The sequence below is a fragment of the Pseudomonas sp. lyk4-R2A-8 genome, assembly GCF_030209095.1.
Classification (GTDB): domain Bacteria; phylum Pseudomonadota; class Gammaproteobacteria; order Pseudomonadales; family Pseudomonadaceae; genus Aquipseudomonas; species Aquipseudomonas quebecensis.
This window is the reverse complement of record NZ_JARVSS010000017.1, coordinates 57,672-172,323: the sequence shown is the minus strand read 5'-3', so window position 1 is coordinate 172,323 and position 114,652 is coordinate 57,672. Positions and strand designations below refer to the sequence as shown.

The 114,652-nt window shown below is 60.1% G+C and carries 102 protein-coding genes and 1 other RNA gene (2 of these 103 only partly in view); 61 read left to right on the top strand and 42 right to left on the bottom strand.

From position 1 onward, the window contains the following. The 4 genes from QRN10_RS18315 to QRN10_RS18300 form a co-directional block, all read left to right on the top strand. Positions 1-2,387: the 3' portion of a hybrid sensor histidine kinase/response regulator gene (locus tag QRN10_RS18315; protein WP_285428841.1), read on the top strand. 4 nt of this gene lie to the left of the window's left edge; 2,387 of the gene's 2,391 nt are visible here — the last part of the coding sequence; the start codon falls outside the window, past its left edge; it ends in the stop codon at positions 2,385-2,387. Positions 2,388-2,456: 69 nt separating this feature from the next. Continuing rightward, positions 2,457-4,112 carry an acyl-CoA dehydrogenase family protein gene (locus QRN10_RS18310; RefSeq protein ID WP_266246901.1) on the top strand — a complete coding sequence of 552 codons (1,656 nt, stop codon included), beginning with the start codon at positions 2,457-2,459 and terminating at the stop codon, positions 4,110-4,112. A gap of 119 nt (positions 4,113-4,231) precedes the next feature. Then, positions 4,232-5,704 (top strand): AMP nucleosidase, encoded by a 1,473-nt coding sequence (gene amn / locus QRN10_RS18305; protein WP_181079821.1) that lies wholly within the window; start codon positions 4,232-4,234, stop codon positions 5,702-5,704. A gap of 71 nt (positions 5,705-5,775) precedes the next feature. Then, positions 5,776-6,411: a pseudouridine synthase gene (locus QRN10_RS18300; protein WP_253509538.1), complete on the top strand. Its 636-nt coding sequence runs from the start codon at positions 5,776-5,778 to the stop codon at positions 6,409-6,411. On the opposite strand, the gene QRN10_RS18295 is transcribed toward QRN10_RS18300, so the two are convergent. After that, complete coding sequence (locus tag QRN10_RS18295) at positions 6,406-6,615, bottom strand: DUF2788 domain-containing protein (protein ID WP_025999909.1); 210 nt, start codon at positions 6,613-6,615, stop codon at positions 6,406-6,408. The genes QRN10_RS18300 and QRN10_RS18295 overlap by 6 nt on opposite strands. A gap of 135 nt (positions 6,616-6,750) precedes the next feature. Further along, positions 6,751-7,230 carry an Lrp/AsnC family transcriptional regulator gene (locus tag QRN10_RS18290; protein ID WP_003194418.1) on the bottom strand — a complete coding sequence of 160 codons (480 nt, stop codon included), beginning with the start codon at positions 7,228-7,230 and terminating at the stop codon, positions 6,751-6,753. A 416-nt stretch (positions 7,231-7,646) separates the two neighbouring features. On the opposite strand from QRN10_RS18290, the gene QRN10_RS18285 reads away from it, so the two are divergent. After that, a complete protein-coding gene (locus tag QRN10_RS18285) occupies positions 7,647-8,681 on the top strand; it encodes a DUF6515 family protein (protein WP_285428840.1) in 1,035 nt (344 codons plus the stop codon). Here QRN10_RS18285 and QRN10_RS18280 read toward each other — a convergent pair. Both QRN10_RS18280 and pmcY read right to left on the bottom strand, forming a co-directional pair. Further along, a complete protein-coding gene (locus QRN10_RS18280) occupies positions 8,678-9,571 on the bottom strand; it encodes a cation diffusion facilitator family transporter (RefSeq protein WP_181079819.1) in 894 nt (297 codons plus the stop codon). The two genes, QRN10_RS18285 and QRN10_RS18280, sit on opposite strands and share 4 nt — an antisense overlap. Positions 9,572-9,580: 9 nt before the next feature. Then, complete coding sequence (gene pmcY, locus QRN10_RS18275) at positions 9,581-10,000, bottom strand: periplasmic Zn2+ metallochaperone PmcY (protein WP_266246896.1); 420 nt, start codon at positions 9,998-10,000, stop codon at positions 9,581-9,583. A gap of 110 nt (positions 10,001-10,110) precedes the next feature. Between pmcY and hrpB the strand changes: the two genes are divergently transcribed. Continuing rightward, a complete protein-coding gene (hrpB, locus tag QRN10_RS18270; RefSeq protein WP_285428839.1) occupies positions 10,111-12,621 on the top strand; it encodes an ATP-dependent helicase HrpB in 2,511 nt (836 codons plus the stop codon). A gap of 17 nt (positions 12,622-12,638) precedes the next feature. Here hrpB and QRN10_RS18265 read toward each other — a convergent pair whose 3' ends face one another. Further along, entirely contained in the window at positions 12,639-13,727 is a 1,089-nt protein-coding gene (locus QRN10_RS18265) for an endonuclease/exonuclease/phosphatase family protein (RefSeq protein WP_181079817.1), read from the bottom strand. Between the two features lie 39 nt (positions 13,728-13,766). Then, a complete protein-coding gene (locus tag QRN10_RS18260) occupies positions 13,767-14,426 on the bottom strand; it encodes a DUF7847 domain-containing protein (RefSeq protein WP_181079816.1) in 660 nt (219 codons plus the stop codon). A 180-nt stretch (positions 14,427-14,606) separates the two neighbouring features. Between QRN10_RS18260 and QRN10_RS18255 the strand changes: the two genes are divergently transcribed. From QRN10_RS18255 to QRN10_RS18245, 3 genes are all read left to right on the top strand, one after another. Continuing rightward, the gene (locus QRN10_RS18255) at positions 14,607-15,341 is read left to right on the top strand and encodes a DUF2076 domain-containing protein (protein WP_181079815.1); all 735 of its coding nucleotides are present in this window, start codon (positions 14,607-14,609) and stop codon (positions 15,339-15,341) included. Positions 15,342-15,469: 128 nt separating this feature from the next. Further along, positions 15,470-15,946: a LabA-like NYN domain-containing protein gene (locus QRN10_RS18250; RefSeq protein ID WP_285428838.1), complete on the top strand. Its 477-nt coding sequence runs from the start codon at positions 15,470-15,472 to the stop codon at positions 15,944-15,946. Positions 15,947-15,971: 25 nt separating this feature from the next. Then, positions 15,972-16,583 carry a 3'-5' exonuclease gene (locus QRN10_RS18245; RefSeq protein WP_285428837.1) on the top strand — a complete coding sequence of 204 codons (612 nt, stop codon included), beginning with the start codon at positions 15,972-15,974 and terminating at the stop codon, positions 16,581-16,583. Positions 16,584-16,707: 124 nt separating this feature from the next. Here QRN10_RS18245 and QRN10_RS18240 read toward each other — a convergent pair whose 3' ends face one another. After that, positions 16,708-17,016, bottom strand: a complete 309-nt coding sequence (locus QRN10_RS18240; protein ID WP_285428836.1) for a DUF3077 domain-containing protein — start codon at positions 17,014-17,016, stop codon at positions 16,708-16,710. 233 nt (positions 17,017-17,249) lie between these two features. On the opposite strand from QRN10_RS18240, the gene QRN10_RS18235 reads away from it, so the two are divergent. Then, positions 17,250-17,507 carry an acyl carrier protein gene (locus QRN10_RS18235; RefSeq protein WP_094066005.1) on the top strand — a complete coding sequence of 86 codons (258 nt, stop codon included), beginning with the start codon at positions 17,250-17,252 and terminating at the stop codon, positions 17,505-17,507. A gap of 108 nt (positions 17,508-17,615) precedes the next feature. On the opposite strand, the gene QRN10_RS18230 is transcribed toward QRN10_RS18235, so the two are convergent. Further along, positions 17,616-18,077, bottom strand: a complete 462-nt coding sequence (locus QRN10_RS18230; RefSeq protein WP_034100874.1) for an Lrp/AsnC family transcriptional regulator — start codon at positions 18,075-18,077, stop codon at positions 17,616-17,618. A 159-nt stretch (positions 18,078-18,236) separates the two neighbouring features. Between QRN10_RS18230 and yedA the strand changes: the two genes are divergently transcribed. Both yedA and rhlE1 read left to right on the top strand, forming a co-directional pair. After that, the gene (gene yedA, locus QRN10_RS18225) at positions 18,237-19,133 is read left to right on the top strand and encodes a drug/metabolite exporter YedA (RefSeq protein ID WP_285428835.1); all 897 of its coding nucleotides are present in this window, start codon (positions 18,237-18,239) and stop codon (positions 19,131-19,133) included. 47 nt (positions 19,134-19,180) lie between these two features. After that, a complete protein-coding gene (gene rhlE1, locus QRN10_RS18220; RefSeq protein ID WP_181079808.1) occupies positions 19,181-20,515 on the top strand; it encodes an RNA helicase RhlE1 in 1,335 nt (444 codons plus the stop codon). Between the two features lie 113 nt (positions 20,516-20,628). Here rhlE1 and QRN10_RS18215 read toward each other — a convergent pair whose 3' ends face one another. Then, the gene (locus tag QRN10_RS18215) at positions 20,629-21,855 is read right to left on the bottom strand and encodes a TIGR03862 family flavoprotein (RefSeq protein WP_253509522.1); all 1,227 of its coding nucleotides are present in this window, start codon (positions 21,853-21,855) and stop codon (positions 20,629-20,631) included. A gap of 171 nt (positions 21,856-22,026) precedes the next feature. Further along, entirely contained in the window at positions 22,027-22,947 is a 921-nt protein-coding gene (locus tag QRN10_RS18210) for a histone deacetylase family protein (RefSeq protein ID WP_181079806.1), read from the bottom strand. A gap of 75 nt (positions 22,948-23,022) precedes the next feature. Between QRN10_RS18210 and QRN10_RS18205 the strand changes: the two genes are divergently transcribed. Genes QRN10_RS18205 through QRN10_RS18195 form a run of 3 tightly spaced genes read left to right on the top strand, consistent with a single transcriptional unit; the run spans position 23,023 to position 25,096 of the window. Beyond that, complete coding sequence (locus QRN10_RS18205; protein ID WP_181079805.1) at positions 23,023-23,592, top strand: GNAT family N-acetyltransferase; 570 nt, start codon at positions 23,023-23,025, stop codon at positions 23,590-23,592. A 38-nt stretch (positions 23,593-23,630) separates the two neighbouring features. Beyond that, on the top strand, positions 23,631-24,500 hold the full coding sequence (tesB, locus tag QRN10_RS18200) for an acyl-CoA thioesterase II (RefSeq protein WP_181079804.1): 870 nt from the start codon (positions 23,631-23,633) through the stop codon (positions 24,498-24,500). Beyond that, positions 24,497-25,096 (top strand): HAD family hydrolase, encoded by a 600-nt coding sequence (locus tag QRN10_RS18195; RefSeq protein WP_181079803.1) that lies wholly within the window; start codon positions 24,497-24,499, stop codon positions 25,094-25,096. Before tesB ends, QRN10_RS18195 begins: the two co-directional genes overlap by 4 nt. A gap of 482 nt (positions 25,097-25,578) precedes the next feature. Here the strand turns inward: QRN10_RS18195 and QRN10_RS18190 are convergent, their stop codons facing one another. Genes QRN10_RS18190 through QRN10_RS18180 form a run of 3 tightly spaced genes read right to left on the bottom strand, consistent with a single transcriptional unit; the run spans position 25,579 to position 27,911 of the window. Next, the gene (locus QRN10_RS18190; protein WP_285428833.1) at positions 25,579-26,559 is read right to left on the bottom strand and encodes an alpha/beta hydrolase; all 981 of its coding nucleotides are present in this window, start codon (positions 26,557-26,559) and stop codon (positions 25,579-25,581) included. After that, a complete protein-coding gene (gene ypfJ, locus QRN10_RS18185) occupies positions 26,560-27,441 on the bottom strand; it encodes a KPN_02809 family neutral zinc metallopeptidase (RefSeq protein WP_285428831.1) in 882 nt (293 codons plus the stop codon). A gap of 53 nt (positions 27,442-27,494) precedes the next feature. Then, positions 27,495-27,911: a membrane lipoprotein lipid attachment site-containing protein gene (locus QRN10_RS18180; protein ID WP_266246875.1), complete on the bottom strand. Its 417-nt coding sequence runs from the start codon at positions 27,909-27,911 to the stop codon at positions 27,495-27,497. Between the two features lie 198 nt (positions 27,912-28,109). Here QRN10_RS18180 and QRN10_RS18175 point away from each other — a divergent pair, with 198 nt between their 5' ends. After that, complete coding sequence (locus tag QRN10_RS18175; protein ID WP_034139389.1) at positions 28,110-28,988, top strand: DMT family transporter; 879 nt, start codon at positions 28,110-28,112, stop codon at positions 28,986-28,988. 1 nt (position 28,989) lies between these two features. Here QRN10_RS18175 and QRN10_RS18170 read toward each other — a convergent pair whose 3' ends face one another. Beyond that, the gene (locus QRN10_RS18170) at positions 28,990-30,324 is read right to left on the bottom strand and encodes an MFS transporter (RefSeq protein WP_502941434.1); all 1,335 of its coding nucleotides are present in this window, start codon (positions 30,322-30,324) and stop codon (positions 28,990-28,992) included. A gap of 221 nt (positions 30,325-30,545) precedes the next feature. Between QRN10_RS18170 and quiC the strand changes: the two genes are divergently transcribed. Both quiC and QRN10_RS18160 read left to right on the top strand, forming a co-directional pair. Beyond that, positions 30,546-32,447, top strand: a complete 1,902-nt coding sequence (gene quiC / locus QRN10_RS18165; protein WP_253509512.1) for a 3-dehydroshikimate dehydratase QuiC — start codon at positions 30,546-30,548, stop codon at positions 32,445-32,447. A 78-nt stretch (positions 32,448-32,525) separates the two neighbouring features. Continuing rightward, positions 32,526-33,191, top strand: a complete 666-nt coding sequence (locus QRN10_RS18160; RefSeq protein WP_181079797.1) for a TetR/AcrR family transcriptional regulator — start codon at positions 32,526-32,528, stop codon at positions 33,189-33,191. 70 nt (positions 33,192-33,261) lie between these two features. Here the strand turns inward: QRN10_RS18160 and QRN10_RS18155 are convergent, their stop codons facing one another. The 4 genes from QRN10_RS18155 to QRN10_RS18140 form a co-directional block, all read right to left on the bottom strand. Beyond that, on the bottom strand, positions 33,262-34,110 hold the full coding sequence (locus QRN10_RS18155; protein WP_502941433.1) for a shikimate dehydrogenase: 849 nt from the start codon (positions 34,108-34,110) through the stop codon (positions 33,262-33,264). Beyond that, positions 34,110-34,556 carry a type II 3-dehydroquinate dehydratase gene (gene aroQ, locus QRN10_RS18150; RefSeq protein WP_285428830.1) on the bottom strand — a complete coding sequence of 149 codons (447 nt, stop codon included), beginning with the start codon at positions 34,554-34,556 and terminating at the stop codon, positions 34,110-34,112. Before aroQ ends, QRN10_RS18155 begins: the two co-directional genes overlap by 1 nt. A gap of 184 nt (positions 34,557-34,740) precedes the next feature. Further along, positions 34,741-35,820: a tRNA (uridine(54)-C5)-methyltransferase TrmA gene (gene trmA, locus QRN10_RS18145; RefSeq protein ID WP_266246867.1), complete on the bottom strand. Its 1,080-nt coding sequence runs from the start codon at positions 35,818-35,820 to the stop codon at positions 34,741-34,743. After that, positions 35,817-37,112, bottom strand: a complete 1,296-nt coding sequence (locus tag QRN10_RS18140; RefSeq protein ID WP_017528884.1) for an NCS2 family permease — start codon at positions 37,110-37,112, stop codon at positions 35,817-35,819. The genes trmA and QRN10_RS18140 overlap by 4 nt, the downstream gene beginning before the upstream one ends. Before the next feature lie 188 nt (positions 37,113-37,300). On the opposite strand from QRN10_RS18140, the gene QRN10_RS18135 reads away from it, so the two are divergent. The 4 genes from QRN10_RS18135 to QRN10_RS18120 all read left to right on the top strand — a co-directional run bounded on the left by QRN10_RS18135 (position 37,301) and on the right by QRN10_RS18120 (position 41,534). Further along, a complete protein-coding gene (locus QRN10_RS18135) occupies positions 37,301-37,747 on the top strand; it encodes a DUF4879 domain-containing protein (RefSeq protein ID WP_181079794.1) in 447 nt (148 codons plus the stop codon). 96 nt (positions 37,748-37,843) lie between these two features. Continuing rightward, the gene (locus tag QRN10_RS18130) at positions 37,844-38,368 is read left to right on the top strand and encodes a (2Fe-2S)-binding protein (protein WP_253509506.1); all 525 of its coding nucleotides are present in this window, start codon (positions 37,844-37,846) and stop codon (positions 38,366-38,368) included. Beyond that, positions 38,365-39,354, top strand: a complete 990-nt coding sequence (locus QRN10_RS18125; RefSeq protein WP_266246860.1) for an FAD binding domain-containing protein — start codon at positions 38,365-38,367, stop codon at positions 39,352-39,354. Before QRN10_RS18130 ends, QRN10_RS18125 begins: the two co-directional genes overlap by 4 nt. After that, complete coding sequence (locus tag QRN10_RS18120) at positions 39,351-41,534, top strand: xanthine dehydrogenase family protein molybdopterin-binding subunit (RefSeq protein ID WP_285428829.1); 2,184 nt, start codon at positions 39,351-39,353, stop codon at positions 41,532-41,534. The genes QRN10_RS18125 and QRN10_RS18120 overlap by 4 nt, the downstream gene beginning before the upstream one ends. 129 nt (positions 41,535-41,663) lie before the next feature. Here the strand turns inward: QRN10_RS18120 and QRN10_RS18115 are convergent, their stop codons facing one another. Then, entirely contained in the window at positions 41,664-42,914 is a 1,251-nt protein-coding gene (locus QRN10_RS18115; protein ID WP_181079791.1) for an MFS transporter, read from the bottom strand. 319 nt (positions 42,915-43,233) lie between these two features. On the opposite strand from QRN10_RS18115, the gene QRN10_RS18110 reads away from it, so the two are divergent. The 3 genes from QRN10_RS18110 to QRN10_RS18100 are packed head-to-tail and all read left to right on the top strand — an operon-like array spanning position 43,234 to position 45,862. Continuing rightward, positions 43,234-44,673, top strand: coding sequence for a cytochrome ubiquinol oxidase subunit I (locus tag QRN10_RS18110; RefSeq protein ID WP_253509498.1), 1,440 nt, complete (start codon positions 43,234-43,236; stop codon positions 44,671-44,673). Between the two features lies 1 nt (position 44,674). Then, positions 44,675-45,682, top strand: coding sequence for a cytochrome d ubiquinol oxidase subunit II (gene cydB, locus QRN10_RS18105; protein ID WP_181079789.1), 1,008 nt, complete (start codon positions 44,675-44,677; stop codon positions 45,680-45,682). A 12-nt stretch (positions 45,683-45,694) separates the two neighbouring features. Continuing rightward, positions 45,695-45,862 (top strand): DUF2474 domain-containing protein, encoded by a 168-nt coding sequence (locus tag QRN10_RS18100; RefSeq protein WP_010206690.1) that lies wholly within the window; start codon positions 45,695-45,697, stop codon positions 45,860-45,862. A gap of 70 nt (positions 45,863-45,932) precedes the next feature. Here the strand turns inward: QRN10_RS18100 and QRN10_RS18095 are convergent, their stop codons facing one another. Together QRN10_RS18095 and QRN10_RS18090 are read right to left on the bottom strand one after the other, a co-directional pair. Continuing rightward, a complete protein-coding gene (locus QRN10_RS18095) occupies positions 45,933-47,057 on the bottom strand; it encodes a methyltransferase (RefSeq protein ID WP_285428828.1) in 1,125 nt (374 codons plus the stop codon). Positions 47,058-47,181: 124 nt separating this feature from the next. Further along, on the bottom strand, positions 47,182-47,892 hold the full coding sequence (locus QRN10_RS18090) for a helix-turn-helix transcriptional regulator (RefSeq protein ID WP_285428827.1): 711 nt from the start codon (positions 47,890-47,892) through the stop codon (positions 47,182-47,184). A gap of 443 nt (positions 47,893-48,335) precedes the next feature. Between QRN10_RS18090 and QRN10_RS18085 the strand changes: the two genes are divergently transcribed. Next, the gene (locus QRN10_RS18085; protein WP_253509493.1) at positions 48,336-49,112 is read left to right on the top strand and encodes a ferredoxin--NADP reductase; all 777 of its coding nucleotides are present in this window, start codon (positions 48,336-48,338) and stop codon (positions 49,110-49,112) included. Between the two features lie 264 nt (positions 49,113-49,376). On the opposite strand, the gene mscL is transcribed toward QRN10_RS18085, so the two are convergent. Further along, on the bottom strand, positions 49,377-49,793 hold the full coding sequence (mscL, locus tag QRN10_RS18080; RefSeq protein ID WP_181080059.1) for a large-conductance mechanosensitive channel protein MscL: 417 nt from the start codon (positions 49,791-49,793) through the stop codon (positions 49,377-49,379). A 287-nt stretch (positions 49,794-50,080) separates the two neighbouring features. On the opposite strand from mscL, the gene katB reads away from it, so the two are divergent. The 4 genes from katB to QRN10_RS18060 are packed head-to-tail and all read left to right on the top strand — an operon-like array spanning position 50,081 to position 54,366. Next, complete coding sequence (gene katB, locus QRN10_RS18075) at positions 50,081-51,622, top strand: catalase KatB (protein WP_181080058.1); 1,542 nt, start codon at positions 50,081-50,083, stop codon at positions 51,620-51,622. A 57-nt stretch (positions 51,623-51,679) separates the two neighbouring features. After that, entirely contained in the window at positions 51,680-52,219 is a 540-nt protein-coding gene (locus QRN10_RS18070) for an ankyrin repeat domain-containing protein (protein ID WP_181080057.1), read from the top strand. A 35-nt stretch (positions 52,220-52,254) separates the two neighbouring features. Next, positions 52,255-53,622: a DNA repair protein RadA gene (gene radA, locus QRN10_RS18065; protein WP_181080056.1), complete on the top strand. Its 1,368-nt coding sequence runs from the start codon at positions 52,255-52,257 to the stop codon at positions 53,620-53,622. A 15-nt stretch (positions 53,623-53,637) separates the two neighbouring features. Further along, positions 53,638-54,366, top strand: coding sequence for a hypothetical protein (locus QRN10_RS18060; protein ID WP_266246854.1), 729 nt, complete (start codon positions 53,638-53,640; stop codon positions 54,364-54,366). Positions 54,367-54,368: 2 nt separating this feature from the next. Here the strand turns inward: QRN10_RS18060 and QRN10_RS18055 are convergent, their stop codons facing one another. Further along, the gene (locus QRN10_RS18055) at positions 54,369-54,737 is read right to left on the bottom strand and encodes a PilZ domain-containing protein (RefSeq protein ID WP_285428826.1); all 369 of its coding nucleotides are present in this window, start codon (positions 54,735-54,737) and stop codon (positions 54,369-54,371) included. 174 nt (positions 54,738-54,911) lie between these two features. Here QRN10_RS18055 and QRN10_RS18050 point away from each other — a divergent pair, with 174 nt between their 5' ends. The 3 genes from QRN10_RS18050 (at position 54,912) to yjiA (ending at position 58,305) form a co-directional block, all read left to right on the top strand. Beyond that, complete coding sequence (locus QRN10_RS18050) at positions 54,912-56,978, top strand: carbon starvation CstA family protein (RefSeq protein ID WP_034100834.1); 2,067 nt, start codon at positions 54,912-54,914, stop codon at positions 56,976-56,978. 15 nt (positions 56,979-56,993) lie between these two features. Then, on the top strand, positions 56,994-57,191 hold the full coding sequence (locus QRN10_RS18045) for a YbdD/YjiX family protein (RefSeq protein WP_003194308.1): 198 nt from the start codon (positions 56,994-56,996) through the stop codon (positions 57,189-57,191). A gap of 154 nt (positions 57,192-57,345) precedes the next feature. Then, positions 57,346-58,305 (top strand): GTPase, encoded by a 960-nt coding sequence (gene yjiA, locus QRN10_RS18040; protein WP_285428825.1) that lies wholly within the window; start codon positions 57,346-57,348, stop codon positions 58,303-58,305. 96 nt (positions 58,306-58,401) lie between these two features. On the opposite strand, the gene glyA is transcribed toward yjiA, so the two are convergent. Next, a complete protein-coding gene (gene glyA, locus QRN10_RS18035) occupies positions 58,402-59,655 on the bottom strand; it encodes a serine hydroxymethyltransferase (RefSeq protein ID WP_017528864.1) in 1,254 nt (417 codons plus the stop codon). Between the two features lie 228 nt (positions 59,656-59,883). Continuing rightward, the gene (locus QRN10_RS18030; RefSeq protein WP_285428824.1) at positions 59,884-63,735 is read right to left on the bottom strand and encodes a sensor domain-containing protein; all 3,852 of its coding nucleotides are present in this window, start codon (positions 63,733-63,735) and stop codon (positions 59,884-59,886) included. A gap of 239 nt (positions 63,736-63,974) precedes the next feature. Between QRN10_RS18030 and QRN10_RS18025 the strand changes: the two genes are divergently transcribed. From QRN10_RS18025 to gdhA, 4 genes are all read left to right on the top strand, one after another. Next, positions 63,975-64,319, top strand: a complete 345-nt coding sequence (locus QRN10_RS18025) for a hypothetical protein (protein WP_266246848.1) — start codon at positions 63,975-63,977, stop codon at positions 64,317-64,319. Positions 64,320-64,397: 78 nt separating this feature from the next. After that, complete coding sequence (locus QRN10_RS18020) at positions 64,398-64,535, top strand: cupin domain-containing protein (RefSeq protein WP_181080051.1); 138 nt, start codon at positions 64,398-64,400, stop codon at positions 64,533-64,535. A 318-nt stretch (positions 64,536-64,853) separates the two neighbouring features. Beyond that, on the top strand, positions 64,854-66,518 hold the full coding sequence (ettA, locus tag QRN10_RS18015; protein ID WP_181080050.1) for an energy-dependent translational throttle protein EttA: 1,665 nt from the start codon (positions 64,854-64,856) through the stop codon (positions 66,516-66,518). A gap of 301 nt (positions 66,519-66,819) precedes the next feature. Continuing rightward, on the top strand, positions 66,820-68,157 hold the full coding sequence (gdhA, locus tag QRN10_RS18010) for an NADP-specific glutamate dehydrogenase (RefSeq protein ID WP_285428823.1): 1,338 nt from the start codon (positions 66,820-66,822) through the stop codon (positions 68,155-68,157). Here the strand turns inward: gdhA and QRN10_RS18005 are convergent. The 5 genes from QRN10_RS18005 to QRN10_RS17985 all read right to left on the bottom strand — a co-directional run bounded on the left by QRN10_RS18005 (position 68,154) and on the right by QRN10_RS17985 (position 72,345). Further along, positions 68,154-68,651 (bottom strand): GreA/GreB family elongation factor, encoded by a 498-nt coding sequence (locus QRN10_RS18005; protein ID WP_253509476.1) that lies wholly within the window; start codon positions 68,649-68,651, stop codon positions 68,154-68,156. The genes gdhA and QRN10_RS18005 overlap by 4 nt on opposite strands. A 69-nt stretch (positions 68,652-68,720) precedes the next feature. Beyond that, on the bottom strand, positions 68,721-69,077 hold the full coding sequence (locus tag QRN10_RS18000; protein WP_181080047.1) for a hypothetical protein: 357 nt from the start codon (positions 69,075-69,077) through the stop codon (positions 68,721-68,723). Between the two features lie 117 nt (positions 69,078-69,194). After that, positions 69,195-69,518: a chorismate mutase gene (locus QRN10_RS17995; protein WP_253509473.1), complete on the bottom strand. Its 324-nt coding sequence runs from the start codon at positions 69,516-69,518 to the stop codon at positions 69,195-69,197. Positions 69,519-69,911: 393 nt separating this feature from the next. Beyond that, positions 69,912-71,765 carry an Lnb N-terminal periplasmic domain-containing protein gene (locus QRN10_RS17990; RefSeq protein ID WP_285428822.1) on the bottom strand — a complete coding sequence of 618 codons (1,854 nt, stop codon included), beginning with the start codon at positions 71,763-71,765 and terminating at the stop codon, positions 69,912-69,914. 91 nt (positions 71,766-71,856) lie between these two features. Then, positions 71,857-72,345 carry a DUF3015 domain-containing protein gene (locus QRN10_RS17985; RefSeq protein WP_016973832.1) on the bottom strand — a complete coding sequence of 163 codons (489 nt, stop codon included), beginning with the start codon at positions 72,343-72,345 and terminating at the stop codon, positions 71,857-71,859. Between the two features lie 266 nt (positions 72,346-72,611). On the opposite strand from QRN10_RS17985, the gene QRN10_RS17980 reads away from it, so the two are divergent. Both QRN10_RS17980 and QRN10_RS17975 read left to right on the top strand, forming a co-directional pair. After that, a complete protein-coding gene (locus QRN10_RS17980; RefSeq protein WP_181080044.1) occupies positions 72,612-75,053 on the top strand; it encodes a Lon protease family protein in 2,442 nt (813 codons plus the stop codon). A gap of 374 nt (positions 75,054-75,427) precedes the next feature. After that, a complete protein-coding gene (locus QRN10_RS17975; RefSeq protein WP_285428821.1) occupies positions 75,428-75,745 on the top strand; it encodes a PA4575 family protein in 318 nt (105 codons plus the stop codon). A gap of 6 nt (positions 75,746-75,751) precedes the next feature. Here the strand turns inward: QRN10_RS17975 and QRN10_RS17970 are convergent, their stop codons facing one another. Next, a complete protein-coding gene (locus QRN10_RS17970; protein ID WP_285428820.1) occupies positions 75,752-77,575 on the bottom strand; it encodes a hypothetical protein in 1,824 nt (607 codons plus the stop codon). A gap of 164 nt (positions 77,576-77,739) precedes the next feature. Here QRN10_RS17970 and QRN10_RS17965 point away from each other — a divergent pair, with 164 nt between their 5' ends. Next, a complete protein-coding gene (locus QRN10_RS17965) occupies positions 77,740-78,228 on the top strand; it encodes a TIGR00645 family protein (protein WP_181080042.1) in 489 nt (162 codons plus the stop codon). Positions 78,229-78,243: 15 nt separating this feature from the next. Here QRN10_RS17965 and QRN10_RS17960 read toward each other — a convergent pair whose 3' ends face one another. The 3 genes from QRN10_RS17960 to QRN10_RS17950 all read right to left on the bottom strand — a co-directional run bounded on the left by QRN10_RS17960 (position 78,244) and on the right by QRN10_RS17950 (position 81,181). Continuing rightward, positions 78,244-79,677 carry an ArnT family glycosyltransferase gene (locus QRN10_RS17960; RefSeq protein ID WP_285428819.1) on the bottom strand — a complete coding sequence of 478 codons (1,434 nt, stop codon included), beginning with the start codon at positions 79,675-79,677 and terminating at the stop codon, positions 78,244-78,246. Positions 79,678-79,791: 114 nt separating this feature from the next. Then, entirely contained in the window at positions 79,792-80,823 is a 1,032-nt protein-coding gene (locus QRN10_RS17955; RefSeq protein ID WP_285428818.1) for a hypothetical protein, read from the bottom strand. Between the two features lie 100 nt (positions 80,824-80,923). Then, complete coding sequence (locus QRN10_RS17950; RefSeq protein ID WP_285428817.1) at positions 80,924-81,181, bottom strand: DUF6124 family protein; 258 nt, start codon at positions 81,179-81,181, stop codon at positions 80,924-80,926. 854 nt (positions 81,182-82,035) lie between these two features. Between QRN10_RS17950 and QRN10_RS17945 the strand changes: the two genes are divergently transcribed. From QRN10_RS17945 to QRN10_RS17895, 11 genes are all read left to right on the top strand, one after another. After that, on the top strand, positions 82,036-82,317 hold the full coding sequence (locus tag QRN10_RS17945) for a hypothetical protein (protein WP_285428816.1): 282 nt from the start codon (positions 82,036-82,038) through the stop codon (positions 82,315-82,317). A 45-nt stretch (positions 82,318-82,362) separates the two neighbouring features. Then, positions 82,363-82,935, top strand: coding sequence for a restriction endonuclease subunit S (locus QRN10_RS17940; RefSeq protein WP_285428815.1), 573 nt, complete (start codon positions 82,363-82,365; stop codon positions 82,933-82,935). A 3-nt stretch (positions 82,936-82,938) separates the two neighbouring features. Next, positions 82,939-84,462 (top strand): type I restriction-modification system subunit M, encoded by a 1,524-nt coding sequence (locus QRN10_RS17935; RefSeq protein WP_285428814.1) that lies wholly within the window; start codon positions 82,939-82,941, stop codon positions 84,460-84,462. Further along, positions 84,452-85,627, top strand: coding sequence for a restriction endonuclease subunit S (locus QRN10_RS17930; protein ID WP_285428813.1), 1,176 nt, complete (start codon positions 84,452-84,454; stop codon positions 85,625-85,627). The genes QRN10_RS17935 and QRN10_RS17930 overlap by 11 nt, the downstream gene beginning before the upstream one ends. Beyond that, positions 85,627-86,463 (top strand): HAD family hydrolase, encoded by an 837-nt coding sequence (locus QRN10_RS17925; protein ID WP_285428812.1) that lies wholly within the window; start codon positions 85,627-85,629, stop codon positions 86,461-86,463. Before QRN10_RS17930 ends, QRN10_RS17925 begins: the two co-directional genes overlap by 1 nt. Positions 86,464-86,635: 172 nt before the next feature. Further along, a complete protein-coding gene (locus tag QRN10_RS17920; RefSeq protein WP_285428811.1) occupies positions 86,636-89,911 on the top strand; it encodes a type I restriction endonuclease subunit R in 3,276 nt (1,091 codons plus the stop codon). Then, entirely contained in the window at positions 89,908-90,684 is a 777-nt protein-coding gene (locus QRN10_RS17915; protein ID WP_285428810.1) for a M48 family metallopeptidase, read from the top strand. Before QRN10_RS17920 ends, QRN10_RS17915 begins: the two co-directional genes overlap by 4 nt. Before the next feature lie 1,202 nt (positions 90,685-91,886). After that, positions 91,887-93,287 carry a YfjI family protein gene (locus QRN10_RS17910; protein WP_285428809.1) on the top strand — a complete coding sequence of 467 codons (1,401 nt, stop codon included), beginning with the start codon at positions 91,887-91,889 and terminating at the stop codon, positions 93,285-93,287. Then, positions 93,280-93,633, top strand: a complete 354-nt coding sequence (locus QRN10_RS17905) for a hypothetical protein (RefSeq protein ID WP_285428808.1) — start codon at positions 93,280-93,282, stop codon at positions 93,631-93,633. Before QRN10_RS17910 ends, QRN10_RS17905 begins: the two co-directional genes overlap by 8 nt. Continuing rightward, entirely contained in the window at positions 93,617-94,597 is a 981-nt protein-coding gene (locus tag QRN10_RS17900) for an integrase domain-containing protein (protein WP_285428807.1), read from the top strand. Before QRN10_RS17905 ends, QRN10_RS17900 begins: the two co-directional genes overlap by 17 nt. Continuing rightward, positions 94,594-94,863 carry a hypothetical protein gene (locus QRN10_RS17895; RefSeq protein WP_285428806.1) on the top strand — a complete coding sequence of 90 codons (270 nt, stop codon included), beginning with the start codon at positions 94,594-94,596 and terminating at the stop codon, positions 94,861-94,863. Before QRN10_RS17900 ends, QRN10_RS17895 begins: the two co-directional genes overlap by 4 nt. Positions 94,864-95,009: 146 nt before the next feature. On the opposite strand, the gene QRN10_RS17890 is transcribed toward QRN10_RS17895, so the two are convergent. The 5 genes from QRN10_RS17890 to QRN10_RS17870 all read right to left on the bottom strand — a co-directional run bounded on the left by QRN10_RS17890 (position 95,010) and on the right by QRN10_RS17870 (position 101,928). Further along, positions 95,010-96,266 carry an integrase domain-containing protein gene (locus QRN10_RS17890; RefSeq protein WP_285428805.1) on the bottom strand — a complete coding sequence of 419 codons (1,257 nt, stop codon included), beginning with the start codon at positions 96,264-96,266 and terminating at the stop codon, positions 95,010-95,012. 187 nt (positions 96,267-96,453) lie between these two features. Next, positions 96,454-96,843, bottom strand: a transfer-messenger RNA (tmRNA) gene (ssrA, locus tag QRN10_RS17885). A gap of 94 nt (positions 96,844-96,937) precedes the next feature. After that, a complete protein-coding gene (locus QRN10_RS17880; RefSeq protein WP_253509425.1) occupies positions 96,938-97,216 on the bottom strand; it encodes a PA2433 domain-containing protein in 279 nt (92 codons plus the stop codon). Between the two features lie 136 nt (positions 97,217-97,352). Continuing rightward, positions 97,353-100,163: an FAD-binding and (Fe-S)-binding domain-containing protein gene (locus QRN10_RS17875; protein WP_266246838.1), complete on the bottom strand. Its 2,811-nt coding sequence runs from the start codon at positions 100,161-100,163 to the stop codon at positions 97,353-97,355. 70 nt (positions 100,164-100,233) lie between these two features. Beyond that, positions 100,234-101,928: a lactate permease LctP family transporter gene (locus tag QRN10_RS17870; protein ID WP_285428803.1), complete on the bottom strand. Its 1,695-nt coding sequence runs from the start codon at positions 101,926-101,928 to the stop codon at positions 100,234-100,236. Between the two features lie 261 nt (positions 101,929-102,189). Here QRN10_RS17870 and QRN10_RS17865 point away from each other — a divergent pair, with 261 nt between their 5' ends. Then, a complete protein-coding gene (locus QRN10_RS17865) occupies positions 102,190-102,957 on the top strand; it encodes a GntR family transcriptional regulator (RefSeq protein ID WP_181080033.1) in 768 nt (255 codons plus the stop codon). Between the two features lie 34 nt (positions 102,958-102,991). Here the strand turns inward: QRN10_RS17865 and smpB are convergent, their stop codons facing one another. Further along, positions 102,992-103,474 (bottom strand): SsrA-binding protein SmpB, encoded by a 483-nt coding sequence (smpB, locus tag QRN10_RS17860; protein WP_024077453.1) that lies wholly within the window; start codon positions 103,472-103,474, stop codon positions 102,992-102,994. Positions 103,475-103,642: 168 nt separating this feature from the next. On the opposite strand from smpB, the gene QRN10_RS17855 reads away from it, so the two are divergent. Next, entirely contained in the window at positions 103,643-104,077 is a 435-nt protein-coding gene (locus QRN10_RS17855; RefSeq protein ID WP_181080032.1) for a type II toxin-antitoxin system RatA family toxin, read from the top strand. After that, on the top strand, positions 104,070-104,372 hold the full coding sequence (locus QRN10_RS17850) for an RnfH family protein (RefSeq protein WP_266246835.1): 303 nt from the start codon (positions 104,070-104,072) through the stop codon (positions 104,370-104,372). The genes QRN10_RS17855 and QRN10_RS17850 overlap by 8 nt, the downstream gene beginning before the upstream one ends. Before the next feature lie 60 nt (positions 104,373-104,432). On the opposite strand, the gene QRN10_RS17845 is transcribed toward QRN10_RS17850, so the two are convergent. Then, entirely contained in the window at positions 104,433-104,960 is a 528-nt protein-coding gene (locus tag QRN10_RS17845) for an outer membrane protein assembly factor BamE (protein WP_181080030.1), read from the bottom strand. A 98-nt stretch (positions 104,961-105,058) separates the two neighbouring features. Between QRN10_RS17845 and fur the strand changes: the two genes are divergently transcribed. Then, positions 105,059-105,463, top strand: a complete 405-nt coding sequence (gene fur / locus QRN10_RS17840; RefSeq protein WP_181080062.1) for a ferric iron uptake transcriptional regulator — start codon at positions 105,059-105,061, stop codon at positions 105,461-105,463. Positions 105,464-105,542: 79 nt separating this feature from the next. Here the strand turns inward: fur and recN are convergent, their stop codons facing one another. Next, complete coding sequence (recN, locus tag QRN10_RS17835) at positions 105,543-107,216, bottom strand: DNA repair protein RecN (RefSeq protein ID WP_253509421.1); 1,674 nt, start codon at positions 107,214-107,216, stop codon at positions 105,543-105,545. 222 nt (positions 107,217-107,438) lie between these two features. Here recN and grpE point away from each other — a divergent pair, with 222 nt between their 5' ends. The 6 genes from grpE to carB form a co-directional block, all read left to right on the top strand. Further along, positions 107,439-108,032, top strand: a complete 594-nt coding sequence (grpE, locus tag QRN10_RS17830; RefSeq protein ID WP_266247519.1) for a nucleotide exchange factor GrpE — start codon at positions 107,439-107,441, stop codon at positions 108,030-108,032. A 102-nt stretch (positions 108,033-108,134) separates the two neighbouring features. Then, positions 108,135-110,057 carry a molecular chaperone DnaK gene (gene dnaK / locus QRN10_RS17825; protein ID WP_181080027.1) on the top strand — a complete coding sequence of 641 codons (1,923 nt, stop codon included), beginning with the start codon at positions 108,135-108,137 and terminating at the stop codon, positions 110,055-110,057. A gap of 317 nt (positions 110,058-110,374) precedes the next feature. Next, complete coding sequence (dnaJ, locus tag QRN10_RS17820; protein ID WP_181080026.1) at positions 110,375-111,499, top strand: molecular chaperone DnaJ; 1,125 nt, start codon at positions 110,375-110,377, stop codon at positions 111,497-111,499. Positions 111,500-111,509: 10 nt separating this feature from the next. Beyond that, positions 111,510-112,316: a 4-hydroxy-tetrahydrodipicolinate reductase gene (dapB, locus tag QRN10_RS17815; protein ID WP_181080025.1), complete on the top strand. Its 807-nt coding sequence runs from the start codon at positions 111,510-111,512 to the stop codon at positions 112,314-112,316. 259 nt (positions 112,317-112,575) lie between these two features. Further along, positions 112,576-113,712, top strand: a complete 1,137-nt coding sequence (carA, locus tag QRN10_RS17810; protein ID WP_253509420.1) for a glutamine-hydrolyzing carbamoyl-phosphate synthase small subunit — start codon at positions 112,576-112,578, stop codon at positions 113,710-113,712. Positions 113,713-113,817: 105 nt separating this feature from the next. Next, positions 113,818-114,652, top strand: partial view of a carbamoyl-phosphate synthase large subunit gene (carB, locus tag QRN10_RS17805; RefSeq protein WP_010206612.1) — the 5' end (the start) only. The gene runs 2,387 nt beyond the window's last position; only the first 835 of its 3,222 coding nucleotides appear in the window; it begins with the start codon at positions 113,818-113,820; its stop codon lies off the right edge, out of view.

Here is a 114,652-nt window from a genome sequence, read left to right as displayed (position 1 = left end):
GCTATTTGCTGATTCTATTGTTGTGCGGGCTGCCCATGCTCGCCGGCGCCATCGAGTTCAACCAGGACACCCGAAGCCTGCCCCTGGGCCGAGCCTTGCAAGTGCTCGAAGACCCGTCCAACAGCCTTTCCATTGCCGAGGTCAGCGCGCCGTCCGCGGCCGTGCAATTCAAACCTCACGATAAAGACACCCTCAACGCCGGCTACTCGCGTTCGGTGTTCTGGCTCAAGCTCAATCTGCATTATTTACCCCACGACACCGAGGCTCAGCGCACCTGGCTGCTGGAGCTGGCGTACCCGCCGTTGGACCACCTCGACCTGTACCTGCCCGACGGCCAGGGCGGTTATCGTCTGGCCAGGCGCACCGGGGATGCACTGCCGTTTGCCAGCCGCGAGATTCGTCAGAATAATTACCTGTTCAAACTGGATTTCACCCCAGGCGAGGCCAAGACCGTTTACCTGCGCCTGCAGAGCGAAGGTTCGATCCAGGCGCCGCTGACCCTCTGGTCCAGTACCGCGTACCTGGAGCAGCAGCCGCTGCGTCTGTATGTGCTGGGCCTGATCTATGGCGTGCTGCTGGGGATGCTGGTCTATAACCTGTTCATCTACCTGAGCGTGCGCGACACCAGCTACCTGTACTACATCTTCTATATCGCTTCGTTCGGCATGTACCAACTGTCGGTCAACGGCGCGGCGGTGGAATATTTCTGGCCGAACAACCCTTGGTGGACAAATGCCGCGACGCCATTTCTGATCGGTGCGTCGGCATTGTTCGGCAGTCTGTTTGCGCGCAGTTTCCTGCACACTGCCCAGCACAGTCGCTGGATCAACCGCGTGCTGCTGGCGCTGGTGGCGTGCGGCGCCGTGGTGATGCTGCTGTCGTTGATGGCCAGCTACGCGCTGGCACTGCGTCTGGCCACGGGCCTGGCGTTGGTGTTTACCGTGAGCATCTTTGTCGCCGCCATCAAGGCCTGGTATTGCGGCCAGCGCGTTGCGCGCTATTTCATCATCGCCTGGTCGGCGTTCCTGCTGGGTGGGGTGGTCAACACCCTGATGGTGCTGGGCTATCTGCCTAATGTGTTCCTGACCATGTATGCCAGCCAGATCGGCTCGGCAATCGAGGTGGCGCTGCTGTCGCTGGCCCTGGCCGACCGCATCAACGCGATGCGCGAGCAGCAGGCGCAGATTCTGTTCGATGCCAGCCAGAAACTCGAAGTGCTCAACTCGCAACTGGCCCGCAGCAACCGGCTCAAGGATGAATTTCTCGCCACCCTGACCCACGAACTGCGCACGCCGATGAACGGTGTGATCGGCTCTCTGGAGCTGATGCAGACAGTGCCTCTGACCCACGACCTGGCGCAATACCATCAAACCGCCGCCGGTTCCGCGCGGGACATGATGCGCATGGTCAACGGCATTCTCACCCTCACCGAATTGCAGGCCGGACGCCTGAGCGCCCAGCAACGCGTGTTCAGCCTGCGTGGGGTACTCGACAGCCTGCGCCAGCAATTCAATGCCAGCGCCCAGGCCAAGGGCCTGGCGTTTTCCATCGACGTCGCTGATGAACTGCCGGACCGCCTGGAGGGCGACGTCGACAAACTCATCCAGTGCCTGGATTGCCTGCTGGACAACGCGTTCAAATTCACCCACGAAGGCTCCGTGCGCGTGCGGGTGGTGGGCGTGCCCCACAGCGACGGCAGCGTGCGCCTGAGCTTTATCGTGACCGACACCGGCATCGGCTTTGCCTCCCTTGACGGGGCCACGTTGTACCAGCGTTTCTTCCAGCTGGACGGTTCGAGCACCCGAGAGTACGGCGGCATGGGCATCGGGCTGGCGATCTGTCGGCAGTTGATCGAACTGGTCGGCGGGCGCCTTACCCATCATTCCGAACCCCACAAGGGCAGTCGTTTCCAATTGGAAATGGAGGTGCGCCAGTTGCCGTCCGAGTCCAGGCCTGCCCTGGCCGGGCAGCGCGCACCGCAGGACTGCACGGTGTTGCTGGTGGATGACAACAGTGTCGGCCAGTTGGCGGTGCGCGGCATGCTGCTCAAGCTCGGCTACCGGGTTAAAACGGTAGGCAGCGGCCCGGCGGCGTTGGAGGCGTTGCAGGCGCGATGTGTCGAGGCGGTGGTGTTGGATATGCCTGACGGTGAATTCTCGTTGTGTTGTCAGATCCGTGCCTTGCCCGGTTGCGCGGAACTGCCCGTGATCGCCTTGAGCACGTCGCTGACCGCGCCCGAGCGCGAGCGTTGCCTGGGGATCGGGGTGACCGAACGCATAGTCAAGCCGGTGCGCTTTGACGCGCTGCAGGCGGTGATGCAGCGCTGGGTGCTGGGCGCGGCCGAGGGCGAAAGCGCCGGGTATTCGGCGCGTATGCCACTTTTTTAAGCGCAGCAGCGGTGCTTAACTGAAAAAACCGGCCCTAACCGAACGTGGCCTTTTTCCAGGACGCCCGTGATGAACCTGCATCAATTTGCCGAAACCCACGACGTGACCAACCAGCCGCCCTCCCTGGACGGTGTCAACCTGTACCGCATCGACTTGCCCCTGCAAGAGTGGTCGCGTCGTTTCGGTGCCGGTTGGGCGCAACCGCGCATCGATGCCTATGGCGCGCTGGCCGGCGGGCCGTTGATGGCGGCCGGGTTCCTGGCCAATCAGCATAAGCCGGTGTTCAACACTCATGACCGTTACGGACATCGCATTGATCTGGTGGAGTTTCATCCGGCCTATCACGAGCTCATGCGCACCGCCGTGGAGCACGGCCTGCCGTCGTTGCCGTGGGCGCACCCGCAGGCCGGCGCCCATGTGGCCCGCGCCGCCATGACCTACCTGCACAGCCAGGCCGAGGCCGGCAGCGGTTGCCCGTTGACCATGACCTTTGCCTGCGTGCCGGCACTGCGGTTGCAGCCGGACCTGGCCAAGGCCTGGCTGCCGAAAATCCTCAGCACTCACTACGACCCGCGTAATGTGGGCATCGCCCACAAGGCCGGCGCCACCATCGGTATGGCGATGACCGAGAAGCAAGGCGGCACCGACGTGCGCGCCAACACCACCCGCGCCTATCCGGTGGGCGCGGGCGGCCCCGGGCAGGCGTATGAGTTGGTGGGCCACAAGTGGTTCTGCTCCGCGCCGATGTGCGATGCGTTCCTCACGCTGGCGCAGACCGACAAAGGCCTGACCTGTTTCCTGCTGCCCCGGCACCGCCCTGGTGATACACGCAATGAGTTCTACATCCAGCGCCTGAAAAACAAGCTCGGCAACTGCTCCAACGCTTCCAGCGAAGTAGAGTTTCGCGGCGCCCTGGCGTGGATGGTCGGCGAAGAAGGGCGTGGCGTGCCGACCATTATCGAAATGGTCGCCATGACTCGCTTCGATTGCATGGTCGGTTCCAGCGCCTTGATGCGTCAGGCGCTGACCCAGGCCAGTCATCATTGCGCCCATCGCTCGGTAAGCGGGCGCGTGCTCAGCGAGCAACCGTTGATGCAAAACGTGCTGGGCGATCTGGCGCTGGAAAGCGAGGCCGCGCTGGCCTTGAGCATGCGCATGGGACGAGCGTTGGATCACTTGGATGACGAGCGCGAAAGCAAATTCGCACGGCTGGTCACGGCTGTGGGCAAGTACTGGATCTGCAAGCGCGCGCCGGCCATGATCAACGAGGCTGCCGAATGCATGGGCGGTGCCGGCTATGTGGAGGACAGCATCCTGCCGCGCCTTTACCGTGAGGCGCCGGTGAATTCAACGTGGGAAGGTTCCGGCAATGTGCAATGCCTGGATGTGTTGCGAGCGTTGTCCAAAGAGCCGGGGGTGCTGGAGGCGCTGTTTGTCGAACTGGGCGACGGGCACGGCGACAAGCGGCTGGCTCGGCATATCGAAGCGTTGAAATCCGCCTTCATGGACACCCAGGACATCCAGTACCGTGCGCGGCAGTTGACCGAGGACATTGCCGTGGCATTGCAGGCCAAGCTCTTGTTGGAGGCGGGTCATGCCGCGGTCAGCGATGGCTTTATCGCCAGCCGCTTGAGCGATTCCTCCGGCCGCGCTTATGGCGCCTTGCCGCGTGGCGTGGATGTGGCGGCTATCGTCGCCCGCTCAACGCCTTCTGTTTCTGAATAAGCGCGGTTCAAAGGTGGGAGGGGCAAGCGCTCTCCCACATTATTGAGCGCTTTCCAACGCCACTGTTTCGGTGCGGCTGGGATGCAGGCAAGATACAGGCCTGCATGTCAGAACACAGGATGCTTACCGTGACCGAAGCTTTTGTTGTCGTTAAAACCGCCGAAGAAGCCGTGGACCGGCTGGCGGCTCTGCATGAGCGGGCTACCGGCGCGCTCAATCAGGCCCTCAAGCAATACCTCAAGGACCGCGTCGAACCCGATGCCGAACAGCGTGCTCTGTTTCGCTACCCGGAACTGCGCCTGACCTACCACTGCCACGGCGAAGTCCCACAGACCACCCGCGCTTATGCCAAGGTGCAACTGCCGGGCACCTACAGCGTGACCGTTACCCATCCTGCGGCGTTCCGTAAGTACCTGCTGGAGCAACTGGTGCCGCTGATGCACGACTTCACCGTGACGGTGGAAGTGGGCGTGAGCCAGCAGAATATTCCTTACCCATACGTGGTCGAACAGGGCGATGAACTCGCCGGCTCCGGCGTGACCGCCGCCACCCTCGCGCGGGTATTCCCCAGCACCGACCTGTCGGCCGCCACCGACGGCATCGCCGACGGCCTGTATGACTGGGAAAACACCGACCCGCTGCCCCTGGCGCTGTTCGATGCGGCGCGCGTGGACTTTTCCCTGCGCCGGCTGGTGCATTACACCGGCAGCGACTGGCGCCATGTTCAACCCTGGATCCTGCTGACCAACTACCACCGCTACGTCGACCAGTTCATCCTGCATGGCCTGGAGCAGTTGCGCAGCGACCCGCGTTTTGTCCGCATGGTGTTGCCGGGCAACGTGGTCATCGACAAGAGCATGGACCACGGCGAAGCCTCGGCCATCGCGGCGGGTGTGGTCTGGCACCGCTACCAGATGCCGGCTTATCACCTGCAGGCCAGCGATGGTCACGGCGTGACCCTGGTCAACATCGGCGTCGGCCCGTCCAACGCCAAGAACATCACCGATCACCTGGCCGTGCTGCGTCCGCATTGCTGGTTGATGATCGGCCACTGCGGCGGCCTGCGCCAATCCCAGACCATCGGCGACTATGTGCTGGCCCACGCGTACATGCGTCGCGACGGCATTCTTGACCGTGTGGTGCCGCCGAATATTCCGATCCCGGCGCTGGCCGAAGTGCAACTGGCGCTCCAGCAAGCTGCGGCCCACGTGACGGGCGAAAAAGGCGAACAGCTGAAAAAACGCCTGCGCACCGGCACCGTGCTGACCTACGACGACCGCAACTGGGAGTTGCGTTGGGCCCAGGAGCGCCCATTGATCAACCTGTCCCGCGCCGTGGCGGTGGACATGGAAAGCGGCACCATCGCCGCCCAGGGCTATCGCTTGCGGGTGCCTTACGGCACGTTGCTGTGCGTGTCTGACAAGCCGCTGCACAGTGAAATCAAATTGCCCGGCTCGGCCAACGCGTTCTATGAACGCGCGGTGAGCCAGCACTTGAAGATCGGCATCGAAGCGGTGGACCTGCTGCGCAACGAACTCAACTCGCTGCACTCGCGCAAACTGCGCAGCTTCGACGAGCCGCCGTTCCGCTAAGCGGTTGGGATGGTCATTTAACGGTCAGGCCACTAGCATTGTCGGCCCTGACCGTTAGATGTTGTTCCGCCATGTCTCGTCCCACTCGCCCCGATTCGCGCCGCCCTGGCGTGAAACCTCCGTATTCCGCTGCGCGTCGCGTCGCCAAGGCGCCGCCGGCCGAGCCGAAGCTGATCCTGTTCAATAAACCATTCGATGTGCTGACCCAGTTCAGCGACGAAGGCGGGCGCGCGACGCTCAAGGACTTCATCGACATTCCCGGCATCTACCCGGCGGGCCGTCTGGACCGTGACAGCGAAGGCTTGCTGCTGCTGACCAACGATGGCCAGTTGCAGGCGCGCATTGCCGACCCTAAGCACAAGCTGGCGAAAACCTACTGGGTGCAGGTGGAGGGCGAACCCACGGAACAATTGCTGCAACGCCTGCGCGAGGGGGTAGAACTCAACGACGGCAAAACCTTGCCCGCCGAGGCCCGGCGTTTGGACGAGCCCGCGTTATGGCCGCGCAACCCACCGGTACGCTTTCGCAAAAACATTCCGACGTATTGGCTTGAATTGGTGATTCGAGAGGGGCGCAACCGTCAGGTCCGGCGCATGACCGCCGCCGTGGGCCTGCCGACCTTGCGCTTAGTGCGCGTGCGTATCGGCGATTGGACAGTCGACGGCCTCGATCAAGGCCAGTGGAAAGAAGTGCCGGCGCGTTTATAAAGCGCCGGATTCGATCAGGCCAATCACCACGCTCTTGATGATGAAAGCGGCCACGCCCAGGCCCAGCACGAAAAACAGGATGAACGAACCAAAGCGTCCGGCCTTGGACTTCTTCGCCAGGTCCCAGACGATAAAGCCCATGAAAATGATCAGAATCGTGACCAGGCCGGTCATCATCCATTCTTCAAACAGGGCGGGGTCGATGTTGTTCATGGGCTCTTCCAACGGGGCAGGCGGCGAGTATAGGGCAGTGTCACAAGCGCAACATTGACCTGGGTCGAAGTGCAATCAAAATGTGGGAGCAGGCTTGCCCCCTCCCACATTTGATCTTCATTGACCTTAGGTGCGTAGGTGGGTCAGTGGCAGCTCCGTGCTGTTGAGCACCTGGTTGAGTACAAAGCTTGAACGCACGCTGGTCACGCCTTCAATGCGGGTCAAATGCCCCAGCAACAGTTTCTGATAATGGTCCATGTCCGGCACCACCACTTTCAGCTGATAGTCCGCATCCATGCCGGTGACCAGGCTGCATTCCAGTACCTGGGGCAGGGTGCGGATGGCCGCTTCGAAGTTTTCGAAACGCTCGGGGGTGTGGCGGTCCATGCCGATCAGCACGTAGGCGGTCAGGCTCAGGCCGAGCATCTTGCGGTCGAGCAGGGCGACCTGGCGGGCGATGTAGCCGTCGTCTTCCAATTGCTTGACCCGGCGCGAGCACGGCGATGGCGACAGCCCAATCCGTTCAGCCAACTCCTGGTTGGAGATCCGCGCGTCACGCTGCAATTCCGCCAGAATACTCAGGTCATATCGGTCAAGCTTGCTCATTGGGTTGGCCTTTGTCGTAACTATTGCGGCGAATTATCTATGAAGGGTTAAAAATTGCGCAAGCACTGTTTATTGACGCAATCTTCGCAATCATCTGTCGGGTGCTGGCGCGTATCGTTAGCAACAGAATCACCGCCTGGACAACAGTCCACTGCAGCTCGCCCAATCAGGCCCGCTGCGGCCGCCGCCCCAGCAGGGTTGAGCCGGCCTCCAGGCTGCACACTGTCCACAAGACGGCGTGAGGTGAGCCAACGTCAAAAGCGTTGAGCCAGGACGAAATTCTCAAGGGGTGGCCGACGGGTCGCCCCTTTTCTTTTGCCTTAAGAAAATTGTTCTCGTGACTGATAACCTGTCTCAGAACCGGGCGAGGCTTTCCCAGTCTCATGTTCAAGCCCCGAATCGCAGTGAGGAAAAGCATGAAGCGCATCTGGCGTTTGGCAGGTGTTGGTTTGCTGGTGGTCGGTGTCGGCGCGCAGGTATTGGCCGACGAGCGCGATAACGCACCTCGCGAAGGCCAAGGGCCGCAGGGCGGTGGGCAGCATGAGCGCGGCCCGGAGGGCGGGCGGCGGCCGGAGAATAGTCCGCCGCGTCCCGAGAACCCTCAACCGCGTCCGCAGAACGAGCATTTTGACCGCGGCGGCCCGAATAGCGGTGGTCAATGGCAGGCGCGGCCGCAGGGCAACGAACCGGAGCGGCCGGCGCCACCACCGCCACCGCCGAATAATCTGCCGATCCAGGGCCGGCCCGATACCGTGCGCCAGACCCAGGAACCGCGCCAGGGTTACTACCGTGATATCCCCCGGCGCAACGATGGCAACCCACATTGGGAAGCCGGCGGCCCCGGTTCGCGTCCCGGCTACAACGGGCGTCCGGATGACCATCGTTGGCCAGGGCGCCCCGACGGCCATGGCAATGGCTGGGGCCCAGGCCCGCAGTACCGTCCGGGTTATGTGGTGGACCGCTTCCCCGACCGCAATTACCGCGTGCCGTATCGTGGCCAGGACTACTTCTTCTCCGGCGGTTACTGGTATCGCCCCCAAGGCCCGCGCTATGTCGTGGTTGCGCCGCCTTACGGCATCCACGTGCATTACCTGCCGGACTACGCGCGCGAAGTGTGGGTCGGCGGCTCGCTGCTGTTCCTCGCCGCCGGCGCCTATTACGCCTACGAAGAAAGCACACAGCAATACGTGGTGGTGCAGCCGCCGGCGGCGGTTCCCGCGCCGCAGCCTGCGCCCCAGGGCAATGGTTATGACGTGGTGGCCTATCCCGCCAATGGCCAATCACCGGCCCAGGTGCAACAGGATGGTTATGACTGTTATCGCTGGGCGGTGCAGCAAAGCGGCTTCGACCCTCAGGCCGTCACCTATGCACCCGACCCGGCGGTGGTGCAGGCCTACCGCCAGGCCCAGGGCAACTGCCTGAGCAGTCGCGGGTATCAGGTGCAGTACTAGACCTTGGCGCCTGTAACCACTTCCTGCGGGTCGGCGTGTACCAGCACTTCGGCGCGCGGGTAGGCGGCGTGAATGGCATCGGCGGCCTGGTCGCTGATGTCATGGGCCACTGACAAGGTCAGGTCCCCCGGCAGTTCCAGGTGCAATTGCACGAACCAATGGTTGCCCGATACCCGCGTGCGAAGGTCATGGGCGCCCAGCACACCGGGCACGCCACGGGCCAGCTCCAGCATGTGCTGGCTGACGTCGGGCGGCAGTTCTTCGTCCATCAGCACCGCAAAGCTTTCCCGGGCGATATGGATGGCACTCCACAAAATGTAGGCGGCGATCCCCAGGCCGAACCAGGCATCCACCTGATGCAACCCCATGGCGGCCAGCACCAGCGCCAGCAGGATGCTGCCGTTGAGCAGCAGGTCCGAGCGATAGTGCAGCGAGTCGGCGCGCACGGCGTTGGAGCCGGTTTCACGGACCACCCGGTGTTGCAGCATCAGCAGGGCCACGGTCAGCAACAGGGAGAACACAATCACGCCGATGCTCAGCCATGGCGCGCCCACCGGTTCCGGATGCTGCAGGCGCTCATAGGCCTGCAGTGCGATCAATACCGCACTGCCGCCGATAAATAACGCCTGGGCCATGCCGGCCAACGACTCCGCCTTGCCATGCCCGTAACGGTGATCGTCATCGGCCGGTCGCAGCGCGTAATGCACGGCGAGCAGATTGAGCAGCGACGTCACCCCGTCCAGCAGCGAGTCGGTCAAGCCGGCAAGCATGCTCACCGAGCCGCTGAACCACCAGGCGATGGCCTTGGTGATGATCAGTACACAGGCCACCGCAACCGAGGCGCGAGTGGCCAGGCGCAACAGCCGGGCGTGTTCGGGACTGCTGGTCATGGGCTGTCCTTAGGCGGCGGGTTGCAGGCCAAGGGCGGCGAGTTGTTGCACGCTGCCCTTGAACTGGATCAGGCGCGGGTCGTCCAGCGGCAGGCTGCGGCCGGTTTCTTTCTGAATGATGCTTTGCAGCTTGGCGTTGTCGACCTGGCCGTCGGCGCCGACGGCTTCGTGGAGTTTTTCCGGGGCGACCTGGGCAGTCTTGCCCGGCTCGAAATAGATCGCGCCCGTGGCGAAGTCGACGCCAAACGCGATCAGGCCAGGGATCACATAAAACAGCAGGCCCACGGCATCAAGCACAGCGATGGTCGGGTCGATCTTGCCGTCGATCTGGCCGCGGCGGTCGGGGTAGAAAATCGAGCCGCAGGCGGTCAATTGGCTGAGCAGGGTGACGGCTAAAACACCGCCGATGACTCGGGAAGCGATACGCATGGACAATCTCCTCAACAGGGTTGATACGCGACTATATAACACCGGCCTTGAGACCAGCGTCGGCATCCGGCAGTTCGCCGTTATACTCGCCGCTCTGCTTTGGAGCCAGTATGAATTCGTTGCCCATCGATGATGTTTTACCCGCCCTGCGTGACGCTTTGGCCAATCGCCATGAAACCGTGCTGGAAGCGCCGCCCGGCGCCGGTAAAACCACCCGCGTGCCCTTGGCCTTATTGAATGAAACGTGGCTGGCCGGGCAGACCATCCTGATGCTCGAACCGCGCCGCCTGGCTGCGCGCGCCGCCGCCGAACGCTTGGCCAGCGAGCTGGGCGAAAAAGTCGGCGACACCGTCGGCTATCGCATCCGCCTCGACAGCAAAGTCGGCCCCGACACGCGCATCGAAGTGGTCACCGAAGGCATTCTCACGCGGCGCCTGCAGGACGACCCGGCCCTGGAGGGCGTGGGCCTGCTGATCTTCGATGAATTTCACGAGCGCAGCCTCGACGCCGACCTGGCGCTGGCCCTGAGCCTGAATGGCCGCGAGCTGTTTCGCGATGAGCAGCCGCTGAAAATCCTGTTGATGTCCGCCACCCTCGAAGGCGAGCGCCTGGCCGGTTTGCTGGACGACGCACCGATCCTGCGCAGCGAAGGGCGCATGTTTCCGGTGCAGATGCGCTGGGGGCGGCCGTATCAGCCCGGTGAGTTTATCGAACCGCGCGTGGTGCAAACCGTCCTTGAAGCCCTGCATGACGAAACCGGCAGTGTGCTGGTGTTCCTGCCGGGCCAGGCGGAGATTCGCCGGGTCCACCAGCAGCTTGCCGACGCCCTGGGCGACAGCCCCGATGTGCTGCTGTGCCCGCTGCACGGCGAGCTGGACCTCAACGCCCAGCGCGCCGCCATCGACCCTGCGCCGCCCGGCACACGCAAAGTGGTCCTGGCCACCAACATCGCCGAGACCAGCCTGACCATCAATGGCGTGCGCGTGGTGATCGACGCCGGGCTCGCACGAGTGCCGCGTTTCGACCCCGGCAGCGGCATGACTCGCCTTGACACCCAACGCATCTCCCGCGCCAGTGCGACCCAGCGCGCCGGCCGGGCCGGGCGCCTGGAACCGGGGGTGTGTTATCGGTTGTGGTCCGAAGACCAGCATGAAGGCCTGGCCGCGTATGGCAGCGCGGAAATCCTCGCCGCCGACCTCGCCGGTCTGGCCTTGCAGCTGGCGCGCTGGGGCGTGACGCCCGCGCAGCTCGTTTGGCTCGATGTGCCACCGACCGCCGCGTATGCCCAGGCCCAGGACTTGTTGGTGCGTCTGGGGGCATTGAGTGAAGAAAAACTGACGGCGCATGGGCAGAAGATGGCCGAGTTGCCGGCCCATCCGCGCATCGCTCATTTGCTGCTGCGCGGGCAAGACCTGGGGCTGGCGGCCACCGCGTGTGACGTCGCCGCGCTATTGGGCGAGCGCGATATTTTGCGCGGTGCCGGTGCGGACCTGCATAGCCGTCTGGCGTTGATGTCCGGCGAAGAACGCGCACGCGGCGGCCAAGGTGGCGTGCAGCGGGCCAGGCAACTGGCGCGGCAATATCGCGGGTACCTGCGCGGCAAGCCGACGCAAGCGGTGGCCGATCCAGACCACCCGCGCTGGCTCGGCGCCTTACTGGCGCTGGCCTACCCGGACCGCGTGGCCCAGCAGCGTCGCCCCGGCGGCGCCGAATACCGCCTGGCCAATGGCCGCGCGGCGCTGTTCGCCGAGGCCGACAGCCTGATGAAACAACCGTGGCTGGTGATCGCCGACCTGGGCAGCCGCCAGGGCCAGCGCGAAGAACGCATTTACCTGGCGGCGGATTTCGATCCGGCGCTGTTCGACACGGTGCTCGCCGAGCAAGTGCGCAACGTCGATCAACTGGATTGGGACGAACGCGAAGGCGTACTGCGTGCCGAGCGCCAGCGCAAAGTCGGTGAACTGGTGCTCAGCCGCGAACCGCTGACCGGCCTCGACGAAGCCGCGCGCAGTCAGGCGCTGGTGAATCTGGTGCGGCGCAAAGGCCTGGAACTGTTGCCCTGGACCCCGGAACTGCGGCAATGGCAATCCCGGGTGATGCTGCTGCGTCAGTTGGACGCCGGCAAAACCAGCGAGTGGCCCGACCTCAGTGACAACGCGTTGCTGGCCGGCCTGGAGCACTGGCTGATGCCGTACTTGGGAAAAGTCTCGCGCCTGAGCCACTTCGCCAACCTGGATATCTCCAGCTATCTGCACAACCTGCTGCCCTGGCCGCTGCCCCAGCGCCTCGACGAACTCGCGCCGCAGCACATCAAAGTCCCTTCGGGTTCATCGGTGCGTTTGGACTACAGCGAACAGCCGCCGATTCTGGCGGTGCGCTTGCAGGAACTGTTCGGCCTGGCCGACACGCCGCGCATCGCCGGCGGGCGCCAGGTGGTGAAGCTGCACCTGTTGTCCCCGGCACGGCGGCCGGTGCAGGTGACGCAGGACTTGGCGAACTTCTGGCGCAGTACCTATGCCGAAGTGAAGAAAGACCTGAAGGGCAGGTATCCCAAGCATTACTGGCCGGATGATCCGCTGATAGCCGAGCCGACCGCGCGGATCAAACCCCGAAAGTCGTAACCCTAAGCCTTCTACATTTATTGCGCGGCGGGCAGCAGGAAGCGGGCAATCACCGGCAAATGGTTGGAAATGCGCAACGTATCCTCCTGCCGCACCTTGGCCTCCACCCGCTTGATGCGCGGGCTGTGGAACAGGTAATCGACCGTGCGATCCGGGCCGTCGATGCTCGGGTCGTTGGGGAAGTACGTCAGCCATTTCTCCCGGTCGATGCCGCTGGATTGGCTGTTGCTCGGGATCATCGGGTATTTGTCCCACAGCAGGTGCAGCTCGCTGTCCGGCGAATACTGCCCGCGTTTGCTGGCGTCCAGGCGCAGGAATTGCCCCAGCGGCAGCAGATTGAAATCGCCGCCGATCAACCACGGTGTGCCACGCCCCTCGAATTTATCCAACAGCTTGACCGTGGCCTGCACCTGTTCCTGCACGGCACTGTGCCCCGGCATATCGGGATTCAGACGCGTGTTGAGCACCGCCAGCTGTCCGCCATCGCTCAACGGCAGGTACGTCAGCAGCAGGGCGGGCTTGGGCTGGAACTGGCGGCTGATCAATCCAGCATCCGGCACCGGCAGTTGCAGGCGTTCGGCGTGTTCGATCTGGTAGCGGCTGAGGGTGGCGAGCTTGCGCCCGACGCTGCCGAAAATATGCAGGTCGGGCACGAAATCGGCTTTCCAGTCGAACGCCTGGGCGCTGCACGGGTAGAGGTCGACCAGGCGCTCTTGCAGCAACGCGAGTTGATCCTGGTAATGGGAGGGCTTGGCGTTTTCGTCGAGTTCCTGCAACAGCAGGAGGTCGGGTTGTTCATCGCGGATTATCCGCGCCACTTCATCGAGGCTGACGGCCATGTCTTCCACGGTGGGGCGCTCGTCCGGGCCGCTGCCGTCGGCGGTGTCGTACCAGAACACGTAGTTCTTGCCGGCCAGGTATTGCACGTTCCAGGTCATCACTTTGAGCGCCTGCCCGGGCAGCAGGGTAGGCGCCCGTGGCGCCACGCAACTGACGGGCAGGGTCTGCCTGGGTTCGGGGCGCCAGGTGAGGCTGTAGATCAAGGCGCTCGCCAGGCCCGCGACGATCAGCAGGCCCAGCAAGGTGATGCGCAATAAACGGGTCATCGGCTCGGCTTAGGGCGTGTCAGGGATGGCGGGAGCATATCACCGCGCGTCGGCGTCGCCACCGATCAGCATGAATAAACGGAACAGCACCACACTGGTAAACAGCTGCAGGAAACTGTGAGCACTGTCGATCAGCACACCCAGCAACGGCGCCGGCTCGGGATACGCCGCGACACTGGCGCCCTTGAGCAGCCACAGGGGTGTCATCACACACAGCAGGCACACGAGGATGCGCCAGAAATGCCCACGGGTCAGGCGCAGGCTTTCCTTCATCGCTTCCAGCGCCGGCATGCCGCGCAGCACCAGCAGGTACTCGGCAAACCCCAGCACCACCATCAGCCATAGGCCCGGCAGGAAATACAGCGACAGCCCCAGCAGAATCAACAGCGTGCTCATGGCCGTCAGCAGCGCGAAACGCGGCCACAGGGTCAGCGCCATCGCCCACACATCGCGGGTGCGCGGCGTCTGGCCACGAGTTCGGGCGTCAAGGAACAGAATCAGGGCACCGGTATACACCGGGTAGACGAGCAAACCCACTATCACGCTGTAACCGGGGAAGGCGTCCGCGCCGAGCGTATGGTCGAGCACTTGTTGCAGCACCGCTTCGAGGATCACCCAGGGCAGGCACAGCTGAACGATGGCGCCCAGGTTGCGCAGGGTAAAACGGAAGGAGTCGCGCAGTACGTCTAACGGATTCATCAGGTTCATCGCAGGCCTGTAAACGAGGGCGACACTTTAACCGATCAGCATCGAAGGGGCACAAACGTAAACCTTGAGTAAAGACCATTGAAACAATTGGTAACAGCCCCATAACTAGCACGCACCTGGCCTGATCAAGGGCAGGACCACGATTTCTACCGGCAATCTAACGAGGTCGCCATGAACAGCGAAGAGCAAACCCTGATCGATGGACTGTTTTCACGGTTGCAGCAAGCCGAAACGGACTCAGCCCCCCGCGACGCCCAGGCCGAAGCGCGGATCAAGGAGCACATGACTCGCCAACCGGCCGCCGGGTACTACATGACCCAGTCGATTCTGGTGCAGGAACACGCCCTGCAGAGCCTCGACGCGCAGAACAAGCAACAGGCGCAGCAGATTCAGCAGTTGCAGGAACAATTGCAACGCGCCAAATCCGCGCAACCCGCCGCCTCCAGCGGTGGCGGTTTCCTGTCGAGCATTTTTGGCGGCGGCTCCCGCGACGCGCAACCCACCCAGAGCGCCCCGGCCTCCACGGGCGGCGGTTGGCGCGAACCGGCGCGGCCCTCCTTCAGCCAGCCTGCGCCGCAACAGAGCTATCAGCAGCCCCCCCAAGCACCTGCCGCGCCCGTGGGCAGCGGTTTCCTTGGCGGCGCCATGAAAACCGCAGCGGGCGTGGCCGGTGGTGTGTTGCTGGCCGAGGGCATCAGCAGCCTGTTCCACCACAACCAGCAACCACAGGTGGTGGAAGAAATCATCGAGCAACCGGCGCCGGCCAGCGATCAAGGCAACTGGGGCAACGATGACCAGAAGTTCGCCGGCAACGACAGCTGGGGCGGCAACAACGCCGACAGCTTTGCCGATAGCGATTATTCCGACGACTCTTCCGTCTTCGATGATGACGATTCCTTCGTCTGACACCGCCAGGCCGGGGCGGCATAGCGCCCCGGTCTGATTTTTTCCCGGAAACTTCCCTGTGGCTGGCATACTGGCGCCTTTGCGGACCCCCGTATGCCGGGTCCAAATGGCTGTCATGGGGAAGTGCGGTGAAGAAAATTGCAGTGTTCGCCGATGTACAAAACCTCTATTACACCGTGCGCCAGGCCTATGGCTGCCACTTCAACTACGCCGCCCTGTGGGCTGATATCAGCTCCCGCGGGCATATCGTCGAGGCGTATGCCTATGCCATCGACCGGGGCGACAGCAAGCAGCAGCAGTTCCAGCAGATCCTGCGCAACCTGGGCTTTACGGTAAAGCTCAAGCCGTATATCCAGCGCAGCGACGGCTCGGCCAAGGGCGACTGGGACGTGGGTATCACCCTCGACATCATGGACGCCGCCGACCACGTCGACGAAGTGGTGCTGGCCTCCGGTGACGGTGATTTCGACATGCTGCTCGAACGCATCATCCACAAACATGGCGTTGAAGCCGTGGCTTATGGCGTGCCGGGGCTCACGGCCAATTCATTGATACGCGCCGCCAGCCGCTACGTGCCGATCGAAGGCGCGTTGCTGCTTAAATAGTTGTTTTGACGGAGTAGGAACAGGTTTGGAACGTATAGCGGTCATCGACTTTGAAACCACCGGCATCACCCCGAGCAGCCAGTGCCGGGCCACGGAAATTGCCGTGGTCATCCTTGAGCGCGGGCAAATCGTCGACCGCTACCAGAGCCTGATGAATGCCGGCGTGCGCGTGCCGGGCTTTATCGAACAACTGACCGGCATCAGCACCGCCATGTTGCGCAGCGCACCACCGGCCGAGCGGGTGATGAACGAAGTCAACGAGTTCGTCGGCACCACGCCGCTGCTGGCGCACAACGCCGCATTCGACCAGAAATTCTGGGACTACGAACTGGGCCTGATCCGCCGCACCCGCCTGCAGAAATTCGCCTGCTCCCTGCTGCTGGCCCGCCGCCTGATGCCTTCGGCACCCAACCACAAGCTCGGCACGTTGAATGCTTTCGCTCAACTGCCTCATACCGGCAAGGCTCACCGTGCATTGGCGGACGCGGAAATGGCCGCCAACCTGACGGCGCATTTGGCCCAGGAACTGCGACGTACCCATGGCCTGCGCGAACTGTCCCACGACCTGCTGTGCACCTTGCAGAAGGTGCCGGCGGCGAAGATCAATGAGCACCTGAAGAAACATCGCGGGTTCTGACAGAACAACTCCGCTGGAAATGCGGGAGGGGGCTTGCCCCCGATTGTGGTGTGTCAGTCACAGATTAGCTGACCGGTCCACCGCTATCGGGGGCAAGCCCCCTCCCACGTTAGTTATGTGTCGTTCATCGAGGCTGCACACACTCCAGAGCCTGATCCACCACTCCCTTTGCCATCTCCACAAAATGCATCACCGCCCGCTGCTGCACGTTCATCGCGTCAGTGGATGAGTGCGCAGTCTCGACCGCGCAGTGCAGTAAATCCGCCGCATGGGCGAGGGCGTCTTCAAAGCTCAGATTGTCGTTCAGGATGAAGTGTGGAGCATCCGGGGCGCAGGCTTTGAGGTAGTACTCGATGGCGCGGCGGTGGAGCAGGGCGTCTTCGCTGGGGAACTTGGATTGAGTGTCTGTTGATGCGGAAGTTGTCTTGACCATGTTGAGAACTCCAGGATGTTTGATTCGCTCCTTCCGCCAATTTCGGCTTGCACTTCCGGTCATCGAAGGGCCGATGACGCAGGCCAGATTAGTCGTGCCGCCTGGACAGAGCAAGGAACCAAAATGCGCTCGGAAATTTCCCTCATATGAATGAGATCAGTCTTGCTGGCCATTAAAAAACGCTCTCTGGTATCTGTTCAGTTATCAGAGGCAAAGAAAAGGACGCTGACTAAATGAGAACCGAGATCAGCGAAAAGGTAATTCAGCTATTCGTCGATATCATCGGCTTTATCGACCGAAGCCAGGTCACGGAGCAAACGGACTTCATCCATGACTTCAAGATTATTGATGATGATTTGACCTGCTTTGTCATGCAGATCAAGTGGCAATTCAACTTGCAGGCGACGCAGGAGGATTGGGATCACATCACTACCATCAAGCAGATAGTCGACTTGATCGTTGAGCGCGCGAATTTGCAGTGCGGGCACTGACGCCATCGGGGGCAAGCCCCCTCCCACATTGGATCTGTGTTTACCTTCGGATTGCGCAGTCAACGCGGTCAAAACTGTGGGAGGGGGCTTGCCCCCGATGGCGATCTATCAGCCAAGCGTTTTCCCATTACCTTCCAATTGCCCCAACGGCACTCGCCGTTCTATCGCGCTCGATAGGATGATCGAGGTCTTGCTGAACCCAAACTTTGCAATCCGGTTGATCAGGTTTTCCAGCTCCTGCATCGACCCCACCGCCGCCTGCATGATCACGCAGGGGTCGCCGGTGACGCGGTGGCACTCGGTCAGTTCGGGGATTTCGGCGAGGGCGTCGTAGACCTTTTGATTACCGTGGTGGGTCAGGCGCAGTTCAATCACGCATTGAATCGGTAAGCCCACTTTGGACAGGTCCACCTTGGCCTGATAGCCGGTGATTACCCCGCTGGCCTCCAGCTTGGCCACGCGTTCGGCCACGGCCGGGGCGGAGAGGTTAACGATGCGCGCCAGTTGTGCGTAGGACGCGCGGCCGTCTTCAAGCAGGGCGTTGAGGAGCATGCGGTCGTATTTGTCCATAGAAAGGCTCCAATCACCGGTTGCTTTCGAAAACAAAGCTTATAGCCCCCATAACCCTGTTTTGAAAAGTGTATGGGCCGTTTAAACAGGTTTTGTAACTTATTTTTATCCGCCTGCCTTTCTAGAATAAGCCTCCCGTTTCCGTCATAGAGCCGCCCCATGCCTGGCCCACGTCGCTTTCCCTTACCGTTGATCGCTGCCTTCTTTGCTTTATATGTGATCTGGGGTTCCACCTACCTGGTGATCCGCATCGGCGTCGAATATTGGCCGCCGCTGTTGCTAGCGGGGATTCGGTTTTGCACGGCGGGGGCGTTGATGTATGGCTACCTCAGATGGCGTGGGGTGCCGGCGCCGACCTGGAAGCAGTGGAAAGCCGCCGGGATGATCGGCATTTTGCTGCTCACCTTCGGCAATGGCGGCGTCAGCGTGGCCGAGCACACCGGCGTGTCGTCCGGTGTGGCGGCGCTGGCGGTAGCGACGGTGCCGCTGTTCACCCTGCTGTGCGGGTACTTCTGGGGCGCGCGTAATACGCGACTGGAATGGGCCGGGGTGATCCTGGGGATCGTCGGCATCGCCATGCTCAACATGGGCAGCACCCTGCAGTCGAGTCCGATAGGGGCCGCGTTGTTGCTGTTTGCGGCGGCGTCATGGGCGTTCGGCTCGGTGTGGAGCCGGCAGTTGCCGTTGCCCCAGGGCGCCATGGCCAGTGCCGCGGAAATGCTGGTGGCCGGTGTGGCGTTGTTGATCGTCAGTGCGCTGTCCGGCGAGCACCTGCAGGCGATGCCTCCGTTGGAAGGCTGGCTGGCCCTGGCTTACTTGACCGTATTCGGCTCGATCATCGCCTTCAACGCCTATATGTACCTGCTCAAGCACGTGCGCCCGGCAGCGGCGACCAGTTACGCCTACGTCAACCCGGCGGTGGCGGTGTTGCTGGGGATTGTGTTCGTCGGTGAAACCATCGGCCTGGAAGAAGCCCTGGCCATGCTGGTGATTATCAGCGCGGTGCTGTTAATCAGCCTGCCCCAGTGGCGCAAGCCCAAGCCGGAAATAAGGTAAACTGCCGCGCATTGCGACCTTGCGTTGATTTTTCCTACGGTAACTACATGACTTTCGCCACCCTTGGCCTGATCGAACCCTTGCTGCGCGCCCTTGAGACGCTAGGCTACCAGACCCCGACGCCGGTGCAGGCGCAAGCCATTCCGGCGGTGCTGGCCGGTCGCGACCTGATGGCCGCCGCCCAGACCGGCACCGGCAAGACCGCCGGCTTCGCCGTGCCGTTGCTGCAATTGCTGACCCTGGAAGGGCCGAAAGTCGCCGCCAACTCGGCACGCGCGCTGATCCTGTGCCCAACCCGTGAGCTGGCCGAGCAGGTCCACGCCAGCGTCGCCGAATATGCGCAACACCTGCCGCTGACCACCTACGCGGTGTACGGCGGCGTGAGCATCAACCCGCAAATGATGAAGCTGCGCAAGGGCGTCGACATCCTGGTCGCCACCCCTGGCCGCTTGATCGATCTGTTCCGCCAGAACGCGCTGAAGCTCAACCAGCTGCAGACCCTGGTGCTGGACGAAGCGGATCGCATGCTCGATCTGGGCTTCTCCGAAGAACTGGCGAACATCTACCGCATGCTGCCGAAAAAGCGCCAGACCCTGTTGTTTTCGGCGACCTTCTCCGATGACATCCGCCTGCTGGCCGGGCAGATGCTCAACGACCCGCTGAGCATCGAAGTCAGCCCGCGTAACGTCGCCGCCAACACCGTCAAGCAATGGGTAGTGCCGGTGGACAAGAAGCGCAAGCCGGAGCTGTTTGTGCACCTGATGCGCAAAGGCCGCTGGAAGCAGGTGCTGGTGTTCGCCAAGACCCGCAACGGCGTGGATGCGCTGGTGGACAAGCTGCAGGGCCTGGGCATCAATGCCGACGGCATCCATGGCGACAAACCCCAGGCTACGCGCCAACGCGCGCTGGACCGCTTCAAGTCCAGCGATGTGCAGATCCTGGTGGCCACCGATGTGGCGGCCCGTGGCCTGGACATTGAAGACCTGCCGCTGGTGGTCAACTTCGACCTGCCGATCGTGGCCGAGGACTACATCCACCGTATCGGCCGCACTGGCCGCGCGGGCAACACCGGTGAGGCGATTTCCCTGGTGTGTGCCGATGAAGTGAACATGCTGTCGGCCATCGAGATGCTGACCCGTCAGACCCTCACGCGCAAAACCGAGCCGGACTTTGAGCCCGAGCACCGGGTTCCGGATACCGATGCCAGCGGGCAAGTGGTGAAGAAGCCGAAAAAACCGAAGAAGCCCAAGGCGTCCGGTGGTGGCGGCAAGCGCAATCTGGGCAAGTGGGTGGACAGTGGGGACGCGGCGCCGGTGGAGCCGTCGATCAAGCCGGTGCGTAAGGTGCCGGTGTTTAATACCGGGCCGCGTAAGAAGAAGTAAATGATCGCTCCCACGCTCTGCGTGGGAATGCATCCTGTGACGCTCTGCGTCACGACTCTACAGCGGGACGCGGAGCGTCCCTGGCGGCATTACCACGCGGAGCGTGGGAACGATCAGCGGTTCAACCATTCCAGCATGCCCCGCCCAGCTGCTCGACCACTGGCAAAGCACCCCGTCAGCAAATACCCGCCGGTCGGCGCTTCCCAATCCAGCATCTCGCCCGCACAAAATACCCCCGGCAATTGCTTGAGCATCAAGCGCTCATCCAACGCTTCAAAGGGCACGCCGCCTGCGGTGCTGATGGCTTCATCCATTGGCCGGGTTTTCACCAGCGTCAGGGGTAACGCCTTGATATCCACCGCCAATTGCGCGGGATCCTGGAAGTGATCGGCTGGCGTCAACTCGCGCAGCAGCGCGGCTTTCACCCCATCCAACCCCAACTGGCTGTGCAAATGCTTGCTTATCGAGCGCGAGCCACGCGGCTTGGTCAGGGCGGCCTGGACCTTATCCAGCGGTTTGCTCGGCAGCAAATCGATATGCACGGTGGCCGCGCCGTCGCGGTTGATCGCTTCCCGAATCGGCGCCGACAACGCATAGATCAAGCTGCCCTCGATACCAGTGGCGGTGATCACGCATTCGCCCAGCCGCGGTTTGTCGTCCCCCAAGCCGATGGCGACGTTTTTCAACGGCGCGCCGGCGAATTTGCTGACCATCAAATCGCTCCAGGCCGACACCTCGAAACCACAGTTGCTCGGTTGCAGGCGGACGTAGGGCACGCCTTTGTCTTCCAGCAGCTTGAGCCAGGCGCCGTCGGAACCCAGGCGCGACCAACTGCCGCCGCCCAGGGCCAACAGCACGGCCTCGCTGCGGACAACTGTTTCGCCGTCCGGGCTGTGGATAAGTAAATCGCCCTCGGCATTCCAGCCCACCCAGCGATGGCGGGTGTGGATAACCACGCCTTGGTCGCGCAGGCGCTTGAGCCAGGCACGTAAGAGCGGGGCGGCTTTCAGGTCGGTAGGAAATACGCGGCCGGAGGTGCCGACAAAAGTTTGAATACCCAGGCCATGAATCCACTCGCACAACGCTTGGGCACCAAACTCACGCAGCAAGGGCGCCATTTGCGCGGCGCGCTCGGCGTAGCGGGCCACAAAGGCCGGGTACGCCTCGGAATGGGTGATGTTCATACCGCCTACGCCCGCCAGCAGGAACTTGCGCCCCACCGAGGGCATGCCGTCGTAGAGGTCCACATGCACCCCGGCCAGGCTCAAGACTTCGGCGGCCATCAGCCCGGCTGGGCCGCCGCCGATGATGGTGGCGTGTCGAGAGGAAATGTCGGGCATGGGCAGGGCTACGATCGCGAAAATAAGCCGAGCATTCTACCTGAGGAGTGCGACGCTGCCTGATCAAAAAATGTACAGCTTCCTACAGGCTATGCAGAGACTGGCTCTCAGCCGCTTACGCTCAAGTTATCCACAGGCCGTTCCACAGCCATTGTGGGTAACGCTCACAAATCAATGACAACCTGATGACGTCCACACCCGCTGCGCGCTGTGGTGCAGGATGCCGTGGCGGCGGGCCAGGGCCGTGCGGTCTTTGCTGTAGCCGCCGCCGATCACGCCCATCACCGGAATGTCGCGGCCCAGACAGTGACGCATCACGCGTTCATCGCGGTCGGCCAGGCCTTGGTCTGTCAGCTTGAGGTAACCGAGGGCGTCATCCTTATGCACATCTACGCCGGCGTCGTACAGCACCAGGTCGGGCTGATACAGCGGCAACAGGTAGTTGAGGGCGTCATCGACCACTTTGAGATAGTCGGCATCGCCCATGCCCATGGGCAGTGGGATGTCCCAGTCGCTGTGGGCCTTGCGCGCGGGGAAGTTTTTTTCGCAGTGCAGCGACACGGTGATCGCTTCCGGGGTGTCGTGCAGGATGCGCGCAGTGCCGTCGCCCTGGTGCACGTCGCAATCGAAGATCAGCACGCGGTCGACCCGGCCGCTTTCCAGCAGGTAACGGCTGATTACCGCCAGGTCATTGAAAATGCAAAAGCCTGCCGGGTAATCGTAATGGGCATGGTGGGTGCCGCCCGCCAGATGGCAGGCCAGGCCGTGCTCCAATGCTTGCTCGGCGGCCAGGATCGAACCGCCCACCGCTCGCACCGTGCGCCGGGCCAGGGCTTCGCTCCAGGGCAGGCCGAGGCGCCGTTGGTCTTCGCGGGACAACTCGCCGCTCATGTAGCGTTCGATATACCCAGGTTCATGGGCCAGGGCCAGAATCTGCGGCGGGCACAATGACGGGCGCAGCAGTTGGCTGTCCTTGGTCAGGCCGCTGGCCACCAGGTGGTCACGCAGCAGGCGGAATTTGTCCATCGGGAACCGGTGGTCCGCCGGGAACTCCGGGCTGTAGTCATCGTGGTAGATCAGTGGCAATGGCATGGAATTTTCTGACGGGAATCTGCGACTGATCTTAACAGCGCTGTACACTCACGCACATGGCAAGGGAGGGGCCCCATGGAGCCGATACTGGAATTGGAAAGCGCGCGGCTGGTGCTGCGCCAGTGGCGCGACAAAGACCTCAAGGCATTTGCGAGCATGTGCGACGACCCTCAGGTGATGCGCTATTTCCCGGCCCGGCTGAGCCACCTGGAAAGCGCCGCCTTGATCGGGCGCATCCGTGGCCATTTCGCCGAATACGGCTTCGGTTTCTGGGCCTTGCAGCGCAAGGACAGCGGCGAATTCATCGGCTTCACCGGGTTGCAGAACGTCAGCTTTGAAACCGGCTTCACCCCGGCGGTGGAAATTGGCTGGCGCCTGGCGCGCGAGCATTGGGGCCTGGGTTACGCCAGTGAGGCCGCCTGGGCCGCCTTGCGTTGTGGTTTCGACCGCTTGCAGCTGGATGAAATCGTTGCCTTCACCACCGAAGCCAATCTGCCTTCACAAAAAGTCATGCAGGCCATCGGTATGCATTACGATCCGCAGGCCGATTTTGAACACCCCAAAGTCGCAGCCGACGACCCGCTGCGTCATCATGTTTTGTACCGCATCACCCGCGCCCAATGGTTGGACACGCTGCACGGATAAGCAGCCCGGAATGCCCTATCGTTTTTAGGAGTTGCTCTATGAGCCAAGTATTGGAAGATCTGGTGGACCTGCTGACCCTGGAGCCGATCGAGGAAAACCTCTTTCGCGGCCGCAGCCAGGACCTGGGTTTTCGCCAGTTGTTCGGTGGCCAGGTGCTCGGGCAGTCGTTGTCGGCGGCCAGCCAGACCGTCGAAGAAGCGCGGCATGTGCATTCCCTGCACGGTTACTTTCTGCGCCCCGGCGATGCGGCGCTGCCGGTGGTGTACTCGGTGGACCGCGTGCGCGACGGCGGCAGCTTCAGCACGCGCCGTGTCACGGCGATCCAGAAGGGCCAGCCGATTTTTACCTGCAGCGCCTCGTTCCAATACGACGAAGTCGGCTTTGAGCACCAGACCACCATGCCGGTAGTGGTCGGCCCGGAGAATCTGCCATCGGAGCTGGAGCTGACGCGCCAGCGCGCGCACCTGATCCCCGAACCCATGCGCGACAAGCTGCTGTGCGCCAAACCGATCGAAGTGCGCCCGGTCACCGAAAAAGACCCGTACAACCCCCAGCCGTCCGACCCGGTCAAGTACGTGTGGTTTCGTGCCGACGGCGCCCTGGCCGATGCGCCGGCGCTGCATAAATACCTGCTCGCCTACGCCTCCGACTTCGGCCTGCTGACCACCTCATTGCTGCCCCATGGCAAGACCGTATGGCAGAAAGACATGCAGGTCGCCAGCCTCGACCACGCACTGTGGTTCCACGCCGACCTGCGCGCCGACGATTGGCTGCTCTACGCCATGGACAGCCCGTGGGCCGGCAACTCTCGGGGGTTCTCCCGTGGCAGCGTGTACAACCGCGCCGGGCAACTGGTGGCGTCGGTGACCCAGGAAGGCCTGATCCGCCATCGCAAGGATTGGGCATGAGCCTGGCGGACGTTAAGCACTGGGTGTTCGACATGGATGGCACCCTGACGGTGGCCGTGCATGATTTTGCGGCGATCCGCGTGGCGCTGGAGATCCCGCCCGAAGACGATATTCTCACCCACCTGGCGGCACTGCCCGCCGAGGTGGCGGCGGCCAAGCATGCCTGGTTGCTGGAGCACGAGCGTGAACTGGCGCTGGGCTCGGTGGCGGCCGACGGTGCGGTGGAACTGGTGCGCGAGTTGTCCGCACGCGGGTATCGCCTGGGCATCCTGACCCGCAACGCGCGGGAGCTGGCCCATGTCACGTTGCAGGCCATCGGCCTGGCCGACTGCTTCGCCGTGGAAGACGTGCTGGGCCGCGAAGACGCGCCGCCCAAGCCGCAACCGGGTGGTTTGTTGAAATTGGCGGCGGCGTGGCAGGTATCGCCCGATGAAATGGTGATGGTCGGGGATTACCGCTTCGACCTCGATTGCGGCCGTGCGGCGGGAACCCGGACCGTGCTGGTAAACCTGCCGGAGAACCCGTGGCCCGAGTTGGCGGACTGGCATGCCGCAGACTGCGCGGCACTGCACCGGATGATCCAGCCCAGGCAATGACTATCAAAGGTGGGAGGGGCGGTGTGACGGTTCGACTTACCCCGATGACGGTGAGTCAGCAACAGCTGGGTGCCTGACCCACCGCTATCGGGGCATGGGTATCTACCTATCTTCAGTGAAAACATCACGTCAGTACATGAAGCTCTTGTGGTGAGCGGGCTTGCCCCGCGCTGGGCTGCGAAGCGGCCCCAAACTCAGGCACCTCGGAGTGTCAGTTGAAACCACATCGCCTGGAATGGGGCTGCTTCGCAGCCCAGCGCGGGGCAAGCCCGCTCACCACAACAAGTCTAGGTCACCACAACAAGGCCAGGTCATCACAGCAAGCCAAGGTCATCACAGCAAGCCAAGGTCACCACAACAAGCCCGGCTCACTACAAACAGCCGAGTTCACCACAGAGTTATTTCAGCCTGTGAGGGTTGCGTGGATACCTATGGCTATCGGGTGCTAGCCGCTTCCCACAGGTTGCGCCTGTTTTGTTCAGTTAAAGCTGGGGAAACAGTACTTTCTGGCCTTCGGGCGATCTGAGCATCCCATCGCCGTTATGCCCCACCCCTGGCACTTCCACCAGTTCCTGGCGCAGCTGCGGATGGCGTTGCTTGAGGTAGTCAAAATAGTTGTGCCCGCGAATCAGCCGATAGGCGCCCTGGGCCTCGGCCTCGCAGCTTTTATCCAGCGCGGGGTGGTTGGGGTTGGTGTCTTGTTGGCCGAGCAGATACGTGATGCTGCGTGACACGTAGGTTTGCTCAAGTTGCGCGGCGCTTTGGCCGTTGGCGTACGCCGGCAGTTTTTGCAGGCCGTACTTCCAGTCGTCGAAACCAGGGCAGGCCGCCGCGTCGAACGGCACGGGCCGTTGCGGGCTGAAGTAGGCGTAGGACGATGGATTGGCCACCACATAACGCAGGCGGATGCCTTCGTGATGCAAGGTCGGATGATCGTCGCCGAGGAGGGCAAAGCGCTGTACCACCTGGCCACCGCCGGAATGACCGGCGATCACGATGTCCTTGAGTGCCGGGAACAACCGGCGATCGCCCAAATGCTGGATCAGTTGGTCCAGCGCGCTGAAGGAGCTGACGTGATCGGCCCCCACCGACGGCTCGCCGGCCATCCAGTCATTGCCTTGCCAGCGCAGCACCGTGTTGTCCAAGTGATTGCGCTGCGCATCGGCCTCGTTGAGAAACTGCGGGGCGATCACCAGCGTCGTATCGGCCTGGCCCGCCTGTTCGGCGGCGGCTTCGGCGCTGTGCAGATAGGTCTGCGCATTGCGCAGGCGACCGTGCACGACGATCAGCACGCGGGTGACATGTGGCAGCGGCTGGCGCCAGTCCTGGCTTACACCAAGGCTTAAGGCACCGGCCTCCAGCTGGAAACGATCGGGGCTGACTACCTTGACCCCATGCTCGACGGCCCCGGCGGTAGAGCAGGCCAGCCACATACCCAGCAGCAATCCCGATCGTTTATTCATTTAAAGGCTCTTGGCGTTAAAGGTGTCGCACTGGCTGATCTGGCCTTGGGCGAAGCCGGTCTTGAACCAGCGCACCCGCTGCGCGGAGGTGCCATGGGTGAACGAGTCCGGCACCACGCGGCCCTGGCCTTGCTGTTGCAAACGGTCATCGCCGATGGCGTTGGCCGCATTCAGGGCCTCTTCGATGTCGCCCGGTTCCAGCCAGTTCAAGCGTTTTTGTGCGCGGTTGGCCCACACGCCGGCAAAACAGTCGGCCTGCAGTTCCTGGCGCACCAGCAGGCCGCCATCGCCCTGCATCTGCATGCCTTGCTGGCGTGCGTCCTGGATCTTCGCCGAGATGCGGAGCAATGTCTGCACGTGGTGCCCGACTTCGTGGGCGATCACATAGGCCTGGGCGAAATCGCCGGCGGCCTGGAAGCGTTGGGACATTTCCCGGAAGAAGTCCAGGTCCAGGTACACCTGCTGGTCGGCCGGGCAATAAAACGGACCGCTCGCCGATGTGGCGCCACCGCAGGCGGAATTGACCCGGCCACGGAACAGAATCAGCTTGGGGTTCTGGTAGGTCTTGCCGTTTTCCTTGAACACCTGGCCCCAGGTGTCCTCGGTGTCGCCCAGCACCGCGCGGACGAAATCGGCCTGCTCATCGTTGGCCGGCGGTGCCTGACGCGGCTGGGTGCTGACCGACGGTGCCTGCTCCATCTGACCGGTCAACTGGCCGAGAATCTGCATCGGGTCCTGGCCGGTCAACCAGCCGATACCGACGATCAGCACAATCGCCGTGAGGCTCAGGCCCTTGCCGCCGCCGAAGCGCATCCCGCCGCCGCCACTGTCATCGCGGGCATCCACCACGTTGTCGCTGCGTCGGCCTTTTTTCCATAGCATGGGGCAATCCTCTTGATGAACGGTCCTACAAAATATTGAGATGAGTATGGCCGTTAATCGCGGCAATACCCTTCGCCGGTCACCACAACCAGGCAGTCTTTCTTGTCCGCCAGCCACTTGAGACCGGTTGCCGCGCCATCACCGGCGCGCAGCAACTGCGGACCGTCCGGGCGGTTGAAGGCGATCCCGTCTTCGGCCGCTTCACCCTTGAAGGTGCCGCTGTCATCGGCGTCGAGGCCGTACTGCATGGTAAGAAGATAGTGACCGCGGCCAATGCTGTCGTCCTTGGCGATGGTCAGGTGCAGGCCTTCGACGCCGACCCACTTGCCGACCCATTTATCGGTCGGTGGAGTCTGCGGTACCAGCGTGGCTTGCACCGACGCGGGCGCGGGTTTGGGCGCTTGCCTGGCCTCCTGGTTGCAGGCGGCGAGCAAGGCGAGGGTGGAAAGAATAAAGAAGGTTTTTTTCATAGCGGCAAGGCCTTGATTAAAAAATGTGCAGCTGGAAGGCAACGTGCAGGGTTGGACTCGATTCCCATGATTTAGTGCGCTGTTCGCCCGGTGTTTGGTTATGCTCTTGGGGCAGGCTGCGGCCCGCCTGCTAGATTACCGGGTTGAGCGCGGCCTCGTTCAGTGCTCAGCGTTAAGCCCGCCACGCAAGAGAATTCCATGACTGTCAGTACCCCGCTTTCCGGCGTCAACCATCCGTTCAAAGGCATCCTGCTGATTGTGGTGGCGACCTTTCTGTTTTCCAGCCACGACGCGTTGTCCAAATACCTGGCCGGGTTCTATCCGATCGTGATGGTGGTGTGGGCACGGTACGTGGTGCATACCGTGCTGATGGCCGGGATCTTCCTGCCGCAATCGGGTTTGCGCGTGCTGCGCAGTAAGCGACCGGGGATGCAGGTGGTGCGGGCCTTGTGCCTGTTGGGCACCAGTCTGTTCTTTACCACCGCGCTGCATTACATCCCGCTGGCAGAGGCCACGGCGGTGAACTTCCTTGCACCGATCCTGGTGACTGCGCTGTCGGTGCCGCTGCTGGGTGAGCATGTGACACGTGGCCAGTGGCTGGCGGTGATCTGCGGGTTTATCGGCGTGCTGGTGATCATCCACCCAGGCGGTGAACTGTTCACGCCGGCGGTGCTGCTGCCGTTGTGTTCAGCGATGTTCTTCTGCTTTTACCAACTGCTGACGCGCATCCTCAGCCAGTACGACACCCCCACCACCAGCAACTTTTTTGCCGGGTTGTGCAATACCCTGGTGATGAGTGCGCTGGTGCCGTTCTTCTGGCAGGTGCCGACCCTGTGGCACGGCGTGATGATGCTGGCCCTGGGCACCTGTGGCATGACGGCGCACTTGATGCTGACCCAGGCGTTCCGCTTTGCGGCGCCTGCCTTGCTGGCGCCGTTCGGCTATTGCCAGATCGTGTTCGCGGGGTTGCTGGGCTGGCTGGTGTTTGCCCATACCCCCGACATGACCACAGTGGTCGGCATCGGGGTGATCTGCATGAGCGGGTTGGCCGCCGCCTGGCAGCAGCGGCGGCGGTGATTCATACCTCGACGGTGGGAATCTTGCGCGGTGCCATGAAGTACATCCAAGTCAGCGCAATGAAGTACATCGCCGGGATCAGAGTGAACAATACGGTGTAGTTGTTGTGGGTCACGGTCAGGATATGGCCGACGATCTGGGTCATGAACATGCCGCCGATGGCCGCGCACATGCCGCCGAAGCCGAATACCGTGCTCATCATGTGCTTGGGCGTGTAGTCCATCACCAGGCTCCAGATATTCGCGGTCCAGGCCTGGTGCGCACCGATGGCCAGGGAGATGGCGAACACCGCCACCCACAGCTGGCTGGAGCCGGCCGCCATGATCACGCCGACGATGCAGCAGGCGAACAGTAGCATCGACAGCAGCCGCGCCTTGATCGAGTTCATCCCTCGGCCGATCAGGAACGAAGAGAGAATCCCCCCACCCACGCTGCCGAAGTCGGCTGTCAGATAAATAATGATCAGTGGGATGCCCATCTGCGTCACGTTGATGCCCAGGTTGTATTGCTGGTTCAGGAACGGTGGCAGCCAGTACAGGTAGAACCAGAACACCGGCGCGGTCAGCGAATAGGCCAGGGCAAAGGCCCAGGTGCCGCGCATGCGCAGGATACGGGTGAAGGGCACGCGCGGTTGTTCCGGTTCGGCTTGTTGTTGTACGTAGTCCAATTCGGATTGTTTAACCGTCGGATGCTCTTCGGGGTTGTAGTACTTCAGGCCCCAGCACACCAGCCAGATGCCGCCCAGCGCCGACATGCACAGGAACGCCGCCTGCCAGCCCCATACGTGCAGGATCAGCGGCAGCAGCATCGGTGTCATCATCGCGCCGACGTTGGTGCCGGCATTGAAAATACCAGTGGCCACTGCGCGCTCGCCGGCGGGGAACCACAGGCGGGTGGTCTTGACGCAGGCCGGGTAGTTGGCGGCTTCGGTCAGGCCGAGGATAAAGCGGCAGACCATAAAGCCGACGGCCGAGGTGGCCAGGCCGTGGGCGCCGGTGGCCAGGCTCCACAGCAATACCGCGAAGAAGAACACGCGTTTCACGCCAACGCGGTCGATCAAGCGACCCTGCAGCACAAACCCGATGGCGTAGCCGACCTGGAACCAGAAGTTGATGTTGGCGTAGTCCATCGCCGTCCAGCTCATTTCCTTGGCCAGGATCGGCTGCATTACCCCCAGGGCGGCGCGGTCGATGTAGTTCAGGGTGGTGGCGAAGAACACCAGGGCCAGCATGCCCCAGCGGGTTTTGCCCACGGCCAGGGCGCCGCGGATCTTGCTGCCGATGCCGGCGTGCGGCATGCCTGGGCGCTCGGCCAGGACGGAGTTTTGCAAAGGCATGAGGTCGTACCCGTTTTTTGAAATTTTTATGGTGTGTTCTGGGTCTTTTGTGAACGTTTGTTGCGTGATCGATGGTGCGCAGCGCCTAAAAAATCGTCAATTCGCTGCACGGCATAGTGTTCGATAATCGCCCGAAAAACTAACCGGTTCGTACATTTTATTTGCTGCCGGTAGGCGGGGGGCGAATAATTTGCCACAAACAACCAATGCGGGGAGTTTCCATGCAACGTTCCATCGCTACCGTTTCCTTGAGCGGCACCCTGCCGGAAAAGCTCGACGCCATTGCCGCCGCCGGGTTCGATGGGGTGGAAATCTTCGAGAATGACTTGTTGTATTACGACGGCAGCCCGCGGGAAGTGCGGCAGATGTGCGCCGACCTCGGCATTGCCATCACCTTGTTCCAGCCGTTTCGCGACTTTGAAGGCTGCCGTCGCGAGCGCCTGGCGCGCAACCTGGAGCGGGCCGAGCGTAAATTCGATCTGATGCAGGAACTGGGCACCGATCTGGTGCTGGTGTGCAGCAATGCCTCGGCCGATTGTGTGGGCGACGAATCCATTCTGCTGGATGACTTGAGCCTGCTGGCCGAGCACGCCGGCAAACGTGGCTTGCGCATTGGTTATGAAGCCCTGGCCTGGGGCAAGCATGTGAACACCTGGCAGCAGGTGTGGAACCTGGTGCGTCAAGTCGATCATCCGAGCCTGGGCGTGCTGCTCGACAGCTTCCATACCCTGTCGCTCAAGGGCGACCCAAGCGCCATCGCGCAGATCCCCGGCGACAAGATCTTCTTCGTGCAAATGGCCGATGCGCCCATCCTGGCCATGGATGTGCTGGAATGGAGCCGGCATTTCCGCTGCTTCCCGGGGCAGGGCGAATTCGACCTGGCCGGGTTTCTGGCGCCGATTATCAAAAGTGGTTACACCGGGCCGCTGTCCCTGGAAATCTTCAACGATGGTTTCCGCGCCGCGCCGACCCGCGCCAATGCCGCCGATGGGTTGCGCTCGCTGCTGTACCTGGAGGAAAAAACACGCCAGCGCCTGGCCGAGGAACAGTCGGCCGCGCCGGTGGATATCCTGTTCGAAACGCCGCCTGCCAGCGAGTACGACGGCATCGAGTTCCTCGAATTTGCCGTGGATGAAAGCCTCGGCGCCAAGCTCTCCCACTGGCTGGAGCGGCTTGGCTTCGTCAAGGCCGGGCAGCACCGTTCCAAGGCCGTCAGCCTGCTGCGCCAGGGTGAGATCAACCTGATCCTCAATTGCGAGCCGTATTCCTTCGCCCATAACTTTTTCGAAGCCCACGGGCCTTCGCTGTGCGCCACGGCGTTGCGGGTCAAGGACAGCGCCAAGGCGTTGGAGCGCGCGGTCGCCTTTAAAGGCCAGCCTTATCGTGGCCTGGTCGGGCCGAACGAACTGGAGCTGGCGGCGGTGCGCGCGCCGGACGGCAGCCTGATTTACCTGGTGGACGCCAGCGAAGGCGGGCTCTACGACACCGATTTCAACCTGCAAGCGAACACGGCTTGTGGCGGCGGCCTGCTGCGCATCGACCATATGGCAATGGCCCTGCCGGCTGACAGCCTCGACAGTTGGGTACTGTTCTACAAGAGTCTGCTGGATTTCGAAGCCGATGACGAAGTGGTGCTGCCCGACCCCTACGGCCTGGTGAAAAGCCGCGCATTGCGCAGCCGTTGCAGCTCGATTCGCCTGCCGCTGAATATTTCCGAGAACCGCAACACGGCCATTTCCCACGCGCTATCGAGCTATCGGGGCTCGGGGGTGCATCACATTGCCTTCGACTGTGCGGATATTTTCGCCGAGGTACGCCGGGCCAAAGAGGCCGGTGTGCCGCTGCTGGATATCCCGCTCAATTATTACGACGACCTGGCGGCGCGCTTTGATTTTGATGAGGAGTTCCTCAGCGAGCTGGCGTACTACAACGTGCTGTACGACCGCGACGCTCAGGGCGGTGAGTTGTTTCACGTCTACACCGAGCCGTTCGAAGGGCGGTTTTTCTTCGAAATCATCCAACGCAAAAACGGTTACGTGGGCTACGGCGCGGCCAACGTGGCGGTACGCCTGGCGGCGATGGCCAAGTCGCGCAGCGGCGCGGTGCGCCAGGCACGCCTGTAAGCCATGGCCGGGTGCTTCCTTCGGGGAGCGGCCCGGCCCATAATCGCGGCCTGCCTAACAACAATGGCCGTGAGCACCATGACGTCGAGTCCCGAACTCCCCGCAGTGCCAGAAGCACCGCGCAAGAGTCGTAAGAACAACCCGGAAAAGACCCGCGAAAACATACTGCAGGAAGCCATTGTGGAGTTTGTCCAGCAGGGCCTTTCCGGCGCGCGCGTGGACGCCATCGCCGAACGCATCCACACTTCCAAACGCATGATCTACTACTACTTCGGCAGCAAGGAGCAGCTGTACGTCGAGGTGCTGGAGAAGCTCTACGGCGATATCCGCAATACCGAAACCCGCATGAACCTCACGGCGCTGGAACCGCGTGAAGCGATCCGTCGGCTGGTGGAATTCACCTTTGATCACCACGATCAGAACGTGGATTTCGTGCGCATCGTCAGCATCGAAAATATCCACAACGCTGAATATGTGAAGCGCTCGGACTCGATCAAGGCCATGAACAGCAACATCCTCGAAGCCCTGGGCACTACCTTGCGCCGAGGTGCCGAAATGGGCCTGTTCCGCGAAGGCCTGGAGCCGCTGGATGTGCACCTGCTGATCAACTCATTCAGTTTTTACCGGGTGTCCAACCGCCATACGTTCAGTGAGATCTTTCAGATCGAACTGTCGGATGAGGCGGTTAAACAGCGCCACCGCGAGATGCTCTGCGACTCGGTGATGCGCTACCTGCAAGCCTGAAGGCTCAGGTTGGAATGCCTGCCAGGTGGAGGGGGCAAGTCCCTTCCACATTTTGATCTGGCTTCGTCAGTCAGGTATTCATGCTGTTGAAGTGCGTCAGCATGCGTTGCGCATCCGGCACTTCACCGCTGAATAATTCAAATGCTTTTACCGCCTGGAACACCGCCATATTGCCGCCGTCCAGGGTGCGACACCCCAGGGCGCGTGCATCCCGTAGCAGTTGGGTTTCCAGCGGGAAGTAGACGATTTCCGCTACCCACAGCTGAGCGCGCAAAAGCGCCGCCGGCACCGGTGTACCGGGGAGTTTGGCCATACCCATCGGCGTGGTGTTAACCAGGCCATCGGCTTCGGCCACGGCGTTCTCCAGGTCTGCGCCGGCTTGAGCGCGGCCGCTGCCGAAACGCTGTGCGAGGTTATCCACAAGGTCGCGGGCGCGGCCGGCGTCCACATCGAAAACACTCAGCTGCTCCACCCCTTCAGCCAGCAGTGCATGCGCGACTGCCGCGCCCGCACCACCGGCGCCCATCTGCACCACACGCTGGCGCGGCACGTCACTGAGATTGCGCCGCAAACCTTCGGCAAACCCCAGGCAATCGGTGTTGTGGCCGATGCGTTTGCCGTCTTCGAACACCACGGTATTCACCGCGCCGATGCCTCGGGCCTCGTCGGACAAGTCATCCAGCAGCGGCAGAATCGCCTGTTTGCATGGGTAGGTAATGTTCAGCCCGGTAAAGTGCATCAGCTCGGCGGCGCGTAGGAGCTCGGGCAGGGCCTTGGCGTCCAGGCCCAGGGCATCGAGGTCGATCAGTTGATACAGGTAGCGCAGGCCTTGGGCGTCGCCTTCCTGTTCGTGCAAAGCGGGCGTGCGGGAGGCCTGGATGCCGGCGCCGATCAGGCCGGCAAGAATGCGTGGCTTCATCAGGCACGTCCTTTCAACAGATGGCTGAAATGTTCCAGGGCCAGGTGGTAGCCGTGGCTGCCGAAACCGGCCAATACCGCTCTGGCGATGGGCGACACGAACGAGTGATGACGAAACGCCTCACGCGCATGCACGTTGGATAAATGCACTTCGACCACCGGCACTTCACTGGCCACCAGTGCATCACGGATCGCCACCGAGGTATGGGTCCAGGCCGCTGGATTGATCACGATGCCGGCGCAACGCGCACGGGCGCCGTGGACCCAGTCCAGCAGCTCGCCTTCGTGGTTGGTCTGGCGAAATTCGATCTTCAGTCCGAACTGTTCCGCGCTACGGCCGCACAACGCGGCAATGTCGGCCAGGGTTTCATGCCCGTACGTAGCAGGCTCGCGGCTGCCGAGCAGGTTGAGGTTGGGGCCGTTGAGCACCAGCACGATGGGCGGCATGAGGGGGTATCTCCACAGTTCTTGTTGGTTGTGGAGATAAAATGTACTGGATGGTTAATTTGGTCAATTGCCAGCGCGGCATGTGTTCGATTATCGAACCGTTAATGCGAGCAACGCGCTGCAAGCCCACTGCGCGGCCGCTTAGCCAATGGCTCGGGCGGCCGTGCATGGGACAACAGCACGTTTAGCGTCGGGTCAACAACACACCCGATTCCATATGGTGCGTCCACGGAAACTGATCAAACAGCGCACACCGGGTAATACGGTGCGTATCATGCAGTTGCGCAATGTTCGCCGCCAACGTCTCCGGGTTGCAGGAGATGTACAGGATAGTGTCGAACCGCCGGGTCAGTTCGCAGGTGTCCGGGTCCATGCCGGCACGCGGCGGGTCGACGAAAACGCTGCCGAATTCGTAGCTCTTCAGATCGATTCCCTGCAGGCGGCGGAACGGGCGAACTTCGTTGAGCGCTTCGGTCAGTTCTTCAGCGGACAGGCGCACGAGGGTGACGTTAGCCACGGCGTTTTCATCGAGGTTGCTCAGGGCTGCGTTGACCGAGGTCTTGCTGATCTCAGTGGCCAGCACCTTGCGCACACGGGTCGCCAGGGGCAGGGTGAAGTTGCCGTTGCCGCAGTACAGCTCCAGCAAGTCATCCGCACGATCGCCCAACGCGTCGTAGGCCCAGTTGAGCATCTTCTGGTTCACCGTGCCGTTGGGCTGGGTGAACGCGCCTTCGGGTTGGCGATAGCTGAAGGTGCGGCCGCCGACGTCGAGTTTCTCCACCACGTAGTCGTGGCCGATCACATCGCGCTTGCCCTTGGAGCGACCGATGATGCTCACGTTCAGGTCCGCGGCGAGCTGGTTGGCGGCGGCATGCCAGTGCTCGTCCAGCGGGCGGTGATAGCACAGGGTGATCATCGCATCGCCGGCCAGGGTGGTGAGGAACTCCACCTGGAACAGTTTGTGGCTCAGGGCGGCGCTGGCTTGCCAGGCGGCCTTGAGCTGCGGCATCAGTTGGTTGATGCGAGCGCTGGCGATGGGGAAGTCTTCGATCAGGATCGGCGTGCGCTTGTCATCCTGGGAAAACATCGCGTAGTGGCGTTCACCGCCCTCGCGCCACAGGCGGAATTCCGCGCGCAGGCGGAAGTGCTGCAGCGGCGAGTCAAACACCTGCGGCTCGGGCGCATCGAACGGAGCGAGCAGGTCACGCAGGCGCGTGACCTTGTCTTGCAATTGAGCGGTGTAGCGTGCGGCGTCAAAAGTCATGCGTTGAACCAGCCCAGCTTGATCACGAACAGGATCGACAGAATCACCAGCGCCGGGTTCAGCTCACGGTAGCGGCCCGAAAGCAGCTTGATGGCGGTCCAGGCGATGAAACCGAAGGCGATGCCGTTGGCGATGGAGTAAGTGAAGGGCATCGCCAGGGCGGTGATCACCACCGGCGCTGCAACGGTAATGTCATCCCAGTCGATTTCGGCCAGGCCCTGGGTCATCAGCACGGCGACGAACAGCAGCGCCGGTGCGGTGGCAAAAGCCGGAACGCTGGCGGCCAGCGGCGAGAAGAACAGTGCGAGCAGGAACAGGATCGCGACCACGATGGCGGTCAAACCGGTGCGGCCACCGGCGCTCACGCCCGCGGCGGACTCGATATAACTGGTGGTGGTCGAGGTGCCCAGCAGCGAACCGGCCATGGCCGCGGTGCTGTCGGCGATCAGCGCACGCCCCATTTTCGGCATGTGGCCGTCCTTGCTCATCAGGCCGGCGCGCTTGGCAACGCCGATCAGGGTGCCGGAGTTGTCGAACAGGTCAACGAACAGGAAGGCAAAGATCACGCTGACCAGGCCGATATCCAGCGCGCCCTTGATATCCAGTTGCAGGAAGGTCGGTGCCAGGGACGGTGGCATTGAGGTCACGCCGCCGAACGGGGTAACGCCCAGTACGATGGAAGCAATGGTGACCGCCAGAATGCCGATCAGCACCGCACCACGCACGGCCAGGGCTTCCAGCGCGACGATCAGTACGAAACCGAGGGTGGCGAGGATGGGGGCGGCTTTTGTCAGGTCGCCCAGGCCCACCATGGTGGCCGGGTTACTGACCACGATCTGCGCGTTGTGCAAGGCAATCAGCGCCAGGAACAGGCCGATACCGGCCGCAATCGCTGAACGCAGGGGCAGGGGGATGGCGTTGATGATCCACTCACGGATGCGAAAGATCGACAGCAGGAAAAACAGCACCGCCGAAATAAACACTGCCCCCAGTGCCACTTGCCAGGTGTGGCCCATGTGCAGGACCACGGTGTAGGTAAAGAAGGCATTGAGGCCCATGCCCGGCGCGAGCGCGATGGGGTAGTTGGCGATCAGGCCCATCACGGTCGAACCGATGGCGGCCGCCAGACAGGTCGCGACAAACACCGCACCTTTGTCCATGCCGGTTTCGCCGAGGATGCTCGGGTTCACGAACAGGATGTAGGCCATGGCCAGGAATGTCGTGATGCCCGCGAGGATCTCGGTGCGCACGTTGGTGTTGTGTGCCTTGAGTTGAAACAGCTTTTCCAGCATGCCGGCTCCCTGTGACGCTATTTTGCGTCGTGATTTGTTGACCTCTAAGTCAAAGCACAAACTGCGCCAAGCGCCTGTGGTTCCAGAGAGGATCGGAAAAAGCGGCGCATCATACCAGCAGCCGAGGCTGTGTGGCGCATGGGCTTGAGGCATACTGCGCCGACGTTCAATTCACGGTCATCGACAGCATGAAAAAAGCCAACGCGTGGAGTCTAGCCCTGATCGCCGCTCTGAGCCTGTGGCTCGGCGCGGCACCGGCATGGGGCGCGACTGCACCGGCCTTGAGCGAGGTGCGCGTGTTCAAGGTCGAGTCGTCGCGCTGCGAGGAAACCATCCCCGAACGCGTCACCTCCACGCAGATGTGCACGCACCGTGGGCCCACCAAGGTGTCGGTGATGGAGGTGGGCCTGGGCAATAACCCGGTCGGCCTGTTCAATGGCGCGGTATTGAATGGCCAGCGCACGCCGGTGTGCCAGGTCGGCAACATCAGCCAGGCGTGCAACGGCGCGGGCACGCTGATGGGCTACATCTATGTATTTGATCTGGATGTGCAGGCCCAGGGCTGGTTTGAATACAGCAACTCTTCGATCAACCCCCCGCGAAACACCTTGAAGACCCAGCTCAATATCCGCTGATCAATTCTCTTGAACGCTCAAAACCCCGGGAAGTCGTACCCCTGAGACGGCGATTTTCCTGAACGCCGCGGATGCAGACCAACCCGTGAGGTGTTTATGAGCGCAACCCCCCAAGGCGCGGCGGCCCAGCCGTTTGCCCGCCATTCGATACGCCTGACCCTCAATGGGCAGGCCCGCCAACTGGACGTGTTGCCCTGGACCACGCTGTTGGACCTGCTACGCGAACAACTGGACCTGGTGGGCAGCAAAAAAGGCTGCGACCACGGCCAATGCGGCGCCTGCACCGTGTTACGCGACGGCAAACGCGTGAACGCTTGCCTGACGCTGGCGGTGATGTGCGACGGTGCTGAACTGACCACCGTGGAAGGCCTGGCCAATGGCGATCAACTGCACCCCATGCAGCAAGCCTTCATCAAGCACGATGCCTTCCAATGCGGTTACTGCACGCCTGGGCAGATCTGCTCCGCCGTCGGCCTGGCCAATGAAGGCCGTGCCCACGACAGCGCGCAAATCCAGGAACTGATGAGCGGTAACCTGTGCCGCTGCGGCGCCTACAGCAACATTCGCGATGCGATTGAAGAGGCCCTGCCGGCCTGCCGCAATGCGGGAGGTGAGCAATGAACCCGTTCCAGTACAGCAAACCGGCCGACGTGCACGAAGCCGTGCACCTGAGCAGTGCCGCGTCGCGCTTTATCGCCGGCGGTACCAACCTGCTGGACCTGATGAAAGAAAACATCAGCCGCCCCGAGCACCTGATCGATATCACCGGCCTGCCGTTGCACGGCGTCGAACCCACGGCCGAAGGCGGCGTGCGCATTGGCGCGCTGGTCAGCAACGCTGATCTGGCCTGGCACCCCTTGATTGAACAGCGTTACCCGTTGCTGTCCCAGGCCATCCTTGCCGGTGCCTCGCCGCAGTTGCGCAATATGGCCAGCACCGGTGGCAACCTGCTGCAGCGCACCCGTTGCTATTACTTCTACGACGCCAGCGTGCCCTGCAATAAACGCGAACCCGGCAGCGGTTGCCCGGCGCGCACCGGCTTGAATCGCATCCATGCGATCCTCGGTGCCAGTGAACACTGCGTGGCGACCCATCCGTCTGACATGTGCGTAGCCCTGGCGGCGCTGGAAGCGCGGGTGCATGTGCATGGGCGCGGCGGTGCGCGAGTCATCGAGTTCGCCGATTTCCACCGCCTGCCCGGTGATGCGCCGCAACGGGATAACCAACTGGCCGACGATGAACTGATCACCGCCATTGAATTGCCCGCCGACCACCTGGCGCGGCACAGCCATTATCTGAAGATCCGCGACCGTGCGTCCTACGCCTTCGCGTTGGTGTCGGTGGCCGCCGCTCTGGAGTTGGACGGCGATGTGATCGTCGACGCGCGCCTGGCTCTGGGCGGCGTGGCCCATAAACCCTGGCGCGACCGCGCGGTGGAGGCGGGATTGATCGGGCAGGCTGTCAGCCGCGAAACCTTCAGCCTCGCCGCCGATGCGATGTTGCAGGACGCCGAGCCGCTGGAACACAACGCTTTCAAGGTCAAGCTGGCACGGCGCGCAATTATCCGCGCCCTGAGCGATGCCGCTGTTGCAGGAGAACGCCCATGAGTGCCGTCGGAAAACCTCTGGACCGTGTCGACGGTCTGCTTAAAGTCACCGGCCAGGCGCGCTATGCCGGCGAGTTCCCCGAACACGACCTGCTGCATGGCAGCGTGGTGTCCAGCACTATCGCCAAGGGCCGCGTGGTTCGTATCGATGCGTCCAGGGCCCTGGCGCTGCCGGGTGTGGTCATGGTGCTCGATCACACCAACCGGCCTCGGTTGGCCAGCTATGACGACGCGTTTGCCGACGCCGATGCCGCCGATGGCTCGCCGTTTCGCCCGCTGTACAACGACCGCGTGCTGTACAGCGGCCAGCCCCTGGCCCTGGTGATCGCCGACAACCTGGAGCTGGCGCGACATGCCGGCTCCCTGGTGCAGATCGAATACGAGCGCGATGAGTTCGAAACCGACCTGCTCGCCCAGCAGGCCCAGGCCCATCCGTCGCCACAGACACCGCCGGCCCCGCGCGGGAATTTCCAGGCCGAGTGGACCGCTGCCGCCGTGAGCCTGGACGTGCACTACAGCACCCCCATCGAACATCACAACCCCATGGAACCCCACGCCAGCACCGTGCTGTACCAGGCGGATGGCACGCTGCATATCCATGACAAAACCCAGGGCCCGCAGAACTGCCAGGCCTATGTGCAAAAAGTGTTTGGCCTGGATAAAAGCCAGGTGCGGGTGTTTGCCGCGTTTGTCGGCGGTGCCTTTGGTTCCGGCCTGCGTCCGCAGTACCAATTGCCCCTGGCGGTGATGGCGTCGCTGGCGCTCAAGCGTTCGGTGCGCGTGACCCTGACACGTCAGCAGATGTTCACCTTCGGCTACCGCCCGCGCACGTTGCAGCGCTTGCAAATGGGCGCCGCCGCCAATGGTCGCCTGCTGGCGCTGGGGCACACGGCGATCGGCCAGACCTCGCGCTTCGAGGACTTCAGTGAACACGTGGTGGAGTGGAGCGGCATGCTCTATCACTGCGACAACGTGCAATTGACCTATAAGTTGGTGCCGCTGGATGTGTTCACGCCGCTGGACATGCGCGCACCCGGCGCCGCCCTCGGGGTGATCGGCCTGGAGTGCGCCATGGACGAACTGGCCTGCGCCCTGGCCATCGACCCGGTGCAACTGCGCCTGATCAACTACGCCGAGCGCAACCAGAACGAAGACAAACCGTGGTCGAGCAAAGCGCTGCGCGAGTGTTATGCCGAAGGCGCCGAGCGCTTTGGCTGGAGCCAGCGCAATCCGGAACCGCGCAGCATGCGCGACGGCCGTCAGCTGATCGGCTGGGGCATGGCGGGCGGCGTATGGGAAGCCATGCAAATGAAGGCCAGCGCCAAGGCGCGTATCGATGCCGAGGGTAAGCTGGTGGTGAGCAGCGCCACCACCGATATCGGCACCGGCACCTACACGGTGATGACCCAGATCGCCGCCCAGGCCAGCGGCGTGGCGGTGGAAGACGTGCGCTTCGTGCTAGGCGACTCATCGCTGCCCACCGCGCCGTTGCAGGGCGGTTCGTTCACTGTTTCCTCGGTGGGCACCGCCGTGCAACAGGCCTGCGAAGCGTTGACCGCCAAACTGCTGAGCGTGGCCCGGCAGACTTATCCGGTGTTCAAGGATGCCGAGTCGGTGCGCTTCGAGGACGGTCGGTTGCACACGGGCGACGTAAGCGTGTCGTTGGCGCAGTTGGTCAAGGACAGCGGTGAAGACGTCCTGGAGGTGCAGGTCGACAGCGAGCCGGACAAAAAACGCGAAGGTTATGCCACGGCGACCCATTCGGCGGTGTTCGTCGAAGTACGGGTGGATGAGGACCTCGGCACTATCAAGGTCAGCCGCGTGGTCAGCGCGATTGCCGCCGGGCGCGTGGTCAATCCGAAGATGGCCCGCAGCCAGATCCTCGGCGGCGTGGTATGGGGTATCGGCATGGCCCTGCATGAAGAAACCCAGATCGACCATCAGCTGGGCCGCTACATGAACCATAGCCTGGCCGAGTACCACATCCCGGTGAACGCCGATATTGGTGAGATTGATGTGGTATTCGTCGAAGAACACGACGAGATCGTCAACGCGCTGGGGTCCAAGGGCGTCGGCGAAATCGGCATCGTCGGCGTCGCGGCGGCAGTGGCCAATGCGGTGTACCACGCCACCGGCAAGCGGGTGCGGGACTTCCCGATTACCTTGGACAAGGTGCTTTAAAACACTGCCTATCCAAATGTGAGAGGGGGCCAGCCCCCCAGTGGCGGTGTTTCAGTCAATGGATGCTTCGACTGTTACGCCGCCATCGAGGGCAGGCCCTCTCCCACATGGACCTTATCGCCACAGCGCCTATGCGGTGGGTTTCGAGACCGGTTCTTCCACCGGCACATGCATGCGATCACGGTTGGCCAGGGTGGGGAACAGTTTGATCCACACCCCGGTGACCACCAGAGTCCCGATCCCGCCCATCACCACGGCGGGCACGGTGCCGAACCAGTGGGCGGTGATGCCGGATTCGAATTCGCCCAATTGATTCGACGCGCCGATAAACAGGCCGTTGACGGCACTGACGCGCCCGCGCATTTCATCCGGCGTTTCCAACTGCACGAAGGACGCACGGATGACCATGCTGATCATGTCCGCCGCGCCCAGCACCACCAATACCGCCAGGGAAAACCAGAACGAGGTGGACAGGCCGAAAGCGATGGTCGCCACGCCGAATACGCCGACGGCGGTGAACATCACGCGGCCGACGTGGCGGTCCACCGAGAAGCGCGCCAGCCACAACGACATCAACAACGCCCCTACCGCCGGTGCCGAGCGCAACAGGCCCAGGCCCCAGGGGCCGGTCAGCAGGATGTCCTTGGCGAACACCGGCAGCAGCGCGGTGGCGCCGCCCAGCAGCACCGCGAACAAGTCCAGGGAAATGGCCCCCAGGATGTCAGGGCGACTGCGGATAAAACGGATGCCGGCCAGCAGCGAATCCAAGGTGGCCTTGCCTTTGTTCAGCGGCGTCTGGCGGGCAGGCAGGTTGAGGGTCAGCGCGCAGGCGATCAGGTACAACACCACGGTGGGGCCATACACCCACACGCTGCCGAACGCGTAGAGCAAACCACCCAAGGCAGGTGCGACGATGGTGGCCAGTTGCTGGGCGGACTGCGACGACGCCACGGCACGCGGGAACAGCGCGCTGGGCACGATGCTGGGGAGCAGTGCCTGGGTGGTGGGCATTTCAAAAGACCGCGCAGCCCCGAGCAGGAAGGCGAGGATAAAGATCATCTCGCGGGTTACGTTGCCGGTCAGGCCGCCGATGGCCAGGGACAGCGCAATCAGCGCCTGTACGGTCTGGCAAATGGCAGCGACCTTGCGTCGCTCATAACGGTCGGCTACATGCCCGGTGTGCAGCATGAACAGCACGCGGGGTACAAACTCCACCAGGCCGACCAAACCCAGGTCCAGCACATTGCCGGTCAGTTGGTAAAGGTTCCAGCCGATGGCCACGGTCAGCATCTGGAAGCCACTTGCGGTAAAGATCCGCGCCAGCCAGAACGCTATGAAGGGGCGGTGGTGACGCAACAGCAACGCAGGTTCACTAGGCATCGGGAATTCAGATCAAGGCCGGAGGGAAGGGCGAGATTAGCATCAAGCTGTAACAAATAGTTGCGAGAACCGGGGTGAGGCAGCCTGTCACGCGTCAATCGACCACACAACTGGACAGCAAAAATGGGACTACTCTTTGAGCTGTAATTGATCCAGATCAAATCCATCCCATGATTTGTCCTGGCGGGCCGCAAGGCCGGATTCCCTACGTGGTTGGCCAAAAAAAGAAACGAATTGAAATTCGCCACACTCCATATCCGTGGGGGCAGTGGGTGCAGGCTCCCGCCAGCAGCCGGTATTACCTGACAGAGGAAGACTTATGTTCGGTTTGGAGGCGTTAGATCTCGCCCGAATTCAATTTGCGTTCACCGTCTCATTTCACATCCTGTTCCCGGCGATTACCATCGGCCTGGCCAGTTACCTTGCGGTGCTGGAAGGGCTCTGGCTCAAGACCCATAACGATACCTACCGTGACCTTTACCATTTCTGGTCGAAGATCTTTGCCGTCAACTTCGGCATGGGCGTGGTCTCGGGGTTGGTCATGGCCTACCAGTTCGGCACCAACTGGAGCCGCTTCTCGGATTTCGCCGGCGCCGTCACCGGCCCCTTGCTGACGTATGAAGTGCTCACGGCGTTCTTCCTCGAGGCCGGTTTTCTTGGCGTGATGCTGTTCGGCTGGAACAAGGTGGGGCGCAAGCTGCACTTCTTCTCCACGGTAATGGTGGCCGTGGGTACGCTGATCTCCACCTTCTGGATCCTGGCGTCCAACAGCTGGATGCAGACGCCCCAGGGCTTTGAAATCATCGACGGCCGCGTGATCCCCACCGACTGGCTGGCAGTAATCTTCAACCCTTCATTCCCCTATCGCTTGATGCACATGGCCACGGCGGCCTTCGTGGCGACCGCATTCTTCGTCGGCTCCTCGGCGGCCTGGCACTTGCTGCGCGGCAAGGACAACCCGGCGATCCGCAAAATGCTCTCCATGGCGATGTGGATGGCGCTGATTGTGGCGCCTGTCCAGGCGGTAATCGGCGACTTCCACGGGCTCAATACCCTGGAGCACCAGCCGGCGAAGATCGCCGCGATCGAAGGTCACTGGGAAAATAAAGGCAATGAGGCGACGCCGCTGATCCTGTTCGGCTGGCCCGACATGCAGGCGGAAAAAACCAAGTACGCCGTAGAGATTCCCTACCTGGGCAGCCTGATCCTGACCCATTCCCTGGATAAACAGGTGCCTGCACTCAAGGAGTTCGCGCCGCAAGACCGACCGAATTCGACCGTGGTGTTCTGGTCCTTCCGGGTCATGGTCGGGTTGGGGTTCCTGATGATCTTTACCGGTCTGTTCAGCCTGTGGCTGCGCCGGGGCGACCGGATGTATACCTCCAGACCGTTCCTGTACCTGGCGTTGTGGATGGGCCCGTCCGGCCTGATCGCGATCCTCGCCGGTTGGTTCACCACCGAAATCGGGCGCCAGCCTTGGGTGGTCTATGGGCTGATGCGCACGGCGGATGCCTCCTCCGGGCATAGCGTGGCGCAGATGACCATCACCTTGGTGTTGTTCGTGGTGGTGTACTTCGCCCTGTTCGGCGCGGGCCTGGGCTACATGATGCGCCTGGTGCGCAAAGGCCCTGTGACCCACGACAGCACCGAACCGACCCACGGCGGCCCCGGCCAGAAACGCACACCGGCACGTCCGTTGTCGGCGGCCGACGATGGCACCGACGACGACCACGACCACATCCAGCACAAGGGGAATTGAGATGGGTATTGATCTTCCGCTGATCTGGGCCGTGATCATCATCTTCGGCATCATGATGTACGTGGTGATGGACGGCTTCGACCTGGGCATCGGCATCCTCTTTCCGTTTGTTCCGGGCAAAGTCGACCGTGACGTGATGATGAACACCGTCGCGCCGGTCTGGGACGGCAATGAAACCTGGCTGGTGCTGGGTGGGGCGGCGCTGTACGGCGCCTTCCCGCTGGCTTATTCGGTGGTGCTGTCGGCGCTGTACCTGCCGCTGATCCTGATGCTGGTGGGGTTGATTTTTCGCGGCGTGGCGTTCGAGTTCCGCTTCAAAGCCAAGGACCACAAGCGCCATCTGTGGGACAAGGCCTTCATCGGCGGTTCGCTGGCGGCGACGTTCTTCCAGGGCGTGGCGCTGGGGGCGTTCATCGACGGCATTCCGGTGGTCAATCGCCAGTTCGCCGGCGGTTCGCTGGACTGGCTCACGCCGTTTACGCTGTTCTGCGGCGTAGCGCTGATCGTCGCGTATGCCTTGCTCGGCTGCACCTGGCTGATCATGAAGACCGAAGGCAAGCTGCAGGAACAGATGCACAACCTGGCGCGGCCGTTGGCATTCGTGGTGCTGGCGGTGATCGGCATCGTCAGCCTGTGGACCCCGCTTTCGCACGCGGAAATCGCCTCGCGCTGGTTCACCCTGCCTAATCTGTTCTGGTTCCTGCCGGTGCCGCTGCTGGTGCTGGTGACCATGTACGGGCTGATTCGCGCGGTGGCGCGCAATGCGCACTACACACCGTTCCTGCTGACGCTGGTGCTGATCTTCCTCGGCTACAGCGGCCTGGGGATCAGCCTGTGGCCGAACATCGTGCCGCCGTCGGTGTCGATCTGGGACGCCGCCGCACCGCCGCAGAGCCAAGGCTTCATGCTGGTGGGCACCTTGTTCATCATCCCATTCATCCTGGGTTACACCTTCTGGAGCTACTACGTGTTCCGCGGCAAGGTCACCCACGAAGACGGTTACCACTAGGAGGGGCGCGACATGTCCGGCAAGCCTTCGTTGCACGAGATCGAACAGGCTGAAAAGCAACCGCTGTGGCGGCGCCTGGGGTGGCTGGCGATGATTTGGACCGGCAGCGTGCTGGCACTGTTCGTCGTGGCCAGCCTGATGCGCATGTTCATGAATGCGGCCGGCCTGACCACCCACTGACATCCCATCCCGTTGCCTTGCGGCACGGTTTTTTGACCCTGTTTCTACGTTGTAGGGGCGGGGTCTTTTTTTATTTCCGGGCTTTGAGAATCACGAACTTGGGCGTGGCCGCCACCTGCTCGACGCCGCGGAACAGCCGCGCCAATTTGCTGTGATAACCCAGGTGGCGGTTGCCGACGATATACAGCGCACCGCCCACCACCAACGCCTCACGAGCCTGCTGGAACATGCGCCAGGCAAGGAAGTCGCCGACCACCTGCTGCTGGTGGAATGGCGGGTTGCACAGCACCACGTCCAGCGATTGGGCCGCTTGCCCGGCCAGGCCATCGGCGGCGCGCACGATCACGGCACGCTCACCGAGCGCGGCCTGCCAGTTTTCACGGGCCGATTGCACGGCCATGTAGGACTCGTCCACCAGGGTGTAGTGCGCGTCGGGGTTGTGCAGCGCGCTGGCAATCGCCAGCACGCCGTTGCCGCAGCCGAGGTCCGCCACGCGGGCATCGCTCAGGCCGGTGGGCAGGTGCGGCAGGAACGCGCGGGTGCCGATGTCCAGGCCTTCGCGACAGAACACGTTGGCGTGGTTCAGCAACTCAAGGGCGGGAGTGTCCAGGGTGTAACGCGTCGGATAGGGCGAAGCGGCGACAGGGCGCTCGGCCACGGCGGCGATCAGCAGTCGGGCTTTCTTGACCGCCAGAGAGGCGTGCATCGGCCCGATATAGCGTTCCAGCAGGTCCCCGGCCGCGCGTGGCAAGTGCTTGACCATCGCCCCGGCGATCACTTCGGCGCCGGGTGCCAGTCGGCCCTGCAGGCGTATCAGTTGTTCTTCCAATAGCGCCAGGGTTTTGGGCACGCGGATCAGCACGCGGTCGAACGGCCCGGTGGGCACCTCGCTTGCGGGAATGAACGGCACGGCATCGAAAGCCTTGGCGTTGCGCACCAGGTTTTTCTCCAGGCCCTGGGCCGCCAGGAACGAGTCGCCGCTGGACGTCACCTGCACCCGGCCTTCAAGGCTGGCCGCCAGGGCGCCGAAGCTGTCGTTGAGCACCAGCACGCGGGTGCTGACGTTCGGCTGCTGTGCCGCCAGATGGTTGAGCAGGTATTCGTCGGCGGCATCGAAGGCTTGCAGCGGGTCGTTGTGCTGCTCGGGCTGGCGGATCAGATCGAGCTGGGCGAAGGGGCTGTCGAGCAGGGGCATGGGGGGAGGAAACTCTGGGTAGTCGAACCTTCTGGGTGAACGGCGACACGACATTGAAGGCTGCGTCATCACCCGGAACTGGTCGCAAATGTTACGGTTTTTTTGTGCGGATTACATGCGGTGTTTATAGAAAGCCGGCCTTTGCAGCCACCATCACGGCGGCGATCTTGTTATTGACCCCTAGTTTTCGCATCGAACTGCAGTTGTGAAACCCCACCGTGCGTTCGGACAGGCACAGGATCTGTGCGATCTCCGCCGCGGTTTTGCCCAGCGCCGACCACCGCAGCACTTCGATTTCGCGCGCGGTCAACTTTGTGGACGGCCTGGCAGTTGGGCCGTTGGCGTATTTATGCGCCACTACGGTATGCAGCGCGTGGCACAGCCACAGGGCATTGCCGGCTTTTTCGTACAGTTCCTCCGGGGTGATTTCGCCTGTGCGGCGGCTCAATGTCAGCATGCTGACCACGCCGTGTGGGCTGTGCAACGGCTGTGTCCACCCCAAATGCACGCCATAGGATCGAGCCAGTTGCCACAGATGCGGCGAACTTTCGAAGGCACTTTCTTTCCACACAAACGGCAACACAGAGCGTTGGCAGTGAGTCACCACAGGGTCGTAATGAAAAAACTTGGCGCGGCGGTAGAGTTTGTTCCACTCATTTGGATAGTTGTTTTTTTCGAATACAAGATTTTGATTAGTCGTGTGCTGAGTACTCATTTTGAAGGCGCAGAAGTGAAAGCCGAGGGCGTAGGTTTCATTGACGACCATCTCAAAGACACTGGTGATCTCGTCCTCCTCTTTCAGTTTTGGGGGGCGTGTGTTGTGCCAGTTGACCATCGATAACTCTCCATGTGAATTGGCATGGCTTGGGTACGTCCTGATCCCAATGCTGCTCGGAAAAGAGTGTAGGACACCGGCTACTTTCAGGTACGAAAAAAAATTAATAGTAGTTGGTAATTTTCGAGGGTTTTAACTTGTACAGACTTAACAGTTTTGTGTAGCTATTTAAAAGAGTATTGATTTTGAGGCTTTTCAAGTAGTGTCTAATTGACATCATTTGGTTAGGCTTTTTACTCTAGTAATCGAACGGGAGGACGTTAATAGCTAAATGATTAGTGCATGTGCAAGAACTTGATCAGTCAAAAGCCGTAACTAATAAAGGGTCTTTCTATCGTCGCGATCGACATTCCGTCAGCGGTCGATAATGCCAGTACAAATCACCGGTGTTAGCCGGCGCGGCTTTGAGGGACACTAGTGGCCTCTGCAGATCGGAGTTCCCCATGACGGCCAGCGCTGAAAAATACACCTGCCAGACCTTGCTCGACGTGCAATCGCTCACCCCCAGCCTCTTCACCCTGCGCACCACCCGCGATCCGGGATTTCGTTTCACCGCCGGCCAATTTGTGCGCCTGGGGGTCACCAAGGCGGATGGCAGCACTGTATGGCGCGCGTATTCCGTGGTGTCGGCGCCTTTTGACGAGTACCTGGATTTCTTCTCGATCGTCGTACCGGGGGGGGAGTTCACCAGTGAGCTTAGCCGCCTGCGTGTCGGCGACACGCTGATGGTGGAGCGTCAGGCCACGGGTTATCTGACGTTGAACCGATTCGTCGATGGCCGCGACCTGTGGTTGCTGGGCACGGGCACCGGCGTGGCGCCGTTTCTGTCGATCCTGCAGGACTTCGAAGCCTGGGAAAAATTCGAGCGCATCATCCTGGTGTACAGCGCACGTGAGGCCAGGGAGCTGGCTTACCAGTCGCTGATCAAGGAACTGGGCGAGCGCGAATACCTGGCCGAGTACGCGCATAAACTCACCTACCTGCCTATCGTCACTCGTGAGCAGCACCCGGGGGCCTTGAACGGCCGCATCACCACCTTGATCGAAAACGGCGAGCTGGAGCGGGCGGCCGGGGTAAAACTGAGCCCCGAGCATTCACGCGTGTTGATTTGCGGTAACCCGCAGATGGTCGATGACACCCGCCAACTGCTGAAGAAACGCGACATGAACCTGTCGCTCTCCAGGCGACCGGGCCAGGTGGCGGTGGAGAACTACTGGTAAACGAAAGGCGCCCCTGGAGGCTAATGCCGGTCAGTTAAGAGACGGAACGGACAATCAGTCACCTGTGGCGAGCGGGCTTGCCCCGCGTTGGGCTGCGCAGCAGCCCCAAAACATAGTCCCGGAGCTGCCTGGCATACTGCGACGCTCCTATTGGGGCTGCTGCGCAGCCCAACGCGGGGCAAGCCCGCTCGCCACAGTTACAGTGTTCCTCCTTAACTGACTGGCATTACCCCTGGAGGCGCCTTTTTTGCAAACCGGTGCGGCTTAAAGCGGCTTGTCGTTCTGTGCCTTGAGCAGATCGCGGATCTCGCCCAGCAGCACTTCTTCCTTGGTCGGCGTCGGCGGCAGGCTCGGTGCCTTGGCCTCTTCGCGCTTGAGACGGTTGATCACCTTCACGCCCATGAAGATTGCAAATGCCACGATCAGGAAGTCGACGACGCTCTGGATGAACTTGCCATACGCCAGCACCACGGCCGGTGCATCGCCCTGGGCGGCCTTGAGCGTGATCGCCAGATCACCGAAGTCCACACCGCCGATCAACAGACCGAGCGGCGGCATCACCACGTCGCCTACAAATGAGGAAACAATTTTGCCGAAGGCGGCGCCGATGATGATACCGACGGCCATGTCGACCACATTACCTTTGACCGCGAAGGCCTTGAACTCACTGATCACGCCCATAGGTTATTCCTTGTTACAGATGAGAAGGGTGGTGCCAAGTGTAAGTCAGTCGATGCGGGCTTGCGCGACACAACTGTTAACACTGTTGGTTTTTATCGACACATTAAAACGCAAATAGTTTGCAAAGTGCCACCAATCGCGCGCGAAATACCCGGAAATTCAGTGGGTTACCACACTCATTTATTAATCGGCCTGGTATGAGTTTTCTATTTATCTTCTGACTCTCGGGTCACTAGCCTCTGGCAAGCACAACTGAATGTGCATCAAAAAAACCAGAGGAAACCTTGATGAAAAATCCAACCCGCCGCGGGCCGGTGCTGGCGCGACACGCGCTGCTCCTGGCCACCGCCAGCCTGCTTTCCCTGTCTGTACACGCCGCCAACCTCACCCGCGACAACGGTGCCACGGTTGGCGATAACCAGAACTCGCAAACCGCCGGTGCCACCGGCCCGGTGCTGCTGCAAGACGTACAGCTGATTCAGAAACTGCAACGCTTCGACCGCGAGCGTATCCCGGAGCGTGTGGTGCACGCGCGGGGCACCGGCGCCCACGGCACCTTCACCGTGACCGATGGCCTCAGCGACCTCACCAAGGCCAAAGTATTCGCCGCCGGCGAGACCACCCCGGTGTTCGTGCGCTTCTCCGCCGTGGTGCATGGCAACCATTCCCCGGAAACCCTGCGTGACCCACGCGGCTTCGCCACCAAGTTCTATACCGCTGACGGTAACTGGGACTTGGTGGGCAATAACTTCCCGACGTTCTTTATTCGCGACGCCATCAAGTTCCCTGACATGGTGCATGCGTTCAAACCTGATCCGCGCACTAACCTGGACGACGATTCCCGCCGGTTCGACTTCTTCTCCCATGTTCCCGAGTCGACCCGCACGCTCACCGAGTTGTATTCCGACGCCGGCACACCCGCCAGTTACCGGGAAATGGATGGCAATGGCGTACACGCCTACAAGTTGATTAACGCCAAGGGCGAAGTGCATTACGTCAAGTTCCACTGGAAGAGCCTGCAAGGCATCAAGAATTTAGATCCCAAACAAGTGGTGCAAGTACAGGGGCGCGATTACAGCCACATGACTAACGACTTGGTCACCCATATCAACAAGGGCGACTTCCCGAAGTGGGACTTGTATGTGCAAGTGCTCAAGCCTGAAGACTTGGCCAAGTTCGACTTCGATCCACTGGACGCCACCAAGATCTGGCCGAATGTGCCCGAGCGCAAAGTGGGGCAGATGGTCCTCAACCGTAATCCGGCCAACGTTTTCCAAGAGACCGAACAAGTCGCCATGGCGCCGGCCAACCTGGTGCCGGGCATCGAGCCGTCTGAAGACCGCCTGCTGCAAGGCCGTGTGTTCTCCTACGCCGACACCCAGATGTACCGCCTGGGCGCCAATGCCCTGCAACTGCCGATCAACGCCCCGCGCGTGACCGTCAACAACGGCAATCAGGACGGCGCGATGAACAGCGGCAAGACCAGCAGCGGTGTGAACTATCAGCCAAGCCGCCTGGAACCGCGTGAAGAGCCACAAGCCGCGCGCTACAGCCAGTTGCCGCTGTCCGGCAGCACCCAGCAGGCGAAAATCCAGCGCGAGCAGAACTTCAAGCAGGCCGGTGATCTGTACCGTTCGTACAGTCAGAAAGAGCGTCAGGACCTGATTGAAAACTTCGGCGGCTCCCTGGCCACCACCGATGACGAGAGCAAGCACATCATTCTCTCGTTCCTCTATAAGGCCGATCCGGAATACGGCACCGGCGTGGCCAAGGTCGCCAAGGGCGATCTGGCCCGCGTGAAGGCGCTGGCCGACAAACTGACCGACTGACCCGTTGGTTCCGATCGGCGTCCACGCGGGCGCCGATCCCTTGGCAGGAGAACTCCCATGCGTATTTCCATTGGCTTGCTGATCGCCATGCTGGCCTTCACGGCTCGGGCCGAATCCGCCGACCCGGTCGCGCTCAAGGCGCAACTGCAGGACTATTACTTCGACGCCGCCCGCCGTGGCGACCTCGACATGCTCAATACATTCATTGAGTCCGGCTACAGCCTGAACACCCAGGACGACAAGGGCTACACCGCCCTGATCCTCGCCGCCTACCATGGCCAGGCGCCCTTTGTGGAGCGCTTGCTGGACGCCGGTGCCGACGCCTGCGTGCAGGATAAACGCGGTAACACCGCCCTGATGGGCGCGATCTTCAAGGGTGAGCTGAAAATTGCCCAGCGCCTGCTGGCCACCGACTGCAACCCCGACCAGCGCAACGGTGCCGGGCAGACCGCCGCCATGTACGCCGGGCTGTTCAAGCGCATCGAACTGCTGGATGAACTGAAGGCCAAGGGCGCCGACCTCAACGCCGAAGACCCGGTGGGTAACAGTGCCTCGCGATTGGCCAGCGGTGAAATCCGGACCCCGGCGTCGCGCTGAGCTATCATCGCGGTTTTTCAGTTGGAGGTTCTCGAATGGCAAAGGCCAAGCGCATGTACGGCTGCACGGAGTGCGGCGCGACCTTTCCCAAGTGGGCCGGCCAGTGCGGCGAATGCGGCGCGTGGAACACCCTGACGGAAACCATGATCGAGAGCGGCGGGGCGGCTGCGCCCACCGGTCGCGCCGGCTGGACCGGGCAACAGGCGCAGATCAAAACCCTGGCTGAAGTCAGCGTCGAAGAGATTCCGCGATTTTCCACGGCCTCCGGTGAACTGGACCGGGTGCTGGGCGGCGGCCTGGTGGATGGCTCGGTGGTGCTGATCGGCGGCGACCCGGGCATCGGCAAGTCGACCATTCTGTTGCAGACCTTGTGCAGCATTGCCAGCCGCATGCCGGCGCTGTACGTCACCGGTGAAGAATCCCAGCAACAAGTGGCCATGCGCGCCCGTCGCCTGGGCCTGCCCCAGGACCAGTTGCGGGTGATGACCGAAACCTGCATCGAAAGCATCATTGCCACGGCTCGTGTGGAAAAGCCCAAAGTCATGGTGATCGACTCGATCCAGACGATTTTTACCGAGCAATTGCAATCGGCGCCGGGCGGTGTGTCCCAGGTACGCGAGAGCGCGGCGCTGCTGGTGCGTTATGCCAAGCAGAGCGGCACGGCGATTTTCCTGGTCGGCCACGTCACCAAAGAGGGTGCGCTGGCGGGGCCTCGCGTGCTGGAGCATATGGTCGACACTGTGCTGTATTTCGAGGGCGAGTCCGACGGACGCCTGCGTTTGCTGCGGGCGGTAAAGAACCGTTTCGGTGCGGTCAACGAACTGGGTGTCTTCGCCATGACCGACCGAGGGTTGAAGGAAGTTTCCAACCCTTCGGCGATTTTCCTGACCCGCGCCCAGGAGGAAGTCCCCGGCAGCGTGGTCATGGCCACGTGGGAAGGCACCCGGCCGATGCTGGTGGAGGTCCAGGCGCTGGTGGATGACAGCCATCTGGCCAATCCGCGTCGGGTGACGCTGGGGCTGGATCAGAACCGCCTGGCCATGCTGCTCGCGGTGCTGCATCGCCATGGCGGCATTCCGACCCACGACCAGGACGTATTTCTCAATGTGGTCGGCGGGGTCAAGGTGCTGGAAACTGCGTCCGACCTGGCCTTGATGGCGGCGGTGATGTCCAGCCTGCGCAACCGGCCATTACCTCATGACCTGTTGGTGTTCGGTGAAGTCGGCCTGTCCGGCGAAGTGCGCCCGGTGCCGAGCGGTCAGGAACGACTCAAGGAAGCCGCCAAGCACGGCTTCAAGCGCGCGATCGTGCCCAAGGGCAACGCGCCGAAGGAAGCGCCGGCGGGGCTGCAGGTCATTGCGGTGACGCGGCTGGAGCAGGCGCTCGATGCACTTTTCGAATAACAAGGGAACCACCCGATGCAACGATCGAACGACTGGGCGGTAGTCGCCCTGCTTGTCGCCCTGACCGGCGCGCCCGCCATGGCCGCGGCTGCCGAGCTGCCGCCCGGTTACCGCCTGGCCCAGACGCTGGCAACCGAAGAGGGCAACCAGCTGCAGATCCTGGAAGACCAGCGCATCAGCGCGCAGATGCATAAGGACAATTGGGGCAGTGGGCTGGATGAGGACTCGTTCGACGAGCCCGGCGATCTGGTCGACAACCCGCTGCTTGAGGCTCAAGTACGCCTGGTGTCGGCCGCCGATAAAGTGGTTGCGCAGCAGGACCTTGGCTACCCGCTGGCCGAGGTCGGTAAAGCCCCGCTCAAGGGTTTACCCGCGCCGGTGTATTTCCTGAGCATCGATGAGACCGCGCCGATGGGCTCCTACAGCGGCCCTGCCACTCAATTGCTGCTGCCGGCCAAACAGCAACTCACCCCGCTGAGCTACACCGGCGCGGACGGCAAGCCTCAACCGCTGACCCTGGCCCACACGGGGAAGGCTGACTGGCAGGTGGCGACGCCGGCCAGTGGCGGGCCGGATGAACTGTTGCAGGTATCGTCGTTTATGGACGGCGACGGTGAGGACGATTTCACCACGCGCTACCAGACGTATCGCTATGTCGACGGGCAATGGCAAGTTGCGTCGAGCCAGAAAAAGGGCTACTGGGACATGGAAAGCGACTTTCCCGGCCGCGAGGCGTTTCCCTGAGCCTATAGCGCCAGCAAAGCGCCCAACTCTCGCTCAAGTTCATCTTGATCGCCGAGGTTCAATTCGATCAGCCGTCGCAGGTGGCTGATCGAATCCAGGTCGATTTCTTTGCACACAAAGCCCAGTTGGCCGTGATCGTCATGGGTCAGCCTGACCTGCATCTTGATATGCGCTTTGGGATCCAGGCGGATATCCACCTCGAACGGCAGGTCTTTATTGCCCTTCCAATGTTCGGGCCGCTTTACTGCCAGGCCCTTGAGCGACAGATCCACTAAGGTTACTGGCCATTGCTGCTCGTTTTGGCGAAGTTCGGTTTTCGCATCCAGGGCGATCCGGCGGAAATAGCGGCGGTCGGACGGGTGATCGGTCATGGTGAAACCCTCTGAGGATGGATGGAGTGTAGCCCTGCGCCATCATTGGGCGATTTTTTCTGCTTTTTTCAGCGCTGCAGGGCTCTAGACCAATGGAGGGGGGTGGCCTTTGGGGCCAACAGCGCTAAACTCCGAGTGGCTGTCCTTTCTGTCCACCCTGGCTGGAATATAAAAATGAAAAATAATAATAGCCTGCTACGCCACTTACCCTGGCTGGTGCTGGCAATCGTAGGAGCGTGCGCCCTGGGCGTAGTGGCCTTGCGCCGCGGCGAGGCGATCAACGCCTTGTGGATTGTGGTGGCCGCAGTGGCCATCTACCTGGTTGCTTACCGTTACTACAGTCTGTTCATCGCTAACAACGTGATGCAGCTCGACCCACGGCGGGCCACCCCCGCAGTGCTCAACAATGACGGTCTGGACTATGTGCCGACCAACAAACACATCCTGTTCGGTCACCACTTTGCCGCCATTGCCGGCGCAGGCCCGCTGGTCGGCCCGGTGCTGGCGGCGCAGATGGGCTATCTGCCCGGCACACTCTGGCTGATCGCCGGCGTGGTGCTGGCCGGTGCGGTGCAGGACTTTATGGTGCTGTTCCTGTCCACCCGTCGCAACGGCCGATCCCTGGGGGATATGGTGCGCGAAGAGATGGGGCGCATTCCGGGGACTATCGCGCTGTTCGGCTGCTTCCTGATCATGATCATCATCCTCGCGGTGCTGGCGCTGATCGTGGTCAAGGCCCTGGCCGAGAGCCCATGGGGCATCTTCACGGTGATGGCGACCATCCCGATCGCGATGTTCATGGGCATTTACATGCGCTACATCCGCCCGGGCCGCATCGGCGAGATTTCCATCATCGGCGTGCTGTTGCTGCTCGGCTCGATCTGGCTGGGCGGGCAGATTGCCGCCGATCCGGTGTGGGCCAAGGCGTTCAGCTTCACCGGCGTGCAAATCACCTGGATGCTGATCGGCTACGGTTTCGTGGCGGCGGTATTGCCGGTGTGGCTGATCCTGGCGCCGCGCGACTACCTGTCGACCTTCCTCAAGATCGGCACCATCATTGCCCTGGCGATCGGTATCCTGGTCACCATGCCCGAGCTGAAAATGCCGGCGCTGACCCAGTTCATCGATGGCACCGGCCCGGTGTGGAAAGGCGGGCTGTTCCCGTTCCTGTTCATCACCATCGCCTGTGGCGCGGTCTCGGGTTTCCACGCGCTGATTTCGTCGGGCACCACGCCCAAGCTGCTGGATAACGAAACCAACGCCCGCTACATCGGTTACGGCGGCATGTTGATGGAGTCCTTCGTGGCCATCATGGCGATGGTCGCGGCCTCGGTGATCGAGCCCGGTGTGTACTTCGCCATGAACAGCCCGGCCGCCGTGGTTGGCGGTGACGTAATGGCCGTGGCGCAGACCGTCAGCAGCTGGGGTTTTGCAATCACCCCGGAAGCGCTGCAGGCGGTGGCCCATGACATCGGCGAAACCACCATCCTGGCGCGTGCCGGCGGTGCGCCGACATTGGCAGTCGGTATCGCGCAGATCCTGCACAGTGTGCTGCCGGGTGAAAACACCATGGCGTTCTGGTACCACTTTGCGATCCTGTTCGAAGCCTTGTTCATCTTGACCGCTGTCGACGCCGGTACCCGTGCCGGTCGCTTCATGCTGCAGGACCTGCTGGGCTCGTTCGTGCCGGCGCTCAAGCGTACCGAGTCGTGGACCGCCAACCTGATCGCGACCGCCGGTTGTGTAGCGATGTGGGGTTACCTGCTGTATCAAGGCGTGATCGACCCACTGGGCGGTATCAACACGCTGTGGCCGCTGTTTGGCATCTCCAACCAGATGCTGGCCGGTATCGCGCTGATGCTCGCCACCGTTGTGCTGATAAAGATGAAGCGCCAGCGCTACATCTGGGTAACGATGCTGCCGGCCGTATGGCTGCTGATCTGCACCACCACCGCAGGCTTCATCAAGCTGTTCGACGCCAACCCGGCAATCGGCTTCCTGTCGCTGGCCAAGAAGTACAGCGATGCCCTGGCCGGTGGTCAGATCCTCGCGCCGGCCAAGAGCATCGACCAGATGCAGCACGTGATCTGGAACGCCTACACCAACGCGACACTGACGGCGTTGTTCCTGTTCGTGGTATTCAGCATCCTGTTCTATGCGCTCAAGGTCGGCGTCGCCGCCTGGGGCAACAAGGAACGTACGGATAAAGAAGCCCCGTTCCAGGCCATTCCGGACGCATGATCGAGGATTGCAGCCATGTTCAATGACATCAGTCGCCTGGGTAAATACCTCGGTCAGGCCGCACGCCTGATGGTCGGCATGCCCGACTACGACACCTACGTCGAGCATATGCAAACCAAGCACCCGGACAAACCGGTGATGGACTACAAGGCGTTCTTCCGGGAACGCCAGGAAGCCCGTTACGGTGGCAAGGGTGGGCCCAAGTGCTGCTGACCCGTTAGTTCGGGCTGGCGATGATCCACTGTGGGAGGGGGCTTGCCCCCGATAGCGGTGTCTCAGTGACACATAAGTGCCTGACACACTGCTATCGGGGGCAAGCCCCCTCCCACATTTGTTTTGTGTTTCTTCAGTTAATAAGGAGAACTGTTTGTTCTCTCCCATTCCAGTGACCGTTCTCAGTGGCTTTCTCGGCGCCGGCAAGACCACCTTGCTGCGCCACCTGCTCAAAGCCGAGCACGGCCTTAAAATCGCCGTGATCGAAAACGAATTCAGTGACGCCGGTATCGATACTCAGCTGTTGGGCGCCGAGCCGGTGCAGGTCATGACCCTGTCCAACGGCTGCGTTTGCTGCACTATCCACACCGACCTGACCAAGGCCCTTTACCTGCTGCTGGAACGCCTGGACAGCGGTGAGATTGCTTTCGACCGCCTGGTGATCGAGTGCACCGGCCTGGCCGACCCGGCGCCGGTGGCCCAGACATTTTTCATCGACGAGGAATTGCGCGAGCGCTACATCCTCGACGGCATCATCACCCTGGTGGACGCAGCCCACGCCGAGCACCACCTGACCCAGACCATCGCCCAGGCGCAGATTGGCTTTGCCGACCGCTTGTTGGTGAGCAAGCGTGATCTGGTGGACGCCACCACATTCGACGCTCTCAGCGAACGCCTGACGCGTATCAACCGTCGCGCGCCGATCCACGTCGTCGAGCACGGCAAGATAGATTTGGCTCAGTTGCTCGATGTCCGTGGTTTCAACCTCAATGCCGGCATGAGCCTGCGTCCGGTGAGCCAGGCGCCGTCCATCGACCGTATCTCCAGCCTGGTGCTGCGCACCGACCAGCCGCTGGATATCGACCGCCTCAGTGAATTTATGAACGAACTGCTGGAAGACCACGGCAAGCAATTGCTGCGCTACAAAGGCGTGCTGAATATTGCCGGGGAGGAGCGGCGCATGGTGTTCCAGGGTGTGCTGAAGCTCTATGGTTTCGACTGGGACACGCAGTGGGGCGAGGGCGAGGCTCGGGAGAGTGTGATCGTGTTTATTGCCGATGAATTGCCGGAAGACAAGATCCGCGAAGGCTTTGCCAAGGTCTACCAACCCTGAAAACCCTGTGGCAGGGGGCTTGAGCGCATTTCACATTGAAATCTGGCATAAAAAAGCCCGGCTCTAGAGCCGGGCTTCTTATTCAAGCAACTGCAATCAAGCGCCGTATACCGGCAGCTTCTTGCAGATGGCCTTGACCTTCTCACGTACCGCGTCGATCACGGCTTCGTTGTTCAGGTCAGCCAGGATGTCGCAGATCCAGCCGGCCAGTTCCTTGCACTCTGCTTCCTTGAAGCCGCGAGTGGTCACAGCCGGGGTGCCGAAACGCAGGCCGGAAGTGACGAACGGCGAGCGTGGGTCGTTCGGTACCGAGTTTTTGTTCACGGTGATGAAGGCTTTGCCCAGGGCAGCGTCCGCATCTTTACCGGAGATGTCCTGCTTGATCAGCGACAGCAGGAACAGGTGGTTTTCAGTACCGCCGGACACCACGTCAAAGCCACGCTCGATGAACACACCGGCCATGGCCTTGGCGTTCTTCACCACTTGTTGCTGGTAGGTCTTGAACTCAGGCTGCAGGGCTTCCTTGAAGCAGATCGCTTTAGCGGCGATCACGTGCTCCAGCGGGCCACCCTGGGCACCAGGGAAGACGGCGGAGTTCAGCTTCTTCTCGATCTCGGCGTTGGCGCGCGCCAGGATCAGGCCGCCACGTGGACCGCGCAGGGTTTTGTGGGTGGTGGTGGTGACCACGTCAGCGAATGGCACCGGGTTCGGGTAGACGCCGGCGGCGACCAGACCGGCCACGTGGGCCATGTCGACGAACAGGTAGGCACCGACTTTGTCGGCGATGGCGCGAAAACGCGGGAAGTCCAGGATCTGCGAGTAGGCAGAGAAACCGGCCACGATCATTTTTGGCTTGTGCTCAACGGCCAGGCGCTCGACTTCGTCGTAGTCGATCAGGCCATTGGCATCGATACCGTATTGAACGGCGTTGTACAGCTTGCCGGAGGAGGACACGCTGGCGCCGTGGGTCAGGTGACCGCCGTGGGCCAGGCTCATGCCCAGAATGGTGTCGCCGCCTTGCAGCAGGGCCAGATACACGGCGCTGTTGGCCTGGGAACCGGCGTGCGGCTGGACGTTGGCGTAATCGGCGCCGAACAGTTCCTTGGCACGGTCGATGGCCAGTTGTTCAACCACGTCGACGTACTCGCAACCACCGTAGTAGCGCTTGCCCGGGTAGCCTTCGGCGTACTTGTTGGTGAGTACAGAGCCTTGAGCCTCCATCACCGCAGGGCTGGTGTAGTTTTCCGAAGCGATCAGCTCAATGTGCTCTTCCTGGCGCACGGCTTCTTGCTCCATGGCGGCGAAGAGATCGGCGTCGTACTTGGCAATAGTCAAATCACGGCTGAACATGGCGGTCCTCAAGGATCGGGGGCAGAAAAGGAGGGCATTCTAACCCAATGGGTTTTAGATGGCATATGAAAGGACGTCATGTCGCGGACAAGCGGGATTCACCTCGGGATGGGTGGTGGCTGTGCCGGCCTCATCGGGGGCAAGCCCCCTCCCACCTTCGATTTGTGAATACATTCAAATGTGGGAGGGGGCTTGCCCCCGATGAGGCCAGTGGCCGCACCACACCCTTCAATCGAACATGAAGAGGGCATCATTGCTGAACTGCGCCTCGAACCGATTCGCCGGCATCGGCCGCCCGAACAGGTAGCCCTGGACCTCGTCGCAACCATGTTCGCGCAGGAAGTCCAGTTGCTCATGGGTTTCCACGCCCTCGGCGATCACCGCCAGGTTCAGGCTGTGGGCCATGGCGATAATCGCGCGGGCGATCTGCGCGTCCTGTTCGCCGGACGGCAGGCCGTCGACGAAGGTGCGGTCGATCTTCAGCACATCGATGGGGAATTGCTTGAGGTAGTTGAGCGACGAGTAACCGGTGCCGAAGTCGTCCACCGCAATGCTCAAGCCCAGGTTTTTCAGGCTGTCGAGGATGTGCATGGCTTCGTTGACTTCACGCATCAGGATACTTTCCGTCAGCTCCAGTTCCAGACACGCCGGCGGCAGGCCGGTGTCCTTCAGAATGTTGGCGATGCGCGTGCCCAACTGGCCGTCGGAAAACTGCCGCGCGGAGATGTTCACCGAGACTTTCGGCACGCGCACTTTGTTCTGATGCCAGGTCTTGAGCTGGCGGCAGGCCTCGCTGATGACCCAGTCGCCTACGTCCACCACCAGGCCCAGCTCTTCCAGTACCGGGATGAAGTCGCCTGGGGGCACCAGCCCGCGCCGTGGGTGGCGCCAGCGCAGCAGGGCTTCGGCGCCGGTCAGGCGTTTGCCGTCGCCGCTGAACTGCGGTTGGTAATAGAGCACGAATTCGTTCTGGTCGAGGGCGTGGCGCAGGTCGCTTTCCAGTTCCAGGCGTTCCAGCGCGCTGGCGTTCATGTCGGCCTGGTAGAACTGGAAGTTGTTCTTGCCGCGCTCCTTGGCGTGATACATCGCCGTGTCGGCGTTTTTCATCAGTTGGCTCAGCTCATTGCCATCCTGCGGGCTCAGGGCGATACCGATACTGGCGGTCACAAAGAACTCGCGGCCTTCCAGCACGAACGGCTTCACCAGGCTCGCAAGGATTTGCTCGGCCACATGAATGGCGCGGTTGAGCGCCAGTTCACGATTGACCCGGGGTTGCAGCAACAAGGTGAATTCGTCGCCGCCCATGCGCGCTACGGTGTCGTCTTCGGCCACGCAGCCGAGCAGGCGGGTTGCCATTTCCTTGAGCATGCGGTCGCCGGCGGCGTGGCCCAGGGAGTCGTTGATCGGTTTGAAGCGGTCGAGGTCGAGGAACATCAGCACCACCCACGACTTCTGCCGTTCGGCCGCCTGCAACGCGGTGTGCAGGCGGTCCTGGAACAATGTGCGGTTGGGCAGGTGAGTCAGGGCGTCGTAATAGGCCAGGCGGTGGATGCGCTGTTCGCTGGCCTTGCGCTCGCTGATGTCGCTGAAGAAACACACATAGCTGGCCAGGTCGCCTTCGTCGTCGAACACTGCGGTAATGCCGACCCAGGCCGGGTAATGCTCGCCGTTGCGGCGCTTGAGCCACACCTCGCCTTCCCAGGTGCTGTGCTGGTGCAATTGCTTGAGAACGTAGCGCAGGTGGGCTTCCTGCTGCTCGTCGACGGTCAGCATGTTCGGCAACTGGTCCAGCACATCCGCCACTTCATAGCCACTGACGCGGCTGAACGCTTCGTTGGCCTGCACGATATAGCCGGCCGGGTCGGTGATCAGGATCGCCGATGTGGAGTGCTCGAATACCGTGGCCGCCATGCGCAGGTCTTTTTCCGCGCGGCGTTGCTGGCTGATGTCGCGGCCCACGCCGAGGATGCCCTCGAAGGTGCCGTGCTCGTCCCATACCAGCACCACGCGCAGTTCGATCGGCACTTTGCGGCCATCGGCGCGCAGGCAGTCGAACAGAAACAGCTGGGTCTGCACCTGATCGCGCAGTTTGCTCAGGGCCGCCTGGTCGCCCAGCGCGCGACTGACCTGTTCCACCAGGCTGTAGATGCCGGCCAATTGCTGCGGGTTGGCGATGATCGATTGCCAACCGTTCTTGAACACCCAGTCCACGTCATAGCCCAGCACCGCATTGACCGATGGGCTGATGTAGTTGAGCGCCAGCTGGCTGTCGGTGGAGCAGATCACGTCGCTGATGCTTTCGGCGAGCATGCGGTAGCGCTGCTCGCTGTCGCGCAGCGATTCGCTGGCTTCGATCTGGTCGGTAATGTCCTTGGCCACGCCGATGATGCGCGTGACTTGCGAGCTCTTGTCCCGGGCCAGGGCCTGTTCACGGATATCGAAGCGTCGCCACTGGTTATTGCGATGGCGAAAGCGCAACTGACAGTGCAGCTGGGTCGCGTAGCCCGCCTGGCGTTGCTGCTGGCGCAGCTCGTGGTAGTGCTCGGCATCTTCGGGGTGGAGCAGGATCTCCCAGAAGTACTCGCCCATTTGCTGCAGTTCGGCGCGGTTATAGCCGAGCGTGTGGCCCAGGTGATGGTTGCTGAAAATCATGCGTTGGCTGATCACGTCCTGCACATACAGGTGGTCGGGCACCGTACGGACCACGTCCGACCAGAAGCTTTCGCGCTCCACCAGCGACAGCTCGATCAGCTTGCGGCTGGTGATATCGCTGATGCTGAGGATCACCGCCTTGAAATCGTCCTGCTGCTCCGGCAAGCGCATGACCAGCCACAGGTACTGTTCGTTGCCGGCCACGTCCTTGAGCTGGATTTCCAGCTCCAACTGGTCCTGCTGAGTCAGGACCGCCTCAAGCACGTGATAGCCGATAGAGGTAGCGTTGTCCGGGCAATCGCTGATCAGGCGCTGCCAGGCCTCTTCGCACGAGCCCACGTTCAGCAGGCGCACCGCCACCTGGTTGATTTCAGTGATGCGCAGTTCGCTGAGCAATAGCCGGCACTGCGCCGGGTCGGCCAGTCGCCAGGCCTGCAGTTGCTCGCGGGTCTGCAGGCGAGCCTTATCGAAAAAGGCATTGAGCCCCGACAGGTCCAGCACGCACAGGGCCACGCCGGTGCCTTCGAAAATATCCTGATAACGGCGCCGGCCCTCATGCACCTGGCGCTGACGGCGGCGCATGTTCAGCAGGACAATCACCGGGATCAGCGAGAACGCCAGCCCCAACAGGCATTTACCGATAAACGCCGGCAGCAGTTCTTCGAGCACGGCGGTGCGGTCGAACAGGCCGCGCAGTTGCCAGTCGCTTTTGCTCAGGGGAGTGATCAGTACGGTTTTGTTCAATTCGTCCGGGGTCAGGGCACCGGCCCATTGGGCCGGCATGCCGGTGTCGCGGCTGATCACGCGGTGGTTGAGGCGATTCTCGATGGCCCACGTCGGGCGCTGGCCCTGGTTGTCCTGGGGAGTCAGGTTGGCCAGGTACTCGGGCGCCAGGCGTAGCGCCCAGTAGACCCGCGAGCCGCCGCTGGGCTGGTGGAGCAGCAAATAGATGAGGGAACCGTCGTCGTTGTTGCTCAGGTAATACGCCTGGCCGTGGCTGCGCTCTACCAGCTCGTCGAGCCAGGCGCTGTCCTGGCTGTCCGTGGCACTGTCGCTGATCATCGCGCCGCTGGGAGCCAGCAGGGCGACGCTGCGCAATTCCGGCAGGGAACGCTGCAGTGTGCGCATCAAGGCCTGTTGCTGTTCGCTGTCGCGGGGCGCCTCGACCATCGGCAGCAGGTTGAGCGCGATCTTGGCGCTCAGGGCCATGTTCAGGCTGATTTGTTCGGCCAGGTCGGCGCTGTAGTCGATGGTGTATTGCTGTTGGTTTTTCTGGTTTTGCTGCAGTTGATCCAGCAGTTGCCAGAACAATAAAGCGAGCAGCAGAAGGACGAGCGTCGCCAATGCGCCTTTGAGAGGACCGTGCAGGGGCGCTCCTGGCGCTAGATGAGCGGCGCGCAAAGGAGTTGGCGGCGTGACTTTGGACAAGCTGTAATCCTGCGGTTTGGCTGGACTGGCGCGCGACGTGCACTATAAGCCGGACGCCCGGAGGGCGGCTAGCATGCCTTGACTTGTGGCAAAGTGCCAGTCCCGCCCGACTGAACGTGGCCGCGAGCGGCCGCGTCAGTCGTCCGTTTCAATCGACTTGTTGTCCTGCCTGAGCATGTTCGATCAAGTAGGGGTTACGTAGCTTTGTGAGCGGCAAATGCCGTTCACAGGGATACGTCATGAATAGTTTTCTGCACACTTCAAGCCAAGATGAAAATGATCACGCACGGTTCGAAATAATTAGAAGAAGGGAGCAGGGTGCACCAGAAACAGTAGCTTATATCCGCGACATTTATCAGCGCCGTTACGGGGCCGATATGACGCCCGCTTCCGACTGGCTGGTGGCACGTCGCAACCTGGCCAGTGGTGCGTTGTCGAGCGGCGCCCTGATCATGCTCGCCGCCCTGGGCTGGGTAGCCGGCGCGACGGTGTGCGGCAAGCGTCTGGCGCGGGTGGATTCCGAGAAGACTGACTGGGGTAGGCATGCATTACGATGGAACACACTATTCAGCGCTGGTCATTGAAAGGCAGTTGAGCAGGATTGACGACGAGGGCGAGCCCCACAGGCACTCCGTCGGTCAATTCGTGTTGGTAAAAAAGGCATGCTCCACGGCCACACGGAGGACCAGCGCTGGTTGCTCAAGCCTGGCATGGCCGTATGGATTGCGCCGCAGACCCTGCACGCCGGCATGGTGCACAGCCAGGTCGACCTTATCGTGCTGTACCTGGGCTTCGATTAATCCAAGGATTTCCCACCACCCTTAAACTGATTGAAGCCTCCGCGCTGATCGTTTCGCTGTGCGACCGACTGGCCGAGGAGGCCGTTCGGCCCACCGGCAGCGCGGCAGATCCATCGCGGGGTACTGGGCCAGACGCTGTGCACCTCGGCGATCCTGCTGGTGATGCTTTTGCACAGTACGCTGGACCTGAACGTGCTGGCCATCAGGTTGTTCTGATGCCGGCTGTGTGACACCGGTCGGCGTTCTGCATCTGTGCACAGGTTCATCTTGACGTAGAATACCGGCCTTTGTTTACACAGTTCATCAGAGGGCTCCATTTTGGCTCAATACGTCTTCACCATGCATCGGCTGGGCAAAGTCGTCCCACCGAAGCGGGAAATCCTGAAAAACATTTCGTTGTCCTTCTTCCCCGGCGCCAAGATCGGCGTGCTGGGCCTCAACGGTTCGGGTAAATCCACCCTGCTGAAAATCATGGCCGGCGTCGACACCGAATTCGAAGGCGAAGCGCGCCCGATGCCGGAGCTGAACATCGGTTACCTGCCGCAGGAGCCGATTCTGGATCCGACCAAGACCGTGCGCGAAGTGGTCGAAGAGGCCGTCAGCGTGATCAAAGACGCCCAGGCGCGCCTGGACGAGGTGTACGCCGCCTACGCCGAACCGGATGCCGACTTCGACAAGCTCGCCGCCGAACAGGCCAAGCTTGAGGCCATCCTGCAGGCCGGCGACGGTCACAACCTGGAGCGCCAGCTGGAAGTTGCCGCCGATGCGCTGCGCCTGCCGGCGTGGGACGCCAAGGTCGAGCACCTCTCCGGTGGTGAAAAGCGTCGTGTGGCCCTGTGCCGCCTGCTGCTGTCGGCCCCCGACATGTTGTTGCTCGACGAACCGACAAACCACTTGGACGCCGATTCCGTCGCCTGGCTGGAACATTTCCTTCACGATTTCCCGGGCACCGTGGTTGCGATCACGCACGACCGTTACTTCCTCGACAACGTGGCCGGCTGGATCCTCGAGCTCGACCGTGGCGCCGGTATCCCTTACGAGGGTAACTACTCCGGTTGGCTGGAAGCCAAGTCCGACCGTCTGGCCGCCGAGTCCAAGCAGCAATCGGCTCACGAAAAAGCCATGAAGGAAGAACTGGAGTGGGTGCGCAAAGGCGCCAAGGCCCGTCAGTCCAAATCCAAGGCGCGTCTGCAACGCTTTGAAGAAATGCAGTCGCAGGAATTCCAGAAGCGCAGCGAAACCAACGAGATCTACATCCCGGCCGGTCCGCGCCTGGGTGACAAGGTCATCGAATTCAAGAACGTAACTAAGGGCTACGGCGACCGCGTGTTGATCGACAACCTGTCGTTCTCCATGCCAAAAGGCGCGATCGTCGGCGTAATTGGTGGTAACGGTGCGGGTAAATCCACGCTGTTCCGCATGCTGATGGGCAAGGAAACTCCGGATTCGGGCAGCATTGAAATCGGTGAAACCGTGCAGCTGGCCTGTGTTGACCAGAGCCGTGAAGACCTGGACGGCAGCAAGACCGTGTTCCAGCAGATTTCCGACGGTTCCGACCAGATCCGCATCGGTAACTATGAAATCCCGTCGCGCACCTATGTCGGCCGTTTCAACTTCAAGGGCGGCGACCAGCAGAAGTTCGTCAAGGACCTGTCCGGTGGTGAGCGCGGCCGCTTGCACCTGGCCCTGACCCTGAAAGAGGGCGGCAACGTGCTGCTGCTCGACGAACCGTCCAACGACCTCGACGTCGAAACCCTGCGTTCCCTGGAAGAAGCCCTGCTGGACTTCCCTGGCGCCGCCATTGTGATCTCTCACGACCGGTGGTTCCTTGACCGCGTCGCGACGCACATCCTGGCATACGAAGATGACTCCCAAGCGGTGTTCTTCGAAGGCAACTACACCGAGTACGAAGCCGATCGCAAGAAGCGCCTGGGCGATGCTGCTGCCCAGCCGCACCGCGTACGCCACAAAAAACTGGCCTGATTCGGGCCGGGTTGAAAAAAGCGGTGCCCTCGGGCACCGTTTTTTTTTGCACATTTTCCCTGCCCCACATCATTCAACTGTGGGAGGGGGCTCGCCCGCGATAGCACTTCCTCTGACGGTGCACGCCCCAGCTTGGCAATCCCTTTTTAAGTGCATAAAACGTCCATTTCTCTGATTTATTTATATCCATTGCACCATTTAAATTCACAAAGGCGACATTTTGCCCTGTCGCGGTGCGACATGAATTGTTAAAGTCCGGCCCAATCTCATTTTAAAAACAATCAATTTGCCGAGACTCTTCATGATCGAATCCGTCGAATCCTTCCTCGCTCGCCTTAAGAAACGTGACCCCGACCAGCCGGAATTTCACCAGGCAGTAGAAGAAGTCCTGCGCAGCCTGTGGCCGTTTCTTGAAGCCAATCCGCACTATCTGACCTCTGGCATCCTGGAGCGCATGTGCGAGCCCGAGCGTGCGATTACGTTCAGGGTTTCGTGGGTGGATGACCAGGGCAAGGTCCAGGTCAATCGCGGATTCCGCATCCAGATGAACAGCGCGATCGGCCCGTACAAAGGCGGCCTGCGCTTCCATCCGTCGGTCAACCTGGGGGTTTTGAAATTCCTCGCCTTTGAACAGACCTTCAAGAATTCCCTGACCTCGCTGCCCATGGGCGGTGGCAAGGGTGGTTCGGACTTCGATCCCAAGGGCAAGAGCGACGCAGAAGTGATGCGGTTCTGCCAGGCGTTCATGAGCGAGCTGTACCGGCATATCGGTGCGGATGTCGACGTGCCGGCCGGTGATATCGGCGTGGGTGCCCGTGAGATCGGCTTCCTGTTTGGCCAGTACAAACGGCTGAGCAATCAGTTCACCTCGGTGTTCACCGGCAAGGGCATGACCTACGGCGGTAGCCTGATCCGCCCGGAAGCCACCGGTTTTGGCTGTGTGTACTTTGCCGAAGAAATGCTCAAGCGCGACGGCCTGCGCGTGGAAGGCAAGCGCGTCGCGGTATCTGGGTCCGGCAACGTGGCGCAATACGCGGCGCGTAAGGTCATGGACCTGGGCGGCAAGGTGATTTCCTTGTCTGACTCCGAAGGCACCCTGTACGCCGAGAGTGGCCTGACCGAAGAACAATGGTCGGCGCTGCTGGAACTGAAAAACGTGCGGCGCGGCCGTATCAGCGAACTGGCCGAGCGCTTTGGCCTGGAGTTCCGCAAAGGGCAAACGCCGTGGGCGCTGGCCTGCGACATCGCCTTGCCCTGCGCCACCCAGAACGAGCTGGACGCCGACGCGGCCCGCACGTTGTTGGGCAATGGCTGCATCTGCGTGGCTGAAGGCGCCAATATGCCGACCACGCTGGAGGCTGTGGATATCTTTATCGAGGCAGGGGTTCTATTCGCACCCGGCAAAGCATCCAATGCCGGCGGTGTGGCGGTGAGCGGCCTGGAAATGTCGCAGAACGCCATGCGCCTGCTATGGACCGCCGGGGAAGTGGACAGCAAGCTGCACGCGATCATGCAGTCGATCCACCACGCGTGCGTGCACTATGGCGAAGAACACGGCCGGGTTAACTACGTCAAAGGCGCGAACATCGCCGGCTTCGTGAAAGTCGCCGACGCGATGCTGGCCCAAGGCATCGTCTAAACCTCGGCGTCGATGTGCAGCACTTCGATCAACTGATCGCCGACGGGGCGCTTCCACAACACCTCGTCACCGATGCGTGCACCGAGTAATGCGCGGCCGAGGGGTGAACCCCAGTTGATCAAACCGGCGTTGGCGTCGGCCTGGTCTTCACCCACCAGTTGGATGCGCTGCTGTTCGTCTTGCTCGTTGGCGAAGGTGACCCAGCTGCCGATCTGTACTTGGTCGGTGGACGTGGCAGGCGCCACTACCTGGGCGCTTTGCACCCGCTGGTTGAAATAGCGCAAATCCCGCTCAAGGTCGGCCTGGCGCTGTTTATCGGCCTGCTCGCCCTTGGCGGATTCAGCGCCATGTTCCTGCTGCAACTGCGCGACTTTGGCGTGCAACTGCGCCAGACCTTGCGCGGTCAGGCGGTTGGGTTGCTCACTGACTTGACGCTCCACCGGCTGATCGGCCTGGGCGGCGGCGTTATCTTCATTAACAAAAGCACGGCTCATCATGATCTCCTCTATGGAGCTTGGGCCATGTTCGCCGCGCTTTAGTTTCGCTGGATGTCTGAAAGCGACCTATTGGGCGCGATAGGCCCGAGCCGCATCGCGATCCTTCTCCTGCTGCCACTCACGTTCGCGCTCATCCCAATGGCGCTCTTTGTAATCGCGCAGTTCTTCGTTCTCCCGCATCGCCTTGCACTGGCGAAAACCGTCCTCCCAGCCTTCGGCATATTCGCGCTGCTTCAGATAGCGCGGCACGTTCTTGCGAAACTCCCCGCTGATCACCCCAGCCGCCTGGCGACCGCTGCTGCAGCCATCGTCAAAGCCATCGGCGAACGCCGGCGGATAACCCTTGGCCAATAATTCCTGATGGGTGGTCTGACAACCCGCCAACCCCAGCACCGCATACAACATGACCGCATAGCGCCACATGGCGTACTCCCTGGCCGTTTTACGGCTGATAGGGAAAGTCTAGAAGGGGATTCGTCGGACGGATGTGAAGCGGGTGTGAGAAATGTGTTGGGCTTACGGTTGAGGCCAAACCTGTGCTCAGCTGACTTCAGGGGGGCAGGCCGCCTGTTGAGTGGTCAGCGCCGCATGGTCAGCCAGTTCCTGTTGGATAAACGCTGCAATCATGGCGCGGTACACCTGCTCGGTGACTTGCGGATTGGCTCCCGCCGCCTGCGCCAGATTGCGCACTTTAGCGATCACTTGTTCGACCCGTTGCGGTGCCTTGACGCCATCGGCATCTTTCTTGAAGTGGGCAGCCTGGGAGACGTAGCGGCCGCGCTCGGCCAGCAGGGTGACGATTTGCTGGTCGAGGTGGTCGATGTTGGTTCGCACTTCTTCAAGGGTGGTGCAGGTAACGGCCATGTCGAGTGAACTCCTGATTGTGCAGGCAATGCTAACAAATGTGGGAGGGGACTTGCCCCCTGATGGCATAGGTATCTACACAGCTTTGGCTTAACGCTAAACGCCCGGCGGAAGAGCTGTTGTGGCGAGCGGGCTTGTCCCGCGTTGGGCTGCGTAGCAGTCCCAAAACCAGCCTCTACAGAGTGTCTGATACACCGCGTTCTTCTTTACCGGGGCTGCTACGCAGCCCAACGCGGGACAAGCCCGCTCGCCACAGGGAGTTTTTTCAGGATCGGAAAAGTTGTGTAGAGACCCATGCCCCGATAGAGGCGTGTCAGCCACTCGATACTGGACTGAACCGCCGCCATCGGGGGCATACCCCCTACCACATGTTCGTTTTCCGGCAGGCGTTGGTCAGTAGTGATACCACTTCACTTCCAGCATCACTTCATTGACCGGCGAAGATAAATGGCTGTATTCGCGCTGGGCGCTCAGGCGCAGGCCCAGGTTGCGCGACAGTTCCCATTGCTGGTTGAGGCTGAGGCTGCGCCGTACTTCGCCATTGGTGAAGAAGTCACCCTTGGCTTCCAGGCTCAGGTTGCCCAGCGGGTTTTTCCACAGCACGCCGGTGTTGAAGCCCGCAGCGGGGGAGATGGCTTCGCTGAAGTCGTTGTTATGCTCCACCCGCACGGTGCCAAGGGCAAAGCCGAGCATGTCGTCGCGCAGTTGCCAGGTGCTGCCGGCGCCACCATTGACGTGGGCGACCAGGGTTTCGTCGTCGTGTTTGCCCGGTACGCGCTCCAGGCCACCGGTGACTTGCCACGACCAGGGTTGCAGTAACGCGTTGCGCGGGGTCAAGGAGCGGATGGTGGCCAGGTCCAGTTGCTGCAGTTGCCAGTGATTGCCTTCGTACTGGCGCAGTTTCATTTGCAGGATTTCGATCTGCGCGCCGAGGGGGAAGCCTTCGGCGTTGTCGTTGAGGTCGTGGTAAGCCATGCGCAGGCCGTATTCGCCGAAGGCCTTGTCGCCACGGGTGCCGATGCCGGCTTGCCAGGTACGTGATTCATGGCCGTCTTCCGGCAGGCCGGGCGGCTGGATCTTGAGGTCGGGCGCGGGATTCTGGTTGATCGCGCGCAGCAGTTCGAAGCTGCGCTGGGAGCGGGCGGTGTCGCGCTCCAGGCCGTTGGCGCGGTAGCGGCCCAGGCGGTAGGCAGCGTCGATAATCAGGGCCTGGCGCTCGCGGGGCAGGGCTTTGAAGGCCGCTTGCTGCAATTGTTTCTGGTCGTCGCTGATCTTGAGCACCCATTGCTGCTCGTCGCCGTCCAGGGGGTTGGCGCGTTCAAGCAATTCGCGCTCGCGGGACGGGCGATAGTCGATTTTTTCCACCAGACCGGCCTCTTTCACCGCTTTGACGGTATCGGTGGGGATGGCGGTCAGCGGGAACTGTTCGGTCAAACGCAGGCCGGGGCGGGCGACTTGCAGCAGCTCCAACAGGCGATAGGAGCAGTTTTCGTCGAAGAAGAAGTAATCGAACTGGATCTGCTTGAGTTCCCACACATGCTCGACCATGCGCTCGGTCTCGACCTGGGTAAGGTTGAGGCGGTATTCCCACAGGTCACGGTTCTCCAGGCTACGGTACTCGGAGAGTTTTTCCTGGTAGGGCACCAGCGCGAACAGGCCGGGGTAGCCGCCCATCAGGCCTTTCCAGGCGTAGAGGATGCTGTTGTCCGAGCCCTCGATATACGCGCCGAAGTTGATCGCGTAGCTGAGCAGCGCGGTGTTGTTGCTCTGCACGTCGGCCTGGTCGATGCGCAGCAAGGTGTGGCCGAACATCGACGACGGGCTGTTGAGGTAGGCCGCCGGGAAGATCATCACCGCGCTGTGGGGGGCGACGTCCTTGAACCATTGCTTGAATTCGGCGCAGTCCACGGCGGGCAGGTCGGTCAGGTGCAACTGATCCTTGAGCCAGCGGGTACGTGCGGGGTAAACGCATTGGGCGTGTTTTTCACCCAGGTTGGCGGGCGCATAGAGTGCGTCGACGGTGGCCTTGAGTTCCGCGTCCGGATGGTGAGCGCCATCGGCCGCGAGGAAGAATTTCTTATCGCTGACATAACTGCGCCAGCCTTTGAGCTTGCCGGCTTCGTAATGGCCCAGGGAAAGCCAGAACGGATCGTTGGCCAATTGCTGCAAACGCTGATCATCAAGGTGCGGGGCCGCATACAGCGGGGCGCAGGCGAAGAGTGCCAGGCAGGCAATTCGTTTGAGCATAGAGGCAACTTAAGTCGGAAATAGAAAGACCCAAAGGGGAGGCGGGCCCAAAAATAAAACCCGCGCCTGGAGAGGCGCGGGCCGGTCGAGCTTAAGCCTGGGTCGCGTATTTCGCCAGACGGGCATCGCTTTTCAGTACAGCGAGGGTGTTGTTGTGCACGTCGTCAGCGGTCACGTCAGCCTTGCTGAAGATCTGCTGGAAGTGCTCGTGGGTCACGGCAGCGAAGTGCTCGCGATCTTCAGGGGCAACGCCCAGTACCACGGCGTAGGTGGTCAGTGCTTCGCCATTACCCTTGGCCATGTCTTCGGACAGCTCGTTCATCATGCCATTCATGGCAATCCAGGACTTGCCGCCGTAGGTCAGCGCGCTGTTGGTGCTGCAACCGTTGGTACCCGAGGTCATGCCGAAGGTGGCGTTACCGGAGGTGCCGTTGGTGGTGGAAGCCAGGAAGTGAGCCGGAGTACCGCGCTGGCCTTCGAACAACATGTTGCCCCAACCGCAGTTCGGGCCACCTGGCGCTTCTGCCATTGCATTGAGGGAGACGACGGTGAAGAGAGTACCGAGAAGGATCCGTTTCATAGCTTTGTTCTCTTTGTGTGCAACCAATGGACAAGGGTTCAGGCACTTCATAGCGCCCCAGGGATCGGTTATTAGTCCAACCCGCGCAGTTTGGAGTTTAGGCACGTTCGAAGGGTTCCGTGTGTTTTTATAAAACCGGTGGCGATTTGATGAAATATTTGCCGGTCGCGTCCCGCGTCTAAGCTTTCCCAGAGACCTGCCTTGCCAGAGCGCGCAAGGGGGAGCCAGAATGCCGTTATCTGCCCCGCCTGATGTAAGGAAGCCCGATGCCTGATCCTGTTGCTGCCAGCCTGCGTCTAGCGCCTGATGCGCTGACTCGTCCTTTCTCCGCTGAACAGTTCAGCTTCTCGACCACCAATGATTTGGAGCCCTTTCGCGGTGTGCTTGGCCAGGAACGCGCGGTTGAAGCCTTGCAGTTCGGTGTGGCCATGCCACGCCCCGGTTACAACGTATTTGTCATGGGCGAGCCGGGTACCGGTCGCTTTTCGTTCGTCAAACGCTACCTGAAGGCCGAGGGCAAGCGCCTGCAGACCCCGTCGGACTGGGTCTACGTCAATAATTTCGATGAGCCGCGCGAGCCGCGCGCCCTTGAGTTGCCCGCCGGTGGCGCCGCAGCGTTCATCACCGATATCAATGCACTGATCGACAACCTGGTGGCCACATTCCCCGCGGTGTTCGAACACCCCACCTACCAGCAGCGCAAGAGCGCCATCGACCGCGCCTTCAACCAGCGCTACGACAAGGCGCTGGATGTCATCGAACGCCTGGCGCTGGAAAAGGACGTGGCGCTGTACCGCGACAGCTCCAACATCGCCTTCACTCCCATGCTCGATGGCAAGGCGCTGGACGAGGCCGAGTTCTCGCAGCTGCCCGAGGCCGAGCGCGAGCGCTTTCATACCGATATTTCCGAGCTGGAAGAGCGCCTCAACGAAGAACTGGCCAGCCTGCCGCAATGGAAGCGCGAGTCGAATAACCAGCTGCGCCAATTCAACGAAGAAACCATCACCCTGGCCCTGCAGCCCTTGCTGGCACCGTTGTCGGAAAAATACGCGGAAAACGCGGCCGTCTGCGGTTACCTGCAAGCCATGCAGGTGTACCTGCTCAAGACCGTGGTCGAGCAACTGGTGGATGATGCCAAGACCGACGCCCAGGCCCGCAAGCTGCTGGAAGAGCAATATTGCCCGAGCCTGGTGGTGGGCCATCCGGTCAACGGCGGCGCGCCGGTGGTGTTCGAACCGCACCCGACCTACGACAACCTGTTCGGCCGTATCGAATACAGCACCGACCAGGGCGCGCTCTACACCACCTATCGGCAACTGCGCGCCGGGGCGTTGCACCGTGCCAATGGCGGATTCCTGATCCTTGAAGCGGAAAAAATGCTCAGCGAGCCGTTCGTATGGGACGCGCTCAAGCGTTCCCTGCAGTCGCGCAAGCTGAAAATGGAATCGCCCCTGGGCGAACTGGGTCGCCTGGCAACTGTGACCCTCAACCCGCAGATGATCCCGCTGCAGGTCAAGGTCATCATCATCGGTTCGCGTCAGTTGTACTACGCCTTGCAGGATGCCGATCCGGACTTCCAGGAAATGTTCCGGGTGCTGGTGGACTTCGACGAAGACATCCCGATGGTGGACGAAAGCCTGGAGCAGTTCGCGCAGTTGCTCAAAACCCGCACCTCGGAAGAAGGCATGGCGCCGCTGACGTCGGACGCCGTGGCGCGCCTGGCCACTTACAGCGCGCGGCTGGCGGAGCATCAGGGGCGCTTGTCGGCGCGCATTGGTGATCTCTTCCAACTGGTCAGCGAGGCGGATTTCATTCGCCATCTGGCGGGCGACGAGATGACTGACGCCGGCCATATCGAACGCGCGCTCAAGGCCAAGGCCACGCGCACCGGGCGGGTATCGGCGCGGATTCTCGACGATATGCTCGCCGGGGTAATCCTGATCGACACGGCCGGTGCGGCGGTCGGCAAGTGCAACGGGCTGACGGTACTGGAAGTGGGCGACTCGGCGTTCGGCGTGCCGGCGCGGATTTCCGCCACGGTGTACCCGGGCGGCAGCGGGATTGTCGACATCGAGCGCGAGGTCAACCTCGGCCAGCCGATCCACTCCAAGGGCGTGATGATCCTCACGGGTTACCTGGGCAGCCGCTATGCCCAGGAATTTCCGCTGGCGATTTCGGCCAGCATCGCTTTGGAACAGTCCTACGGCTACGTGGACGGTGACAGTGCGTCCCTGGGTGAGGCGTGTACGTTGATTTCGGCCCTGTCGAAAACCCCACTCAAGCAGTGTTTTGCCATCACCGGTTCCATCAACCAGTTTGGTGAAGTGCAGGCGGTCGGCGGGGTCAACGAGAAGATCGAAGGGTTTTTCCGTCTCTGCGAGGCCCGCGGGCTGACCGGCGAGCAGGGGGCAATCATCCCCCAGGCCAACGTCGCCACGCTGATGCTTGATGAGAAAGTGCTGCAGGCCGTACGCGCCGGGCAGTTCCACATCTATGCAGTGCGCCAGGCCGACGAAGCCTTGAGCCTGCTGGTGGGCGAGGATGCCGGTGAGCCGGATGCCGAAGGGCAATTCCCGGAAGGCACCGTCAACGCCCGTGTGGTCGAGCGGTTGCGCGCGATCGCCGAGATGATCAGCGAGGACGATCTCAAAGAAGCCGAGAAGGAATTGGCACAGCAGGCACTGGCCGAAGCCAAGCCCGCTTCATAACCGGCCCATAGGCGGTGAGCGAACTGGCCTCGCGCGGGGCAAGACCGCTCACCACATGGGTTGGTGTGTTGTCACAGAGCCGGAGTGATCGGCTCTTCTTCTAAAAGTAAATGACGCTGAAATGCTGACGCCACTCCTCGTCCTTGTAGTGAGCGAGCTGGCCTCGCGCGGGCCTGTTCGGCCAACGCAAGGTTGGCAGAAATGACAATAATTTGACTGGCGCCCGGAGGCGCTTGCACCGTTGGTCTCTACGGCCTTGGTTTGTCGTGGTTTTCTTCTATTCTGAAGATTAGGGATATCTGCAGGAGTCGCTGGATAGAGACAGCCTCGCCCACGCGCCGGGGTTGAACACCGATCTACCGAGGGTCGCCGCCATGCCGCGCAACCTCTGTCTTACCCGCCAGTACTTCGGCCTGGCTACCCGTATCGAATGCGTCATTCGCCCTCTCGCGGGGGATGACGGCCTGTGGACGGTCTTATTCGCCGCCGGAATGAGCGGTGAGCAACCTTCAGCCGTCAAATCCCAGGGACCTTTTCGCGGTCCCGTGGAAGCCGCCAAACTGCTCGACTCGATCGTCGAAAATCTGACAGGGCAAGGCTACAAGCATGCCGAGGACCCGCCGATCTGGCGCCTGCACCTGCAGGCTCATCTGCGATCGCTTAACCGCAGCCACGAACAGCTCGCGCTGTAGCCAGGCTTATTTGTTTTCGGGCTTGTCCAGTTTGACCTCGAACCCGTATTGCACGGTAATCAGGTCGGTGCGCTGATAGCTTTCCAGAACGGTCGGCCGGCCGTAAAAATAATGCACATCAAACAGCGCCGTGCCGTATTCCGCGGCGCGGTGGCTGACGCCCAGGATTTCCTTGAGGTAATTGCCGCTGGCGTCCTTGGCGTAGAAGCGCCAACTGTCGGCCGGAAAGGCTTTCTGATCGACGATCAGCGCGTTGTCCTTGAGCGACAGGCCCTTGGGCAGGGTCGTTGCGTCAATCTGGTTCTTTTCGATGGTCGCCAGGAACAGCGGAATCGAGCCCACCACAAAGGCCGGGGTTTCCGGAAACAGTGTGAGATCGTAGGTGAGGGTGCCGCGCGCCGGGTTCAGCTCATACGCCTCGGTCGGCAACTCGATGGGCTCGCCGCGCTCGCCCTTGTCATCGGCGGTAAAGAAGGTCACCGGCGACTCCCCGCTGTTGCGCTCGGCGCCCACCAGATCATCGTTGAAGGTGAAGGGATGGTCGAACACGATGGTCGCGGCGCTGGCGTCTTCGACGGACTGGCTGATAGTGACGCTGTTTTTGAGTTGCTCTTCGGTCAGCGTGGCGTCTTTGAGCCAGGCCGCGGCGCCGTCCTCATACACCGTGACCGGCATGGGCAGGGCCTGCACGGTTTTTTCCAGGCTGTTTCTGTCGAAGCGCTGCACGGGCAGGTCCAGGTCCTTGCGTGTGATCGACGCCTGGGAAAAGTCCAGCACGTTGACCTGCAGGGTGTCGACCAGGCCATTGAAATAAACCTTGGCGTAATGGGTGCTCTGCTGGTGCTCGAAGGCTTTTCGCTCGTCGTTGAGCTGTTGCTCGAATGCATCGGACCAGGCGTTCTGCTTCTGCATCTCGGCCAGTTGTTTCTGATAGAACGTCACCTGGGCTGCACTCTCATTGATGGCGCCCGCACGGGTGAGAAACTGCCCGGTGCCGTCGCGCGCCTGCACAAGCAGCGGGTTGGGGGATTCATCGCCCACTTGGGGGGCGAGGGGCGCACGGTTGGTCAGTTCGATTTCGGCGTAGTTCTTCTCCAGGCGCAGCAGGTTAACGCTGATCGCGCCCTCGGTGCGCGGGTGGCCCACGTCCTTTTTCGCCAGGTCGAACGTCAGCACATTGCCCGGCGCGATGACTTCCACTGTGCCCTTGAGGCTGACCGGCTGCGGCTGGCTTTTGTTTTCGGTCTCGATGCCGTCGATGAACGGGTAGGTCACCGTCAGATCATCGGGGTTGGTCAGGTTGGAACTGCTGGGACTCAGCTGGATGCCCGGGTCGGTTTCCGACCACTCCGGTTGGAACGGGATGACCTTATGGTTGCTGAGCGTCACGGACTGCCATTCCAGGCTGTGGGGAAACGGGAATTGATCGGGCTGGTTAAAGTTGAATGGAAAGACCGGCTGCAGATCCGTCAGGTAATCGGAGTGAGAGGTCTTGCGCAGCACGAACAGGCCATTGATGTAAGTGTCCACCAGTGCCTGGGGCGTGGGGTAATGCTTGAGCAGAGCCAGGCTGTCTTCGCCGTACTCGGGCTCGATGGGCTTGCTGGCGAGCTTGATCTGCGCGCGCTCGAGCAACAGCAGGGAACCGCCGAGGTCGGCGATGGCGTCGCGCAGCTTGGGGTCCTGGATGCGGTCGAGGGATTGTTCGAACTGCGCGGTCTTCTCTTCGAGCGTGGCTTGTTTTTTTTCATCATCAGGCGAGCAACCGCCCGCCAGCAGCAGCGCCGCACATAAGCCGATACCGGCCAAAGGGGTTCGCACATCCATCATCTGAGAGTCTTCCTGTCCGACGTCATCGAGCCGAGTTGATGGGCTCGACACTAGCAGAAAAATTCTCTTACAGAAGCCGCTCAGGTCAGTTTTCTCGCGGTTACAGCGCTTTGGTGGCGGCTGGTATACTCGCCGCCGTTTCTAACCACGCTGTGTGAGATCCAATGGAACGCTTTATTGAAAATGCGATGTACGCCTCGCGCTGGTTGCTGGCGCCGATCTACCTGGGATTGTCCCTGGGGTTATTGATCCTGGCGTTGAAATTCTTCCAGGAAATCATCCACGTCATTCCCAACATCTTCAGCATGTTGGAAGCCGAAGTGATCCTGCTGCTGCTGTCATTGATCGACATGGCCCTGGTCGGCGGCCTGCTGGTGATGGTGATGATCTCCGGCTACGAGAACTTCGTCTCGCAGCTGGATATCGATGACAACAAGGAAAAGCTCAACTGGCTGGGCACCATGGACTCTTCGTCGCTGAAGATGAAAGTGGCGGCGTCCATCGTGGCGATTTCCTCCATCCACTTGCTGCGCATCTTCATGGACGCCAAGAACGTCGATCCCCAGCACCTGATGTGGTACGTGATCATCCACATGACCTTCGTGGTCTCGGCTTTTGCCATGGGTTATCTGGACAAACTCACCAAGCATTGATACCGCGCGCCGGCCTTACTGTTCGATGAAGTAGTAGGGCTGGCGGTTGACGGCCATCTCCTTGATCACCTTGACCTGTGTGCTCAGCCGGTCGGTATGGTCCAGCAGCGCAACGTTGCCGGGCCTGGCGGCGAGGTAGCTGTGCAGTTGCGCTTCGGTTTGCAGGATCTTCAAATAGCCCTGCATGTAGAACACGCCGGCTCCGGCGATGCGTTCGTTGGGTTGAAACAACGCCACATCCCTGCCTTCGGCCTGCAGTGCCTGGATCTGGCTGATCAAGGGCACGAACGAATGGCGCACGTCGGCCTTGGGGGCAAACCAGAACGCTGCCGTCAGATAGCAGGCCACCGCCACGGCGAACACGCTGCCGATCACGCGCTTATGGTGCTTGTACAACGCCGGCTTGTGCGCCTGGAGCCACGCCAGCAGCACCCGCGCATACTCGGCGGCCAGGACCGCGGCGGCGGGCGTCAGGGCCATCAGGTACACCGTGCGTTTGCTTGAGGCCAATGTCAGCAAGGTGAACTGTGCCACCAGCCAGACACTGAAAAACAAGTGGTAGCGATTACGCGCCAGGCTTTTGCGCAAATGCCATAGCCCCAGGTACACCAGGATGTTCCACGGTAAAAATGCTTCGGGCAGTTTCAGCAGGTAGTAATAGAACGGCTCGTAATGCCCGGCCTCGACGAATTCGCCGCTGAAGCGCCCCACGCTGTTGGTCCACAGAACCTCGCCCACCGCCTGCAGGCCGCCGCGCTGGAACAGGAACATCAGCCAGATCAGCAGAGGAATCAGGGCCAACAGGGTAAACGCCGCCGGTTTAAGCCAATCCCCGAGGCGCAGGCGTTTGTCCAGCAGGGTGGTGCTGGCCAGGTAGACGAAAATCACCACGCCGGGCATCGCCAGGCCCAGCACGCCTTTGCTCAAGGTGGCGATCACCATCCCGGCGGTGAACAGCGCCCAGGCGCCGGTTGCCGAAGCCTGACGGTCGGGTCGCACCGCCTGGTAGAACGCCAGCAGGGCAGTGGTCACACCGAGGGTGAGCAGTGAGTCCTCGCCCACGCCGCGCACGTTGCTCCAATAACTGGCCATGGTCGCCAGGATCAACGCCGCGCTGAAGGCCAAGGTCTGCGGGCGCCCGAATCTGCGCAGCATCGCGTACAGCAGCATCACGCTGAACAACCCGGCAAACGCCGAGGCCAGGCGTACCGCCCAGGGGCTGGCGCCGAACAGTCGAATCGCCCCGGCGTCCAACCAAAGGCTCAGGGGCGGCTTTTCCAGGAAGGGCTCGCGAAACAGCTGCGGCACCACCCAATCATTGTCCAAGTGCATGGCCATGGCGATCCCGGCGACGCGGGCTTCGGTTGAGCCTTGCAGTTCGTGGTTACCCAGGGCAAAGAAAAACAACAGACCAGCGAGCAGGAGCAGCAGAGGGGCGGGACGCGTCATGGGGTGTGGGTACCGGGCAGTGGGCCGTTCGGGGGAACGGCCTTGGCATCCGGCTAGTATCGGTCGGGGTTTCTGAACATTTCGTGAACGACCGTCGGATTTCTCTATCGGTGTTCAGGGTGCCTGCAAGCTGGGCAGCGCGGCTTTGCCTTGAGGCGTCAGGACCGGTGCCAATTGCTCCCAGGTAAACGCCAGCTCGTTGTCGCAGCCGTCGCCGTTGGCCGGTGTCGAAAGTTGCAGGCCCTGGGTGTTGAAGCTCAGGTCGAACCGGGAATAGTCGGTGATCGCCGGGCAGCCCTCGTCGGTACTGGTTTGCTTGACCAGCCAATGGCTGAACGTGGCGGGCAGCGTCACCTCGCCGGAATAGGCGTCATGCCATTGCTGGCGCGCTCCCAGCCATGTCCACGGGTCGACGCCTTCGCCGGTCTGCAGATTAAACGAATGCAACCCCCAACTGATGCCCCTGGCGCCTGTACCGGCGGCCCAGCGATAGAACCTGACCGTTATCCACTGCGACGACCAATAGGTCGGCTCAACCACGATTTCACTGGTATAGGCCGAACCGTTTCGCCCCAGATACTCACGCCGCTCGCGCAGGAAGTCAGCCTGGTCATCGTCGTTAACGGCCAGCGCGGCGAGTTGCCGATTGATCTTCTGCACCGCCGGGCCTTCGCCTTCGAGTTGCAGCGTGACGCGCGCGCCTTGCGTCTTGAGCTGATAACGGTGCTCGCCGAAGGCTTTCTTCTCCACCTTGACCGGCAGCGGCGCCGCTTCCAATGCAGCGTTATACGCATCGCTGCCACAACCGTCGCCTGGCGTGCCCACGCGTTGCAGGGTAATCGGCAGCGGTGTGCCGCCCTTCGTTTTGCTCCACGCGCCTGCCAGCGTATTGCCCTGCAAGCCGCCAAGCGTCCACAACCCGGTATTGCCTTCTTCCACCCACGGCGCATTGGCACTTGCCTGGGTCAGTTGGATGGGCGTGAGGATGCGCTGGTAGTAATAACTGCCATGCTCCCCGCCGGCGCCGTTGAAGCAGGCCGTGATGGCGGACTTGCCCAGCGTCCCCTTCCAGACGCCCGCCAGGTCGGCAGCGCAGGTGAGCAATGGCGTACAGGCGAGGGCGAACACAGCGAGAGGCTTGAGCACGGGTATCTGACTTCCGGATGTCTGATAAAGGCCGACAGGTTAATCGGGACCGTACCCGGATACCAGCCGGGCAAGCCTTGCGGCCCGCCCGTTGCGCTCACTACGGCAGCGCTTGCGCATGAGGGAATGACAGGGTGTCCAGCAAGCGGTCGATTAATAACTCACCCAGCACGATCAACTGTTGGCTGGCCAACAACTTCTGACGATGCGCACCTTCCAGCTCGAACGCCAGGTCGGTGGTCATGACGTTCAATGCGGCCAGGGTTTCGCAGGCTTGGACCAGTAATGCTTCCGGGGGGATGTTTGGGGCGATGGTGAAGATGTTGGGGGTTGGGGGGTTGGGGGTGATTTTTTTCATGGCTCAAACTCCTTGATTGATGGAGTCGCCAGACATCGCTGCTAAACGAAAAGGGTGGCGACTGTGCGCGGGTTAGCAGACCAGGAATCAAGGAACCCGGCGCACCCGAAGGTGCCCCACGCACAGCCGCCATAATTCGTACCAGTCGATGCTGGAAGCATCGCTCGAACGGTAGGTGGCTTTGCAGGCCTTGATGTTAAACGAGCTGCTAAACCCGGTCGCTGATTTTGCAGCGACGCAAGGAGGCTATCTGCGTAGGAGTTGTTGCACCAGTTCATCACGAGCGCTGCATGTTGAAGGAAATTTCCGAGGAGCGGCCAGCCGGGTGTTTCCGGAGAGTAAAAACGACAAAACCCGCACGGGGCGGGTTTTGTCGATGCTTTGAGTTGGTGGGCCGGGGTAAGTTGAAATGACGCTGTATCTTGCTGATTTTAATAGTTAATTTGTCTTCAGTGTTCTAGGCTGGAATACCAAATGGAATACTGTCGACAGGATTGATCTGTAAAAATCGCTACTAGTGCGTTCTGACACCGTGCGTTTTGCAAAAAGGAATAGTAGAGGTTGACCCGCGAGCAATTCGGTAGCTGCCGCATGCTACGTGGTTGAGAGGGGATTGTAGCGATTAGGACGGGTAGGGGGGGCGTAAAATCGCGAGCGGAATGCGCTTCTTCAGCGATTCTGACATCCGATTTGGTTCTGTAGGATCGCTACTGCAAAAAAAAGGTTGACGACGAGTTGAGATAAGGCGATATTTATCTCGCCAGAATCAGTAGAGTGTCTACTGTATGAAAATGGCGCGGCAGGTTGCACCCTGCCGCTATTGCAATAACCGACTCGTTAGGAGAGCTATAGCTATGAAACTTTACCAAATTAACTACGACCTGCGTAAGAAACGTGATTACCAATCCCTGTCTGAGCGCATTCAAGCCTACGGCACCTGGTGCCGGCCACTGGAGTCCACTTGGGTTGTTGCCACGACCCAGACCGCAGCTCAGGTGCGAGATAACATCAAAGCAGTGATGGATGCTGATGACGGCTTACTGGTAACCCGTCTCCAGGGCGACGCTGCATGGTATGGCTTGGCAACTGAGCAAGCCAAATGGCTGCAGAGCCAGTATCAGCGCTGCGAAGTGTAACTACCAATTTTGCGCCAAGGACGGCGCTTTCCCCCAGAGCTATCTATGCCAACCCCGTTATTCAAGTTGAGCGAACTGGCTGATGTCCGTTCCGGATACACATTCCGTGGCGCGCTGGAGCACGATCCATCAGGGGATGTACGCGTATTGCAAATCAAAGACCTACGCCAAAACGCAGCGATTGAACCTGACACTCTGGCTGCAGTTACCTGGGATGCCCGTACCGTTCCACCTCGGCTTCAGTCAGGCGACATCGCCGTTATCGCCCGTGGGGATACCAACAAGGCCGTGCTGTATGCAGGCGAGCAGTCGGTTGTAGCGACGAGCCAGTTTTTTGTTGTCTCGGCCACACGGTCAGAAGTACTGCCAGCGTACCTTTGTTGGCTGATCAACTTACCGCAAAGCCAGCGTAGCCTTGAACGCAGCGGCAGCGCGATTCAAGCCATCAGCAAAGCGTCCTTGATGGACATGCAGATTCCCCTTCCGCCGCTCGCGACCCAGCAGAGGCTGATTGCCCTGCAAGCAGTGTGGAATAAAGAGGATGAAATGATCGCGCGTCTGCAAACTAACAGAGAGCAAATGCTGCAAGGCATTTACCAGCACCTTATTAAGGTTTGAACCATGAACGACAAAGTTAACCAAGATGATATCAACAAGGCACTGTGGGCGGCATGCGACACTTTCCGAGGCACTATCAGTGCTGACACCTACAAAGATTTCATCCTCACCATGCTGTTTCTTAAGTACATAAGTGATGTGTGGCAGGATCACTACGACAACTATAAGGCGGAGTATGGTGACGAGCCGGAGCTGATCGAGGAAATGCTTAAGAATGAGCGTTTCGTTCTGTCGCGTGAAGCCAGTTTTTACTCACTCTTTGAGCATCGCCACGAGCCAGGTAACGGTGAACGCATTGACCAGGCGTTACACGCCATCGAGGAAGCTAATGGCGCTAAACTCAAAGATTCCGGCAAGAGCGTATTTCAAGACATTTCTTTTAACACTGACAAACTCGGTGAAGAGAAACAGAAAAATACCATACTGCGTCATCTACTAGAAAATTTTGCCGGACCCGAACTCAATCTTAAGCCTTCCCGCGTCGGCAGCCTAGATGTGATCGGAAACGCCTACGAGTACTTAATCAAGAACTTCGCCGCAAGCGGTGGGCAGAAGGCCGGTGAGTTCTATACCCCGCCGGAAGTCTCCGAGCTGATCGCCGAGCTCCTCGACCCTCAAGCGGGCGACACCATTTGCGACCCTGCCTGCGGCTCGGCCTCACTATTGATGAAGTGTGGGAGAAAAGTGCGCGAACATCACAACAGCAAGCAATATGCCCTATATGGCCAGGAAGCCATCGGCTCTACTTGGTCGTTGGCCAAGATGAACATGTTTCTCCACGGGGAGGACAACCACAAAATCGAGTGGGGCGATACCCTGCGCAACCCCAAGCTGCTGGACAGCAACGGACAGCTACTAAAATTCGATATTGTTACCGCCAACCCGCCGTTTTCGTTGGATAAGTGGGGCCATGAAGAAGCTGAGCACGATCAATTTGGCCGCTTCAAACGCGGTGTCCCGCCGAAAACTAAGGGGGATTTCGCTTTTATCCTACATATGATCGAAACCCTGAAAGCCAAGACTGGGCGAATGGCAGTGATCGTACCGCACGGCGTGCTGTTCCGCGGATCAAGTGAAGGCAAGATTCGCCAACAGTTGATCGAGGAAAATTTGCTGGATACGGTGATTGGCCTTCCAGAAAAACTTTTCTACGGTACTGGCATCCCAGCCGCAGTCTTGATTTTCAGCAAGGCCAAGGTCGATGACAACGTACTATTTATTGATGCTAGCCACGATTTCAAAACCGGTAAAAATCAGAATATCCTGGGTGAGGAGCAGATCAATAATATCCTAATCACTTATCGCCACCGTATTAACTCGGAAAGATTTAGCTACCGAGCCAGCCTGCAGGAAATCCGTAATAACAATTACAACCTAAATATCCCGCGCTATGTCACTACTATCGAGACTGAAGAGGAAATAGACCTGCTCGAGGTACGGAAAGAGCGTGCGGAATTAAAGGCACAGCTTGCAGAGCTGGAAGTAGTTATGGACGGCTATCTGAAGGAATTGGGTTATGGAGCCTAATGGATGGCATCGCTCCACCGTCGGGGAGTTGTGCGAATTAATAAACGGAAACGGTTTCAAACCAGCTGATTGGGCAGAAGAAGGGCTCCCAATCATTCGAATTCAGAACCTAAATGGCTCTGCTGATTTCAACTACTTTGCGGGCATACCAAATCCCCGCTGGGTTGTTATGCCCGGTGATATTCTTTTTGCCTGGGCCGGCACCAAGGGAATCTCTTTCGGAGCTAAGCTGTGGCTTGGTCCAAAGGGCGTTTTGAATCAGCATATTTTTAGGGTGGTAGCAAAAACGGTAGTCGACACAGGTTGGCTCTACGAGGCTCTGCGTACAGTTACGGAACGCGTCGAAAACCAAGCGCATGGTTTCAAAGCAACCTTATTACATGTACAAAAAGTCGATATCACGGAGCAGTTATTATTAGTTCCTACGCTATCTGAGCAGAAGAGAATCGCAAGTATTTTATCTATTTGGGATCAAGCGATCTCCGTTGCAGGTAAATTACTTGCCAATAGCCTTCAGCATAAGAAAATTCTCGAAGCTGGGCTGCTGTCCGGGAGAAAAACAATTTTAGGTTTTGGGCCTTGGACAAAAAAACGTATAGGAGATTTCATTGAGGAAAGCAGACTAGCAGGGAGTACCGGGGATATTGCAAAAAAACTGACCGTTCGCCTCTATGGTCAGGGTGTTATTGCTAAAAGCGAAAAACGACAGGGAAGTGAGTCAACAAAGTACTACAAACGGCTAGCCGGGCAATTTATATACAGCAAGCTCGATTTCTTGAATGGTGCCTTTGGGATTGTCCCATGCAGCTTAGACGGGTACGAATCAACATTGGATCTGCCAGCGTTCAACTTCAAGAAAAATGTGGATGCGCAGTGGTTCCTGAAGTTTGTTTCCAGAGAAAGTTTTTACAACTCTCAACTTGGATTGGCTAATGGTGGTCGAAAGGCAAGACGCGTGAATCCGAAAGATTTGCTTGATGTAAAAGTTGATGCTCCAAGCTATGAGGAACAACAAGAAATTTCTCGGATACTTGTAGCTGCTGATCGTGAAGTGGAGATCCTTAGAAGGCAACTCGATTTTCTTAAGCAGGAAAAAAAAGCGCTTATGCAACAGCTGCTCACCGGCAAACGCTGTGTGAAGTTCCATGAACCGGAGGTTGCTTGATGGCTAGGAAACACATCCCTTTTGTGATTGCCTATGACTTCGACGGCACCCTGTCACCCGGCAATATGCAGGAGTACAATTTTGTGCCGGCATTGGGCATCAAACCGGCGGAGTTCTGGCGCGCGGCGAAGGCTATGGCTCAGGAGCAGCAGGCTGACGAGATTCTGGCTTATATGCGCCTGATGATCGAGAAGGCTCAGGCCGCCCGGGTGCCGGTGCGCAAAAAGGATTTTGCCGATTTTGGGGCCCATATTCAGCTGTTTCCAGGTGTGCAAGACTGGTTCAAACGCATTACTGAATATGGCCGTGCCAAGGGCGTAAAGGTCGAGCACTTCATCATCTCGTCGGGGCTGCGCGAGATGATCGAGGGAACCCCGATCAACAGGCATTTCACTCGCGTCTATGCCTCAGGTTTTATGTACGACCATAACGACGTCGCGCACTGGCCAGCATTGGCGGTGAACTACACCACCAAAACCCAGTACCTGTTCCGCATTAACAAGGGCAGCCTGGATGTACACGATAACTCGGTGATCAACAAGTTCGTCGAGCCAGCCGAACGGCCTGTGCCGTTCAATAATATGGTTTTTATCGGCGACGGCGAGACCGACATTCCCTCAATGCGCTTGGTCAAGAGTCAGGGCGGTCATTCGATTGCCGTTTACGGTAAGGGCAAACGCGGTGCCCGCGAAAAGGCACTCATGCTGGTCAAGGAAGGGCGTACCAACCTAGCGACCACTGCCGATTACACTGATGGTTCGGCTATTGATCACGCCGTGAAGGCGATGATCGACAAGGTAGTATCTGATCGCGCAATCGCAGAGGCGAATGGCTGATATGACAGGTAGCGACCTTATCCTCTAAAGCACGGATGATGTTTTGGCGCAGTTCATCCTGCGCTAAATAGATGTTCAACCATGAGTGGGTCTATGACCCACATAGCAGTCAAATTCATGAGCTGATTAGTTTCCAGCAACAGCTGGCGGGCGGCTTGGAGAACTACAGCGGATGATACCAACACCTAAATTCCAGGAAGAATTCAGCGCAAAACTTCCTGCTCTGGCTCTGCTATGCAACCTCGGTTGGCAGTTCCTCTCACCCGAGCAGGCACTGACAGCAAGGAGCGGTAAGAGCGACGAGGTGGTTTTGCGTGAAGTATTGCGTGAGCAACTGAGCAAGCGACGTTTCTTGTTTGGCGGGAGTGAATACCCACTATCAGCCAAGGCCATCGACAACCTTATCAGTGAAATGTGCAGCCCAGCGCTTAACGAAGGGCTGCAGGCCGCCAACGAGCGGCTGTACAACCATTTGCTGTATGGCATCTCGGTGACGGAGTTCTTGGACGGCAAAAAAGCCAACCCGACCGTGGCGTTGATCGACTGGAACAACCCCGCGAATAATAGCTTCATCTTTACCGAAGAATTTCGCGTGCTGCGCAGCAATGGTGTGGAGTCGCGGAGGCCGGATATTGTTTGCTTCGTTAACGGTATTCCGCTTGTAGTGATCGAGGCCAAGCGGCCCGATAGCAATACGCAGAAAGGCCCGACCATCGAGGAAGGCGTTTCGCAGAGTTTGCGCAACCAGCGTCACGACGAAATCCCAAAGCTATTCGCCTACAGCCAATTGTTGCTTTCTATCAATGGCAGCGATGGGCGCTACGCCACATGTGGTACGCCTGCGAAATTCTGGGCGGCTTGGCGTGAGGAAGATATCACTACCGCAGAGTTGTATGCACTGAAGAACCGCAAGCTGAATGCCGCACAGAAGGCCTCTATCTTCAGCCATCGCCGTCCCCGTGATCTGGACTGGTATGACACCCTGATTGCTGGCGGCGATCTAGCGCTGACCGGCCAAGATCAGTTACTTATCAGCCTGCTCTCTCCTGCTCGGCTGTTGGAGATGACTCGCTACTTCACCCTGTTCGACAAGAAGGCTGGCAAGATCGTTGCTCGCTATCAGCAGGTATTTGGCATCAAACGGCTGATCGAGCGGATTACCCACAGACGCAAAGACGGTGGCCGCGAGGGAGGGGTTATCTGGCATACAACAGGCTCGGGCAAGTCATTCACCATGGTTTTCCTGAGCAAAGCGCTGATCCTGCATGACTCGCTCAAGCAGTGCCGCATTGTGGTAGTCACCGACCGAGTCGATCTGGAAAACCAACTGAGCAAGACTTTCGCTTCGGGCGGCGAACTGGCAGGCAAGAAGGATCGCGAGGCAGCCATGGCCACTTCCGGAACTCGCTTGGCGGAGCAGATCGGTAAGGGTAATGAGCGCATCATTTTCTCGCTAATCCAGAAGTTCAACAGCGCCACCAAGCTGCCGCAATGCGTGAACACTAGTGCTGACATCATCGTGCTGATCGATGAAGGTCACCGCAGCCAAGGCGGTGAAACCCATACCCGCATGAAGCAGGCGCTGCCCAATGCGGCTTTTGTAGCGTTTACCGGGACACCACTGCTCAAAGACGACAAGACTACAAATAAGTTTGGCCCCATCGTGCATGCCTACACCATGCAGCGAGCGGTGGAGGATCAAGCAGTGACGCCGTTGCTCTATGAAGAGCGCATCCCCGATCTGGATGTGAGCGCTCGCGCTATCGATAGCTGGTTCGAGCGCATCACTGAAGGGCTGAGCGATCAGCAGAAGGCCGATCTAAAGCGCAAGTTCGCCAAGAAAGGTCACATCTACAGCGCAGATGATCGAATTCGTTTGATTGCACTTGATATCGCCAACCACTTCGTTAAAAACATTGATGAAGGCCTCAAAGGACAGTTGGCCTGTGACAGTAAGGCGTCGGCGGTAAAGTACAAGCAGTATTTGGATGAAGCGGGTCTTTTCGAAAGCGCTTTGGTGATGAGCTCACCGGATAGCCGCGAAGGCAACTCCGAAGTGGATGAGGCTGCTTCACCGGAAGTAACTCAATGGTGGAAGAACAACGTTGGGAGCGTGGATGAGCAGGTATACACCAAGCAGGTGATTGAACGGTTCGATAAAGATGATTCGCTCAAGCTTTTGATCGTAGTGGACAAGCTGCTGACGGGCTTCGATGAGCCGAAGAATACCGTGCTGTACATCGACAAGCCTCTCAAGGAGCACAACCTGATTCAGGCTATTGCACGGGTCAACCGCTTGCATCCCCTGAAGAAATTCGGCCTGCTGATTGACTATCGGGGCATTCTCTCAGAGTTGGATACCACGATTCAGAAGTATCAGGATTTGGCTTCTCGTACTCAGGGTGGCTATGACATAAATGACATCGCCGGCCTCTACAGCCAGATGAGCAGCGAGTACAAGCGGCTGCCTCAACTGCACAAACAACTATGGGCGATTTTTGCCGATGTAAAGAACAAAGGCGATATCGAACAGTTGCGCCAGGTTCTGGTACCCAAGATGCAGGAGCGGGGCAGTGAGCTGGTGGATGTAAATCTTAAAGTGCGCGAGGACTTTTACGAGGCCCTAACCGAGTTCGCCAGTTGTCTGAAGATTGCATTGCAATCAGCTTCTTTCTTCGAGGACACTAGCTTCAGTGACGCTGACCGTGCTCACTACAAAGAAACGCTCAAGCAGTTCTCCAGCCTTCGCCAACTGGCCAAACAGGATGCAGGTGAGACGGTGAACTATGACCAGTACGCCGAACAGATCCGCAAGTTGCTGGATAAGCATGTGGTTGGCGTGGAGATTAAAGACCCAAGTGGCGTTTATGAAGTCGGCAAGATGGGGCAGCAAAGGCTTGATCAGTGGAGTGAGGACAAGACACGCAACGAAACCGATATCATCAAGACCCGCGTGAGCAAGATCATTGAGCAGGGGCTACGTGACGACCCCTATGCCCAAGAAGCATTTTCTAAGCTGCTCCGCCAAGTCATTGAAGATGCTACAAAGCTGTTCGATCATCCGCTCAAGCAGTACCTGCTATTCCATGAATTTGAACAGCAGGTGCAGGCGCGCAAACTAGATGAGCTACCGGACGTATTGGCGAGTAACCGCCATGCCCAGGCTTACTTTGGTGTTTTCAAAAAAAGTCTTCCGGAAGTTCTGATCTCATCCAATGAGCAGGTACAGGAGCACTGGGTGAAGCTGGCTTTTAGTCTGGATGAAATGGTCATAACCTCTGTGGCCGAACACTCAATCAACCCACAGAATATTGAAAGCGATATTCGCAAGAAGCTGTTACCGCTGCTCTTTAGGGAGTGTAAGGCAGTGGGCGGCGGCATGGATCAGGCGAAGACCATAGTTGAGTGGGTAGTGCAAATCACGCGGGTGGGCTTGTCCGGCCTATGAGCGCTCCCATCGTCATGAATACTCCGCCTAATCCACCAGCGCAAAGCTGGCTGAGCTTTTACTACGGCGATGAGTTGATACAGGTTGAATGTGAGCAACGACCGCGCGAGGTTTCGCGTATTCTGATCAAGGTCGATCCAGATTGCCGTGTGCGGGTCAGTGCACCGGCTGGTGCTAGCGATGAGCAGGTATTGGGTGCACTGAAGCGACGCGGCCGTTGGATTTATCAGCAGCTTCGTGAGTTCCGCGCTCAGGTTATGCATGTCCGCCCGCGGCAGTACATCAGCGGAGAAAGCCACTACTATTTGGGTAAGCAATATGTGCTTAAGGTCGTGGAAGCGCCTGATGGGCCGCAACAGGTGCGTCTACTGCGTGGCAAGCTCGAGGTGTCTGTCCGTGTGAGGTCGGCTGGAAAGGTACACGAGCTACTGCACTCTTGGTATAAGACACGTGCCCGCGAGGTTTTTAATCGACGTCTGGAGGCAGTATTGCAGCGGTCTCTCTGGGTTTCTGGCAAGCCGCCACTGCGCATCCTGAGCATGCAAACGCAGTGGGGTAGTTGCTCTCCCACAGGTCGCATCACGCTCAACCCCCATTTGGTTAAAGCATCTCGCGAATGCATTGACTACGTAATATTGCATGAGCTGTGCCATATCGCGGAGCACAACCACAGTGAACGTTTTTATCGGCTCATGCAGCTGGTAATGCCTGAATGGGATAGGGTGAAAAAGCAATTAGACGGTATGGCAGCGTCTTTACTCAATGGCGGTTGACTGTAAGCTCATTTCTATCATATCAAGAGATAACGATCATCGTCGCTTGTGCGAAAAGAATCCAGGCGATCCCCCAGTAAGCATTTAAGGCAGGCAGACACTGATAATGTGTTGTGAAGCCGTTACGTTACCTCCCAATCAACCAACTTCGATGCCTAAGTCTGTAATTGTCGTTTGAGACTTGCTTTTTCCGCCAAACCCTCCGATTAAGCGATCTTTGATCGCGCCTATCGGAGGGTTCACTCGCTTTTTCTTGAAGCTACCTCCTTCCGTCCTCCCATTTTCTTTTACCCGTCAGTAATTACCGTGGTCTCTATCGAGCGCAGAGCCATTTCAGTGTATGTGCAGATCTTTTCGTTGGGCATGGATGTAGGTATGGCGACAGCGGCGACGCCGGCGACAACCCTTGTAGAACGTCACCTGGAGCGTGGCGACAAAAGTGGCGACAGTCGCCGCTTTTTGCGCGCTTTGGCCGCGATACTTGACCGCCTTTTCGAATGGGTATAAAAATTTGCGCACGGATCGCTGTCTTTGACAGCACCAGCCCAGGTAGCCAGAACCTTTAAGGCTACGCCACTTGTGTGGTGGTTCTCCCAAAGTGCGATTAGCATCCGGCGGCTCGCACGGTCACTTCCCAAGAGTGATGGGTGCTCACTCGACTTATCTGCCCACTGCGGCAGACGATGGACCTACCTCGCTGCGCTGCGGCAACCTCACCTATCGGCACACTTCGCTGCGTCAGACCGCGCCCGTCTCTTTCTTCTGGAAAGAGACGGGCGCTCGTACCACTGCTGCAAGCCACGTCGTACAGGGCATTGCCGCAACTTTCCTCGTGACAATCGGCCTGACAACTCCGATTCGTCGCCATCCGCAACGACACAGACACCGGTGCCGCAGCCTACGGAAGGGCTGCACCTGACTAACAGTCAGGCATGCACCAAGTGTCCAGGTCTTTGCTTTCTCTCACCCAGGATCTCTAGGTGCCGAACTCGTCAGTCGGCACAGCCTCCACCCGCCCGCATCTTCGGATGCGTTTAAGGAGGCCAGATTCATGGGTTCATGCCCTTGCTCCCGGTCGTAAGGAGCCGTTCGTTCCGCGTCAGTGAACACCTCACAGGCCGCAGGGGCCTTGATCCCTGATAACACTCAACAGCCGTGGCGGGACTACGTGAGGACAACCAGCAGTGAACGAGGAGAGGGCCATGCAGCAGTTAGATCCGAAGCTTGAACTACCACGACCACCTCGACCGCTGATTGAGTCGAACCCCGTTGCCCAGCCTTATCCGGTGCAGGCACTGGGTGGGATCCTAGGGCCTGCGGTCGAACGCATGGCCGAGGTTATCGGGGTGCCCCAGGCATTGGCTGCACAATCGGTGCTGGCTGCTTCGGCGCTGGCCACTCAAGGTCATGCGGGCTTACAGCTCGATGGGAGAAATTATCCGCTGTCGCTTTACCTGATCACCGTGGCCGCGTCCGGCGATCGCAAAACTGCGGCAGATCGATGTGCATTGCTGCCTGCACGACAATGGGAGCGTGAACAATGGCAGCGTTACCGCGAACAGCTTGCTCGGTACCGTGCAGCACAGCGCCAGATGCAGCGTATCAACCCTGCCGATCCCGACTCCGCGAACGGTGTACCGCTCGAAGCGGAGCCCTCTGCACCGAGGCTGATTACCACGGACCCAACTATTGAAGCGCTGATCAAAGGGCTCTGTCATGACCTGCCGAGCATGGGGTTGTTCTGCGATGAAGGGGGACAATTCCTCGGCAGCAGCACCATGAGTCGAGATAACCGTTTGAAAGCGGTTACGACCTTGTCGTCGCTCTGGGACGGCAGTCCGATAGATCGCGCGCGGTCTATGGCGGGTGAAAGCTTGCGAGCTTACGATCGACGCTTAAGCCTGCACCTGATGCTGCAACCGTATCTAGCCATGCAGTTACTCAGTGACCCATTGCTGCAGGGGCAAGGCATTCTCGGTCGCTGCCTCATCACCTGGCCCACCAGCCTGGCCGGACAACGCAGTTACCAGTCTGTCGACTTGTCCAAAGACCCCGCCCTAAAGCGATATCACCACCGTCTTTCGGCCCTGTTTCATCAGCCTTGGTCACTTTCCGCTGACGGTGCCTTGCGGCTATCACCGCTGACACTGAGTCCGTTAGCCCGCCGTCGCTGGATTGATTTGCATGATGCCATCGAAGCTCAGTTGGGGGAGTTTGGCGAGCTGGCCAGCGTACGGCCCAGCGGATCAAAGGCCGCCGATAACCTGCTGCGCGTCGCCGGCATTCTTGCAGTTGTGGAGGAGAGCAGCGTCGTGGAGGTCGACCATATTCAACGGGCCTCCGCTTTAGTCGGCTACTACCTCACCGAGATCCAGCGCGTGACTGAGCAGGAACCAGTGTGTCGGGTAAAGGAAGAGGCGGACCGGTTGCTGCGATGGCTACAGGTCAAAGATTGGAAGCGTTTCAGTATTCGTGAATTGAATCGCAACGGTCCCCGTTTTGCCCGTAAGAGCAGTCGTCATACCGCCAAGCTGTTGGTCGAGTTGATTGATCATCAGTGGCTCATCACCGACGGCCACACCTTCGAGGTGCGCCATGTTTAATCTTGATGAAGCGCTGCGCAACCATCTGGCTCAGCGCGAAAAGGAGCCGAAAGCGCAATTTGTCGCCGCTACTGTCGCCACTTTGTCGCCACGCTCAAAGCCAGGCAGGGCTAGGGATGTCGCCGCTGTCGCCGGTGTCGCCACCACCCGTAAAACTATCACCTCGACGACAGCCATCATTCAGGTGTTGAAAGAGCAGGGCGTGCATCTCTACGTCACTGACAACACGCTGTGTTTTCGCCCGACTGATTGGGCTCAGTTCGCGATTGTAAGTGCGCACTGGCGAGCCCTTTTGCATGATCTCGCGGCAGTCGATCAGGAACAGAGAAATGGCTCGGGTCGGTAAGCGAGCGGGGCGCAATTTCGGCTTCGGTCGCCAGCTTAGCTATGCTGGACCGCAAGCACTGAAAGACCTGTTTGGCGACGGCCATTTTGCTACCGTCAAAGCCCATAGTGATCGCTGGCAGGCGTTCGTGCATTGGTGTCGATCCGATGAAGGACCGAGGGTCAACGACGCGCGCCAGATAGACCGCGAGATCCTCATGCGGTACGCCGTCCACGTGCGGGAGCAGGTTGATCAGGGCAACGTCGGCATTGCCACCGCGCAGAACCGACTGTCCAGCGTGAACAGAACGATGGCCGCGCTGCGCGGTGATCAGTACGTCAAAATCCCGAGTCCGAGTAAGGCGCTTGGCTTGCAGCGCTCAAGCGTGCGTAGTGAGGCTCCGCAAGGCCAAGACCGTGCGCAGGTCGAGTTGATCGCGCGGGCTCTGTCAGATCGTCAGCAATCGAGGGTGAGTGCCATTGTGCTCCTCGCCCGTGAGACTGGTATGCGCCTGCGCGAAGCGATCCTGGCCGATCTGCCCCGACTGCAACGTGAGGGTCGGCAACTGGGCAAGATCAACATCCAGGATGGCACCAAAGGTGGTCGATCAGGGGCCTCGGCACCGCGCTGGATTACGGTAACGGATCAAGTTCGCGATGCCCTGGATTGGGCCAGCGCGACCTCACCCAATGGCAGCCGGAATTTGTTGGCGCCCGACGAAAGCTACAAAGACTTTATGCGGGCAGTTGTGCGACCGGCACGGGACATCCTGCATGAGTATGGATTGAAAGGTTTTCATGAGCTGCGGGCGGCTTACGCCTGTGAGCGCTATGAGCAACTAATCGGTTTTCCTGCACCCGTTAATGGTGGTCGTGTTCATCAAGAGGATCGAGCACTCGATCAGCAAGCCCGTAAGCAGATCAGCTACGAGTTGGGACATAACCGCATCGATGTGGTGAGTGCCTACATCGGAGGCCGGCGATGACGGCCGAGTTCGACATAGCGTTGTTCCTGCGCCCTATGCTCAAAGGTGCACATGCCACGCAGCAGCGGCACATCAGGCAAGCAGAAAGGATGCACGAGGTGATTCGTGAACGCTGGGGTTGCGCGACTCCCTGGTCCTGGAGAGAAAAGCACGTGAGATGGTTTCTGGAGCACTATTTGCGCTGCTCAGCTCCAGCTACCATCTACTACTACGAGTTAACAGCGGGGCTGATCCGCCGCAGAAAGGCGCAACTCGTGGTTGTTTGATAGATCTTTAAGCGTGAGCCCCTAAGTATGGGAATGCGGAGCCTTCCCATACTTAGGGGCTTGGCCGAAGAAGCGCAGGCATGCGGCTGATTTAGCGACAGTCGCCACTTCAGTCGCCCTGCTGCACGGCACGAATTGTCGCCTGCTCAGCGTATCGGCACGACGTTACGCTCCCTGGTTTGATTGATGGCGGATGCCGACAGGCTGCCGGTGGCTGCCTTCTGGATATGTTCACTCCACCAGGCCATCATCGGACGCCGGCGTTCGATGTAATCCGCCCGGTTGTAGGCGCTTCGAACTTCGTCTTTATCGACATGCGCCAGCGCGACTTCGATTAGCTCCGGATCCCATCCATGCTCATTCAGAATTGTGCTGGCCATGGAGCGCATGCCGTGGCTGACTAAGCGGTCCTGAAAGCCCATTCGTTTCAATGCCATGTTGGCTGTCTGGCTATTCGCGTGGGTGCGCGGATTTCTATCTGACGGGAACACATATTCCCTGTGGCCGCTATGGGGCTTAAGCGTCTCCAATAACGAGAGTGCATGTTCGGTCAGCGGGATTGTGTGCTGACGACGCTTTTTCATTCGCTCCGGAGGGATGGTCCAGATGCGTTTTTCGAAGTCGATATCTGCCCATCGGGTAGTCGCAGCTTCGGCAGGGCGGGTCATAGTGTGTAGCTGCCATTCGATCAGGCAGCGGGTCGTCCGCTTGATGCTTGCGTTCGCGATTTCCATCATGAGCTCCGGAAGCTCATCTGGTGGTAGCGCTGCCATGTTCTCTTTCTTAGGTTTCTTGAACACCGCTCGAATGCCGCTGAGAGGGTTGGCAAAGATCATTCCGGAATTGACCCCGTAGGTCATGATCTCGTTAAGGCGCTGGCTCACTCGCTTAACTGTCTCGAGGCTGCCTTTGGCCTCAATCGGGCGAAGGAGCTTGATGACCATCGGGGCATTCACTTCCGATAACGGCGTTGATTTCATGCTTGGAAATACATGCAGTGTGAGCGAGCGCCAGATGTCTTCGGCATACGCGGGCGTGACGGAATCCTTCTTCAGCTCGAACCAGGCGGTGGCCACATTCTCGAAGGTGTGCTCCGTTTCCGCTCGTTTGGCTTCCAGCAGCTCATTGCGCTGAGCTTTGGGGTCGATGCCCTGCGCAAGCAGCTCTCTGGCCTCAACGGTTTTCTTCCTGGCTTGCGCAAGAGAAACCTCGGGATAAGAGCCGAGTGCCATGTTGATTCGACTCTTGGTGACGGGATGCCGGTAGTTGAAATTCCACTGCATCGAGCGATTGACCCTGACTCGCAGTTGGAGCCCGTCGCCATCCGTGAGGACGTAATCCTTGTCTTTCGGTTTGACCGCCTTGAGCTGGCGGTCGGAGAGGCGGGTGGTTTGAGCGCACATGAGAAGTACTCCATGACACCTTTTGGTATTCCCAAGATTAGCGCCGGGTAGCCGGGAATGCCATTGGGAATACCAAACTGCCTGGAACTCAAAAAGCCTGGAAAGCCTCCAGTGGCCCTGAAACCCCCGTATTTACTGGATTTCAGACACAAAAAAAGACGTCCGTGGACGTCTTTAGTTGATCAAATGGTGGAGCCGGGGGGATTTGAACCCCCGTCCGCCAGTACTCCGCTGTCGGTACTACATGCGTAGCCGTGTCTATTAAGTTAACCCTTGGCGACCCGACGGGCAGGGTGCTTTGGGCGAGTTGTGTAAGTTTTAGCCGCTTCGTCCACAACGTACTGCACGGCGATTCTGTTCTATATGACAATCATTTTGGGTTTACAGACATCCCCTGATGATTGCTGGGCCCGAAGGCACCAGGAGTGCATGTCAGCTGCAATTAAGCAGCGAGAGCAGCACCGTATTGGTCGTCATTGGCAACTATAAGAAGTTGCAACAGTGGATTTACGAGTTCTGTTACCAACTCGGCATGCACCTAAAGTTTCGCAACCGGCGTCGAATCCTAAACGGCCCCGTGCTTGTAACTCGTTGTTTCATAGTGAGTGACAGGCCTGTGCAGTGTACGCCAAACGGTCACGGAAGGCCAACCCGAAGGTTGGCACATTCGTTCACTGACCGCCTTTCTCGCTATTTTGCAGGTCCTGAAGCGCCTTGGAGGTGATCTCGATGCACTTCTTGTCATCACCCGCCTCATGTGCTGCTTTGGCTTGAGCCACCGCCGTGTCGATTTCACCGCTTTTGCCGCTGGTGTCGGTGGCGAGCAGTGCCTTGCCGTTGTTGATTTTATCCAGGTTGATCTGGCACAGGTCTTTGTCACCGGCAGCGAAAGCGGAAGGGGCCAGCATCGCAGCGGTAATGAACAAGCCAGCAAGAGCGGAACGCTTCATTGGGTATCTCCTTGCGAAAAAAAGCTGGACGCTGCTGGCGTTCGACGGCTGCCAGCGACATCAGTGAAGGCCTCGTTTGTCGAGGCCTGTTCAGATGACTACGCCGGCGCGCAGGGGTTCTGTTTTTTTGCAGGGTTTAATGGACGCGGGCCTGGGTTACCCGGTCCACCAGGTAGACCAGCCCGTGGTAATCAATGCCGCCGTGCTGGCTCAGGCCGATCTCGCAGGTGCGGCTGGTGGAAATGCCTTCGCTGCAAAATTGCACCGCATCCTTGAGCGACCGCAGCGAATGGGCATTGAGTTCCGGCGTGGTGAAGCCCTTGTCACCGGCAAAGCCGCAGCAGTGAATGCCCTCCGGGACGATCACGGTACTGGCGCAACGTCGGGCCAGTTCGATCAGCGCCTGGCTTTCGCCCAGATGCTGGGTGCTGCAGGTGACGTGCACCGCGATGGGCGCTTCCTGTGGTGTGAAATCGAGACGGTCGATGAGGTGCGTGCGGATAAACCGCACCGGGTCATAGAGGTCCAGGCGGGTTTCGCCCAGATCCTGTACCAGGCGCAGGGTGCAGGGGCTGGTGTCGCAGTAGATGGGGTCCAGCCCGCCGCGACTGGCGTGGAGCAGGGCGCCGATCAGTTCCTGACGCTTGTGCTCGGCCTGTTCGGCATAACCTTTGGAAGCGAACGGCTGACCGCAGCACAGGTTGTCCTGATTTTCTGGGATAACCACTTGGTAACCGGCTTTTTCCAGCAGGCCACGGGTTTTGTCGTACAGCGACATCTGCTCCTTGTCACCGGCTGCCGGGCCCATTGCCCGCGACACGCAGGCTGCCAGGTAGACCACGCGAGGCCGTTCGTCAGTGACCGGTGGGCTGAAACGAATGGCTTTTTCCGGCTGCGGCATGGCGGGGGTCCACTGAGGGATTTGCCCTTTGGACAGACGTGTTGCTGCGCCGGACAGTTTGGCCAGGCGCGGTGCCCCCAGCAGCATGCGGGCGCCATTGGCGACATGCAGGGTAAAGCGCGCGCCTTGCAACGCAGTGGCGAAATGGGTGGCGAGCCATTCGGCGGTTTTCGTACGGTCGGCGTCCCTTGCGCGCAGTTTTTTCACCAGATCGCCGGTATTGATTCCCACAGGACAGCGTTGAGCGCAGAGGCCGGTGGCGGCGCAGGTCTCGATGCCCTGGTAGTGGTAGGCCGCCTCCAGTTCGGTGGTATCGACCCCGGCGCGTTTTTTTGCCTGGATGTCGCGCCAGATCACAATGCGCTGGCGCGGGCTCAGGGTCAGCCCTTTGGATGGGCACACCGGCTCGCAGAACCCGCACTCAATGCATTTATCCACCAGCTCATCGGCGGCGGGCAGCGGCTTGAGGTGCTTGAGATGGATCTGTGGGTCGTCGCTGAGCACCACATCCGGATTGAGGATGCCGCTGGGATCAAGCAGGCGCTTGAGTTGCCACATCAATTGGTAGGCGTCGCGGCCCCATTCCAACTCGACGAACGGCGCCATGTTGCGCCCGGTACCGTGTTCGGCCTTGAGCGAACCGCCGAATTCCACCGCAACCAGCTGGGCGACGTCATCCATGAAGGCTTGATAGCGGGTGACTTCCTCACTGCTGTTGAAGCCTTGGGTGAACACGAAGTGCAGATTGCCTTCCAGCGCGTGTCCGAAAAGGATCGCTTCGTCGTAATGATGTTTGTCAAACAGCGCGATCAGGCGGTTTACGCCTACGGCCAGTTGCTCGACCGGGAACGTCACGTCTTCGATGATCACGGTGGTACCGGTCTTGCGCACAGCACCGACGGCGGGGAAGGTGTCTTTACGAATCGCCCACAAACGTGCGTTTTCCACGGGGTCTTCGGTGAAGTCGACCTGTTTTTCTACCGGGAAGCGGGCCAGGGAGGCCATGATCAGGACGAGCTGTTCCTGCAGCAATGAGGACGTTGCCGCGCGGGATTCGATCAGCAGTGCGCAGGCATTTTCTGACAGGTGCTGTACGAATGCAGGCATGCCGGGTTTGTTCTGCACCGAGCGCATGCTGCGTCGATCCAGCAGTTCTACGGCCGATACCGGCTGGGTTTTCAGCACGGTGACGGCGTTGCAGCAAGTTTCCACATCCGGAAAAACAATCAGTGCCGACGCCTTGTTCGGATGATCGACCACAGTGTCGTAGGTGACCGCGCTGATGAACCCCAGGGTGCCCTCGGAGCCCACCAGCAAGTGGCTGAGAATCTCCAGCGGGTCGTCAAAGTCCACCAAGGCGTTAAGTGACAGGCCTGTGGTGTTTTTCAGACGGTATTTGTGGCGAATTTTGGCGGCCAACTCGGTATTTGCCCGCGTTTCGCGTCCCAGTGTCGCCAGGCGGTCCAGCAGTGCGCCATGCTGCGTGCGAAAGGCGCTGACGCTGGCAGGGTCTTCCGTGTCGAGGCGGCTGCCGTCGGCCAGTACCAGACGGATGCCGGCCAGGGTGTGGTAGGTGTTTTGCGCGGTGCCGCAGCACATGCCGCTGGCGTTGTTGGCGACAATGCCGCCGATCTTGCAGGCGTTGATGGAGGCCGGGTCCGGACCGATCTTGCGCCCGAACGGCGCCAGCCAGGCGTTGGCCTGGGCGCCGATCACGCCGGGTTGCAGGCGGATCTGCGTGCCTTGGCCACGAATTTCGCGACCGTTCCAGTTATCGCCCAGCACGATCAGTACCGAGTCGCTGATCGCTTGCCCGGACAAACTGGTGCCGGCGGCACGAAAGGTGACGGGTACTTGGTCGCGTTGGGCCCATTGCAGCAACGCCACGACTTCGTCTTCAGACTCTACGCGGATCACCAGTTGTGGGATCAATCGATAAAAACTGGCGTCTGTGCCGAATGCGAGGGTAGAAAGCGGGTCGTCGAAGCGTCGACTCTTCGGAATCAGCCGTGCGACGTCAGTCAGGAAAGCGGTAGGCAGACTCATCAGTCCTCCAGAAGTAGCTGACGCCGGCGTGATTGTCCGGCGTCGATTCTTACCCTGTTATGTGTAGTCTTCAGTGCACCAGCATACCGGTGAACCAATAAGCCTGAACCAAGGTGATCAGACCGACGATGGTGGCAAAGAACAGGCTGTGCTTGAGGGTAAAGCGGAACAGGTCGGATTCCTTGCCGACCAGGCCGGTGGCGGCGCAGGCCACGGCGATCGACTGCGGCGAGATCATCTTGCCGGTGACGCCACCGCTGGTGTTGGCCGCAACCAACAGCGTGTCGTTAACACCGATCTGGTGCGCGGTGGTGGCCTGCAGCGAGCTGAACAGTGCGTTGGACGAAGTATCGGAGCCTGTCAGAAAAACCCCCAGCCAGCCGAGGAAAGGCGAGAAGAACGGGAAAGCCGCCCCGGTGCCCGCCAACACCAGCGCCATGGTCGACGACATGCCGGAATAGTTGGTGACGAAGGCAAACGCCAGCACCATGCCAATCGACAGGATCGGCCAGCGCAGTTCGTAAAACGTGTCTTTCAAAGTGGTAAGACCAGTTTTTACGTTGATCTTCAATACCAGCATCGAAATCAGTGCCGAGAAGAAAATCGCGGTGCCGGTGGCTGAAATCGGATCCAGTTTGAACACCGCCGGGATCGCCGTGGGGTTGGTCACAATGGGAGCGACCTTGATCACCAGTTGATCCAGGTGTGGGATCGCGAAGTTGAACACCCAGCTGTACATCGAGCCGCCTGCGGCGAACATGGCCTTGAATGGTTTAAGGGTCCAGATCGTTACCAGCACAGTGAGGATCAGGAAGGGCGACCACGCTTTGAAAATCTGCCCGAGGGTGTAAGGCGATGCGACGGTGCTGCGTGGCTGGCCGAACCCGCCGACGCTGGCGGTTACCGCCGCGCTCGACGTGGCGCCGGCAATTTGCGCGCCTGCGGTGCGCTTGGGCTGCCAGACTTTCAGGAACAGGGTCAGGGCGATCAGGCTGGCGAGCGCCGAGGTGATGTCCGGCAGTTCCGGGCCAATGAAGTTCGAGGTGAAGTATTGGGTGACCGCAAAGCTCAAACCGGCTACCAGGGCTGCCGGCCAGGTTTCGCGCACGCCGCGCAGGCCGTCCATCATAAACACCAGCCAGAACGGCACGAACAGCGACAGCAAAGGCAGTTGACGGCCGGTCATGGCGCCGATCTTGAAAGCGTCGATACCGGTCACTTGGCCTGCCACGATGATCGGGATGCCCAGCGCGCCGAATGCGACGGGTGCGGTGTTGGCAATCAGGCACAAGCCGGCAGCGTACAGCGGGTTGAAACCCAGGCCGACCAGCAGTGCAGCGGTAATGGCCACCGGGGCGCCGAAACCGGCCGCGCCTTCCAGGAAGGCGCCAAAGCAGAAGCCGATCAGCAGCACCTGCAGGCGTTGGTCGTCGGTAATCGACAGAACGGAGCTGCGAATGATCTCGAACTGGCCGCTCTTGACCGTAAGCTTGTAGAGGAACACGGCCGCGACAATGATCCACGCGATGGGCCATAGGCCGTAGGCAAACCCGTAACCGGCAGCGGCCAGTGCCATATCGACGGGCATCTGGAAGGCAAAGATTGCCACCAGGATCGACAGTGCCAGGGTAATGCTACCGGCCACGTGCCCTTTGAGGCGGAACACTGCCAGAGCCAGGAAGAAGAATACGATCGGGATGACGGCGGCCAGGGCGGACAGGCCGAGGCTGCCGAGTGGGCTGTAAAGCTGTTGCCAGGTTTGCATATGGGGTGGCCCCTAATTGTTGTTGGTCAGGCACTTTTTAGTCGACTTGGATAATTGGTAATACCAATTTACAATCGCTGTGGGCTAGGTTAAAAGCCTTCAGGGGATGTGTCAATTTGCCGCCTGCGAAACTTTGGTCGTAGGCGAGCGCGGGCGCGCTTCTGATCGGCAGAAACCAAGGCCTTCTGATAGGTGCCGCAAAGGCGGCGATAGGCCAGAATAGAGGGCCCGGCGAAGGGCCGGGATGGTGGAGAGTGAGTTATGGCGTTTGATCAGGTGCGTCAGCGCCGTTTGTCTGACGATATTGTCGAGCAGCTTGAAGGCATGATCCTTGAAGGCACGCTGAAATCGGGTGAGCGCTTGCCGGCTGAGCGCGCGTTGGCCGAGCAGTTCGGCGTGTCGCGCCCGTCGTTACGCGAGGCTATCCAGAAGCTGGTGGCCAAAGGGTTGCTGGTAAGTCGTCAGGGCGGCGGTAATTATGTCGCGGAGTCTCTGGGCTCGACCTTCAGCGATCCGCTTTTGCACTTGCTGGAAAACAATCCTGAGGCGCAGCGTGATTTGCTGGAGTTTCGTCAGACCCTGGAGGCTTCCTGTGCTTACTACGCGGCATTGCGCGCCACTGAGGTCGACCGTGAGCGTCTCACCGCTGCATTTGAAACGCTGCAGGATTGCTACACCCGCGTCGATGAGGTGAGTCGGGCGGAGGAGGGGGCGGCGGATGCGCGGTTTCATCTGGCGATCGCCGAAGCCAGTCATAATGCGGTGTTGCTGCATACGATTCGTGGTTTGTTCGATCTGCTCAAGCGCAACGTGGTGACCAACATCGGCGGCATGTATCAACAGCGTACCGAAACCCGTGACATGCTGATCAATCAGCATCGGGATTTGTACTTGGCGATTATCGAGGGGCGGGCCGAGCAGGCGCGGGAGGTTTCTACACGTCACCTGCTGTATGTGCAGGAAGTGTTGGAGGAAGTGCGTCAGGAGGTTCAGCGCGTGGCGCGTGCGGAGCGACGCAAGGGGATGTAGCCGCGGCGATTGCCGAGGCCACATCGATACAAGGTTATTCTTCCTTGCCCTTGTTGCGAACCGCGCGGTGCAGCTCGCGGTTGGAATCGCGTTCGCGCTCGGTATCGCGCTTGTCGTATTCCTTTTTGCCCTTGCCCAGTGCGATCTCGCACTTGACCAGGTGTTTGCTCCAATACCAGGACAGGCAGACGCAGGCGTAGCCTTTCTGCTGAACGGCTGCGGCAAGCTTGTCCAGCTCGCGAGCGTTAAGCAGCAGCTTGCGGGTGCGCACCGGGTCGGCGATCACATGGGTGCTCGCGGTGGTCAGCGGGGTAATATGGCTGCCTAACAGCCAAGCCTCGCCATCCTTGAGCAGCACATAACTGTCGACCAGCTGCAATTTGCTGGCACGCAGACTTTTTACTTCCCAGCCGGCCAGGACCAGACCAGCCTCGAAACGATGTTCGATGAAGTAATCGTGTCGCGCTTTTTTATTTTGCGCGATGGTCCCTGTGGGGTGTTTCTTTTGTTTAGCCATAGGGGCGGCATTATAGGCAGTTGCGAGCGTGTCGGCTACGGTCAACCTGCGTGCTTGAGCGTGTTGGATGAATCCCGGACAATGCGGGCAGTTCTTTGGTTTTTTTCTCTCGCGAATCGGGCTGTTCTTTCGCGATGTTTGCCGCTCAGCTGTGGAAATAACGCACACATGACGACGCATATTCAACGTTCGGCGCTGCTGCCCTATCCGGCACAGGCGCTCTATGATCTGGTCAACGACGTGGCGCGTTATCCGGAATTCCTGCCGTGGTGCTCAACTGCCGAAGTGCTGGAGAGCAGTGCCGAGCACATGGTTGCCAGTGTTGGTGTCGCCAAGGGCGGCCTGAGTCAGCATTTTGTCACGCGCAATGTATTGGTGCCGGGCAAGTCCATTGAGATGAATCTGCAGGAAGGGCCCTTTACGCAGTTGCATGGTGTGTGGGTGTTCAAGGCGCTAACGGACAAGGCCTGCAAAATCAGTCTTGACCTGTCTTTCGAATACGCAGGGCCTATCGTGCGTGCGACGCTGGGGCCCTTGTTCAATCAGGCGGCCAATACGTTAGTGGATGCTTTCTGTCAGCGGGCCAAGCAGCTGCATGGTTGAAATCGAAGTGGTGCATGCTGCTGAGGATCGCCAGGTCTTGCTCGCGGTGACGGTGCCGGTGGGCACCAGCGTGCGCGAGGCGGTTCGGCTTTCCAGGATCCTGGAGCAGTTCCCTGATGTTGACGCTGAAACATGCGTGCTGGGGATATTCGGCAAGGTGGTTGCTGACGCCGATCTTCGCGCTGTGCACGCAGGTGATCGCATTGAGGTCTACCGCCCGTTGCTGGCTGACCCTAAGGAGATTCGTAGGTTGCGCGCAGCCAAGGCAGCGCTTGCCAGGCAGCGAAACCCTTAGGATTTCCGCCCGACAGGTACAAAAAAGCCCGGCACGCCGGGCTTTTTAATGGCCGCACAGTTACTGCGGGCTGGTGTCCAGAGGCTGAGGCGTCGGGACTGGCACGGTTTCCACGCCGTCGACGTCTTTTTGGATCTTGTCCAGCAAGGAGCCAGGTTTGGCCGGAACCTCGGACTTCGGCTTTTCGCCTTCCTGAGCGGGAGCCGTCACGTTCGTGGCGTTGTCTTTACCCAGCAAGGCTTCATCGCGGCTTACGCCGGGCATGAAGTCACCGGACAGGCTGACAAGCTGGTCATTGCCATTAAAAATGACGCTGACGCGCTCCTGCTGGCGCTCACCGCCACCAGGCTGAATGCTGTAGAGATAATCCCAGCGATCGGCATGGAAAGTGTCGGTCAGCAGGGGGTTACCCATGATAAACCTTACCTGCCGTCGGGTCATTCCGGGGCGTAACTGGTCTATCATGTCCTGCGTGACGACATTGCCCTGCTGGATGTCGATTTTGTAAACCCCGGGGAATGAACAACCGGCGAGTGCGAGCAGTCCCACAAAGGTGAAACTGGTTAGCAAGAGCTTGGTGTTTTGCATCGGTGGGCGACTTCCACTATCTTGGCTGGGACAACGTAAACGCCGATCATACCCGTATTAAGAGAAGCTGCGAAGCAGCATCCGCGAGAAAGCTAACCATGGTTGAAAATAGCGAACTACGCAAAGCCGGTCTCAAAGTGACTCTGCCACGCGTCAAGATTCTACAAATGCTCGATTCTGCTGAGCAGCGCCACATGAGTGCCGAGGATGTTTACAAGGCGCTGATGGAGTCCAATGAGGACGTTGGCCTGGCCACGGTTTATCGTGTGCTCACCCAGTTTGAAGCCGCGGGGCTGGTGGTTCGTCATAATTTCGACGGCGGTCACGCAGTATTTGAACTGGCTGACGGCGGTCATCACGACCACATGGTTGACCTGGATACCAACGAGGTTATCGAGTTCACCAGCACGGAAATCGAAGAGCTTCAGCACAAAATCGCTGAGGAGCATGGCTTCGATTTGGTGGATCACAATCTCGTGTTGTACATCCGTAAGAAAAAGTAAAAAGCTACGCAGACGCGCTCTGCGAGACGATCGAAGGCGACCTCAGGGTCGCCTTCGTGCTTTCTATATAGGGATAAGATCAGGCCTTGGTGGCAACCACCATCTTCTTCGCATGTGCCAGCGATTCTTTCGTCAGGTCGATGCCGCCCAGCATGCGCGCAACCTCTTCTACGCGTTCCGATTTGTTCAGTTTGGACACTGCTGTGCGTGTTGCGTCGCTGCCTCGCACCTTGTGTACAAACAAATGCTGGTGCCCCTGGGCGGCCACCTGTGGCAAGTGGGTGACGGTAAGGACCTGGCCTCGATCCCCCAGGCGACGCAACAGTTGCCCGACAATTTCTGCCGTCGGCCCACCAATACCCACGTCCACCTCATCGAATACCAGCGTCGGTACGCGGGAGGTCTGTGCGGTAATCACCTGAATGGCCAGGCTGATGCGTGACAGTTCACCGCCTGAGGCAACTTTTGCCAGCGCCTTGAGCGGTTGCCCAGGGTTGGCACTGACCAACAGTTCCACCTGTTCAAGGCCGTGGGGTTGCAGCTCATTGCTGGCGTTGGTGCGCAGTTCGATCGTGAAACGCCCGCCCGGCATGCCGAGGCGCTGAATCTCCTGCTCGACCGCGCCGGCAAGGCTGGTCGCGGCTTTATGGCGCAGCTCGCTCAGTTCTTGAGCCTTCTCCTGATAGTGGCGAGCATAAGAGGCAAGTTCGTCACCCAGGCGCTCAATGGATTCATCGTTCGCGTTCAGCGTTTCGATTTCATCCAGCAGTTTTTGCTGCATTGCTGCCACTTCGGTGGGCTGGATTCGATGCTTGCGCGCCAGTGTGTAGATAGTGTCCAGGCGTTCCTCTATCTCTTGCAGGCGCGCCGGGTCGGCATCGAAGTGATCCAGGAAACGGTTCAGCTCGCCCACCGCTTCTTCCACCTGGATTTGTGCACTGGTAAGTAACGTGGTGGCTTCGCTCAGGGAGCTGGAAGCGTTGTTCACACTGGACAGGCGATTGAGGCTGGCGGTGAGTGCGTTGAGCACATTGCCGGAATCGCTCTCGCTGCATTGCTCCACTACCTGGCGGCAGATGCCCAAAAGAGTTTCGGCATTGGTGAGGTTCTTGTGTTCCTGTTCCAGTTGCTCCAACTCCGTTTCACCAAGGCCCAAGCTCTCCAATTCTTCAAGCTGGTAGCTGAGCAACTGATGGCGCGCACGTTGTTCGTCACCGGAGTTGGAGAGCCGCTCGAGTTCCTGGCGCGTCTGGCGCCAGCGTTGTGCGGCGAGTTGCACTTGCCTGGCAAGGTCGGTGGCGCCGGCGTATTCGTCGAGCAGGCGACGATGTGTATCGGTTTTCAGGAGTGACTGGTGCTCGTGCTGGCTGTGGATATCGATCAAAAGCTCGCCCAGGGCTTTCAGGTCGCCAAGCGGGCAGGGGGTTCCGTTGATATAGCCGCGCGAACGCCCTTCGGCGGTGATGACCCTGCGCAGGATGCACGGCCCTTCATGGTTGAGGTCGCGCTCAGCCAGCCAGGCTTCAGCTTCGGGAATGTCGGCCAGGTCGAACGTGGCGAGAATATCGGCCTTGTCCGCGCCGGGGCGTACTACGCCGCTGTCGGCGCGATCGCCCAGGGTCAGCCCCAGCGCGTCGAGCATGATCGACTTGCCGGCGCCGGTTTCGCCTGTGATTACGCTCATCCCGCGATCCAGTTCGAGATCCAGGTGTTCAACGATGGCGTAGTTATGTACGGACAGGTGCACGAGCATGATGGCCGCTCCCAGGCTTTAGGTCTGGTTATTTATACAGTGTTTTGTTCAGCCCTGACAATCCTGATGCTTAGCTCGATTTGCTTGAATTTCGACATTTTTTAGCGCAAACGGGAATGTGTGGGCAGGAATCATCCGTGTCCGGGTGAGAGATTTTTGGTATCGCCTGAGCCCTTGAACCTGAAAATTGTGGCCCCATATACCGGAACAGAAGCGCGAGTTGTGTTCGCGCATGATTTTGAAAGGAGAGAATCTATGGCTGACGAACAGACGCAGGATACGCAAACTCCAGACGCCAATTCGGCTGTCGGTGATGAACTGGCAACTCGTGTGCAAGTGCTCGAAGAGCAATTGGCTGCTGCGCAGGATCAGTCGTTGCGTGTTGCCGCCGATCTGCAGAACGTCCGCCGCCGTGCCGAGCAGGATGTAGAAAAAGCGCATAAATTCGCACTGGAAAAATTTGCCAGTGACCTGCTGCCGATTATGGACAGCCTGGAGCGCGGCCTCGAGCTGTCCAATCCGGATGATGAAAACATTCGTGCGATGCGTGAAGGCATTGAGCTGACCCTGAAAATGTTCCAGGACACGCTCAAGCGTTATCAGCTCGAAGCCATCGATCCGCAGGGCGGCGAGCCCTTCAATGCTGAGCACCACCAGGCAATGGCCATGCAGGAAAGCCATGACCTGGAACCTAACAGTGTGCTGAAGGTGTTCCAGAAAGGTTATCTGCTCAACGGTCGTTTGCTGCGCCCGGCAATGGTGGTGGTTAGCAAGGCGCCAGCACCCGCTGCACCTTCTATTGATGAGCAGGCTTGAAATTCGCCGCAAGGCCCCCATTTATAAGTCAAGCGATTAAGTGCTACCGCAGTTAGCCACAACTGCTGCGGCAACCAAATTCAAGTTTCGGGAGAGTAAATCATGGGCAAAATTATCGGTATCGACCTGGGGACCACCAACTCGTGCGTCTCGGTCATGGAAAACGGCAAAGCCAAAGTCATTGAGAACGCAGAAGGCGCACGTACTACGCCTTCGATCATCGCTTACGCCAACGACGGCGAGATCCTTGTGGGTCAGTCGGCCAAGCGTCAGGCAGTGACTAACCCTCATAACACGCTGTACGCAGTAAAGCGTCTGATCGGTCGTAAATTCGACGAAGAAGTCGTACAGAAAGACATCAAGATGGTGCCTTACAAAATCGCCAAGGCTGATAACGGTGACGCCTGGGTTGAAGTGAACGGCAACAAAATGTCCGCGCCGCAGATCTCGGCTGAAGTCTTGAAAAAGATGAAGAAGACTGCCGAAGACTACCTGGGTGAAGCGGTCACCGAAGCGGTGATCACCGTTCCGGCTTACTTCAACGACAGCCAGCGCCAGGCAACCAAAGACGCCGGCCGCATCGCGGGCCTGGATGTAAAACGTATCATCAACGAACCGACTGCTGCGGCCCTGGCCTACGGTATGGACAAGGCCAAGGGCGATCACACTGTGATCGTTTATGACTTGGGCGGTGGTACTTTCGACGTTTCGGTGATCGAGATTGCTGAAGTCGACGGCGAACACCAGTTCGAAGTATTAGCTACCAACGGCGACACCTTCCTGGGTGGCGAGGACTTTGATATTCGTCTGATTGACTATCTCGTTGACGAATTCAAGAAAGAAACCAGCATGAACCTCAAGGGTGACCCGCTGGCCATGCAGCGTCTGAAGGAAGCGGCCGAGAAAGCCAAGATCGAGCTTTCGTCGAGCATGTCGACTGACGTCAACCTGCCGTACATCACTGCAGATGCCACCGGTCCTAAGCACTTGAACGTGAAGATTTCTCGCGCCAAGTTGGAAGCACTGGTTGAAGACCTGGTTCAGCGCACCATCGAGCCTTGCCGCATTGCACTGAAAGACGCCGGTATCGACGTTGGTTCCATCAACGACGTGATCCTGGTGGGCGGCCAGACCCGTATGCCGCTGGTTCAGCAGAAAGTTACTGAATTCTTCGGTAAAGAAGCGCGTAAAGATGTGAACCCGGACGAAGCAGTTGCCATGGGTGCTGCCATCCAGGGCGCGGTATTGGCCGGCGATGTAAAAGATGTGCTGCTGCTGGACGTCAGCCCGCTGACCCTGGGTATCGAAACCATGGGTGGCGTGATGACCGCGCTGATCGAGAAAAACACCACGATTCCTACCAAGAAATCCCAGGTGTTCTCGACTGCCGATGACAACCAGGGCGCTGTGACTATTCACGTGCTGCAAGGTGAGCGTAAGCAGGCTTCCCAGAACAAATCCCTGGGCAAGTTCGACCTGGCCGATATTCCACCAGCGCCACGTGGTGTGCCACAAATCGAAGTGACTTTCGACATCGACGCCAACGGCATCCTGCACGTAGGTGCGAAGGACAAAGCGACCGGCAAAGAGCAGAAGATCACCATTAAGGCCAACTCCGGTCTGTCTGATGAAGAAATTCAACAGATGATTCGTGATGCTGAAGCCAACGCTGATGCGGATGCCAAGTTCGCTGAACTGGCTGGCGCTCGTAACCAGGGCGATGCTTTGGTTCACTCGACCCGCAAAATGGTCGTGGACGCTGGTGAGAAGGTTACGGCTGAAGAGAAAGCTGCAATCGAGGCTGCCGTGGTTGCCCTGGAAGCCGCCGTCAAAGGCGACGACAAGGCCGCCATTGAAGCCAAGATTGAAGAGTTGTCGAAAGTCTCTGCGCCAGTGGCTCAGAAGATGTACGCAGAGCAGGCTCAGCCGGCGGACGGTGCTGCACAACAGGCAGAACCGGAAGCCAAGCATGACGACGTTGTCGATGCTGAGTTCGAAGAAGTCAAAGAAGACCAGAAGAAGTAACTTGGTCGCCCGGTTGACCGCTTTCAAGCGGTGACTGGTAGGATGTCGCCGCGCGGGAGCTTGCTCCCGCGTTGGCGTGTCTGGGGTATGCGAATTTTTACAGCATGCGACATCAGTCGGATGCTGGCGGTGTGATCGGGGATGCTCCTGCTTTCCGAGTATTGAACACCGGGTTTTTGGCCGGGTCCCTGGCTAAAAGCAGTAATGACCAGGATCGTTGAATTGACGTGAGTTGGGTCCGGGCCTGTATTGGGGCTCAACGAGTTTGGCAAGGCTCAGGAGGGTCTGGCTGGACGTCCTTAAGAGTGCAAAGACTTATGGCAAAGCGTGACTATTACGAAGTTTTGGGTGTGGAGCGTGGGGCCAGCGAGGCTGAGCTGAAAAAGGCTTACCGCCGCCTGGCGATGAAGCACCACCCGGACCGTAATCCGGATAACAAAGAATCCGAAGACATGTTCAAAGAGGCCAATGAGGCCTACGAATGCTTGTGTGATCCCAATAAGCGCGCGGCCTACGACCAGTACGGTCATGCCGGCGTCGACCCGAGCATGGGTGGCGGTGGTGCCGGTTTTGGTGGTCAGAATTTCTCTGATATTTTCGGTGACGTGTTCAGCGACTTCTTTGGTGGTGGTCGTGGTGGTCAGCGTGGCGGTGCCCAGCGTGGCAGTGATCTGCGTTACACGCTTGAGTTGAATCTGGAAGAGGCCGTGCGCGGCACCAGCGTCAACATTCGCGTGCCTACGCTGGTCAACTGCAAGCCGTGCGACGGCTCCGGTGCCAAGAAGGGGTCTTCGCCCATCACCTGCCCTACGTGTGGCGGTATTGGCCAGGTTCGGATGCAGCAAGGGTTCTTCTCGGTGCAGCAGACGTGCCCGCGTTGCCATGGACAGGGCAAGATCATTTCCGATCCGTGCGACGCCTGCCACGGCGAAGGCCGCGTCGAAGAGTACAAGACCTTGTCGGTCAAAGTGCCGGCCGGTGTGGATACCGGTGATCGCATTCGTCTGTCGGGCGAAGGTGAGGCAGGCGCGCAGGGTGGGCCTACTGGCGACTTGTACGTGGTGATCAGTGTGCGCGAGCACGCGATCTTCCAGCGTGACGGCAAGCATCTGTTCTGTGAGGTTCCAATCAGCTTTGTGGATGCGGCATTGGGTGGCGAGCTTGAGATTCCGACCCTTGATGGTCGCGTCAAGCTGAAGATTCCTGAAGGCACGCAGACCGGCAAGCAGTTCCGCATTCGTGGCAAGGGCGTGGCGCCGGTGCGCGGTGGTGGGGCGGGTGACTTGATGTGTCGCGTGGCGGTAGAAACACCGGTCAACCTGGGCCGCCGCCAGCGCGAGTTGCTCGAGGAATTCCGCAGCTCCCTGGAGGGCGATGACACCCATTCGCCGAAAACCACCGGTTTCTTCGAAGGCGTGAAGCGCTTCTTCGGCGACCTGTAAGGAAGTGAATATGCGACGTATAGCCGTAATGGGCGCTGCCGGGCGCATGGGCAAGACTTTGGTCGAAGCGGTGCAGTTGCGTTCACCGGCCTCCGGGCTGACGGCGGCGATCGTTCGCCCTGGCAGCACGTTGATCGGTGCGGATGCGGGAGAGCTGGCCTCCTTGGGGCGTATCGGCGTTTCGCTGTCGGGCAGCCTGGAGCAAGTGGCTGATGAGTTCGATGTGTTGATCGACTTCACGTTGCCTGAAGTGATGCTCAAGAACCTGGCGTTCTGCCGCAAGTCGGGCAAGGCCATGGTGATTGGTACCACGGGGCTGACTGCCGAGCAGAAGCAGTTGCTGGTGGAGGCGGGCAAGGATATTCCCGTGGTGTTTGCCGCCAACTTCAGCGTTGGCGTGAACCTGTCGCTCAAACTGTTGGACATGGCCGCGCGAGTGCTGGGCGATGAAGCGGATATCGAGATTATCGAGACCCACCATCGCCACAAGATCGATGCGCCTTCTGGTACGGCGCTGCGCATGGGGGAAGCCATTGCCGATGCGTTGGGTCGTGACCTGTCGAAGGTCGCGGTTTACGGTCGTGAGGGCCATACCGGTGCTCGGGCGCGCGACACCATTGGCTTTGCGACCGTGCGTGGTGGCGATGTGGTGGGTGACCATACGGTGTTATTCGCCACTGAGGGCGAGCGCCTTGAGATCACGCACAAGGCTTCCAGTCGCATGACGTTCGCCAAGGGCGCCGTACGCGCTGCGCTTTGGCTGGAGGGGCGCGAGCCTGGCTTGTACGACATGCGTGACGTGCTGGACCTGCACTGATCAGTAGCTAAAACGGGTGCCCAGGATTATCCTGAGCCCCCGTTTTTAACCGCTAGGCGACGTCCTGTCGCATTCCCCTGCCTTTAAGGCTCTTTAGCGGTGGACCCAAAAAGCCTTTTTCTGTAAGCTACAGCTTTAGTGTGTCCACTAAAAGCGCGCAGAATAATTCAGTGAACAAGCGGGGTGACGTGTCCATACGTCACTCCGCTTTTTTACAACCTGCGATCGCCCCTTCAGGCTTTATTTACGGGAGGTCTTCTTGACTAAGCCAGCCATACTCGCCCTTGCTGATGGCAGCATTTTTCGCGGCGAAGCCATTGGAGCCGACGGTCAAACCGTTGGAGAGGTAGTGTTTAACACTGCCATGACCGGCTATCAGGAAATCCTTACCGATCCTTCCTACGCCCAACAGATCGTTACCCTGACTTATCCACACATCGGCAATACCGGTACTACCCCGGAAGATGTCGAGTCTGATCGTGTCTGGTCCGCGGGCCTGGTGATTCGTGATCTGCCGCTGGTCGCGAGCAACTGGCGTAACACGATGTCGCTGTCCGATTACTTGAAAGCCAACAATGTGGTGGCTATCGCCGGTATCGACACGCGTCGCCTGACACGCATCCTGCGTGAAAAAGGCTCGCAGAACGGCTGCATCATGGCCGGCGAGAATATTTCTGAAGAGGCGGCGATTGCGGCCGCGCAAGGCTTTCCCGGCCTCAAAGGCATGGACCTGGCGAAGGTCGTCAGCACCAAGGACAAGTACGAGTGGCGCTCCACCGTCTGGGACCTGAAGACCGACAGCCACGAGACCATCGACGCCGCCGAGCTGCCTTACCACGTAGTGGCCTACGACTATGGCATCAAGTACAACATCCTGCGCATGCTGGTCGAGCGCGGCTGCCGGGTGACGGTTGTACCTGCACAAACGCCTGCCAGCGATGTGCTGGCTCTGCAGCCGGACGGTGTGTTCCTGTCCAACGGCCCAGGTGATCCTGAGCCTTGCGACTACGCCATCCAGGCGATCAAGGACGTGCTGGAAACCGAGATCCCGGTATTCGGTATCTGCCTGGGCCACCAGCTGCTGGCTCTGGCCTCCGGTGCCAAAACCCTGAAAATGGGCCACGGCCACCACGGCGCCAACCACCCCGTGCAGGACCTGGACACCGGCGTGGTAATGATCACCAGCCAGAACCACGGTTTTGCGGTGGATGAAGCGACCTTGCCGGGCAACGTCCGTGCGATTCACAAGTCGCTGTTTGACGGTTCCCTGCAAGGCATCGAGCGCACCGACAAGAGCGCGTTCAGCTTCCAGGGCCACCCTGAAGCCAGCCCGGGCCCGAACGACGTAGCACCGCTGTTCGACCGTTTCATCAATGAGATGGCCAAGCGACGCTGACTGAGCGGCTTGCGGGTGGCCCCGAAAACCGGTGGCCCCCGCAGGCTCTCTAAAGATTGTTCAAGACGGCTTGCCGACTGACCTGCGGATTTGAGTGACAAACCCATGCCAAAACGTACAGACATAAAAAGCATCCTGATTCTCGGCGCTGGCCCGATCGTGATCGGCCAGGCCTGCGAATTCGACTACTCCGGCGCCCAGGCGTGTAAAGCCCTGCGTGAGGAGGGTTACCGCGTCATCCTGGTGAACTCCAACCCGGCCACCATCATGACCGATCCGGCGATGGCCGACGCGACCTACATCGAGCCGATCAAATGGCAGACCGTTGCCAAGATCATCGAGAAAGAGCGTCCGGACGCGCTGCTGCCAACCATGGGCGGCCAGACCGCGCTGAACTGTGCTCTGGACCTGGAGCGCGAAGGCGTTCTGGAGAAGTTCGGCGTAGAAATGATCGGCGCCAATGCCGACACCATCGACAAGGCCGAAGACCGTTCGCGCTTCGACAAGGCCATGAAGTCCATCGGCCTGGCATGCCCGCGCTCCGGTATTGCCCACAGCATGGAAGAAGCCAACGCGGTCCTCGAGACCCTGGGCTTCCCCTGCATCATCCGTCCGTCCTTCACCATGGGCGGCACCGGTGGTGGCATTGCCTACAACCGTGAAGAGTTCGAAGAGATCTGCGCCCGTGGGCTCGACCTGTCGCCGACCAAAGAGCTGCTGATCGACGAGTCTCTGATTGGCTGGAAAGAATACGAGATGGAGGTTGTCCGCGATAAAAAGGACAACTGCATCATCGTCTGCTCCATCGAAAACTTCGATCCGATGGGTGTGCACACTGGTGATTCGATCACCGTTGCTCCGGCGCAGACCCTGACCGACAAGGAATACCAGATCCTGCGTAACGCCTCCCTGGCGGTATTGCGTGAGATCGGTGTGGAAA

Coding starts and splice junctions, on each gene's coding strand:
- QRN10_RS18310 (WP_266246901.1), top strand. CDS start 2,457: ATGAACCTGCATCAATTTGCCGAAACCCACGACGTGACCAACCAGCCG.
- amn (WP_181079821.1), top strand. CDS start 4,232: ATGCTTACCGTGACCGAAGCTTTTGTTGTCGTTAAAACCGCCGAAGAA.
- QRN10_RS18300 (WP_253509538.1), top strand. CDS start 5,776: ATGTCTCGTCCCACTCGCCCCGATTCGCGCCGCCCTGGCGTGAAACCT.
- QRN10_RS18290 (WP_003194418.1), bottom strand. CDS start 7,230: ATGAGCAAGCTTGACCGATATGACCTGAGTATTCTGGCGGAATTGCAG.
- QRN10_RS18285 (WP_285428840.1), top strand. CDS start 7,647: ATGAAGCGCATCTGGCGTTTGGCAGGTGTTGGTTTGCTGGTGGTCGGT.
- QRN10_RS18280 (WP_181079819.1), bottom strand. CDS start 9,571: ATGACCAGCAGTCCCGAACACGCCCGGCTGTTGCGCCTGGCCACTCGC.
- pmcY (WP_266246896.1), bottom strand. CDS start 10,000: ATGCGTATCGCTTCCCGAGTCATCGGCGGTGTTTTAGCCGTCACCCTG.
- hrpB (WP_285428839.1), top strand. CDS start 10,111: ATGAATTCGTTGCCCATCGATGATGTTTTACCCGCCCTGCGTGACGCT.
- QRN10_RS18265 (WP_181079817.1), bottom strand. CDS start 13,727: ATGACCCGTTTATTGCGCATCACCTTGCTGGGCCTGCTGATCGTCGCG.
- QRN10_RS18260 (WP_181079816.1), bottom strand. CDS start 14,426: ATGAATCCGTTAGACGTACTGCGCGACTCCTTCCGTTTTACCCTGCGC.
- QRN10_RS18255 (WP_181079815.1), top strand. CDS start 14,607: ATGAACAGCGAAGAGCAAACCCTGATCGATGGACTGTTTTCACGGTTG.
- QRN10_RS18240 (WP_285428836.1), bottom strand. CDS start 17,016: ATGGTCAAGACAACTTCCGCATCAACAGACACTCAATCCAAGTTCCCC.
- QRN10_RS18235 (WP_094066005.1), top strand. CDS start 17,250: ATGAGAACCGAGATCAGCGAAAAGGTAATTCAGCTATTCGTCGATATC.
- QRN10_RS18230 (WP_034100874.1), bottom strand. CDS start 18,077: ATGGACAAATACGACCGCATGCTCCTCAACGCCCTGCTTGAAGACGGC.
- yedA (WP_285428835.1), top strand. CDS start 18,237: ATGCCTGGCCCACGTCGCTTTCCCTTACCGTTGATCGCTGCCTTCTTT.
- rhlE1 (WP_181079808.1), top strand. CDS start 19,181: ATGACTTTCGCCACCCTTGGCCTGATCGAACCCTTGCTGCGCGCCCTT.
- QRN10_RS18215 (WP_253509522.1), bottom strand. CDS start 21,855: ATGCCCGACATTTCCTCTCGACACGCCACCATCATCGGCGGCGGCCCA.
- QRN10_RS18210 (WP_181079806.1), bottom strand. CDS start 22,947: ATGCCATTGCCACTGATCTACCACGATGACTACAGCCCGGAGTTCCCG.
- QRN10_RS18205 (WP_181079805.1), top strand. CDS start 23,023: ATGGAGCCGATACTGGAATTGGAAAGCGCGCGGCTGGTGCTGCGCCAG.
- tesB (WP_181079804.1), top strand. CDS start 23,631: ATGAGCCAAGTATTGGAAGATCTGGTGGACCTGCTGACCCTGGAGCCG.
- QRN10_RS18195 (WP_181079803.1), top strand. CDS start 24,497: ATGAGCCTGGCGGACGTTAAGCACTGGGTGTTCGACATGGATGGCACC.
- QRN10_RS18190 (WP_285428833.1), bottom strand. CDS start 26,559: ATGAATAAACGATCGGGATTGCTGCTGGGTATGTGGCTGGCCTGCTCT.
- ypfJ (WP_285428831.1), bottom strand. CDS start 27,441: ATGCTATGGAAAAAAGGCCGACGCAGCGACAACGTGGTGGATGCCCGC.
- QRN10_RS18180 (WP_266246875.1), bottom strand. CDS start 27,911: ATGAAAAAAACCTTCTTTATTCTTTCCACCCTCGCCTTGCTCGCCGCC.
- QRN10_RS18175 (WP_034139389.1), top strand. CDS start 28,110: ATGACTGTCAGTACCCCGCTTTCCGGCGTCAACCATCCGTTCAAAGGC.
- QRN10_RS18170 (WP_502941434.1), bottom strand. CDS start 30,324: ATGCCTTTGCAAAACTCCGTCCTGGCCGAGCGCCCAGGCATGCCGCAC.
- quiC (WP_253509512.1), top strand. CDS start 30,546: ATGCAACGTTCCATCGCTACCGTTTCCTTGAGCGGCACCCTGCCGGAA.
- QRN10_RS18160 (WP_181079797.1), top strand. CDS start 32,526: ATGACGTCGAGTCCCGAACTCCCCGCAGTGCCAGAAGCACCGCGCAAG.
- QRN10_RS18155 (WP_502941433.1), bottom strand. CDS start 34,110: ATGAAGCCACGCATTCTTGCCGGCCTGATCGGCGCCGGCATCCAGGCC.
- aroQ (WP_285428830.1), bottom strand. CDS start 34,556: ATGCCGCCCATCGTGCTGGTGCTCAACGGCCCCAACCTCAACCTGCTC.
- trmA (WP_266246867.1), bottom strand. CDS start 35,820: ATGACTTTTGACGCCGCACGCTACACCGCTCAATTGCAAGACAAGGTC.
- QRN10_RS18140 (WP_017528884.1), bottom strand. CDS start 37,112: ATGCTGGAAAAGCTGTTTCAACTCAAGGCACACAACACCAACGTGCGC.
- QRN10_RS18135 (WP_181079794.1), top strand. CDS start 37,301: ATGAAAAAAGCCAACGCGTGGAGTCTAGCCCTGATCGCCGCTCTGAGC.
- QRN10_RS18130 (WP_253509506.1), top strand. CDS start 37,844: ATGAGCGCAACCCCCCAAGGCGCGGCGGCCCAGCCGTTTGCCCGCCAT.
- QRN10_RS18125 (WP_266246860.1), top strand. CDS start 38,365: ATGAACCCGTTCCAGTACAGCAAACCGGCCGACGTGCACGAAGCCGTG.
- QRN10_RS18120 (WP_285428829.1), top strand. CDS start 39,351: ATGAGTGCCGTCGGAAAACCTCTGGACCGTGTCGACGGTCTGCTTAAA.
- QRN10_RS18115 (WP_181079791.1), bottom strand. CDS start 42,914: ATGCCTAGTGAACCTGCGTTGCTGTTGCGTCACCACCGCCCCTTCATA.
- QRN10_RS18110 (WP_253509498.1), top strand. CDS start 43,234: ATGTTCGGTTTGGAGGCGTTAGATCTCGCCCGAATTCAATTTGCGTTC.
- cydB (WP_181079789.1), top strand. CDS start 44,675: ATGGGTATTGATCTTCCGCTGATCTGGGCCGTGATCATCATCTTCGGC.
- QRN10_RS18100 (WP_010206690.1), top strand. CDS start 45,695: ATGTCCGGCAAGCCTTCGTTGCACGAGATCGAACAGGCTGAAAAGCAA.
- QRN10_RS18095 (WP_285428828.1), bottom strand. CDS start 47,057: ATGCCCCTGCTCGACAGCCCCTTCGCCCAGCTCGATCTGATCCGCCAG.
- QRN10_RS18090 (WP_285428827.1), bottom strand. CDS start 47,892: ATGGTCAACTGGCACAACACACGCCCCCCAAAACTGAAAGAGGAGGAC.
- QRN10_RS18085 (WP_253509493.1), top strand. CDS start 48,336: ATGACGGCCAGCGCTGAAAAATACACCTGCCAGACCTTGCTCGACGTG.
- mscL (WP_181080059.1), bottom strand. CDS start 49,793: ATGGGCGTGATCAGTGAGTTCAAGGCCTTCGCGGTCAAAGGTAATGTG.
- katB (WP_181080058.1), top strand. CDS start 50,081: ATGAAAAATCCAACCCGCCGCGGGCCGGTGCTGGCGCGACACGCGCTG.
- QRN10_RS18070 (WP_181080057.1), top strand. CDS start 51,680: ATGCGTATTTCCATTGGCTTGCTGATCGCCATGCTGGCCTTCACGGCT.
- radA (WP_181080056.1), top strand. CDS start 52,255: ATGGCAAAGGCCAAGCGCATGTACGGCTGCACGGAGTGCGGCGCGACC.
- QRN10_RS18060 (WP_266246854.1), top strand. CDS start 53,638: ATGCAACGATCGAACGACTGGGCGGTAGTCGCCCTGCTTGTCGCCCTG.
- QRN10_RS18055 (WP_285428826.1), bottom strand. CDS start 54,737: ATGACCGATCACCCGTCCGACCGCCGCTATTTCCGCCGGATCGCCCTG.
- QRN10_RS18050 (WP_034100834.1), top strand. CDS start 54,912: ATGAAAAATAATAATAGCCTGCTACGCCACTTACCCTGGCTGGTGCTG.
- QRN10_RS18045 (WP_003194308.1), top strand. CDS start 56,994: ATGTTCAATGACATCAGTCGCCTGGGTAAATACCTCGGTCAGGCCGCA.
- glyA (WP_017528864.1), bottom strand. CDS start 59,655: ATGTTCAGCCGTGATTTGACTATTGCCAAGTACGACGCCGATCTCTTC.
- QRN10_RS18025 (WP_266246848.1), top strand. CDS start 63,975: ATGAATAGTTTTCTGCACACTTCAAGCCAAGATGAAAATGATCACGCA.
- QRN10_RS18020 (WP_181080051.1), top strand. CDS start 64,398: ATGCTCCACGGCCACACGGAGGACCAGCGCTGGTTGCTCAAGCCTGGC.
- gdhA (WP_285428823.1), top strand. CDS start 66,820: ATGATCGAATCCGTCGAATCCTTCCTCGCTCGCCTTAAGAAACGTGAC.
- QRN10_RS18005 (WP_253509476.1), bottom strand. CDS start 68,651: ATGAGCCGTGCTTTTGTTAATGAAGATAACGCCGCCGCCCAGGCCGAT.
- QRN10_RS18000 (WP_181080047.1), bottom strand. CDS start 69,077: ATGTGGCGCTATGCGGTCATGTTGTATGCGGTGCTGGGGTTGGCGGGT.
- QRN10_RS17995 (WP_253509473.1), bottom strand. CDS start 69,518: ATGGCCGTTACCTGCACCACCCTTGAAGAAGTGCGAACCAACATCGAC.
- QRN10_RS17990 (WP_285428822.1), bottom strand. CDS start 71,765: ATGCTCAAACGAATTGCCTGCCTGGCACTCTTCGCCTGCGCCCCGCTG.
- QRN10_RS17985 (WP_016973832.1), bottom strand. CDS start 72,345: ATGAAACGGATCCTTCTCGGTACTCTCTTCACCGTCGTCTCCCTCAAT.
- QRN10_RS17980 (WP_181080044.1), top strand. CDS start 72,612: ATGCCTGATCCTGTTGCTGCCAGCCTGCGTCTAGCGCCTGATGCGCTG.
- QRN10_RS17975 (WP_285428821.1), top strand. CDS start 75,428: ATGCCGCGCAACCTCTGTCTTACCCGCCAGTACTTCGGCCTGGCTACC.
- QRN10_RS17970 (WP_285428820.1), bottom strand. CDS start 77,575: ATGATGGATGTGCGAACCCCTTTGGCCGGTATCGGCTTATGTGCGGCG.
- QRN10_RS17965 (WP_181080042.1), top strand. CDS start 77,740: ATGGAACGCTTTATTGAAAATGCGATGTACGCCTCGCGCTGGTTGCTG.
- QRN10_RS17960 (WP_285428819.1), bottom strand. CDS start 79,677: ATGACGCGTCCCGCCCCTCTGCTGCTCCTGCTCGCTGGTCTGTTGTTT.
- QRN10_RS17950 (WP_285428817.1), bottom strand. CDS start 81,181: ATGAAAAAAATCACCCCCAACCCCCCAACCCCCAACATCTTCACCATC.
- QRN10_RS17945 (WP_285428816.1), top strand. CDS start 82,036: ATGAAACTTTACCAAATTAACTACGACCTGCGTAAGAAACGTGATTAC.
- QRN10_RS17940 (WP_285428815.1), top strand. CDS start 82,363: ATGCCAACCCCGTTATTCAAGTTGAGCGAACTGGCTGATGTCCGTTCC.
- QRN10_RS17935 (WP_285428814.1), top strand. CDS start 82,939: ATGAACGACAAAGTTAACCAAGATGATATCAACAAGGCACTGTGGGCG.
- QRN10_RS17930 (WP_285428813.1), top strand. CDS start 84,452: ATGGAGCCTAATGGATGGCATCGCTCCACCGTCGGGGAGTTGTGCGAA.
- QRN10_RS17925 (WP_285428812.1), top strand. CDS start 85,627: ATGGCTAGGAAACACATCCCTTTTGTGATTGCCTATGACTTCGACGGC.
- QRN10_RS17920 (WP_285428811.1), top strand. CDS start 86,636: ATGATACCAACACCTAAATTCCAGGAAGAATTCAGCGCAAAACTTCCT.
- QRN10_RS17915 (WP_285428810.1), top strand. CDS start 89,908: ATGAGCGCTCCCATCGTCATGAATACTCCGCCTAATCCACCAGCGCAA.
- QRN10_RS17910 (WP_285428809.1), top strand. CDS start 91,887: ATGCAGCAGTTAGATCCGAAGCTTGAACTACCACGACCACCTCGACCG.
- QRN10_RS17905 (WP_285428808.1), top strand. CDS start 93,280: ATGTTTAATCTTGATGAAGCGCTGCGCAACCATCTGGCTCAGCGCGAA.
- QRN10_RS17900 (WP_285428807.1), top strand. CDS start 93,617: ATGGCTCGGGTCGGTAAGCGAGCGGGGCGCAATTTCGGCTTCGGTCGC.
- QRN10_RS17895 (WP_285428806.1), top strand. CDS start 94,594: ATGACGGCCGAGTTCGACATAGCGTTGTTCCTGCGCCCTATGCTCAAA.
- QRN10_RS17890 (WP_285428805.1), bottom strand. CDS start 96,266: ATGTGCGCTCAAACCACCCGCCTCTCCGACCGCCAGCTCAAGGCGGTC.
- QRN10_RS17880 (WP_253509425.1), bottom strand. CDS start 97,216: ATGAAGCGTTCCGCTCTTGCTGGCTTGTTCATTACCGCTGCGATGCTG.
- QRN10_RS17875 (WP_266246838.1), bottom strand. CDS start 100,163: ATGAGTCTGCCTACCGCTTTCCTGACTGACGTCGCACGGCTGATTCCG.
- QRN10_RS17870 (WP_285428803.1), bottom strand. CDS start 101,928: ATGCAAACCTGGCAACAGCTTTACAGCCCACTCGGCAGCCTCGGCCTG.
- QRN10_RS17865 (WP_181080033.1), top strand. CDS start 102,190: ATGGCGTTTGATCAGGTGCGTCAGCGCCGTTTGTCTGACGATATTGTC.
- smpB (WP_024077453.1), bottom strand. CDS start 103,474: ATGGCTAAACAAAAGAAACACCCCACAGGGACCATCGCGCAAAATAAA.
- QRN10_RS17855 (WP_181080032.1), top strand. CDS start 103,643: ATGACGACGCATATTCAACGTTCGGCGCTGCTGCCCTATCCGGCACAG.
- QRN10_RS17850 (WP_266246835.1), top strand. CDS start 104,070: ATGGTTGAAATCGAAGTGGTGCATGCTGCTGAGGATCGCCAGGTCTTG.
- QRN10_RS17845 (WP_181080030.1), bottom strand. CDS start 104,960: ATGCAAAACACCAAGCTCTTGCTAACCAGTTTCACCTTTGTGGGACTG.
- fur (WP_181080062.1), top strand. CDS start 105,059: ATGGTTGAAAATAGCGAACTACGCAAAGCCGGTCTCAAAGTGACTCTG.
- recN (WP_253509421.1), bottom strand. CDS start 107,216: ATGCTCGTGCACCTGTCCGTACATAACTACGCCATCGTTGAACACCTG.
- dnaK (WP_181080027.1), top strand. CDS start 108,135: ATGGGCAAAATTATCGGTATCGACCTGGGGACCACCAACTCGTGCGTC.
- dnaJ (WP_181080026.1), top strand. CDS start 110,375: ATGGCAAAGCGTGACTATTACGAAGTTTTGGGTGTGGAGCGTGGGGCC.
- dapB (WP_181080025.1), top strand. CDS start 111,510: ATGCGACGTATAGCCGTAATGGGCGCTGCCGGGCGCATGGGCAAGACT.